Origin of the sequence: Chryseobacterium gleum, assembly GCF_900636535.1 — a bacterium.
Lineage (GTDB): Bacteria > Bacteroidota > Bacteroidia > Flavobacteriales > Weeksellaceae > Chryseobacterium > Chryseobacterium gleum.
In genome coordinates this window covers 115,344-230,686 of sequence record NZ_LR134289.1, presented here as the reverse complement: position 1 = coordinate 230,686, position 115,343 = coordinate 115,344, and the positions used below count along the sequence as shown (strand labels likewise).

General features: G+C 37.4%; 114 protein-coding genes and 3 tRNA genes (1 of these 117 only partly in view). 45 read left to right on the top strand and 72 right to left on the bottom strand.

Annotated features, from left to right (window positions below):
* Window positions 1–187: 187 nt before the first annotated feature.
* The 7 genes from EL165_RS01045 to EL165_RS01015 all read right to left on the bottom strand — a co-directional run bounded on the left by EL165_RS01045 (window position 188) and on the right by EL165_RS01015 (window position 9,819).
* Window positions 188–457, bottom strand: coding sequence for a hypothetical protein (locus EL165_RS01045; RefSeq protein ID WP_002980109.1), 270 nt, complete (start codon window positions 455–457; stop codon window positions 188–190).
* Between the two features lie 208 nt (window positions 458–665).
* Window positions 666–2,006: a S41 family peptidase gene (locus EL165_RS01040; protein WP_002980111.1), complete on the bottom strand. Its 1,341-nt coding sequence runs from the start codon at window positions 2,004–2,006 to the stop codon at window positions 666–668.
* A 5-nt stretch (window positions 2,007–2,011) separates the two neighbouring features.
* Window positions 2,012–2,755 carry a hypothetical protein gene (locus tag EL165_RS01035; RefSeq protein ID WP_041461508.1) on the bottom strand — a complete coding sequence of 248 codons (744 nt, stop codon included), beginning with the start codon at window positions 2,753–2,755 and terminating at the stop codon, window positions 2,012–2,014.
* Window positions 2,756–2,937: 182 nt separating this feature from the next.
* Window positions 2,938–3,861 (bottom strand): T9SS-dependent choice-of-anchor J family protein, encoded by a 924-nt coding sequence (locus EL165_RS01030; RefSeq protein ID WP_002980114.1) that lies wholly within the window; start codon window positions 3,859–3,861, stop codon window positions 2,938–2,940.
* Between the two features lie 74 nt (window positions 3,862–3,935).
* Window positions 3,936–5,228 carry a hypothetical protein gene (locus EL165_RS01025; RefSeq protein ID WP_002980116.1) on the bottom strand — a complete coding sequence of 431 codons (1,293 nt, stop codon included), beginning with the start codon at window positions 5,226–5,228 and terminating at the stop codon, window positions 3,936–3,938.
* A 297-nt stretch (window positions 5,229–5,525) separates the two neighbouring features.
* A complete protein-coding gene (locus tag EL165_RS01020) occupies window positions 5,526–8,813 on the bottom strand; it encodes a TonB-dependent receptor (protein ID WP_002980118.1) in 3,288 nt (1,095 codons plus the stop codon).
* 46 nt (window positions 8,814–8,859) lie between these two features.
* Complete coding sequence (locus EL165_RS01015) at window positions 8,860–9,819, bottom strand: FecR family protein (protein WP_228370533.1); 960 nt, start codon at window positions 9,817–9,819, stop codon at window positions 8,860–8,862.
* A gap of 241 nt (window positions 9,820–10,060) precedes the next feature.
* Between EL165_RS01015 and EL165_RS01010 the strand changes: the two genes are divergently transcribed.
* A complete protein-coding gene (locus EL165_RS01010; RefSeq protein ID WP_002980122.1) occupies window positions 10,061–10,687 on the top strand; it encodes an RNA polymerase sigma factor in 627 nt (208 codons plus the stop codon).
* A 467-nt stretch (window positions 10,688–11,154) separates the two neighbouring features.
* Here EL165_RS01010 and hxpB read toward each other — a convergent pair whose 3' ends face one another.
* Window positions 11,155–11,802, bottom strand: coding sequence for a hexitol phosphatase HxpB (gene hxpB / locus EL165_RS01005; RefSeq protein WP_002980124.1), 648 nt, complete (start codon window positions 11,800–11,802; stop codon window positions 11,155–11,157).
* A 14-nt stretch (window positions 11,803–11,816) separates the two neighbouring features.
* The gene (locus EL165_RS01000; RefSeq protein WP_041461509.1) at window positions 11,817–12,455 is read right to left on the bottom strand and encodes a helix-turn-helix transcriptional regulator; all 639 of its coding nucleotides are present in this window, start codon (window positions 12,453–12,455) and stop codon (window positions 11,817–11,819) included.
* A gap of 194 nt (window positions 12,456–12,649) precedes the next feature.
* Between EL165_RS01000 and EL165_RS00995 the strand changes: the two genes are divergently transcribed.
* The 5 genes from EL165_RS00995 (at window position 12,650) to EL165_RS00975 (ending at window position 15,894) form a co-directional block, all read left to right on the top strand.
* On the top strand, window positions 12,650–13,276 hold the full coding sequence (locus EL165_RS00995; protein ID WP_002980129.1) for a superoxide dismutase: 627 nt from the start codon (window positions 12,650–12,652) through the stop codon (window positions 13,274–13,276).
* Window positions 13,277–13,299: 23 nt separating this feature from the next.
* The gene (locus EL165_RS00990) at window positions 13,300–13,800 is read left to right on the top strand and encodes a DUF2480 family protein (RefSeq protein ID WP_002980131.1); all 501 of its coding nucleotides are present in this window, start codon (window positions 13,300–13,302) and stop codon (window positions 13,798–13,800) included.
* Window positions 13,801–13,803: 3 nt separating this feature from the next.
* Window positions 13,804–14,379: an NADPH-dependent FMN reductase gene (locus tag EL165_RS00985; protein ID WP_002980133.1), complete on the top strand. Its 576-nt coding sequence runs from the start codon at window positions 13,804–13,806 to the stop codon at window positions 14,377–14,379.
* A gap of 190 nt (window positions 14,380–14,569) precedes the next feature.
* Window positions 14,570–14,920 carry a 4Fe-4S dicluster domain-containing protein gene (locus EL165_RS00980; protein WP_002980135.1) on the top strand — a complete coding sequence of 117 codons (351 nt, stop codon included), beginning with the start codon at window positions 14,570–14,572 and terminating at the stop codon, window positions 14,918–14,920.
* An 89-nt stretch (window positions 14,921–15,009) separates the two neighbouring features.
* Complete coding sequence (locus EL165_RS00975; RefSeq protein ID WP_002980137.1) at window positions 15,010–15,894, top strand: alpha/beta fold hydrolase; 885 nt, start codon at window positions 15,010–15,012, stop codon at window positions 15,892–15,894.
* 112 nt (window positions 15,895–16,006) lie between these two features.
* Here EL165_RS00975 and EL165_RS00970 read toward each other — a convergent pair whose 3' ends face one another.
* Window positions 16,007–16,942 carry a ketopantoate reductase family protein gene (locus EL165_RS00970; protein ID WP_002980139.1) on the bottom strand — a complete coding sequence of 312 codons (936 nt, stop codon included), beginning with the start codon at window positions 16,940–16,942 and terminating at the stop codon, window positions 16,007–16,009.
* Between the two features lie 63 nt (window positions 16,943–17,005).
* Window positions 17,006–17,587 (bottom strand): Crp/Fnr family transcriptional regulator, encoded by a 582-nt coding sequence (locus tag EL165_RS00965; RefSeq protein WP_002980140.1) that lies wholly within the window; start codon window positions 17,585–17,587, stop codon window positions 17,006–17,008.
* A gap of 144 nt (window positions 17,588–17,731) precedes the next feature.
* Between EL165_RS00965 and EL165_RS00960 the strand changes: the two genes are divergently transcribed.
* Both EL165_RS00960 and EL165_RS00955 read left to right on the top strand, forming a co-directional pair.
* Window positions 17,732–18,487 carry a helix-turn-helix domain-containing protein gene (locus EL165_RS00960; RefSeq protein WP_002980142.1) on the top strand — a complete coding sequence of 252 codons (756 nt, stop codon included), beginning with the start codon at window positions 17,732–17,734 and terminating at the stop codon, window positions 18,485–18,487.
* A 27-nt stretch (window positions 18,488–18,514) separates the two neighbouring features.
* The gene (locus tag EL165_RS00955) at window positions 18,515–19,669 is read left to right on the top strand and encodes an FAD-dependent oxidoreductase (RefSeq protein WP_002980145.1); all 1,155 of its coding nucleotides are present in this window, start codon (window positions 18,515–18,517) and stop codon (window positions 19,667–19,669) included.
* A gap of 105 nt (window positions 19,670–19,774) precedes the next feature.
* On the opposite strand, the gene EL165_RS00950 is transcribed toward EL165_RS00955, so the two are convergent.
* The 3 genes from EL165_RS00950 to EL165_RS00940 all read right to left on the bottom strand — a co-directional run bounded on the left by EL165_RS00950 (window position 19,775) and on the right by EL165_RS00940 (window position 26,416).
* The gene (locus tag EL165_RS00950) at window positions 19,775–22,780 is read right to left on the bottom strand and encodes a reprolysin-like metallopeptidase (protein WP_041461510.1); all 3,006 of its coding nucleotides are present in this window, start codon (window positions 22,778–22,780) and stop codon (window positions 19,775–19,777) included.
* A gap of 628 nt (window positions 22,781–23,408) precedes the next feature.
* Window positions 23,409–24,833: a tetratricopeptide repeat protein gene (locus tag EL165_RS00945; RefSeq protein WP_002980148.1), complete on the bottom strand. Its 1,425-nt coding sequence runs from the start codon at window positions 24,831–24,833 to the stop codon at window positions 23,409–23,411.
* A gap of 155 nt (window positions 24,834–24,988) precedes the next feature.
* A complete protein-coding gene (locus tag EL165_RS00940; protein ID WP_126358561.1) occupies window positions 24,989–26,416 on the bottom strand; it encodes a tetratricopeptide repeat protein in 1,428 nt (475 codons plus the stop codon).
* Between the two features lie 555 nt (window positions 26,417–26,971).
* Here EL165_RS00940 and EL165_RS00935 point away from each other — a divergent pair.
* The 5 genes from EL165_RS00935 (at window position 26,972) to EL165_RS00915 (ending at window position 31,234) form a co-directional block, all read left to right on the top strand.
* Window positions 26,972–27,925: a heme-binding domain-containing protein gene (locus tag EL165_RS00935; RefSeq protein ID WP_002980152.1), complete on the top strand. Its 954-nt coding sequence runs from the start codon at window positions 26,972–26,974 to the stop codon at window positions 27,923–27,925.
* Between the two features lie 3 nt (window positions 27,926–27,928).
* Window positions 27,929–28,402 (top strand): hypothetical protein, encoded by a 474-nt coding sequence (locus EL165_RS00930; protein ID WP_002980154.1) that lies wholly within the window; start codon window positions 27,929–27,931, stop codon window positions 28,400–28,402.
* A gap of 48 nt (window positions 28,403–28,450) precedes the next feature.
* Window positions 28,451–29,335 (top strand): hypothetical protein, encoded by an 885-nt coding sequence (locus EL165_RS00925; RefSeq protein WP_126358560.1) that lies wholly within the window; start codon window positions 28,451–28,453, stop codon window positions 29,333–29,335.
* A 104-nt stretch (window positions 29,336–29,439) separates the two neighbouring features.
* Window positions 29,440–30,492, top strand: coding sequence for a sensor histidine kinase (locus EL165_RS00920; RefSeq protein ID WP_002980158.1), 1,053 nt, complete (start codon window positions 29,440–29,442; stop codon window positions 30,490–30,492).
* Complete coding sequence (locus tag EL165_RS00915) at window positions 30,467–31,234, top strand: LytR/AlgR family response regulator transcription factor (protein ID WP_002980159.1); 768 nt, start codon at window positions 30,467–30,469, stop codon at window positions 31,232–31,234. The genes EL165_RS00920 and EL165_RS00915 overlap by 26 nt, the downstream gene beginning before the upstream one ends.
* 99 nt (window positions 31,235–31,333) lie before the next feature.
* On the opposite strand, the gene EL165_RS00910 is transcribed toward EL165_RS00915, so the two are convergent.
* Together EL165_RS00910 and EL165_RS00905 are read right to left on the bottom strand one after the other, a co-directional pair.
* Window positions 31,334–31,406, bottom strand: a tRNA-Lys gene (locus EL165_RS00910).
* 158 nt (window positions 31,407–31,564) lie between these two features.
* The gene (locus EL165_RS00905; RefSeq protein WP_002980161.1) at window positions 31,565–32,239 is read right to left on the bottom strand and encodes a MarR family winged helix-turn-helix transcriptional regulator; all 675 of its coding nucleotides are present in this window, start codon (window positions 32,237–32,239) and stop codon (window positions 31,565–31,567) included.
* Window positions 32,240–32,344: 105 nt separating this feature from the next.
* Here EL165_RS00905 and EL165_RS00900 point away from each other — a divergent pair, with 105 nt between their 5' ends.
* Window positions 32,345–32,629: a hypothetical protein gene (locus EL165_RS00900; protein WP_002980162.1), complete on the top strand. Its 285-nt coding sequence runs from the start codon at window positions 32,345–32,347 to the stop codon at window positions 32,627–32,629.
* A 53-nt stretch (window positions 32,630–32,682) separates the two neighbouring features.
* Here the strand turns inward: EL165_RS00900 and EL165_RS00895 are convergent, their stop codons facing one another.
* From EL165_RS00895 to EL165_RS00870, 6 genes are read right to left on the bottom strand one after another with little or no spacing between them, the layout of a single operon-like run.
* Window positions 32,683–33,054, bottom strand: a complete 372-nt coding sequence (locus EL165_RS00895; RefSeq protein WP_002980164.1) for a response regulator — start codon at window positions 33,052–33,054, stop codon at window positions 32,683–32,685.
* A gap of 18 nt (window positions 33,055–33,072) precedes the next feature.
* Window positions 33,073–33,642: a chemotaxis protein CheB gene (locus EL165_RS00890; RefSeq protein WP_041461821.1), complete on the bottom strand. Its 570-nt coding sequence runs from the start codon at window positions 33,640–33,642 to the stop codon at window positions 33,073–33,075.
* A 10-nt stretch (window positions 33,643–33,652) separates the two neighbouring features.
* The gene (locus EL165_RS00885; RefSeq protein WP_002980168.1) at window positions 33,653–34,483 is read right to left on the bottom strand and encodes a CheR family methyltransferase; all 831 of its coding nucleotides are present in this window, start codon (window positions 34,481–34,483) and stop codon (window positions 33,653–33,655) included.
* A 3-nt stretch (window positions 34,484–34,486) separates the two neighbouring features.
* A complete protein-coding gene (locus EL165_RS00880) occupies window positions 34,487–34,849 on the bottom strand; it encodes a response regulator (protein WP_002980170.1) in 363 nt (120 codons plus the stop codon).
* Between the two features lie 15 nt (window positions 34,850–34,864).
* Window positions 34,865–38,473 (bottom strand): response regulator, encoded by a 3,609-nt coding sequence (locus tag EL165_RS00875; protein ID WP_002980172.1) that lies wholly within the window; start codon window positions 38,471–38,473, stop codon window positions 34,865–34,867.
* A gap of 5 nt (window positions 38,474–38,478) precedes the next feature.
* Window positions 38,479–39,954, bottom strand: coding sequence for a hybrid sensor histidine kinase/response regulator (locus tag EL165_RS00870; protein WP_002980174.1), 1,476 nt, complete (start codon window positions 39,952–39,954; stop codon window positions 38,479–38,481).
* A 200-nt stretch (window positions 39,955–40,154) separates the two neighbouring features.
* Between EL165_RS00870 and EL165_RS00865 the strand changes: the two genes are divergently transcribed.
* Window positions 40,155–40,772 carry a Crp/Fnr family transcriptional regulator gene (locus EL165_RS00865; protein ID WP_126358559.1) on the top strand — a complete coding sequence of 206 codons (618 nt, stop codon included), beginning with the start codon at window positions 40,155–40,157 and terminating at the stop codon, window positions 40,770–40,772.
* 99 nt (window positions 40,773–40,871) lie between these two features.
* Here EL165_RS00865 and EL165_RS00860 read toward each other — a convergent pair whose 3' ends face one another.
* The 10 genes from EL165_RS00860 to EL165_RS00815 form a co-directional block, all read right to left on the bottom strand.
* On the bottom strand, window positions 40,872–41,171 hold the full coding sequence (locus tag EL165_RS00860; RefSeq protein ID WP_002980177.1) for a hypothetical protein: 300 nt from the start codon (window positions 41,169–41,171) through the stop codon (window positions 40,872–40,874).
* A gap of 99 nt (window positions 41,172–41,270) precedes the next feature.
* A complete protein-coding gene (locus EL165_RS00855) occupies window positions 41,271–42,707 on the bottom strand; it encodes an SDR family oxidoreductase (RefSeq protein ID WP_002980179.1) in 1,437 nt (478 codons plus the stop codon).
* Window positions 42,708–42,756: 49 nt separating this feature from the next.
* Window positions 42,757–43,347 (bottom strand): GTP cyclohydrolase II, encoded by a 591-nt coding sequence (gene ribA, locus EL165_RS00850; RefSeq protein ID WP_002980181.1) that lies wholly within the window; start codon window positions 43,345–43,347, stop codon window positions 42,757–42,759.
* A gap of 30 nt (window positions 43,348–43,377) precedes the next feature.
* Window positions 43,378–43,929 carry a lipocalin family protein gene (locus EL165_RS00845; protein ID WP_002980183.1) on the bottom strand — a complete coding sequence of 184 codons (552 nt, stop codon included), beginning with the start codon at window positions 43,927–43,929 and terminating at the stop codon, window positions 43,378–43,380.
* Entirely contained in the window at window positions 43,919–44,608 is a 690-nt protein-coding gene (locus EL165_RS00840; protein WP_002980184.1) for a lycopene cyclase domain-containing protein, read from the bottom strand. Before EL165_RS00840 ends, EL165_RS00845 begins: the two co-directional genes overlap by 11 nt.
* Entirely contained in the window at window positions 44,605–45,057 is a 453-nt protein-coding gene (locus EL165_RS00835; RefSeq protein ID WP_002980185.1) for a sterol desaturase family protein, read from the bottom strand. The genes EL165_RS00840 and EL165_RS00835 overlap by 4 nt, the downstream gene beginning before the upstream one ends.
* Window positions 45,058–45,059: 2 nt before the next feature.
* Entirely contained in the window at window positions 45,060–45,527 is a 468-nt protein-coding gene (locus EL165_RS00830) for an SRPBCC family protein (protein WP_002980186.1), read from the bottom strand.
* Window positions 45,528–45,580: 53 nt separating this feature from the next.
* Window positions 45,581–46,417 (bottom strand): phytoene/squalene synthase family protein, encoded by an 837-nt coding sequence (locus EL165_RS00825; protein WP_002980187.1) that lies wholly within the window; start codon window positions 46,415–46,417, stop codon window positions 45,581–45,583.
* Between the two features lies 1 nt (window position 46,418).
* Window positions 46,419–47,909, bottom strand: coding sequence for a phytoene desaturase family protein (locus EL165_RS00820; protein ID WP_002980188.1), 1,491 nt, complete (start codon window positions 47,907–47,909; stop codon window positions 46,419–46,421).
* A 32-nt stretch (window positions 47,910–47,941) separates the two neighbouring features.
* Window positions 47,942–48,601, bottom strand: a complete 660-nt coding sequence (locus EL165_RS00815) for a MarR family winged helix-turn-helix transcriptional regulator (RefSeq protein ID WP_002980189.1) — start codon at window positions 48,599–48,601, stop codon at window positions 47,942–47,944.
* A 390-nt stretch (window positions 48,602–48,991) separates the two neighbouring features.
* Between EL165_RS00815 and EL165_RS00810 the strand changes: the two genes are divergently transcribed.
* Entirely contained in the window at window positions 48,992–49,798 is an 807-nt protein-coding gene (locus EL165_RS00810; RefSeq protein WP_002980190.1) for a helix-turn-helix transcriptional regulator, read from the top strand.
* Window positions 49,799–49,848: 50 nt separating this feature from the next.
* Window positions 49,849–51,288 (top strand): serine hydrolase, encoded by a 1,440-nt coding sequence (locus EL165_RS00805; RefSeq protein ID WP_002980191.1) that lies wholly within the window; start codon window positions 49,849–49,851, stop codon window positions 51,286–51,288.
* A gap of 105 nt (window positions 51,289–51,393) precedes the next feature.
* Here the strand turns inward: EL165_RS00805 and EL165_RS00800 are convergent.
* Window positions 51,394–51,466 (bottom strand) — tRNA-Lys (locus tag EL165_RS00800).
* Window positions 51,467–51,748: 282 nt separating this feature from the next.
* Between EL165_RS00800 and EL165_RS00795 the strand changes: the two genes are divergently transcribed.
* Together EL165_RS00795 and EL165_RS00790 are read left to right on the top strand one after the other, a co-directional pair.
* The gene (locus tag EL165_RS00795; protein ID WP_002980192.1) at window positions 51,749–52,204 is read left to right on the top strand and encodes a MarR family winged helix-turn-helix transcriptional regulator; all 456 of its coding nucleotides are present in this window, start codon (window positions 51,749–51,751) and stop codon (window positions 52,202–52,204) included.
* A gap of 13 nt (window positions 52,205–52,217) precedes the next feature.
* Window positions 52,218–52,721, top strand: coding sequence for a hypothetical protein (locus EL165_RS00790; protein WP_002980193.1), 504 nt, complete (start codon window positions 52,218–52,220; stop codon window positions 52,719–52,721).
* Window positions 52,722–52,832: 111 nt separating this feature from the next.
* Here EL165_RS00790 and EL165_RS00785 read toward each other — a convergent pair whose 3' ends face one another.
* The 3 genes from EL165_RS00785 to EL165_RS00775 are packed head-to-tail and all read right to left on the bottom strand — an operon-like array spanning window position 52,833 to window position 56,809.
* The gene (locus tag EL165_RS00785; RefSeq protein ID WP_041461824.1) at window positions 52,833–54,425 is read right to left on the bottom strand and encodes an efflux MFS transporter permease; all 1,593 of its coding nucleotides are present in this window, start codon (window positions 54,423–54,425) and stop codon (window positions 52,833–52,835) included.
* Window positions 54,418–55,482, bottom strand: a complete 1,065-nt coding sequence (locus EL165_RS00780; RefSeq protein ID WP_002980195.1) for an HlyD family secretion protein — start codon at window positions 55,480–55,482, stop codon at window positions 54,418–54,420. The genes EL165_RS00785 and EL165_RS00780 overlap by 8 nt, the downstream gene beginning before the upstream one ends.
* A gap of 4 nt (window positions 55,483–55,486) precedes the next feature.
* Window positions 55,487–56,809, bottom strand: coding sequence for a TolC family protein (locus EL165_RS00775; RefSeq protein ID WP_002980196.1), 1,323 nt, complete (start codon window positions 56,807–56,809; stop codon window positions 55,487–55,489).
* A gap of 130 nt (window positions 56,810–56,939) precedes the next feature.
* On the opposite strand from EL165_RS00775, the gene EL165_RS00770 reads away from it, so the two are divergent.
* A complete protein-coding gene (locus EL165_RS00770; protein ID WP_002980197.1) occupies window positions 56,940–57,752 on the top strand; it encodes a helix-turn-helix domain-containing protein in 813 nt (270 codons plus the stop codon).
* Between the two features lie 60 nt (window positions 57,753–57,812).
* Here the strand turns inward: EL165_RS00770 and EL165_RS00765 are convergent, their stop codons facing one another.
* The 6 genes from EL165_RS00765 to EL165_RS00740 all read right to left on the bottom strand — a co-directional run bounded on the left by EL165_RS00765 (window position 57,813) and on the right by EL165_RS00740 (window position 65,510).
* A complete protein-coding gene (locus tag EL165_RS00765) occupies window positions 57,813–61,298 on the bottom strand; it encodes a glycosyltransferase family 117 protein (RefSeq protein WP_002980198.1) in 3,486 nt (1,161 codons plus the stop codon).
* 273 nt (window positions 61,299–61,571) lie between these two features.
* Window positions 61,572–62,360, bottom strand: a complete 789-nt coding sequence (locus EL165_RS00760; RefSeq protein WP_002980199.1) for an SDR family oxidoreductase — start codon at window positions 62,358–62,360, stop codon at window positions 61,572–61,574.
* A 182-nt stretch (window positions 62,361–62,542) separates the two neighbouring features.
* Window positions 62,543–63,355 carry a hypothetical protein gene (locus tag EL165_RS00755; protein WP_002980200.1) on the bottom strand — a complete coding sequence of 271 codons (813 nt, stop codon included), beginning with the start codon at window positions 63,353–63,355 and terminating at the stop codon, window positions 62,543–62,545.
* Between the two features lie 382 nt (window positions 63,356–63,737).
* Window positions 63,738–64,127, bottom strand: a complete 390-nt coding sequence (locus EL165_RS00750) for a RidA family protein (protein WP_002980201.1) — start codon at window positions 64,125–64,127, stop codon at window positions 63,738–63,740.
* Window positions 64,128–64,227: 100 nt separating this feature from the next.
* Window positions 64,228–64,791 (bottom strand): Crp/Fnr family transcriptional regulator, encoded by a 564-nt coding sequence (locus tag EL165_RS00745; RefSeq protein ID WP_002980202.1) that lies wholly within the window; start codon window positions 64,789–64,791, stop codon window positions 64,228–64,230.
* A gap of 116 nt (window positions 64,792–64,907) precedes the next feature.
* Window positions 64,908–65,510, bottom strand: coding sequence for a TlpA family protein disulfide reductase (locus EL165_RS00740; protein ID WP_002980203.1), 603 nt, complete (start codon window positions 65,508–65,510; stop codon window positions 64,908–64,910).
* Window positions 65,511–65,914: 404 nt separating this feature from the next.
* Here EL165_RS00740 and EL165_RS00735 point away from each other — a divergent pair, with 404 nt between their 5' ends.
* The gene (locus EL165_RS00735) at window positions 65,915–68,245 is read left to right on the top strand and encodes a TonB-dependent receptor (protein WP_002980204.1); all 2,331 of its coding nucleotides are present in this window, start codon (window positions 65,915–65,917) and stop codon (window positions 68,243–68,245) included.
* A 3-nt stretch (window positions 68,246–68,248) separates the two neighbouring features.
* Window positions 68,249–69,067, top strand: coding sequence for a DUF4249 domain-containing protein (locus tag EL165_RS00730; RefSeq protein ID WP_002980205.1), 819 nt, complete (start codon window positions 68,249–68,251; stop codon window positions 69,065–69,067).
* A gap of 46 nt (window positions 69,068–69,113) precedes the next feature.
* Here EL165_RS00730 and EL165_RS00725 read toward each other — a convergent pair whose 3' ends face one another.
* Window positions 69,114–69,839: a YoaK family protein gene (locus tag EL165_RS00725; RefSeq protein ID WP_002980206.1), complete on the bottom strand. Its 726-nt coding sequence runs from the start codon at window positions 69,837–69,839 to the stop codon at window positions 69,114–69,116.
* A gap of 179 nt (window positions 69,840–70,018) precedes the next feature.
* Between EL165_RS00725 and EL165_RS26430 the strand changes: the two genes are divergently transcribed.
* A complete protein-coding gene (locus EL165_RS26430; RefSeq protein ID WP_278353605.1) occupies window positions 70,019–70,150 on the top strand; it encodes a hypothetical protein in 132 nt (43 codons plus the stop codon).
* 52 nt (window positions 70,151–70,202) lie between these two features.
* Complete coding sequence (locus EL165_RS00720; RefSeq protein WP_002980208.1) at window positions 70,203–70,889, top strand: Crp/Fnr family transcriptional regulator; 687 nt, start codon at window positions 70,203–70,205, stop codon at window positions 70,887–70,889.
* Here the strand turns inward: EL165_RS00720 and EL165_RS00715 are convergent.
* Window positions 70,886–72,082 (bottom strand): hypothetical protein, encoded by a 1,197-nt coding sequence (locus EL165_RS00715; protein ID WP_041461511.1) that lies wholly within the window; start codon window positions 72,080–72,082, stop codon window positions 70,886–70,888. The two genes, EL165_RS00720 and EL165_RS00715, sit on opposite strands and share 4 nt — an antisense overlap.
* 122 nt (window positions 72,083–72,204) lie before the next feature.
* Between EL165_RS00715 and EL165_RS00710 the strand changes: the two genes are divergently transcribed.
* Window positions 72,205–72,600 carry a VOC family protein gene (locus EL165_RS00710; RefSeq protein WP_002980210.1) on the top strand — a complete coding sequence of 132 codons (396 nt, stop codon included), beginning with the start codon at window positions 72,205–72,207 and terminating at the stop codon, window positions 72,598–72,600.
* An 80-nt stretch (window positions 72,601–72,680) separates the two neighbouring features.
* Here the strand turns inward: EL165_RS00710 and EL165_RS00705 are convergent, their stop codons facing one another.
* From EL165_RS00705 to EL165_RS00690, 4 genes are all read right to left on the bottom strand, one after another.
* Complete coding sequence (locus EL165_RS00705; protein ID WP_002980211.1) at window positions 72,681–73,628, bottom strand: alpha/beta fold hydrolase; 948 nt, start codon at window positions 73,626–73,628, stop codon at window positions 72,681–72,683.
* A gap of 155 nt (window positions 73,629–73,783) precedes the next feature.
* Window positions 73,784–74,182 carry an ACT domain-containing protein gene (locus EL165_RS00700; protein WP_041461512.1) on the bottom strand — a complete coding sequence of 133 codons (399 nt, stop codon included), beginning with the start codon at window positions 74,180–74,182 and terminating at the stop codon, window positions 73,784–73,786.
* A gap of 530 nt (window positions 74,183–74,712) precedes the next feature.
* Window positions 74,713–75,366 (bottom strand): response regulator transcription factor, encoded by a 654-nt coding sequence (locus EL165_RS00695; protein ID WP_002980214.1) that lies wholly within the window; start codon window positions 75,364–75,366, stop codon window positions 74,713–74,715.
* Window positions 75,344–77,050: a sensor histidine kinase gene (locus tag EL165_RS00690; RefSeq protein ID WP_228370534.1), complete on the bottom strand. Its 1,707-nt coding sequence runs from the start codon at window positions 77,048–77,050 to the stop codon at window positions 75,344–75,346. The genes EL165_RS00695 and EL165_RS00690 overlap by 23 nt, the downstream gene beginning before the upstream one ends.
* 646 nt (window positions 77,051–77,696) lie before the next feature.
* Here EL165_RS00690 and EL165_RS00685 point away from each other — a divergent pair.
* The 5 genes from EL165_RS00685 to EL165_RS00665 all read left to right on the top strand — a co-directional run bounded on the left by EL165_RS00685 (window position 77,697) and on the right by EL165_RS00665 (window position 83,579).
* Window positions 77,697–78,836, top strand: coding sequence for a vWA domain-containing protein (locus tag EL165_RS00685; protein WP_002980217.1), 1,140 nt, complete (start codon window positions 77,697–77,699; stop codon window positions 78,834–78,836).
* Between the two features lie 62 nt (window positions 78,837–78,898).
* Window positions 78,899–80,353 carry a sigma 54-interacting transcriptional regulator gene (locus tag EL165_RS00680; RefSeq protein WP_002980218.1) on the top strand — a complete coding sequence of 485 codons (1,455 nt, stop codon included), beginning with the start codon at window positions 78,899–78,901 and terminating at the stop codon, window positions 80,351–80,353.
* A 138-nt stretch (window positions 80,354–80,491) separates the two neighbouring features.
* Window positions 80,492–81,316: an AraC family transcriptional regulator gene (locus EL165_RS00675; RefSeq protein ID WP_002980220.1), complete on the top strand. Its 825-nt coding sequence runs from the start codon at window positions 80,492–80,494 to the stop codon at window positions 81,314–81,316.
* 69 nt (window positions 81,317–81,385) lie between these two features.
* A complete protein-coding gene (locus EL165_RS00670; protein WP_002980221.1) occupies window positions 81,386–82,507 on the top strand; it encodes an agmatine deiminase family protein in 1,122 nt (373 codons plus the stop codon).
* Between the two features lie 127 nt (window positions 82,508–82,634).
* Window positions 82,635–83,579 (top strand): 3',5'-cyclic-nucleotide phosphodiesterase, encoded by a 945-nt coding sequence (locus tag EL165_RS00665; protein ID WP_002980222.1) that lies wholly within the window; start codon window positions 82,635–82,637, stop codon window positions 83,577–83,579.
* Between the two features lie 60 nt (window positions 83,580–83,639).
* Here the strand turns inward: EL165_RS00665 and EL165_RS00660 are convergent, their stop codons facing one another.
* Both EL165_RS00660 and EL165_RS00655 read right to left on the bottom strand, forming a co-directional pair.
* On the bottom strand, window positions 83,640–84,296 hold the full coding sequence (locus EL165_RS00660; RefSeq protein WP_002980223.1) for a hypothetical protein: 657 nt from the start codon (window positions 84,294–84,296) through the stop codon (window positions 83,640–83,642).
* Window positions 84,297–84,330: 34 nt separating this feature from the next.
* Window positions 84,331–85,098, bottom strand: coding sequence for a helix-turn-helix transcriptional regulator (locus EL165_RS00655; protein ID WP_002980224.1), 768 nt, complete (start codon window positions 85,096–85,098; stop codon window positions 84,331–84,333).
* 214 nt (window positions 85,099–85,312) lie between these two features.
* On the opposite strand from EL165_RS00655, the gene EL165_RS00650 reads away from it, so the two are divergent.
* The 4 genes from EL165_RS00650 to arsB all read left to right on the top strand — a co-directional run bounded on the left by EL165_RS00650 (window position 85,313) and on the right by arsB (window position 87,858).
* On the top strand, window positions 85,313–85,642 hold the full coding sequence (locus EL165_RS00650) for an ArsR/SmtB family transcription factor (protein ID WP_002980225.1): 330 nt from the start codon (window positions 85,313–85,315) through the stop codon (window positions 85,640–85,642).
* Window positions 85,643–85,719: 77 nt separating this feature from the next.
* Complete coding sequence (locus EL165_RS00645) at window positions 85,720–86,193, top strand: DUF6428 family protein (RefSeq protein WP_002980226.1); 474 nt, start codon at window positions 85,720–85,722, stop codon at window positions 86,191–86,193.
* A gap of 19 nt (window positions 86,194–86,212) precedes the next feature.
* Window positions 86,213–86,824, top strand: a complete 612-nt coding sequence (locus EL165_RS00640) for an arsenate-mycothiol transferase ArsC (RefSeq protein ID WP_002980227.1) — start codon at window positions 86,213–86,215, stop codon at window positions 86,822–86,824.
* Window positions 86,825–86,826: 2 nt separating this feature from the next.
* On the top strand, window positions 86,827–87,858 hold the full coding sequence (gene arsB / locus EL165_RS00635) for an ACR3 family arsenite efflux transporter (protein WP_002980228.1): 1,032 nt from the start codon (window positions 86,827–86,829) through the stop codon (window positions 87,856–87,858).
* Between the two features lie 55 nt (window positions 87,859–87,913).
* Here the strand turns inward: arsB and EL165_RS00630 are convergent, their stop codons facing one another.
* Both EL165_RS00630 and EL165_RS00625 read right to left on the bottom strand, forming a co-directional pair.
* Window positions 87,914–89,206, bottom strand: a complete 1,293-nt coding sequence (locus EL165_RS00630; protein WP_002980229.1) for a hypothetical protein — start codon at window positions 89,204–89,206, stop codon at window positions 87,914–87,916.
* Between the two features lie 371 nt (window positions 89,207–89,577).
* The gene (locus EL165_RS00625; RefSeq protein ID WP_002980231.1) at window positions 89,578–91,188 is read right to left on the bottom strand and encodes a tail fiber domain-containing protein; all 1,611 of its coding nucleotides are present in this window, start codon (window positions 91,186–91,188) and stop codon (window positions 89,578–89,580) included.
* A gap of 442 nt (window positions 91,189–91,630) precedes the next feature.
* Between EL165_RS00625 and EL165_RS00620 the strand changes: the two genes are divergently transcribed.
* The 6 genes from EL165_RS00620 to EL165_RS00595 all read left to right on the top strand — a co-directional run bounded on the left by EL165_RS00620 (window position 91,631) and on the right by EL165_RS00595 (window position 95,495).
* Window positions 91,631–92,422, top strand: coding sequence for a PhzF family phenazine biosynthesis protein (locus EL165_RS00620; RefSeq protein WP_002980232.1), 792 nt, complete (start codon window positions 91,631–91,633; stop codon window positions 92,420–92,422).
* Window positions 92,423–92,630: 208 nt separating this feature from the next.
* Window positions 92,631–93,485, top strand: a complete 855-nt coding sequence (locus EL165_RS00615) for a GLPGLI family protein (protein WP_002980233.1) — start codon at window positions 92,631–92,633, stop codon at window positions 93,483–93,485.
* A 155-nt stretch (window positions 93,486–93,640) separates the two neighbouring features.
* Window positions 93,641–93,961 (top strand): hypothetical protein, encoded by a 321-nt coding sequence (locus EL165_RS00610; protein WP_002980234.1) that lies wholly within the window; start codon window positions 93,641–93,643, stop codon window positions 93,959–93,961.
* A gap of 53 nt (window positions 93,962–94,014) precedes the next feature.
* Window positions 94,015–94,185, top strand: a complete 171-nt coding sequence (locus tag EL165_RS00605; RefSeq protein WP_002980235.1) for a lmo0937 family membrane protein — start codon at window positions 94,015–94,017, stop codon at window positions 94,183–94,185.
* A 226-nt stretch (window positions 94,186–94,411) separates the two neighbouring features.
* Complete coding sequence (locus EL165_RS00600) at window positions 94,412–94,864, top strand: PA2169 family four-helix-bundle protein (protein WP_002980237.1); 453 nt, start codon at window positions 94,412–94,414, stop codon at window positions 94,862–94,864.
* 97 nt (window positions 94,865–94,961) lie between these two features.
* Window positions 94,962–95,495: a type 1 glutamine amidotransferase domain-containing protein gene (locus EL165_RS00595; protein WP_002980238.1), complete on the top strand. Its 534-nt coding sequence runs from the start codon at window positions 94,962–94,964 to the stop codon at window positions 95,493–95,495.
* A 112-nt stretch (window positions 95,496–95,607) separates the two neighbouring features.
* Here EL165_RS00595 and EL165_RS00590 read toward each other — a convergent pair whose 3' ends face one another.
* The 4 genes from EL165_RS00590 to EL165_RS00575 all read right to left on the bottom strand — a co-directional run bounded on the left by EL165_RS00590 (window position 95,608) and on the right by EL165_RS00575 (window position 98,526).
* Window positions 95,608–96,528 (bottom strand): helix-turn-helix domain-containing protein, encoded by a 921-nt coding sequence (locus tag EL165_RS00590; protein WP_002980239.1) that lies wholly within the window; start codon window positions 96,526–96,528, stop codon window positions 95,608–95,610.
* Window positions 96,529–96,564: 36 nt separating this feature from the next.
* Window positions 96,565–97,284: an SDR family NAD(P)-dependent oxidoreductase gene (locus tag EL165_RS00585; RefSeq protein WP_002980240.1), complete on the bottom strand. Its 720-nt coding sequence runs from the start codon at window positions 97,282–97,284 to the stop codon at window positions 96,565–96,567.
* Window positions 97,285–97,330: 46 nt separating this feature from the next.
* Window positions 97,331–98,221 carry an SDR family oxidoreductase gene (locus tag EL165_RS00580; RefSeq protein WP_002980241.1) on the bottom strand — a complete coding sequence of 297 codons (891 nt, stop codon included), beginning with the start codon at window positions 98,219–98,221 and terminating at the stop codon, window positions 97,331–97,333.
* 220 nt (window positions 98,222–98,441) lie between these two features.
* Window positions 98,442–98,526, bottom strand: a tRNA-Ser gene (locus EL165_RS00575).
* A 278-nt stretch (window positions 98,527–98,804) separates the two neighbouring features.
* On the opposite strand from EL165_RS00575, the gene EL165_RS00570 reads away from it, so the two are divergent.
* Window positions 98,805–99,182 carry a helix-turn-helix domain-containing protein gene (locus EL165_RS00570; protein ID WP_002980243.1) on the top strand — a complete coding sequence of 126 codons (378 nt, stop codon included), beginning with the start codon at window positions 98,805–98,807 and terminating at the stop codon, window positions 99,180–99,182.
* 65 nt (window positions 99,183–99,247) lie between these two features.
* Here EL165_RS00570 and EL165_RS00565 read toward each other — a convergent pair whose 3' ends face one another.
* The 4 genes from EL165_RS00565 to holA form a co-directional block, all read right to left on the bottom strand.
* Window positions 99,248–99,460 carry a hypothetical protein gene (locus EL165_RS00565; RefSeq protein WP_002980244.1) on the bottom strand — a complete coding sequence of 71 codons (213 nt, stop codon included), beginning with the start codon at window positions 99,458–99,460 and terminating at the stop codon, window positions 99,248–99,250.
* Between the two features lie 315 nt (window positions 99,461–99,775).
* Complete coding sequence (locus EL165_RS00560; protein ID WP_002980246.1) at window positions 99,776–100,153, bottom strand: VOC family protein; 378 nt, start codon at window positions 100,151–100,153, stop codon at window positions 99,776–99,778.
* Window positions 100,154–100,501: 348 nt separating this feature from the next.
* Window positions 100,502–101,443 carry a thioredoxin-disulfide reductase gene (gene trxB, locus EL165_RS00555; RefSeq protein WP_002980248.1) on the bottom strand — a complete coding sequence of 314 codons (942 nt, stop codon included), beginning with the start codon at window positions 101,441–101,443 and terminating at the stop codon, window positions 100,502–100,504.
* A 224-nt stretch (window positions 101,444–101,667) separates the two neighbouring features.
* On the bottom strand, window positions 101,668–102,705 hold the full coding sequence (holA, locus tag EL165_RS00550; protein WP_002980250.1) for a DNA polymerase III subunit delta: 1,038 nt from the start codon (window positions 102,703–102,705) through the stop codon (window positions 101,668–101,670).
* Window positions 102,706–102,712: 7 nt separating this feature from the next.
* Here holA and EL165_RS00545 point away from each other — a divergent pair, with 7 nt between their 5' ends.
* Window positions 102,713–103,144, top strand: coding sequence for a type I restriction enzyme HsdR N-terminal domain-containing protein (locus tag EL165_RS00545; RefSeq protein WP_002980252.1), 432 nt, complete (start codon window positions 102,713–102,715; stop codon window positions 103,142–103,144).
* A gap of 195 nt (window positions 103,145–103,339) precedes the next feature.
* Window positions 103,340–104,083, top strand: coding sequence for a dienelactone hydrolase family protein (locus EL165_RS00540; RefSeq protein WP_002980254.1), 744 nt, complete (start codon window positions 103,340–103,342; stop codon window positions 104,081–104,083).
* Between the two features lie 54 nt (window positions 104,084–104,137).
* Here EL165_RS00540 and EL165_RS00535 read toward each other — a convergent pair whose 3' ends face one another.
* The 9 genes from EL165_RS00535 to EL165_RS00495 form a co-directional block, all read right to left on the bottom strand.
* On the bottom strand, window positions 104,138–104,518 hold the full coding sequence (locus EL165_RS00535; protein ID WP_002980256.1) for a PEGA domain-containing protein: 381 nt from the start codon (window positions 104,516–104,518) through the stop codon (window positions 104,138–104,140).
* Between the two features lie 241 nt (window positions 104,519–104,759).
* Window positions 104,760–105,131, bottom strand: coding sequence for a cupin domain-containing protein (locus tag EL165_RS00530; protein WP_002980258.1), 372 nt, complete (start codon window positions 105,129–105,131; stop codon window positions 104,760–104,762).
* Window positions 105,128–105,655: a GNAT family N-acetyltransferase gene (locus EL165_RS00525; protein WP_002980260.1), complete on the bottom strand. Its 528-nt coding sequence runs from the start codon at window positions 105,653–105,655 to the stop codon at window positions 105,128–105,130. The genes EL165_RS00530 and EL165_RS00525 overlap by 4 nt, the downstream gene beginning before the upstream one ends.
* Before the next feature lie 2 nt (window positions 105,656–105,657).
* Window positions 105,658–106,260, bottom strand: coding sequence for a DUF2911 domain-containing protein (locus tag EL165_RS00520; protein ID WP_002980262.1), 603 nt, complete (start codon window positions 106,258–106,260; stop codon window positions 105,658–105,660).
* Between the two features lie 157 nt (window positions 106,261–106,417).
* Window positions 106,418–107,464 carry a bifunctional transcriptional activator/DNA repair enzyme AdaA gene (locus EL165_RS26540; protein ID WP_002980264.1) on the bottom strand — a complete coding sequence of 349 codons (1,047 nt, stop codon included), beginning with the start codon at window positions 107,462–107,464 and terminating at the stop codon, window positions 106,418–106,420.
* Window positions 107,464–108,228: an isocitrate lyase/PEP mutase family protein gene (locus EL165_RS00510; protein WP_002980266.1), complete on the bottom strand. Its 765-nt coding sequence runs from the start codon at window positions 108,226–108,228 to the stop codon at window positions 107,464–107,466. The genes EL165_RS26540 and EL165_RS00510 overlap by 1 nt, the downstream gene beginning before the upstream one ends.
* A 93-nt stretch (window positions 108,229–108,321) precedes the next feature.
* Window positions 108,322–108,834: a methylated-DNA--[protein]-cysteine S-methyltransferase gene (locus EL165_RS00505; protein ID WP_002980268.1), complete on the bottom strand. Its 513-nt coding sequence runs from the start codon at window positions 108,832–108,834 to the stop codon at window positions 108,322–108,324.
* 10 nt (window positions 108,835–108,844) lie between these two features.
* On the bottom strand, window positions 108,845–109,420 hold the full coding sequence (locus EL165_RS00500) for a DinB family protein (protein ID WP_002980269.1): 576 nt from the start codon (window positions 109,418–109,420) through the stop codon (window positions 108,845–108,847).
* Between the two features lie 53 nt (window positions 109,421–109,473).
* Window positions 109,474–109,992 (bottom strand): Crp/Fnr family transcriptional regulator, encoded by a 519-nt coding sequence (locus EL165_RS00495; protein ID WP_002980271.1) that lies wholly within the window; start codon window positions 109,990–109,992, stop codon window positions 109,474–109,476.
* A 70-nt stretch (window positions 109,993–110,062) separates the two neighbouring features.
* Between EL165_RS00495 and EL165_RS00490 the strand changes: the two genes are divergently transcribed.
* Entirely contained in the window at window positions 110,063–110,917 is an 855-nt protein-coding gene (locus EL165_RS00490; RefSeq protein ID WP_002980272.1) for a hypothetical protein, read from the top strand.
* 33 nt (window positions 110,918–110,950) lie between these two features.
* Window positions 110,951–111,964, top strand: coding sequence for a hypothetical protein (locus tag EL165_RS00485; protein WP_126358558.1), 1,014 nt, complete (start codon window positions 110,951–110,953; stop codon window positions 111,962–111,964).
* Window positions 111,965–112,077: 113 nt separating this feature from the next.
* Here the strand turns inward: EL165_RS00485 and EL165_RS00480 are convergent, their stop codons facing one another.
* From EL165_RS00480 to carB, 3 genes are all read right to left on the bottom strand, one after another.
* On the bottom strand, window positions 112,078–112,575 hold the full coding sequence (locus tag EL165_RS00480; protein ID WP_002980276.1) for a hypothetical protein: 498 nt from the start codon (window positions 112,573–112,575) through the stop codon (window positions 112,078–112,080).
* A gap of 299 nt (window positions 112,576–112,874) precedes the next feature.
* Window positions 112,875–113,312, bottom strand: a complete 438-nt coding sequence (locus EL165_RS00475) for a hypothetical protein (RefSeq protein WP_002980279.1) — start codon at window positions 113,310–113,312, stop codon at window positions 112,875–112,877.
* 119 nt (window positions 113,313–113,431) lie between these two features.
* A protein-coding gene (gene carB / locus EL165_RS00470) for a carbamoyl-phosphate synthase large subunit (protein WP_002980281.1) crosses the window boundary here: on the bottom strand, window positions 113,432–115,343 show its 3' portion. It continues 1,271 nt past the right edge of the window; 1,912 of the gene's 3,183 nt are visible here — the last part of the coding sequence; its start codon lies off the right edge, out of view; its stop codon occupies window positions 113,432–113,434.

Below are 115,343 nucleotides of genomic sequence, written 5' to 3'. Positions count from 1 at the left end.
AACAGGTAGAGAAAAACATTGACAATCAGGCTGAATATGATCCATTCCGGCCAGGAAAACTGCCAGAATATATTTAAATAACCAGAAAGTTCAGCTTGATTAAAATTCATAAATCCTTCATCCTTCAACTTGATGTCATAAAGGTATGAATTTCACCGCAAAGTCAGCTATAAAGTCTGTATCTGTGCTATTTCTGTCTTGCCTTTCTTCTGAGTTCCCGAAGTCTTGAGGTTAGCTTTTTTCTTAAATCATTATGATATGCGCGGTAATTTTTGATGCTGTTTTCCAGGTTCTTCTTATTAAGCAGATACTCTTCATACAGATGGCTCAGTTCTGAAATCTGGGTAATCACCTCTGAAGGCTGGCTTTCAGGATCTTCCGCAGCTTCTATCAGCAGACGGTAATATTCAATACGGCTGGTCAGGTTCATGTGAAGTTTTGGTTCTATTCCCTGCATGGTTTTATGATTTTATGGTGTTTCTGAATAGATTGAAGCAACAGACTAAAAGACTAAATAGCAAAATGGCAAAGAGACTTTTATAGATTGTACTTTAATTATTCTATATTTTATTTTTATTTGTCATTATTAAAAATCCGCAATCAGCTATTTTGCCTTTCACTATTTTACTTTTTTACTCCTTCGCTTTTTCGCTTTTCGATATAAGTTACTTCCCCGCTACGATAGGCGGCACATCACTCTGAAATAAAATTCTGATATTTCCATTCTTTTCTTTATCTGCTGATTTGAAATATCCTCCATTCAGAACTGTAGCGATAAGGGTTTCATCAGGATCTCCCAGAGGTAATAACGGAAGTCCTGCATATTCATTAACGATTACCTGTGGTGAAATTCCATTGCTATATTCTCCGGAGCCACCAGCATTAAATACTTTGTAGATTACCGGGTGGATCTGCCAGGAAATTTTTCTGGGTTTACGTTTATCTTCCACTACAAATCCTGCCATATCTTTCCCCAAAGTGGTATTTCCAATCTGAATGACCTGCATATACGGCTTCAGATTATTGATGACAATTTCAGCGGCAGATGCTGTACTGTTGGAAGTAAGGATGAAAACTTTCTGTAAACCTAACGCATTGGCCCGTAGAGTTGTGAAATCTAAAGCTTTGGAATCATAGGCAATTTGCTCTGCAAATGTTCTTTTTACTTCACCTCCGTTTTTATTTCCTTTAAAAATAATGAATGGTGAAGCGGATGAAAGACCGACAGGAATCAGGGAACAAAGTGCAGCCGCAGAAGATACCGAGCCTCCATAATTGTAACGGAGATCAAGGATCAGCTCCTGCACGCCGGCAGTTTTAAATTCTGCAAATTTTTGATTCAGAGCCTGGGTCATCCCGTCCGGAAAATCATAGATATACAGGTAACCAACTTTTTTATTGTTTTTATCAAAAATCTTAGATAAGATGGGTTGTTCAAAAGAGAAGCCGTAATAAACGGTAATATTTTTTTCATTGATGACAGCTCCATTCTGCCATTTTCCAACGGTAAGTTCTACAACGGTCTGATCTTTAATGGATGCAGCCATAGCTTCAGCATTGGCGGCCGTCATTACTTTCCCGTTGACTTTGGTAATGATCATACCCCGTTCCAGCCCTGCATTGAAAGCCGGAGAGTTTTGAAGGACCAGCTTAACCACAGTAACCACTTCATTATTGTCCAGCTGAACAATGGTATAATCAAAACCGTACATATTCCTTATAGAACGTGGATAGGTAGAGGAATCTTCAGTATTCACCATGAAAGAAAACCGGTCCTGGGGAGATAGCAGGCTTTTAAAAAAATCTTTGGCAGGAAGTCTGTAATCCGGTTTTGCAGGCATCTGATCTGCCCAGTAATAGTACCGTTTCATACTGTCCTGAACCCAGAGATTCACAGCTTCTGTGCTTCCTTCCGGGAAAACAGGTGCGCTTTCGTCATTATTATTTGTACATGAAATGAGAAAGGCTGCGATCGCAAAGCATAGAAGTTTTAAAAAGTTTTTCATATGTATTACAGATATTCTGCCACATCAATATCCCCTTTTACTACCCATTCCCCATTTTCCATTTTTTCCTGAAGGACGATCATATTGGCTCCTGTGTGCTGTTTTAATTTCACCTGAATCATTTTAGATCCTGCATAGGGTTCTGTAGTTCCCGGCTTGTATAATTCAAGATAAACCGGAGCGGTTGAGCTGAAAAAACTATAGACTTTCACTGCAGTAAAATTATCTTTACTGATATTATCAAATTCAGCCAGCACTACTCCGTTTTCTCTTTTCAGAATACCTTTTACATTTTTCAGAGAAGTTCCGGAAAGTTCGCCCAGGTTTGGAAAAATAAATTCAAATCCTACTTTTCCGAGATTCACCTGGGGTTTTACAGCATAAGTCTGCAGGTAAATCCCCGGAAGATTAAAAAAGTAAAGATCTTTATAGTCATCTATATTGTCATAAGTAATATTGTATTTTGCAATTTCAGCGCCTGTTTCATTGTTATAAACAGACAGTTTATTGGTTTCTCCCTGATCCAGTACAAACTGAAGCTGGGTTTCTATTTTATTGGTATAAGACGTTTTTCCGTCAATGGTTACAGGCTGACCGTTAAACCTCAGCTGTAGCACATCAGGTTTTGAAAATCCTTTGATATTAACTTCTCCGGGTTTCTGTACTTTATCATATAACTCCATCGTATTGTTGTCTGTGCATGAAAACAGTACAGTGAATAACAGTAGTAATGCGAAGATTTTATTCATCTTTCTTCAATTATTTCTTGTAAACTTTAAAAATATTGCCCGGCCCTTGAGCCGGGCAATACACAATTATAAAAAAACTAGTTGGATATGTTCCGGATAGCTTTTTTCAAAGACTCTCCGTTATTTATATTTAAAATTTCATGGTGATTCTGACATCAGATTCTAAAGGATTAGAATAATGATTATTTCTTAATAAATTTCAGTCTTTCCGTAGTCTTTCCATCAGTAATTTCCGCGATATACGCTCCTGGTGTAAGACCAGCCAGATGAATTGCTTTGGAATACTGAGCGGTTAATACTTTTTGTCCTGCTGCATTGTAAATACTGACTACGGTTATATTTTCTTTCAATGCCTGATTAAGCTGCAGCTGCAAAGATTCTTTTACCGGATTTTCTGCAATTTGTGTTACAATTTTGTTTCTTTTTACATCCTTAGTTCCCAAAAATGAATCGGCATAAATTCCTATTTCATCAATATTAATATTCTGGATATTATTTCCGCTTGCCTTTCTGTTGGCCCACATCCCGATATAGATTTTCTTCCCTGCAAAAGCAGAAAGATCTACAAGGGATTCTACAAACTCCGTAAGATCCGCCGGAAATGGATTGGCAGAATCTCCTACCTGTATTTTATAGGCACTTGAAATATCATTGCCATTGGCGTCTACCGTCATTGCCTGAAAATCAGATAATGCAGGAACTTCTTTCTGTGGTGTGCTTACATAGATAAAAAGATCTCTGGCAACAATGGTATGAGTAGATCTCTGTCTTCCGATATAAGCTGCTAAAGTGACAGTTCCTGAAACATTTGTAAGATCAATTTGTGGAGAAATAATCCAGTCATTTTCCGTTGCAAATCCTGTAGCATTTCCGGTTGGAACCAAACTGATCGAATGGCGGAGAACGCCTGCTGTACCATAGGTTAAAGATGTTCCGTTGTGATAGATATTTTGTCCCTGTACCCATCCGTTGCCATTGCTGTTCAGATCATGGAAGGTCCATCCCTGAAGATCAGCAGGAGTGTCGAAAGAATTCCCCCATACCAGAGACTGTGCTGCAGCCACGTGGGATAAAAACAGAACAGATGATAAAATTATTTTTTTCATAATGCTGATGATTAAGATTTTGAAGAAAGCAAGGAATCAGCATGTGCTGTTCCCTGCTTTTTTAAAGATTTTTATTATTCTACAATCGTGAAATTGTATTTTGTCCAGATTCCCTGGAAGTTTCCACAGTTTCTTGGAGATACATTCCAGCTTCCTTCGTTGTAGAACGGCTGGCTCATACCCCATAGAGATGCAGGAGTACCAGTGGCAAGGTTAGCTGCAGGAATTCCTGCTGTACCTGTACCCGTAACTGAAGTAGTAAATCCGTGGATCTGGATGGTATTGTATGCTGAAGCTGAAGAAAGTTCAGAACCTGTACCTTCTACTTTGATTCCAACAGGATATCCTGTAACTACGGCATTGTTTAATGTTAATCTTCCGTGTCTTCTGATGTGAATACCGTTTTCATACAAAGCACCTTTAGCAGAGTTCTTAGGACCTACAATAGTAAGGTTGTTGATTACCGGGTGAGTCAATAATGAAGTAGAAGAACCATCTGCGTTGTTATCAAGCTCAATACCGTTAGAATCCGGGCTAGCTCCGCTAAGACTATGTGTAGAGTTATAATCTGCCAAAGCTAATGCACAAGTAATCGTTCCTGTATATCCGTTATCGAAATCGAAATTATCATCATCCGCAGCAAAAGAAACAAGGTTTGAAGCGTTTACAGTACCACCAAAGAATTCAAAAGAATCGTCTTTCCCGAAAGATACCTGGATATGATCCAGAGTCGTTCCGCTTCCTACTCCTCCTAAAGTAAGACCGTTGATTTCATTTCCTGAATTCGGAGCTAAAAGATCGTATCCTGCAAACTCAATACGTACATATTTCAATGTTCCGCCGTTATGAGAAGAATTAGTACCTCCATAATAGAAATCAGGACCGGATAATCCTTCGATTGTTTTTGTAAAAGGCGTGTTTGTAGGAGCATCTCCTAATATAATAACCCCTCCGAAATCACCAGGAGCAGCAGTAGTATCTTCGTTTCCATCCAGCAATTTGTAGCTGGTGAAGATGATTGGCTGAGCTTCTGTACCTGTTGCATTGATTTTTCCTGTTTTAGCAATTACCAACACTCCTGTAGCTGTATTGTTAGTGTTTGGCTTAGCTTTAATGAATGTACCCGGCTGGATTGTTAATGTAGCACCATTTTTTACGGTTACAACTCCATCTAATTCAACTACACCGCTCCATGTAGTATTTGTAGTAATAGCACCACTTACACTGGTTACCGGAAGAGCCGAAGCTGTAAGGTACTCAGCAGAAGTAGATTTCATTTCGAATGGAGATGATGAATCCGCCAGTTGATCGTTTTGACAAGCTGTAAGAGATAATGCTGCCACTGCAATTAGAGTTAGTCTTTTCATTGTTATAATTTTTAATAAATCCGGTCGTGTTATTTTTTATACCAGATCAGTTTTTTATTCAGGAATACCTTCCTCTTATTCCTTCGATTTGTTTTTTGGTGTTCCTCCCATCGCTGCAGGAGGAGCTGCATTGCGGGAGTTCCCTTGAGAATCGTTAAAGCTCGGGAAAACTTATAACGCCGGCTTTGTCAGAACTGTACTGTTGTGCGCATCATCAGTTTAATCAGTTTTGATCAGGTTACCGGAACCTGTACGCTGCTATAATTAAGATATCTTTCTGTATCTGTTGATATACTTTTAAAAAGTATAATTCACACTCAGGCTGAACATTCTTCCGCTGTAAGCCCGAAACATAATTTTATCAATATTTTTATCGTACCTGTCTGTAGCTCCCGGAAGAAGATCCCATGCTTCCCTGTCTGTACCTACATTACTTCCGCCTCCGTTTTTTTCAGCGAGATAAGAATTGAAGTTGTTGTAATATTCCTTAACCCTGTTAAAAATGTTTCTCACATTAAATTTTACTTCAAAGTTTCTGTCGCGGAGAAATTTATAGGAGATCTGGGCATCTGCCACTGCATAAGGACGCTGGATTTCCTCTCCTTTGTAAGCATACCCTACGGTGATGTACTGGTCTCCTTTTGCGTTATACAAAAAACTCATACCCAGCCGGTTTCCATCATAAATAAGTCCAAGGTTGTAAGCATAAGGAGTCTGTCCGTAAAGCGGTCTTTTCACTTCGTAAGTTTCATCATTGTCTCCCGTTTTATATAGATCTTTAAAAGCCACTACTTTCGTATCATTATAGGTGAAGTTTCCGCTTATGAAAAGCTTTTCCAGAAAGGTTCCATCTGCAATAAATCCTAAATTCTTTCTTACCTCAGCTTCCACTCCCAATAATTTTGCATTTTTCGAATTACCATTATAAAGATATAAGTTGCCTTCGCTGGAAATATGTCCTTCACGTTCTATGGGTCTGTCTATATTTTTATAATACAACCCTGCAGAAAATATTTCTCCCAACCCTGGAAACCATTCAAATTTGAAATCATAATTATTAATGACAGAGGATGTCATTTCGGTATTATAAATTAAACCATTAGCTATCGGATCGAAATAAGGAAGTCCTGTTCTTTCATTAAACTGAGGGCGAATAACAGATCTGTTGTAAGCAAGCCTTAGATTAATTTTATTGGTGGGACTGTAGGTAAAGTTCGCAGAGGGCATCCATTGCCATGGTTTATCCTCAATGGCCGCTCTTTCTACATTCTTTGTATCACTTGGATCTAATTGCTGTGAAATAAGATCATATTTAAAGTATTCTGCACGAAGTCCCCAAACTAACCTTAATTTCTTCCAACGGTTATCAAACATGACAAAAACCGCATGCTGACTAACCTCTCCTTCATACTTGTCATTTTTATACAATGGCTTGGTTTCCCAGCCAATACCACCCGGAACATAATGAGAGCCATTAAACCATTCAGCAAGCGAACCATACATCGTCAAATAGTTCTTTTCGCTGTTCGGAACGTCCCGGTTTTCGTCAACACGAAGAAAAAACTTCTGCTGTTGGTTGGTATTGTTTTTTATAGCACCAGCATATCCTGTTTTAATTGTATTTTTAAAGCTTCCTGCATCCATATCCCACTTAACGGACGCACCGTAATTGTAATCTGTTTCTTTGTTTTCTATATATCCTCTGTAAAAATCGGCTCCGGAATTATAGATCTTATGAAATGTGAGAATTTCATTTCCGATAAAGTCGTACCTGGTAATATACTGTGTGTAATCTTTAGTATCGGATGCCACTCCTGTACGGGCTGCAAACCAACTGATCTCTGTATTACCCATTTTATGGCTTCCTTCCAGTTTATTTTGTAAAAGGGTTTGAAAAATCGGGTAATTGGTATTATCCGTATAAGGCCTGTCAAGGCTTTTGATCTGTTCCGGATCATTATTGGGTATAATACCGTTATAAAAGTAATTATAAGCTAATTCTGCATTGACAGCCATTCCACTTCCGGTTGAATATTCATTCCATCCGGTTACTCTTGTCAGTGTATTATCAAAAATATGGGTATAGGAATTACGGAACGAGATTCTGTTTTTCCCAAGTTGCAATCCAAAATTAAGCATCCCTGCCAGTGTAGAATTGTAATTATAGGAAGCTCCGCTGTTTTTGAAATTATAGAATGGAATCTGTCCGTTTGCATCTGGCATTCCCGTGGTATCCAACCAGTTTCCTCTTCCTGTATGGTCTATGTCCAGTTTATTTTGCTCATTTCTGATGACAAATGCTCCGGCAAACCCCCATTTATTATTGTTTTTAAGAGCATAGGTTCTTCCCAGTGCCAGCTGTATATTAGATCCCATATCACCTTTGGTTGTATAGGTGCTGAAATTGTCATTGGTAAACTGTCTGGACTGCTCAAAAAATCTTGGATCGGTCCAGTTCATCGGCTCAAGTCCTTTGGGAAAGTCCCTTGTCCCGTCATCATACCCGAAATAATCGTACTTTCCTCGTTTACGGGTCAGAAATTCTTTGAAGGCAGACTGATCATTATACGAAGTTCCCATTGTTACTGTTGTAAAATTTTCGTTGGGAATATCTTTGGTCCTTACTTCCACATACCCTCCTGCGAAGCTGGCATTCATATCAGGTGTTGCAGATTTGCTTACCACTACACTTTCTACCATGGCAGTAGGAATGATATCGAATGAAAAATTCTGGTTATAGGCTTCCGTACTTGGAAGATTAATTCCGTCCATGGCTGCGGTATTCCAACGCTCTCCCATAGACCTTACCACTACATATTTATTATCAATAGTGGTAATTCCTGTTACCCTTTTCAAGGTTCCTCCCACATCGCTGTCCGGAGTTTTGGAAATCTGTTCTGCCGAAATACCATCACTCATCTGAGCGGCTTTCTTCTGCTGTGCAAGAAGCCCGGCCTGGGTATCTGCCTTGCGGGCTGCAGTAATCACAACTTCCTTGATGTCTGTTATTTTATCAGACGCTTTGTTTAAAGCAAATGACACAGAATTGGTTTCATTATTGATAACAGATAATTTCTGAACTCTCAGCGTATTATATTTAGGTGCTTTTATTGTCAGGTTATAAGTTCCTGAGGGAAGATCTACCGTAAAATCTCCATTATTATCTGTTACTGCAGTTTTCTGAGCAATACTCACCTCAGCTCCGATCACAGGATTCCCTACCTCATCTACGATTTTACCGGAAATACGTCCGTTTCCCGGTACAGAAATGTTAGAATTTTCATATTTTATCGAAATAAGATCACCATGCAGACGGTACACAACCGGAAGGCCATTGGTAATATCCTTCAGGCAGTTGTTGACAGAAGTATTTTCACATTTCACTCCTTTTACCTTCAGCTCTTTTATATCTACTTTGGAATAAGCCAGTCTCATCCCCGTTTTTCCTGCAAATTCTTCCAAAACTTCAATCAACGGTCTGTTGGCAGGTACAGAAAATGTTACTTTCTGAACCAGCTCCTGAGCTTCTGCGGCTACAGTAAAAAATAAGGCTGCTATGGTAATCCCACATTTCAAACTTTTCATACTTAAAGTGTTCTCTTGATTATGATTATTTAATTTTTAATAGTGATTATTTTTTCAGGATATAGGTGTTTTCTTTTTTCTGCACTTCCAGTCCAAGGATAAAAGCCAGCGATTCAATATTTTCACCGACTGTTCCTCCAGTAAAGTCTGCCGTGATTTTTCTGTCTTCAGCTTCTTTAGGATACAATACTTTGGTGTTATAGCTGTTTTCCAGAACAGTTACCACCTCTTTTAGCGGGACATCATTAAAGCTTAAAGACAATATTGAAGAAACTTTGCCGGCTGATTTCCTGACCGGTTTCAATGATATGACCGCAGTTGTATGGGCAATCCCGAAATTGGTCCATTTCTGATTCGGTGTAAGGAAAGAAACCGGAACTCCCGGAGAAGATACAGCCACCTTCCCTTCATAAAGATCGACCGCTTTTTTCTTCCCGGATTGTGAAATTTTAAATACGGTTCCCAATACTTTGGTGCTGAAGCCGTCTGCACGAACAATGAAAGGATGCAGTTTTGATTTGGCCACGGAGAATATGGCATCCCCTTTTAAATCCACCACTCTGGTATCAGCAGGAAATGATTTTGCTACGGTCATTTCAGCTCCCGGTAAAAGGGTAACTACCGATCCATCTTCAAGATGAACAGTACGGTTTCCTGATTTGGCCATATAAACATCAGGCCTGATAAACATGGTGTAGGTGAAAATTCCTCCCAAGGACAAAAGCAGAATAATAACCGCAGCAATTTTATATAATAGATGTGTTTTTAAGTTTTTTGCAGATGAAACCGAAATAATATCTGTTGGAGAAAAATAATGTTCCAATCCGGATAAAACCCTTTCTTTGGATGCTTTCCTATGAACAGCATCCAGCTCTTTTTCAGCATGAATTTTCCATTGTTTTAAAAGTTGATTTTCTTTTTCAGAAACCGGATCTTCCGAAACTTCCCGTTCCCAAAGTCTGAAAACAAAGGATTCAATATTTTTATAAGTCAAACGTTTTTTCATAGAGTCTTTCATCGTATTCACAGATACTTCTATCTATAAGACAGTGAAAATGAAAAACTTCCCCGGAGCATTCTTAACGTTATATTCACATTACAACCTAATTGTTAATAATTTTCGTTCTTTTTCACATTTACTCAACATTAACATCCCATTTAGGCCTCTTTTTTCAGAAATATTTAATCTTACCATCCCCAAAGTTCACAAAAAGTTAATTTTCCTTTAGGTAATTTTGTAACAGAATATGAGCCCAACAGACTATACATTATTAAAGAAAATAAAATCAGGTGACCGCCCTGCATTTATGCTGCTGTATGACCGATACTGGGATAGTCTATATAGCTTTGTTTTTGTACGGACCCGGGATAAAGAAATTACTGAAGAAATCCTTCAGAACCTTTGGGTGAAGCTCCTTGAGCATACAGATACCATACAGACTGACGATTCTGAAAGTGCAAAAGGTTATCTTCTCCGCCATCTCCATTACCGGATTATTGATTTTTATAACAGCCATAAAAAGACTCCTCCTACGCTGAGCATAGATGAGTTTGATATTCCACATGAAATTGATACGGCAGATACGGATTATTTTGAAATCCTTGAGGAAAATGAAATTTCTGCTTTGTTACTGATGATTGATGAAGTGGTTTCCCGGCTTCCTTCAACAGAACAGCAGGTCTACGATATGAGAATCAGGAAAAATATGTCTGTCAGTGAAACGGCAGAAGCATTGGGGCTCAGCAATAAAACTGTAAGTAATAAATTAAGCAGAGCCTTGGGTGAAATCAGGGAACAGCTGAATCCTGAGTATCAGTCATCTAAAAAACTGGTTTCTATCTTGTTTTTGATGGAGATTTTGACGAGGTATTGAGATGTAGTTCGGGATGCGAGGTGCGTGGTTTTGTGAATAGTCAATTTGATATGCAGTCAATGGTCAATTTCTTATAGTATCTACTAAATTCACAGTGAAGCGGATTCACCTTTTAACGTCAATGGTCAATTTGCTATGCAGTTAATGGTCAATTTCTTATAGTGTCTACTAAATTCACAGAAAAGCGGATTCACCTTTTAATGTCGATGACCAATTTGCGGCACAGTCAATAGTCAATTTTTATAACGTCTATCAAAATTCACAGCAAAGCGGATTCACCTTTTAACGTCAATGGTAAATTTGCTTTGCAGTCGATAGTCAATTTTTATAATGCCTATCAAAATTCACAGCGAAGCCGATTCACCTTTTAACGTCAATGGTCAATTTGCTATGCAGTCGATCGTCAATTTTATAGTTTCTACTAAATTCACAGCGAAGCGGATTCACTATTCACTATTCACTATTCACTATTCACTAAAAACCGGCAGTGATGCACTGCTAAAGCTCGGTATTTTAAAGTCGGCAAGGCTGGAGTTTATATTTTCGTCATTATTTGTGAAAATAATGGTTTTCATTCCTGCTTCTTTTGCTGCTTTTAATCCTGAATGGCTGTCCTCAATCGCAATACAGTGCTCAGGAGAAATCCCAAGATTTTTTGCAGAAGTAAGATAAACAGCGGGATGAGGTTTTCCCTGGATTTCGAATTCTGATGAATGAATGGTATCAAAAAGATCTCTAACCTCAAGCTTTTCAAGAACAGCATGGGCCACCCGTAAGGGAGCGTTTGTAGCCAATCCTATTTTATAATCATTGTTCTTAAGATTTCTGATGAATTCCTGAACACCGGACATTGTACAATCATTGGTGTGTATCATTTCAATCACCCTGGTAACCACTTTATTTTCCAGATCAGATGCATCAAAATTTTCCCATGGAAATCTTTCATACCAGAATTCTGTTACTTCCTGTGTTGTCATATACTTTGTTTGTGCGGCAAGTTCTTCTGTTACCTCTACGCCATAGGATGAAAAAACATCCAGCTCGGCCTGGGCCCAGAATTTTTCTGAATCTACCAGTACACCGTCCATATCAAATATTACTGCTTTTAAAGCCATATTCTGAGTTATGATTATGAATTAAATGATAATGATTGGCTGATTTTATAGACACAGCGCTGTCCCCCGGAAATGATATGATCTATTCTTTCCACTTTATAGTCTTTTCCTATCAGGGATTGGAAATTGGATAGTTCGGCACGGCAGAAACCCTGACATTCAGCGGCAGCAGCACATATCGGGCAATGATTTTCAATCAGAAAATAATTTTGGCCTTCTTTTTTCCATTCTGCCATATAACCTTCTTCACTTCGGACTTTTGCCAAAGATTCCAGACGCTGCTCCAAAGACTGTGTTTTGGAAAGTATTTTTTCATAACGGTCGTGAGTGTTCTTTTCGCGGTCGCTGATCAGCAAGTTTAAAGCATTTTCACCCAAAAGATTTTTCACAGATTTCAGAAGCTGAACAGTTACATCCGCATGGGTATCCGGAAACTGAGCCAGACCTTTTTCAGTAAGAGTATAATAAGCAGATGGGCGTCCTACGCCTTCGCTTTTCACCGAAGACCGGATCCATCCTTCCTCTGCAAGATTCAGTAAATGTTTTCTTGCACCTTCTTTGGTAATCGATAATTCTTCTGCAATAAGAAGTGAAGTAGCTTCCCCTCTCATCTTTAAAAACATCAGAATACGATCTGCAGCTGGCTTCTTCATTTGACAATATTTAGGTTGTTTTATTTTCCAACAACAAATATAGTCATTTTCTATAACCTCAAAAAACAAAGCATAAATTAAACATTTACAACACTTTATTATTTTCATTCATCACTCTAATAAAACAACAAAAAAGTTGTTTTATTCAAATATATTTTTACCTTTGTCATACATTAATTAAAAAAATAAATACGATGAACCCATTTACATTACCGCAGTTACCATACGCTTATGATGCTTTGGCTCCGTTTATAGATAAAGAAACAATGACGATTCATCATCAGAAACACCACCAGGCTTATGTAGATAATTTGAATGCAGCGCTGGAACAAACCAATGAAACTAATGCTGATCTTGATTCGCTACTGCAAAGGATCAGTGAGTACAGTCCAGCTGTAAGAAATAACGGAGGCGGACATTATAATCACTCTTTATTCTGGGAAATTCTTTCTCCTGAACCTAAGCTGAATCCTGAAGGTATGCTTCATGATGACATTACAGCCACTTTTGGAAGTCTGGAAGAACTTAAAGCAGGAATGAAAAAAGCCGGTCTGGCTCAGTTTGGTTCAGGATGGGTGTGGCTGTACGTAAAATTCAACGGATCTCTGGCCATCAGTTCTACTCCTAACCAGGATAACCCGATGATGGACATTCTTTCGATGAACAGAGGTTTTCCGATTCTTGGAATAGATGTATGGGAACATGCTTATTATCTGAACTATCAGAATAAACGTGCAGATTATCTGGATGCCTTCTGGTCTGTACTGGATTGGTCTGCCGTTGAGAAAAAATATGAAGAAGCGTTGTCAAAAATAAGATAGTTAACATGAATTTTTAATAAGCTATGACTGAGGAAATTTTTATCAATAAGGCAAAAGCTTCGGGCATTATTGCTTTTGACCTTTCAGACTACAAACCGACGACGGAAATTGTAGAGCTTGATATTAAAGATCATCTTTTCATGGGAATGATTGTCAAGGAAAAAGAATTTAAAGAATCCATTGCTGAAGTAGATTATTCTGTGTATGATGAAAAAGCAGTAGGAATTATCTGCTCTACAGAGGCCATCGTCCCGCCCTGGGCTTACATGATGATCATGGAAAAGCTTTTTCCTTACGCTTCTTATGTGGATTTAAATAATGCAGAAACAATTCTGCTTGATCTCTGGAAGCGCCGTCTCATTTATGCTGATCTGAAACAGTACAGAAACCAGAAAGTGGTTGTCCGGGCCAATGCCAGCCATGATCCTTCTTTGTATTTGTTAGCGGCCGGACTGCTGAAACCTTTGGTTAAAACATTAATGTATGGCGAAATAGGACTGCCCAAAGTAATTTTTAAACAATAAAAAATGAAAGCAATTATATTCAACGGATCACTGGAAAGAAGAACCATATCTACTTCCGGACTGATTTCGGATTATTTTTCAGAGCGGCTGAAAATGTCAGGCATTCAGACTGATATTTTTACACTTGCAGATTCCGGAATTCCATTATTTGATGTTACACTCACCAAAACTCCCTTGGCAGTGGAACGCATGGTTCAGATGTTTACTGATGCTGATTTGCATATATGGCTGGCTCCTCTTTATCATGGCAGCATTCCGGGAGTGATGAAAAACTGCCTGGACTGGCTCGAAGTAACCGCTAACAGATACGAACCTTATCTCACCGATAAAACAGTAGGAATGGTATGCTGGGCAGACGGCCTACAGGCCATGCAGGGAATCAATACGATGGATTCTATTGCCAAATCGTTACGTGCCTGGCCGCTGCCATTCAGTGTGCCTGTTGTAAGATCATCATTATTTGCATCTGACAATTCAACACAAATTTCGGATCTCTATTCCGGTAAGTTTGATAAGCTTATCAGCATTGCAACTTCTAAAAAAATAGAAAGTTCAGGATTAACAAAATCAGCAGACTAGCTGTCAGACTGATCTTGCCGTGTAAGTGGATGATTTGTTGGCAGATTGATGATTAAAAAATAAAAATTAGCACGCTTTATGCTGCTTATTTTCAAAGAACAGTGTTGAACTGCTATAATTAAGTTTAAGGGGATTTCCGAATCGTTCTCCGTGGAAGAAATCCCTTTTTTAAACCCTAAAATTTCGTGATATGGCTATAAAAATAACAGATGCCTGCATCAACTGTGGAGCCTGCGAACCTGAATGCCCCAATTCAGCCATTTATGAAGGAGCCATTGACTGGCGCTGGAAAGATAAGACAAAGCTTTCAGGACATATCAAATTCCCGGATGGTACGGAAGCTGATGCTGATGCATATAATGAAGCAGTTTCTGATGAAGTCTATTATATCGTTTCCGGAAAATGTACTGAATGTAAAGGCTTTCATGAAGAGCCACAATGCAAGGCGGTATGCCCTGTAGACTGCTGTGTGGATGATCCTGATCATCGTGAAAGTGAAGAGGTACTGCTGGAGCGGCAGAAATTCATGCACAGTGCCTGAAATTGTACCCAACATTTTGTAACAAGAAGCCAGCATTTTCTACTTATTGAGAAACACAATATCAGTCATTTAAATAACACCTGTATTATATGAAACCGATATTATTTTTTCTTGCCTTACTGCCGGCTTTATTATCTGCTCAGACGGATATTCCAACGATCAAAAAAGAATACACCCGGCTTTTAGAAACTTCCTCATATGGAAACAATTCAAAAGCCGGTAAATATTATGATGTCAATGGAATCAAAATGTATTGTGAAACGTATGGCCAGGGACAGCCTTTGCTCCTCATCCACGGAAACGGAGGATCTATTGTAGATTTTTCTAAACAGATTCCTTATTTTTCAAAAAAATATAAAGTGATTGTCGCTGACAGCAGAGCGCATGGAAAGTCTCAGGATAAAGGAGAGGCGCTTACCTATGAAATGATGTCGGATGATTATGCTGAGCTGCTTCAGAAAATGAAAATTGATTCAGCATTTGTTATAGGCTGGAGCGATGGAGCGATTAACGGGCTGTTACTAAGCATGAGGCATCCGGAAAAGGTAAAAAAACTCATCATTACAGGAGCAAATTTAAGACCGGATTCTACTGCAGTACAAGCAGATGTATTCAAAAGAGTAAGCAATAATTATTCAAAATTTAAAGAGCTGTTTGCCCAGAAGAAAGATAAAACGGATCTGGATTATACGGTTCTAAAATATAAAAGATTACTAAGTGAGCAGCCTAATATAGATCCTAAGGCACTCCACAGCATTAAGGTTCCTGTCCTTGTTGTCGGGGGAGATTATGATGTCATCAAACCTGAGCATACCCTGGAAATTTTCCGGAATATCCCTAAAGCCAATTTATGGATATTACCCAACTCCGGGCACAGTACTTTGGTGGTATACACTGATGAATTTAATGCCAAAGCAGATACTTTCTTTAAAACAAAATTCAGAACCATTACAGACCGCGACCGGGAGTTCTGACATAATTAAACTCTGAAATTTCAAAAATTTCAATATTTTATATTTAATTTCAATAGAGGCGGGTTTTAACCCGCCTTCTTATGTTTCATTTTCTTTCGGCTTTAACCAAAACTTATTTGGCTTTAATCTCAGTATAAATTCTTTGAGTAAAAGGAGTTTCTGATCCGACCTCAACACCATATTTCAATACAGCTCCAGCAAACAGTTCCAGTTCGTTTTCTTTCTTTCCTGAATTGATATCAAGCTGTAAGGAAGTTGGAGTTTCAAAAGGAAATGTTGAAGCTTTTTCGAATGTCTTATCAATGATATCTTCCTGAAGATAAATTCCTTTTTTATCGGCAATCTGTTTAATTTCTTTCATAATTTCTGTAGCTTCCTTTTTCTGCGGTTCATCAGTACAGACACTTCCTATGGAAGAATTATGTTTAGCAGTTACCAGTCCGAAGCTGGCAATGAATATGAATTTTGTCCAGATATCCGTTTGTGAATTGTCTTTAAAATCAAAATCAATTTTACTTTCTTTCAGGAGTTCTGTAATCCATTCTGCAGGAGCAGAAAAATGCTCAGGATCTCTTCCGATAATCATTTTCCCTGCTTTTCCCTTATGTTCTACAATTCCTCTTTCTTTAATATGGGAAGCCACATAGATACAGGTTGGAAGAATAGTATGTTCAGGGATTATTTTTCGTATCCTGTCATAAATATCCGCCCCGTTCATCATAGGAAGCAATATGGTATTTTCATTAATGACCGGAAGCAACTGCCGGCATACATTTTCAAGGTCATATTCCTTTACACAGATCAATACCAGGTCAGGGTTTTTAATATCACTGATGTGCTGTAATATAGTATCAGGATGAGTCTGTGGATGAGAATGCTCCGGAGATAACAGAGTCAATCCGTTTTCTTTTACCTTCTCATACGTTTCTCCGCGGGCAACAAAGGAAATATTATACTTTCGGGAAGTTTCATTGGCCTGATTGATTTTAAAACCAAAATATCCACCTACACCACCTAATCCTACAACGACAATATGTTTTTTATTCATGAATTATTTTTAAACAAATATCAGCGATAACACCTGAAATACCACTTGACAAATGAAAAGAAATTATATTTTGTAAATATCCCTTCTGATCCTGCTCAGCGAACTGTCTTTAATTCCCAGATAAGAAGCTATTACTTTTAGAGGAACATACCGGAAGATTTCAGGATCTTTCTTCATCAGGCTGGCATATCTTGTGGAAGCCTTCTGACTGGCCATTTCAATCAGCCTGTCATGAATATTATAATAATTAAGAACAAAAAGAAGCCTGCTGAACTCCCTGAATTCTGGAATATTATGAAAATTATGCTGTACATTCTCCAATCCCGTTTCCCAGAAAACACAATCCGTTACGGTCTGATATATCTCTTTGGTTGGCTGTTGCCTGAAAAAAGACAGAAAATCATTAACAAAACAGGGTGCCGTATAAATATTTGTTGTGATTTCCTCATTATCTTCGTTCAGAATATAGGAGCGGACATATCCTTTTTCGAGAAAATAGGTTTTGGTGCTGATCACATTTTTATCCAGCAAAACAGTGTTTGCCTTTAACTCAAAACGGCTGAATTTTTCTGTGATTTTTTTAACCACTTCTTTTCTGATTGTAAATAAGGAATGAAAATAGATGTTAAGTGATGTTTTGTCCATAGAATAAAGGCTGTAGCATATTTATTTTTAAAAATCTTTTCAGAGCAAAAATAGCATTTATAAACTATAGAGATAACCATGGACTTTTTAATAAATCAAGTGATAATTTTGTAATTTTCTCCTTTAAAAACAGATCAAATCAATATGGAAAATGACTTCACTTACAATTTCATCGAACCTGACCAAGAAATCGCAGATTTTGTGGAAAATCTGGGAACATTTCAGAATCTTTCGGATGAAGCTAAAGAAGTGGTTATTATTCCTGACGGAAGAGTTGATCTTTTTTTTTCCCAATCAGCTTCAGAGCCTTTTCATGTTACCCTTCTCGGTTTAGAAACTTATCCTGAACAAAGGTATATTACCCCTCATACAATTGCTTTTGTTGTAAGTTTTAAGCCTCTTGCTGTTGAATATATTCTGAATACCTCCATTGCCAATTTACTGAACCTCGGAAAAGAACTTGCCCCTGATTTCTGGAATTTCAGTGCAGACGATTTAAAAGATTTCAACAACTGCTGTATGAAAGCTACCCAAAAGATAAGGCAACTGCTTCCTGCAAAAGCAGATGAAAGGAAATTAAAGCTTTTCGAACTGGTTTATGCCTCAAAAGGTGAAATGAGTGTGCAGGAACTTTCCGAAAAAACAGGCTGGAGCAGCAGGCAGATCAACCGTTATTTTACCAAACAGCTTGGTTTGTCGTTAAAGGCCTACTCTACTATTTTACGTTTCAGAGCTTCACTGGAACACATCGCACAGGGAAGATTATTTCCGGAACTCAACTATGCCGATCAGAATCACTTCATCAAAGAAGTAAAGAAATTTTCCGGAGTTGCTCCCAAAGAATTATCCCAAAATAAAAACGACCGATTTGTACTATTATCAGTATTGAAAGGAAAATAAATTTGCATTGTAAAATTTAAATTAACAATGCTGATAGACAATAAATCAATAGCAATCGTTGGTGGCGGTCCTGCCGGACTTACACTGGCAAGACTTTTACAGCTGAAAGGAGCCGATGTAAAAGTATATGAAAGAGACTTCAATAAAAATGCCCGTGTCCAGGGTTCTCCACTTGACATGCACGAAGATTCGGGTTTGGCAGCCATCCGTAAAGCAGGATTACTGGATGAGTTTAAGAAAACCTTCCGTCCCGGAGCTGACAGAGCACTGATTGTGAATGAAAAAGCAGAAATATTTTTTAGTGATCACGAAACAAAGCCTGAAGAAGATTTTGGGTATGAACATTTTCGTCCGGAAATAGACCGCGGCCCATTAAGAAATATGCTGCTGGATTCTCTCCAGCCAGAAACGGTAGTCTGGGATAGTCATTTTATCTCTATGGAGCGTCAAAATGAAGGCTGGCTGCTGCATTTCAAAAACGGAACTTCTGCGTATGCCGATCTTGTTATTGCCGGAGACGGAGCCAATTCCAAAATACGGCCTTATCTTACTGATATTAAACCCGTTTATTCCGGAGTGATCATGCTGGAAGGAAATGTTTCAAAGGAAAATGCTCCTAATATTGATGCAATGGTGAAAGGAGGAAAAATAATGGCTTTCGGAAACAGTCAAAATATTTTACTTGGTCAGAAAGGTAACGGAGATATTGGGTTTTATGCCAGTTTTAAAGCTGATGAAAACTGGCCTGCCGCAAGTGGGCTCAACTTTTCTGATCATACCCAGATGCTGAAATGGTTTAAAACAGAATATTCTGAATGGAGCCCTGTGTGGGAAGAATTGTTTGAAAACGCTGTAACCCCTTTTATTCCGTGCCTGATCTATTATATGCCCTTTGATCAGACCTGGGAAGCCCAATCTAACCTGACCTTAATTGGTGATGCTGCTCATGTAATGCCTCCATTCGCAGGAGAAGGAGCTAATATGGCTATGCTGGATGCTTTGGAGTTGAGTGAGCATTTAACAGATAACCATTATAATACGTTACGTGAAGCTATTTCCAGCTATGAAGAGAAGATGCGTGAAAGAGCTGCCATTGCCACCCGGGAATCCCTGGAAAATGGGGAAAGGATGCATTCTGATACTTCATTAACAACCATGCTTGACTTTTTTAATGGTCATTGAGTTCTATAACAAAGGCTGCCTTCGATTGAAGACAGCCTTTTTCCCTCTTAAAAAATAATTTTTTTTCTCTCCGTTTTAGATCCAGATACGGAGATTTCATATGTGTTATTTCTTGATCAACTTTGTATTATAAGTGTTCTTGTCATCTTTTATAGTGATCACATATATACCTTTTACCAAAGAAGCAACATTGATTCTTTGTCCGTCTGTTTTTCCTTCCTGAACAAGTCTTCCGTCTGCACTGTAAATTTTGTAATCACCCTTACCTTTAAAGTTTTTCACTTCAATAAAGGTATCTGCAGGGTTAGGATAAATTGATACTTCGGATGATTTTGTATCTGCTGTTTCTCTCACGGCTAGTGTACTGGCAGTAATCTTCACAGGAAGATCCATAATGCCTCCTGCCTGGCTTTCCAGTTCGCCGCACACATCATTCGGAGCCGTATTGAAGAACTTGCCTACGATTCTCATTCTTAACAATTTATCTCCGGAATAAGTAGTTGTTGGAACTGTAAAGTTAAGGTTACCCATTCCAACATTTCCTGTAGGAGATGCGCCGGATGTCTGGGCAACTTTTTCTGATGCTTCGAAAATTCCATTTCTGTTATAATCAATCCATACCGATAAATTTACCTGCATACCGCTCTGTAATAAATTTCCTATTCTTGGCGAGATTGTATAGGTATTACCTTGTGTCAAATTAACAATCTTGGTTGCATCCTCACTTAAATCTTTATATGATCTTGCTGTAGCATCTGTATAATCTATATTGGCAACTGCTACTTTCAAAATTGAACCCAAGTAAGGTGATCCTGAGTTTAATATACAGTAATCCACACCTGTTTTTAATCCTTTTGTTTTAAAGGTATAATTATTAGAGAAAGCCCCGGGAACGGAATTGACTACAGCCGCCACCTGAACTTCATAACTGGTTTCATCTTCTAAATTATTCAGAACAGCAGAATTAGCCTGGCTAAGAACATTAGACCAGTTTACTGTTCCTGCTTTTCTGTAATTAACAGAGTAAGTAGCTCCCGGAACACTGTTCCAGGATATTCTTGCGGACGTTTTGAAAATCTCAGTATCTATAGCGGCAATTCCTGTAGGAGACGCTGTAGAAGATGTAGGCGCACTCCCTACCGTAACGGCAGGAGACACGGCATAAAAAATATTCCCTACAGCTGATATTCTTAACTTTACTGTTCCGCTTACATTTCCTGGCATTTGTGCACTATAGCTTCCGGTATTTGGAGTTGCAGCTGCAAGATTCGTCCAGGTTGTACCGTTATCTGTAGTATAATCTATTTTCACACTCGCTGTATTATAAGGGGCAGCATTTGTATTGGCAACATCCCAGTAGATTGTATTTACCGCGTTATTATACAGTACTGAAGATGGAGTAAGTCCATTGAATTTGAATGGTCCGTCATTTCCTACAGTTACGGTAGTTGTTGAGCTGGAAACCATCGGGCGCTGAGCGTTAAGATCTCTTACTGTTACAGCATAGTTCAATGTTCGTGGGATATAGGATACCGTTTCCCATCTTTGCTTATCTGTCAGGCTTCCATTCATCACACTTGCGAAGTTTGGAAAATACCTCCTTCCGTTGGGTGTTCCGGGAACGGATCTTGTTAAAGCACCTTTCGGATTGTATCCCCATCCGCTATCGCCGGAAATTGTAGAAAATTCATCTGTACTGTCATTCTGTTCCCAGGTGTAATTTACAGAATCATTTTCGGCATCCGTTGCTGAAGCTTCAAGATAATAAGCCGTTCCTTTAGGAATGCTATAAGCAACCAGAGGATTAATAGCCGGAGCAGTGTTATTGATAATATTTTGAGAAACTCCGCAATTAAGTTTATTTTCTAAATTGGTTAACACCTGATCAATTGATTTATAATGGAAATATCCATCTGCATTAGCCTGAACATTATCATAGGTAATTCCGGCATATCCCATAATTGTTGTTCCGCCGCCAGGCTCAACGTTGGCTCCCTGATTGGCATCTGTGACTGAAGTATTTGAAAACGTATGGTTTGCTCCCAGCTGATGTCCCATTTCATGTGCTGCAGTAAAATCAAAAACCTCACCTACGGGCACAGGTCCTTGTGTATAGGCAGAACCTTTTTTTATTTCAGTATTAGTTGCCGGATCTACGCAGACAATGCCGATTCCTCCTGCGTTTCCGCTTCTCTCCGCATTCTGATTAAGAACATGGCCGATATCATAATTGGCATTTCCTACTGCTGAAGTAAGTGTTTGCTGTAATTGAAGATTTAAATTACCTGTATAAGGATCTGTTGCCGGATCCAGATAAATAATCTGCGGAAAATTCTGTACTGTTAAATGAGCTCCAAAATCACGCTCAAAAACACCATTTATACGGGTCATTGTATTATTCATAGCAGCCAGAACCACTCCTTTTTTTACATCATCTGTTGCATTGGCCGGAGTTCCTGCAGCTGTTAATTGATACTGGCTGTATTCTCCTGTAACGGACAATGCCATTCTGAAATCTCTGTATTTTGTGTTAGTAGGTCTGCTGGTAATTCCAACTCCGGAAAGCATTTTTTTTCCATTCTCCACCAACTTATTAATATTCTTAAAATCATGCTCTTCTGTGTCACATTTGAAGCCATGTTCTCCATCGTTCTTTGTTTTATAGAATACTCCGTAAGTCTGCTTATCTGCAGTAATGGGTTCTATAAACTGAAACACACCATCCTTTATAATCATAGACTGCATATCAATTGGAGAAGTACTGAACCTTAAATACTTGGAAGGATCATCTAGTCCAACTCCCACATAAGATCCCAACTGATATTTTTCTACCAGAGATCTGTCCATCACAGGATTGCTATACACTGCAAATTTTTCAATCTTCCCTTCTACAGTTGGTAAAGAAATAATAACAGGCTTTGCATTTTTTCCTGTTTCTTCTGCATTTTTAAGCATTTCTCTAAGAGATTTCAGATCTACCCTGTAAGAATACTGTACTTCTACTCCTTCTCTTATCTGCGAACTTTTTTGAGAAACAGATTCCCATCTCTGGGCATTGAAAACCGTAAAACAAGACGCTAATGCGCAAACGAATAAAATTCTTTTTTTCATAAATATATTTAAGTTATTTTGATAGAATGCTGAAAATTTTAGTAAAACGACGGATAGGTCCGTCATTATCATAAATTCAATAAAATGAAATTAATCATATAAAATTCACAACAAAACTCTCTACAAAACTTATATATTTTAAATAAAAAACAAAAAAAACCGATACTACACAGATACAACAAATACATTAATTATTTGACTATCAATAAATTACATTATCAACAACTTGTATTTAACAATATTACAATCTTAGAATCATTAAAGTTTTAATCAGAAAAGTTCCTTAAAGCCATATTGAAAATCAGAAAGAAAATAGTACTTAAATGATACTTATGCAGTTATTAAAAAGCATAAATGATGAAAAGTGAGAGGGCAAAAAATAAATAAGTTAAGAATGAACAGCAGATTTTTCTCATTCATAGATAAAAAAACCGGATAAAACACAACTAACTACATATCAATATTTTAGAACAACACATACGCGATGTAGTACCCGTGTAGTATCGATTTTTTTCATCTTTTAGTTAAAAATTTTCATATTTGACACCGAGACCACGAAAAAATCCGAGTGGTGAAAAGAGAATATTTCGAGTACTGTCTGACCTGATGAATCAGACAGTTTTTTTTATTATGCCAGGGTGTCAAAGAAATGATAAATATCTGTTTCTTTGGGAATGTTCAGTTTTTTTCTGATTCTGTATTTTTTCTGCTGAACACTTCTATGCTGAACCAAAGTATAACTTGCAATTTCCTTAGATGTAAAATGAAGTTTCAGCATGGCACAAAAAACAAGTTCAGAATTTTCAAGCCCCGGATTAATGATTAAAAGCTGATTTATAAATTCAGGATAGGCTTTTTTAAAACGATCCAGAAATTCAGGATCATTTTTTTTACCAAGCTCTATAATTTCCTCCTGCTTATTGTCATTCATTCTTACTTTGAGGTTTTCAGCTTCCATAGCGAGAATTTTTTTCCGTTTTCCTAACGCAATAATAATCCTCCAGGCATATAGTCCCAACAAACAAAGACCAGCAAACGAGAGGAAAAAAATCCAATATACCTTATTCTGATGGCGGTCAGCATCTTGTTGGGCTTCTGTAATAAAGGATGCCATATCCTGGTTGATAGCAGCCAGCAAAGATGTATTGGTTTTGTAAAAAGCATCCGTGTACTTCTTCAGATAAAAGTAGGCCTTCTCCTTATCTCCGGTTTTTTCATACAATACCCTCAGATCATTATAGATATATTTTCCATAATAGGCGTAGATACGTTTTGTCTTTTCATTGATTTCCAAAGCTTTACCAAAAGCTTCCTCTGCCTTATCATATTGTTTGTTTTTGAGAAAATATTCTCCCATTATGGTATTTGCATAGAGTGCAATGCCATCTGCCTTGCCTCTCATATTGGCTTTGTTGTAGGCAAGCGTTATATATTTATAGGCAGAGTCATTATTTTTATGCATATAGACATAATCACTTATAGCACAGTCTGCCAAACCTGTATCATCAAGCTTTTTTGCCCTATGGAAATATTCGAGTGCTTTATTATAATCCTTTTTTTGAACGAGATAGATTGCCTGTCTTAAGTAAATACTGAAAAGAAGATCATTTTTGAGCGGTGACGGATCGCTTTTCCGGATAAAACTCATCGCTTCATCATTATACTGAAAAGCCTTATCAAGCCTCCTGAGCTCTACATTGAAACGACCGTAAACATTATAAAACCTGGCTTTATGAATGTTGTCATCAGAAGCATCCAGAATTTTCTTTGCATTATCAAAAAGAATCTGGGACTTCGGAAAGTTCTCCAGTGAGATATTAAGTTCTGCCAGATTGATATAGCATAGAGCCTTGCCGTCTCCATAATTCATCTTATCGGCCTGTCTGTAATATCTTTTATTAAGATCAATCAAAGAATCATAGTCTCCGGCAAGCCGGAATTTTTCATTCTGTTTCAGTAAAGACACGTCAAAAGCTTTTTCAGTCTCTTTTTTTGAATGAGATTGGCACGAAACGATAATAACAAGTAAAACGGCAAGAAAAATATGTCTCATATGTTTCTTTATTTAAGCTACATTCCTATTTAAAAAGATGTTTAATAAATCATTTTCTCAGAATAGAGAGTGTTTTCAATGGTTATTTCCGGCAGATCAACAGTGGAATCTATTGATAAACAAAATCCTGCAGGTTTTATTGTGATCAGTTACTATTATGTCAGATTTTCAAAAAAATCGTAAATATCCGTTTCTCCGGGAATGTTCAGCCTTTTTCTGATCCTGTATTTTTTCTGCTGAACAGATTTGTGCTGTACAAAAGTATAATCTGCAATTTCCTTGGATGAAAAACGTAATTTCAGCATTGCGCAGAAAGCGAGCTCAGAATTTTCAAGATCCGGATTGATTTCCAAAAGGGTTTTTATAAATTCAGGATATAATTCTTTGAACTTCATCAAGAAAGAAGAGTCATTCTTTTTGGCCAGGTCCATTATTTCCTCCAATTGTTTTGCCTGAACATGATTCTTCAATGCTTCAGTTTGCTCTTTCAGGGTATTTTTCTTTTTTTGCAATTTATTAATCAGCTTCTGTACATATACTCCTGAAACGGTAAGAACTGTTACAGAAAGTGCAATAAATAGCGGAAGGTCATTTCTATGCCAATCAGATTCCTGCTTTACTTCTGAAATAAAATCTTCGGTAGCTTTATTCATGGCCGCAAATCTGGCAGCATCAAAACGCTTCTCCTCTTCCATATATTTCTTCAGATAAAAGTAGGCTTTTCCTCCGTCATTTTTTTTCTTGTACACTTCTGCAAGTGATTTGTATACGTCTTTTATATGTGAAGAATAGGTGCGTCTTGTCCTGATATTAATTTCAAGTGCTTTTTTAAGAGCTTTTTCGGCCTGTTCACTGTTATCAATTTCATTATAATAATACCCCATGGTATAATATACCCAAAGCGATTCCACATCTGTTGTTTTCTGACTCAGCATTTTTTCATCTGCCCTGGCAATGTATATCCCCGCAGAATCAGGTTTATGGGTATATAAATAGTATTGCGCCACCATACAATTGGTATAGGCCGAATTTTCCAGTGTATTTGCCTTGATGAAACATTTTAGAGATGTTCCCAGCCATCCTTTCCACGCATAGTAAATACCTTTGTTTACATAGAGCCTGGGAAGAAGTTTCTTAGTGAGTTTTGTATTTTTTGCCTGTTTTAAATAATAAAATGCTTTGTTATTGCATTCTATAGCTTTATCATATACTTTAAGATGTGAGTAATACAGACTATAATCATCATAGAACGTTGCTTTGTGATAAGCATTTTCAGAATGTATCAGGTCTTTTTCTGCTTTACTGAAAAAAAAACGGGCTTTTTCATAATTACCTGCGGATACATTGACTCCTGCCATATTAAGGTAACAGAGTCCTTTTCCTGCTGTATATTTCATTTTGGCAGCCTTTTTCAGATAATTTTTATTTAAACTGACAAAGGCTTCATATTCACCGGACAATTGCAGCTCAGCGCTTTGGGTTAATAAGGAAGCATCAAAATTCTCTTTTTCTTTGTCCTGAGTATTACGATGACAGGAAAGCAGGCACATAAATAATCCTATACAGATTGTATAGGTTATCATTCTCTTTATGTCGGTTGGATATATTTTTTTATACTTAAAATCAATTTTTCCCATGCCACTTTTCCCTGTATCTAAATATCTACCTATGCATATTTATTGAAATATGCAGATAAATTTATGCTATAATTTTTCCCCAATAAGTGTTATAAATATACATAATTTCCTAAACTTATTATGAAATAAACAATCTGTTTTGCGAAAATGTAACATTAAAATAAAGTAACATCAGTTCCCTTAAACATACATTTTTCTTAAAATTTTCAGACAAACAGCGTAAATATTCTACCTTAAAAAAACTATGCTTTAATTATGATAAGACTACCTGAAATGGAAATTGTTACAAATAGATGAAGTGAATTATTTAAAATTTAGTCTGCAAGCCAGAACAGTGGGTACATTTTGTATGTTGATATAAATGAAATGCAAATTTGCTTTTTATGAATATTGACTTTTCATCGTCACAATTGTCAGATTCAAAGTACAATTTGTCCGATTTATCATATTTTCTGAAGAATATATTTCAAAAGTTTTGAAATTTGAATAAAAATAACAGATATGAATCGTTTTTTCAAAAAATTAAAAACAAAAAATATCCTGGTTATAGTACTTGTAATTTTTATTGGAATACAGTTTTATAGACCTGACATTAAACCAGAGCCTATAACCGGGGAGATTCAGGTTCCCAGTGATGTAAAAGCCATACTACGGCGGTCATGTTTCGACTGCCATTCCAATCAGACCGAGCTTAAATGGTTTGACCAGATTGCCCCTGCTTCCTGGCTGGTAGCAGATCATATTAAAAAAGGAAAAGAAGGACTGAATTTCTCTGAATGGGATAAACTGGCACCTCCCGTACAAAATGCAAAACTTTGGGAGTCTTTTAATCATATTAAACTGAATTCAATGCCTCTTAAAAGCTATGAATTGGTTCATCCTGAAGCCAGACTTTCTGAAAAAGATATTCAGATCCTGAAAAAATATGTATCTTCTCTGGCTCCAAAAGTGCCTGATACAGCAAAGGCTACTGCCTATAAAAGACAACTTCAGCAGGTCAGCACAATACATACCACAGAATCAAAACTGTTATTTCCTACTGCATTAAACGGAATCAGCTATATTCCTGATTATAAAAGCTGGAAACCGATAAGTTCTACCGAGAGACTGGATAATGGGACAATGCGTATTATATTCGGAAATGATATTGCGGTAACAGCAGCAAAGGAACACCGGACAAATCCATGGCCTGACGGAAGCATATTGGCAAAGGTAGCTTGGGACCAAATCGTTGACAGTGATGGCAATATCACTACCGGAGCTTTTAAACAGGTGGAATATATGATCAAGGATTCTAAAAAATTTGCCTCTACCAAAGGATGGGGATGGGCAAGGTTTTTATCTCCAAAACTTGAGCCCTACGGAAAGACAGCAGACTTTGCTAATGAATGCATCAGCTGCCATCGCCCGATGAAAGACAATGATTTCGTTTTTACTTCTCCTCTTAATCATTAAGCTATGAAGAATCCGATTATTTATTTAATACTGTATGTATTTGTATTGAGCTGTGGCTCAAAGCAGGAATATGAATCCGTAAATGAGAAGGCTTCCCTTCCTGAAAAGTTTGATTTTAATGCCATGAACTTAAAGGTAGTCACTTCTTCAATCAATCATAAGAACCAGACAATGATGACTCTTTATGGTAATAACCCAGCAATGGAAGAGCTAAAAGGCAAACCCGAAAAGGAGGAAAGTAAAGAAAGAATACTGGCCCTGATTACCTGGTCACAAAAAGAAGACCCTTATTGGTATGGAGCAAAAATTCCTGATCGTCTGTTGTCTGTAGAAGTTATCAAAAGCAGATATCCGCTGTCAGACAATTTTGACATTCAGTATGAAAAATACGAAGGACCGGCACTTAAAAAAGTATCCGCAAGCGGATCTGAAAGAATCCCTGCCATTCTTACTATGAAACCTTCAATAATGCCCTAGCCAATTTTCAAAAACACATATAAAATGATATTCACTAAAACTATTAAAATGGAAAAGTTCACATTCAGTTCAAATCTTATAACAGGATGCATTTCAGCGCTACTTCTTTTAACCTCTGTTGCATGCTCAAAGGACAATCAGGATGAATCTTCTGATGCCGTTAAAGAAGTGCAGTTACGGAATGATGCCAATCTCGGAAATATCCTGACCGATAAAGAGGGGCGTACTCTTTACTATTTTGCCAACGATGCTACTGCAGCAAACAATTGTACAGGAGGCTGCGAACCAATATGGCCTGTCTTCAATGTGGATAATCTTTCATCTGAAAAGTTGGGAACAGGATTAGAACTCTCTGATTTTACAACAATAACTACGGGTTCAGGTAAGAAACAGGTAACTTACAAAGGAAGACCGCTTTATTATTATGCTCCTTTGGTAAATTGTGCCAACGTAAAAGAAGAAGCCGGGAAAACCGGTGGAGAAAATATCGGAGGCGTATGGTTTGTTGCAAAACCTGATTATACGATCATGCTTACCAATGCCCAACTTATAGGACATGATGGAAAAAATTATACATCCGCGTATACAGAAGGTACAGGAAAGACTTTATATTTTACAGATGCTAAAGGAGTAACACTGTACACCTTTACGAATGACAAACAAAATAAAAATAATTTTACTGCCTCCGATTTCTCAAATAATGGAGCATGGCCTATTTATGAAACGGATAAAATAGTGGTGCCTTCCGGACTGGACAAAACACTTTTCGGGTCTATCACAGTATCTGGAAGAAAACAGCTTACCTATAAAGGGTGGCCTCTTTACCGTTTCGGGCAGGATAATATGATTATGGGATCTAACAAAGGTATCTCATTCCCATCTCCGGGTATCTGGCCGGTACCTGTGAGTAATATGGCTGCAGCTATGCCTTAACTTTGTGTTTTCATAGGAATCTAAGTGCTAAATAGCGGACAACTACCCTAACCGCTATTTAGCTTTTGTATCTTTATAACTGCTTAACTTTCTGATTTTTATTTATGATTTATGCAAAGTATATAAATGCCAACGGAAAAAAGGTATTCAGGATTGATCCGAGAATCATTCTCTTTAGTTCTCTTTTTATGGGAATTCTGGCTTCTGTGCCCAAAATACTCCGTATACAGATAACCCTGGGAGAGCTAATGATTGATTTTTCCATTTCGTTTTTATACTCCTTATTTGTTTGGTATTTTAATATTTACAGCCTGCCTAAATTTTCTATTCAGACTATATCGACAAGTTTCTTTAATAAAAAGCTTTTGATCAGTCTTTCACTTGGCATTGTTGTGATGGCTGCCCTCGTATTTTTACATCACATTATCTTTCCAAAGTATGGGTTTAACACCATGATATTGATGTACGAATTCAGAGCTGTACTGATTAATCTGACGATTTATATGTTTCTGTATCTTTTGTATCAGAGCTATAATTCCCAGCAGATCAGCCTGGAGCTGGAACAGATCAGGACAGATAATCTTCACGCCCAGTATGAACTGCTAAAACAGCAGATTAATCCACATTTTTTATTCAACAGTCTCAATACATTGAAATCTATGATTGATATAAAAGATGAAAGTTCAGGAGATTTTGTTGTCAGACTCGCTGATTTTTACCGTTTTACTTTAGACAACAGAAAGCTGGACCTTATTCCCTTAAAAAAAGAGCTCGCCATACTGGATGCCTATGTTTTTCTCCTGATTTCAAGATTTGAAGATGGCATAGAATTTAAAATAGACATTCAGGAAGAACTATTGAATTCCTATATTCCTCCATTTACCCTGCAACTGTTGTGTGAAAACTGTATCAAACACAATATTGTGTCACTGGCACATCCACTGATCATAAAACTATACAGTGAAGATGAATATATTATTATCGAAAACAATTTTCAGCCGAAGAATACTCCTCAGGAATCTGCAGGGATAGGAATTGAAAATATTAGAGAACGTTACCGGCACTTTGCTGAAAAAGAGCTGATCATCCTGCAAAATGGCATCAATTTTACCGTTAAATTACCCATAGTAAATGAAAGTTTTAGTAATAGAAGATGAGATAAAAACCGCAAAGGCTTTGGGGCGGATGATTGTTGCAGTGCAGCCGGAAGCTACCGTAGTGCAATATATTGAAAGTATTGCTATGGCAGTCGGCTATCTTTCAGAAAATCCAACTCCGGATATTATATTTATGGATATTCAGCTCGCAGATGGAAACTGTTTTGAAATATTCGGCCAGGTCAGTATAAAAGTTCCGGTTGTTTTCTGTACAGCCTTTGACGAATATGCCATAGAGGCATTTAAAAGCAACGGAGTAGATTATATCTTAAAGCCTTTTGAGAAAAAAGATATCGAATCGGCATTTGAAAAGATAAAGAGACTTAAAAATTTCTTTCAGCACTCCCCTTCTCCTGACCGGCAGCTGGAAGATATATTGGCCAATCTGACAACAGGCAGAGGTAAGACCAATTTTCTGGTTTTTTCAAATAATAAATACAGTAATATCCCTATTGACAAGATTGCCTTTTTTTACAGCCAGTTTGGAAGCACAGTACTGGTAACTTCCGATCAGAAGGAGTATCCAATACCGCAGTCTCTGGACGAAGTGGGGCAGCTGGTTTCGGCAGCTCAATTTTTCAGGATCAACAGACAATACCTGATCAACTTTTCTGCAATTGTGGAAGTGGAGCATTATTTTTCGCGCAAGCTTCTTGTCAGTTTAAAGATTACAACTCCTGAAAAACTTCTGGTGACGAAAGATAAATCCTCCCGTTTTCTTCAGTGGCTTGAAGAACGGTAAAATCATTCTTTGAAAGCCTATTTCTCTAACTACAAACAACAAGTTAAACAAAAATAAAAACGGACAAACCATTACTAAAAATGATTTGTCCGTTTGATGTGACCCGGCTGGGATTCGAACCCAGGACCCATACATTAAAAGTGTATTGCTCTACCAGCTGAGCTACCGAGTCGGCCACTTACTTTTTCAAGTAAATCCCTTTGTTTAAGGGACTGCAAAGATAGAAACTTTTTCTTTATTTACAATACTTTCCAGCGATTTTACGTACTCAATTCCGCTAACCTTTACATAATCAGAGACAAAAATTTTGAATCTATAACAGGTACTTTGCTATAGATTTTTGAAAGCATACTCATCATAAACCGTGTTAATGAGATTATCTGAATTGATGTTTCTTGAAAAAATTGGATAATGAAAACGATCCAGCTTATTAAGGATACGGATCAGATCCATCTTCTCTCTATGATTGAGGTTACCAGCAACGATATTGGTTGCCTGGCGGATCTTTTCCATTTGTTTTTCCAGAACAATCAGTCCTCTTTCAGAAATACGGATTAATTTACTTCGCTTATCCAGATCAGAGTCTGTCTGTTCAATAAGTCCCTGCCGCAAGAGTCTTGCAATAATAAGCATACCGACCGGCTTATCATGAATATTTTTTTTGATAAGTGCCATCTTGGTCATCTCACCAAAAGCCTTTAAATTAATTAAATAAATAAAATCTTCCTGGGTTGAAAATTCAGAGTCTGATATTGCGGATTTGGAATAGGTTTTCGCGTAGCGGTTAAGGTGAACCAATAATGTACTTATTGCGCTTTCCGGTGTTCTTCCATTCTCTTTGCCCTCCCAATAGGGTTCTTCAAAAGAATCCGCATGTTGCGTATTCTCCTGATCAGAAATCCAGGATTTAAAACCTTCAATAGTACAGGGATAGGAATTAGGATCAGCATCTGATTCAAATTGCTCAAGGAGCGTCATAAAGTCTTTGATAAGGGCAAAATTCATTTTAATAAAAATAGTATACAAATATACTTTATTTTAGATGAATTTCCTCTATTTTTTATTCCGTACGGTACAACATTTGCAGTTTAAAGTTTAATTATCAACGATATGGACGAAATAAAAACAGACAGGTTAGACCCGGTTACGGATAAACATCTGATTGATGAATATTTTAACCTGGCAGTAAAAAAGGAACTAAATATCGACATTGACGTTAGCTCCGAATACATTGCTGCACATAATATCGTTTCAAAAAAATCAATTCTCGTTAAAACGTTTTCGGATGCCGTTATGGGAAACCCTGATCTTTATCTTTTACTTCGGTCGTTAATTCAAAATGTAAACACTTATTCTTTAACAAAAAGCCAGATTATCAGTACACTGAAGAAATAAAAAGAATCTCTCATAAATTTATGAAAGATTCTTTTTTGGTAAATTGAAGTTCATTATACCTGTTCTGTGATATGCTTTGCCACCATTGCCTCAAGATCATCCAGATTAAATGGTTTTGAAACATAATCATCCGCCTGCGCTTCAGAAGCTAAAGCAGCAATATCATTATTTGCCGTAACATAGATGACCGGAATGTGATTAAACTCTTCACTGTTTTTAAGAAGCTTTGTAGCCTCTACCCCACCGATGCGGGGAATCCAGTTATCCATCAGAATAATATCCGGCTGATATTCTGCTACTTTCTCAAGGATGTCATGAGATGTTTCTGAAATTTTAACATCATAGCCATTTTCTTCAAATATGATGGTGATGACTTCTAAAATAGCTGTATCATCATCAAAAATTAAAATTCTCTTTTTATTCATATTATTGAGGTTATTCTATTACAACTGATTGATATAATCCGCTAAATTATCTGGCCTGATAATTAAATCATAATCAATTTCTTCTACCGCATGTCTGGGCATATATTCCACTTCTGCAGTTTCAGGATCCTGAATCCATACCTGCCCGTTATACTTTTTAATATAAGACAGACCTTCTACTCCATCAGCATTGGCTCCCGATAAAAGTATTCCAACCATATGTTCTCCGTAAATTTCCGCTGCAGACCTGAAAGTAACATCTATGGAAGGCCTGGAATAATTCATCTTTTCAGAGCTGTCCAGTGACATATTTTTCTTATTTTCAAACAGTAAATGGTAATCAGCAGGAACAATATACAGGGTACGGTTATTAATTTTGGTTTTATCTTCAATTTCCACCACCGGTATTCTGGTAAACTGCTGCAGCAAAGTCCGCAGGATATCTCCGGATTGGGCTTTACGGTGAACGACCACGACAATCGGAATATTCAGGTTGTCATCAAGATTTTTGATCATTTCGATGATGACCTGTAAGCTTCCTGCCGATCCGCCAATAACAATTAATTCAATATTCGTCTCTGATTTCATGATTGCATTATTAATGGTGATCAAGCTTTTTCCAGATTTTCTGGTCTTCAGCCTGATGATAATTCTTTTCAATGGTAGAAAACCGAAGTGTTTCTTTTGCCCCGAGAGCAAGAAAACCAAGATTTTCAAGGCTGTTGTCAAAAAGTCTGAATACCCTTTCCTGAAGTTCTCTGTCAAAATAGATCAGAACATTTCTGCAGATAATCAGCTGAAAACTGTTAAAAGAACTGTCTGAAACCAGATTGTGAGTAGATAAAATAAGCTTTTCCTGTAAACTTTTATCAAACTTCACACTATCATAATTAGCGGTATAATAATCAGAAAAATCCCTTATCCCGCCTGAAAGCATATAGTTTTCAGAATATAATTTCATCTGATGCAGCGGGAAGACTCCGGCTCTTGCGGTCTCAAGAACAGCAGGATTTAAATCGGTACCATAAATCAGTGATTTATCGTACAAGCCGGCTTCTTTCAGCAGAATTGCTATCGAATAGGCTTCTTCTCCTGTTGAAGAACCTGCTATCCAGATTCTGATCAACGGATAAGTGCCTAATTGCGGCAGCACTTTTTCTCTCAATGCTTTGAAAAAAGGAGGATCTCTGAACATTTCGGTAACGTTTACCGTAACTTCTTCTATAAAACGTTTCAGATACTCCGGATCGTTCATGATAATATATCTGAGTTCTGCAAAACTGGTGAGCCTGTCCAAAAGACATATTCTGTTTACCCTTCTTTTGAACGACGCTCTGCTGTAGCCGGAAAAATCATATCCGTACATCTCATATACATCGTTGATCAGATACTCAACTTCCTGATCTTTTATGATACTTGGTTCCAGCATGTATTACAACTTTTCTATTGCTTTTATTAGAAGATCCACATCTATCGGTTTTGAAACATAATCATCCGCTCCGGCTTCCATACATTTCTGACGGTCTTCAGGCATTGCCTGTGCAGTAACAGCAATAACAGGAATGTTTTTAATTTCAGGGGTATCTCTTATGATTCTAACGGCTTCGTAGCCATCTATCCCCGGCATCATCATATCCATAAGAACAACAGAAAACTGAGGGTCTGATTTCAGGATATCAAAAGCTTCCTGAGCCATTGTACAGGTTTCAACAGCATATCCACGAGCCTTCAGGGTCAGTTTCAATGCAAATATATTACGTGGATCATCATCCACAATTAAAATTTTCTTACTCATCAGAATTATATCTGTTTAACTTTCATATAACCAAACGCGAAGGAGCGATAATAACTGATCAATATCTACAGGTTTTGAGATATAATCTGAAGCTCCGGCTGTAATGCATTTTTCACGTTCTCCAATCATTGATTTCGCCGTTATAGCTATAATAGGCAGCCTTTTAAATGCCGGCATTTTTCTGATCTGCTTTATGGTTTCATAACCATCCATTTCAGGCATCATCATATCCATTAAGATAACATCTACATCAGGATGGTGATTGATCTGCTCAAGGGCATGTTTTCCATCCATCGCTACGATCACATCCACCTTGTATTTTTCCAGTGCCTTGGTTAAAGAAAAAATATTGCGGACATCATCATCAGTAATCAGTACTTTTTTACCACTTAACACTTCCGTCAGAGAACCCAGCATTCTTCCCGTATTGTTTTCTGCTGAATTGTTTTTTTCTTCCACCAGATGCAGGAACAGTCCAACTTCATCCAGAATTCTCTGGTACGAATGTGCTGTTTTTACTACAATTGAATCTGCATACTGTTTTATTTTAAGTTCTTCTTCTTTAGAAAGGTGATGCTCTGTGAAGATAATGATCGGAAGATTTTCAAGTCCTTCATGGCTTTTGATGGATTCTATTACGTGGTAGTCATTTCCTTTTGAACTTCCAATATCCAGAATAACGCAGTCAACAAGATCTGAAGTCAGTGTTTTCACACTATCTTCCACAGTATGTTCTACTGATAATGAGATATTAAAATTGCTCAGGAAGTAAGATAATGCGCTGGCATGCTTGGCATTTTCTTCTACAATAAGGACTTTCTGAGATCCTTTTTTCAATGCTTCTTCGATTTTTCTGAATACATCAGTCATTTTATCCAGGGCAACCGGCTTATTGATAAAGTCCACTGCACCTTTCATCAGACTTTCCTTTTTGAGATGAAGAACAGACATCATATGCACGGGAATATGTTTTATATCGGCGTCAGATTTCAGTTCATCCATTACCTCCCAGCCATCTTTTACAGGAAGCTGTACATCCAGCAAAATAGCATGAGGACGGTATTTCTGAGCTGCAGAAAGTGCATGGTCTCCCCTTACTACAACAACACCTTTATAATGCTGTAAATGTGCATATTTCAATAAAGCTTTTGCAAAGTTGATGTCATCTTCAATGATGAGAATAACTTTATCCCCTTCTTGAATATTTTCCCTGTCATCTGCCACATCTTCAGGAATTTCAAGTGTATTAAGAGGAGTTACTTTTATTTCGCCTTCATCCAGGATATTCTGAATTTCTTCAACATCTTCACGAATGACCTCCACAATATCCTGATCTGTTTCGGAATGCGTAATTTCTGTAACAGCATGTACAGGAATGATAAAGCTGAATTCACTGCCTTTGTCTACTTCGCTTTTCAGAACAAGTTCACCTCCAAGAAGTCTGGCAATTTCACGGCTAATTGACAAACCTAAGCCTGTACCCCCGAATTTGCGTTTGGTAGAGCCGTCGGCCTGTTGGAAGGCTTCAAAGATAATTTTTTGCTTATCCTCTGCAATCCCGACACCTGTATCTTTCACTGAAAATATAATAAAATCCGGTTTTTCAGTATGTTTTCTGATATGCAGGTCAATGCTTCCTTTCGTAGTAAATTTTAATGCGTTGGATAATAGATTTCTCAACACCTGATCAATTCTAAGACGGTCGCTTTCAATCACCTTCTGTACGTCTTCATCAATCACAATGTTAAATGGCAATGCTTTTTCCTGAAATACAGGATTGAATAAACTCTTTAAATCTTTTACTACTTCTTCAATGATGACCTTCTGATATTCCAGGGTCATTTTTCCGGATTCTATTTTTGCAAGATCCAGAATCTCGTCAATAAGTGTTAATAAGCTCGATCCTGAACTATGGATAACTCTTGCAGATTCTACCTGGTCTTCATTGAGATTCTCATCCGGGTTTTCCGTCATTAAACGTGATAAAAGAAGAATGGAGTTCAGAGGAGTGCGCAATTCATGAGACATGTTGGCCAAGAACTCTGACTTGTATTTGGTACTTAATGCCAGTTCCTCTACTTTTTTCTGAATCTCATTGTTACGTTCTGCAATCAGATGATTTTTTTCTTCCAGCAATCTGGAACGCTCTTCAAGTTCCGCATTAGCCTGCATCAGTTCTTCCTGCTGCACCTTAAGCTCTTCTTCCGAAGCCTGAAGTTTCTGTGTCTGTGCCTCCAATTCGGTATTCAGGTTTTCCAGCTCAGAATGCTGAACCTGCAGTTCTTCAGACTGTGCCTGGGTTTCTTCCAGCAACTGCTGTTCTTTTTCCCTGCTTTTTGCGGCGCTGAGGGCAATTCCTATATTAACGCAACAATCTTCGAAATAACTTGCTCTGTCTTCATCAAAATTAGAAGTTGAGCCAAGCTCCAGAACTCCGATAATATGACCATCTGCAAAAAGCGGGATCAGCATGATTCCGTAAATTTTAATTGTACTGCTGGCAAAGGTTACTACGAAGTCATCTTCATGAAGGTTATTGTAAACCTGTGTTTTAGCACTAACAAAAGTTTGTCCTACCATCCCTTCGCCAGGCTCAAAAGCTCTTTTCATATTGGATTCCAGTCCGAATGCTTTATTAAGCTTTAAAATACCTTCATCATACAGATACAATGAACCGTTGATACAGTTCCCATATTCAATCAGCTGCATCAACGCCTTATTGGAAACTTCCTGCACCGATTTGGTTCCTACCAGAGATTCATTCAGTAACGCAAGACCTTTCTGGCGCCAGTCGCTCTTATTAATCTTCTCAAAAGAGATTTTGAGGGATTCAGTCATATGGTTGAGAGATTCTACAAGATCTCCGAGATCATCCTGAGCATTATCTACTGCCCGCTCACTGTAATCACCGTTAGCTACCCTGTTCGCAATTTTCTGAATAGCACTTACACGGCGTGTCATTTCTTCATCTTTTTCTTTAAGCATTCTTTCCAGCTTATCCCTGCGGATAAGATCTGCACGCATCTTCAGATAAAAAAACGTGGTTACCACAATGGCAGCAATTGCGGAAAAAATTATAAAGAGAACGGTTGTGCCTGAGGAGCGGTTGAGATCTTTATTTTTAATTTCAAGCTGACTTTCTTCATATTGTACAAAATCATTGACAATCTTACGGCACTGATCCATATATGCCTTCCCGTCGGTAATTTGCTGCTGGGTCATAATGATGCCCTTTCGTCTGTTTTCAACCAGTTGTTTCAGATTCCCCATCACCTTGTCAACTGCAATCTTTAATCCTGCAAGTCTTTCCGCTTGATTCTGGTCATCTATACCCAAAGACTCAGCACGTATCAGGGCGTTTGGATATTCTCTCAATCCCCGTTTATAAGGTTCAAGAAAATCTTCTTTACCGGTAAGCTGATACCCTCTGTTTCCTGTTTCTGCATCCAGTAAAGCAACCAGCACATCTTTAACTGCTGTTACAGAACGCCTGCTTTTAGAAAGGCTTTCACGGTGATTCATTTGATTCTGGATGCTCCAATAGGAAGCCAGTGAGCTGGCTATCAAGATCAAAAGCGAAAGACCTACTCCAAACTGGAGATTTCGTATAATTTTTTTCGGCATTAAAATTAATTTAGTGGTAATGTGAAATAAAAGGTAGAACCTTCTCCTACGATACTGGAAACCCCAACGCTTCCATGATGCTGTTTGATGATCTCGGAGCAGATAAATAATCCGATCCCCATTCCCTGAAACTGCAGTGAAGATTCTTCCACGCGATAGAATTTTTTAAATACGGCATCCTGTTTAAAATCCGGGATACCAATACCAAAGTCGGTTACATTAACTCTTACTTCTTCCGCTTCTTCATCTACAAAAGTGGTAACAATAACCTGATTATTATGAGGAGAATATTTAATGGCATTGGTCAGAAAATTGATCAGTACCTGTTCTATACGGATTTCATCCAGAGGAATTAAAATATCCGGTTTGGTTCCGTGGCGTTCAATTTTTACCTGACGCTGGTCATGAGTCTGCAATATGGTTTCAATAGCATTACTGATGACACTTTCAAGATTAACTGGTTTTTTATTGATTTTCAGTTTTCCGTTTTCTATTTTAGAAACATCCAGCAGATCGGTAATAAGCGTATTCAGTTTTTCAATCTGCCCCTGCACTTTCGTTACAAATCCTGCTTCAGAGCTTTCTTTATCAAGTTTTAGTTTTCTTTCCAGTAACTGTACATAGGCTTTAATACTTGTCAGAGGAGTCTTCAGCTCATGGCTTGCAATGCTTAAGAATTCATCTTTTTCTTTTTCAACTTTCTTCTGATCATCAATATCCGTAAAGGTTCCCACCCAGTTTTTAATGCGGTTTTCATCATAAACCGGAGTTATTCTGAGCAGATGATAACGGTAATGACCGGAAATGACATTCTTAATTCTGACTTCCATTTCGAGGGCCTTTCCCTTTTTCCGGCATCTCGCCAGTTCTTCCTTTATATTCAGATCATCAGGATGTGTTTCGGGAAAATCCAGTTCGGAATCGGAATACTGGTACCATTTACCATTAACGAAATCCACCGCTCCGGATTCATTGAGAGTGAACGCAATCTGGGGAAGTGACTCAAGCATTAAGTGAAAATGATCAATCTGTGACTTCATGGTGACCTGAGACTCTCTTCTTCCTTTTACCTCCAGCTCAAGATTCTGCTGTGTCTTTTTCATTGCAATGTTCTGCTCCTGAAGGTTATAGAAAGTCTTTACCTTAAGCAGAAGAATTTCAGGATCAACAGGTTTGGTCACATAATCTTTGGCTCCGGAGGCATATCCGCGTGTTATAAAGCGTTTATCTGTATTGACAGCAGATAAGAATATGATGGGGACATCTTTTGTTTTGCTGTAATCAGCAAGCGTTTCTGCAACTTCAAAACCGTCCATATCCGGCATTTGAACATCCAAAATAATTAAGGCATAGTCGTTTTTCAGGGCTTTACCAAGAGCCTCTTCACCGGAATTGGCAGTTTCCACCTGAAAATCCTTAGATTCAAGTAGTTTTTGCAGTGAGTAAAGGTTATTTTGGTTGTCATCAACAATTAAAATCATAAAAATTAAAATCAATAATTAGTTACAGCTAGTTTAGTTTCAAAAATACTCACAATATTTGAGAAAACAGTAATTTTTAAAGGTATTTGGAGGTACAATCCATACCACATTTTTCAAATAAAATTTCAATGGCATAAGGATTGAAATGTTATTACTATTTTTAAAACTTTCTTCATAATTTTCAGAAAAAAAACAAGCCTATGAAAAAAACGATAAGTTGTATGAATATAGATGAGAAAATTTTGTATTCATTCGGCGGCGAACGGGTTACTTATAAACCTAAAGATTTCATTTTCCGGGAGGGAGAGCATTCACAATATTATTTCCAGATCATAAGCGGAAAAGTAAAGCTGAACACCTTCAACGAAAACGGAAAAGAATTCATTCTGAATATTCTTGGTAAAAACCAGAGTTTTGGTGATCCGTTATTGTTTATTGAAAAGCTTTATCCTACGAATGCCGTCAGTTTACAAGCTACTGAAATTATAAGAATGCCTAAAAGTAACTTCATGGAAATGCTTCAGCAGCATCCTGATCTTTCCCTTGAAATGAATATATGCCTCTCTCAAAGATTATACTACAACAGCCTGATGATCCATAATATGGCTTCCTCAGATCCTTCTCAACGTTTAAAAGGCTTACTGGATTACCTTAAAAGTTATCATGACGGAGATTGCCAACACTGTTTCCCTATAGAGCTTACCCGCCAGCAAATGGCAGACCTTACAGGTTTAAGAGTAGAAACGATCATCCGAACTGTGAAAAAGATGGTTAAGAATGAAGTAATAAAACTGGACGGACGTACAATTTTATATTAGCTCAACAAACAAAAAACACTCAAATATAGAACATAAATAAACCACATTCATAATAAATGACCAGAGCATTAAGAACTCTGGTCATTCATCAAACTAACTTTAATTTGTTTTCTTTCTCCATTCTGCCTTCACATCTTCTGCAGCATCTTTTGTCTTTTCCCAGGCTTCATCCGCTTTATCTTTAATGTCGTCCCAGGCATCAGAAATATTGGATTTCACTCTTTCCATCCAGTCTTCCTGTGTTGCTTCTTCATCATTATTTCTTTTCTCATTGATATAATCTCTGGCTTTATCTGCCAGGTCACTGATTTTCCATTTTGCATCGGTAGCTGCATTCTTCAGCGTATTTTCCGTTTCGTTTACTGCATTTTCTGCTTTGTTGTAATCTGAATTATTCATAATATAATATTTAAGTATTTGGTATATAAATAAACAATGTTCATGCCTAAAAAACAGACATTATGTTAAAATATTCTTAAAATTAAAAATGATAAGAATTTACTTTTTCTTTCCACTTAGGCTTCTGATCATTCCTTGGAAGATAACTCCATGGAATGGCAGCACCATAAACCAATACAGCCTACCCCAAAGGCCTTTTGGACGAAATACCGCTTTTTGCCAGATTTTATTTCTGTAAATTTTAAACATCAGCCAGGCTTCTCCCGGCAGCTTCATCTCTGCGAATAATATAAGTTTCCCTTCCTGACGGTCAGCATATAAAACCCGCCAGAAGTCTAATGCATCACCATCTCTAAGGTCTGAAGGATGTCTTCGTCCCCTTCTCAATCCCGGGCCGCCAACGAGTTTATCCAAGAACCCTCTTATTTTCCAAAGATCCTGTCCGTACCAGCCATGATCACCTCCTAACTGAAAGACCCGGTTCATGCAGGCTTCCCTGTCATCAAACTCTTCGCTCCGGAGGTCAGTAAAACAACCGTATTTCGGTACATCATGGTATTCTTTCAATGTTGAATCATTACGGCTGCTGATGAAACTGTCTTTCCAGCTGGAAATAATTTCATTGGCCTGAATTTTTGCAAGTGTTCTCTTCAATGCTGTATCATAGGAAAACGGCTGCACACCGGTAATTAATTTGATTTCAGCAAGACTTTCGGGACGGCAGACCACTTCTACTTTCATGCTTCCAACCAATGCTTTAGCCAGATTATAAGAGGTTGAAGTAATAAAATAGAGCCAGTACGAAGAGAGTCTGGGCGTCATTACAGGGAGTGTAAAAATTGTTCTTTTCAGGCCTCTTACTTTTGCAAACTGCAGGAGCATGTCTTTATAAGTCAATACATCGTCACAGCCAATGTCAAAATTTTTCTGATAAGCAGCTTCTTTAAACAAAACGAAAATCAGGAAATCCAGAACATTCGCAATCCCTATCGGCTGACATTCGGTATAGAGCCATTTGGGAGCCACCATGACAGGCAGCTTTTCAACGAGATCCCTTATGATTTCAAATGATGCGCTTCCTGACCCAATGATAATTCCTGCACGAAGAACTGTTGCGGGAACTCTGCAATTCATCAGAATTTTTTCAACTTCGTATCTTGAATTCAGATGCTTTGACAGTTCTTTTTCATTCACCAAGCCTGAGAGATAGACAATATGTTTACATTGTGTCTTCTCAATATAAGCGGAAAAGTTGGCGGCACATTTCTTCTCTGAGTCTTCATAATCAGCAGTATTGCTCATGGAATGCATCAGATAATAAGCCCCTGCAATATCTTCGGGAATATTTTTAAGCGTTTCCGGCTTCAGAAAATCAACTTCAATAACTTCAATGAGCTGTTCGTCGATATCCATGTCTCTTGTAAAACGGCCTATATCCCTGCAGCAGCAAACGACTTTATATCCCTGCGCAGCAATCACGCTGATCATTCTTTTACCGATATAGCCGGTAGCTCCTGTAAGCAGTATTTTTTCCATAATTATTGGATTTAACAGATCAATACATATGCTGCCTGTCTGAAGTTCGTTATATTTTTTCTAAAAAATGACCAAAATAGTCTTTCTTTTTAACAAGATAGCCTGCATTAATCTCATTGGAATCAATTTCCAAAGGAATCCTGCTTTTGAGAATGATACTGCTGTTCTCAACAGATTTAATCTTGTCAGGATTGTTGGTTAACAGATTTATTTCCTTCACATGAAGCAGGTTCAGCATTTCCACTGCCACATCAAAGTTTCTTCCGTCTGCCGGCAGACCCAGCCTGAGATTAGCTTCAACAGTGTCTAACCCCTGCTCCTGAAGCGCATATGCTCTCAGCTTATTGATGATCCCAATATTTCTTCCCTCCTGGCGGAGATAAATGATCATTCCCCCATTTTCAGACATATATTTCATGGCTGCATCAAGTTGCTGACCGCATTCGCATTTTTTAGAATGAAAAACTTCCCCGGTAATACACTCCGAATGAAAACGGACATTAACAGTCTTATTATAATCTGTATTTTCTGCTACCAGAACCAAATGCGGGCTCCAGTCTTCTTCATTTTCCGAAAACGCATATACGGTAAATGTTCCGTAATCTGTAGGTATTTTTGATTGTGCCTGTATGGTAAGCATAGGTTTCGATTTTAATTTAAGGTTGAGAATCTATTTGTCAAAAGGATTTTTCTTATCCTGTTTTACCCAGATGAGTTTAGAGGTATCATATCCGATTTCCTTTGCTTTGGAAATAAAGTCCTGTTTTATATTTTCAGGGATTGTTTTTTCACGGGAAAGAATCCACAGATACTCCAGATTTTTTCCGGCTACCAAAGCATATTTGTAATTTTCCAGCGCCACTACATTATATCCGGCATAGAACGGTCCGAAAAAGCTTACCTTTAAGGCAGCTGTATTTTTGTCACCTCTGAATTTTGCTGTTCCGTTAGCCGACACCCATTTTTCCTTTTTGGTATTATACCCGCTGTTGACGACATTAACACTTCCATCTTTATTAAGACTATACTGAGCCATAGCATTGTCGAGATCTTTTTCAAAACGATAATCAAATCTGGCGATTTCATACCATGTACCCAAATATTTATTGACATCAAACTGATTCACAGGTTGTGCTTTTTCTGGCATAGAAGAACATGAAGAGACTATGAATATCCATAATCCGCAGGCAGCAATAAGTTTAAGAATTAAGTTATTTTTCATTTTTAGTAATTTTTTTAAAGAAATAAATATTCAACAGAAACTGGCTGTAACCATATACAGCATCTTCTACGGGAATAGTGCCCATTCTGATTCCTAAAAATTCTTCGGGATTATAATTAACAACAGGTGATGGAATTAAAGATCCTGTCAGGATTCCATTCACTGCAAAAAATCCAGGCATTAAAATCAGATAGACCAGACTGGCTTTTCCTATCCACTCTTTTTTAGCAATAAAATGAAGGTAGCATAATGTGAAGATTGTAACAATTACAGTGAGCAAAGTATATATTCTGTCACAATACAGAAAACCCGTTACCGCGAGCACAATAACTGATGTAAATACGATGAGATTATTAAACATGTCAGCCCAGTCCAGATTAAAAAACTTTTCAAAGCAGTAATAGGTAAAAACACAGGCGAAGGGAATACAATAAAAAAACAGCCACTCTTCAACAGGAAGCCCTGCTATTTTAAATCCTAAGGTGTACCTGAGATCAAACCACCACACTCCTTTACCGGTAAACCATATATCCCAGATAATAAAAGGAACCGCCACAATGGTAGATGACATCAGAAATTTCCCGAAAAGCCTGTTAAACTGTATCCTTCTGTCAAAAGAAGCCAGAAAGCAGATAATAACTGTAAAAAAATTAATCAGTATGTAAGTGTATGGCATCATTTTTTATCGAAATACATTTTAAAATATTGAACAGGCACCCATAAAAAGCCGAAGCATTCTCCTTTTTCTTTTCCCAGATGCTTATGATGCTGTTTGTGGGCACGTCTTATCGCAAGCAAATAAGGATTTTTGGTTTTGGTAAAAACCTTTGCTCTCTGATGGATAAAAATATCATGTACAAAGAAATAGGCCATTCCGTAAAGACTTATTCCGAGGCCAATATAAAACCAATAGCTGAATTCCTGCTTTACTCCCAGATATAATAAAGCTATGGCCGGACTTGCAAAAATGAAAAAGAAAAGGTCATTTCTCTCAAGTTTTCCTTCATTGCTGTGATCATGATGGTCACGGTGGAGTACCCACAGGAAGCCATGCATAATATATCGATGGATAAGCCATGTAGCACCTTCCATGACAATAAAAACACCCAAAACGATCAGAAAATTCATTACTAATTATTTTTGCTGTTAAAACGATCATTCAGAATTCTGTATCTGAAATCAAATATGCTGTTCAGTTTTCCTTTTATGAACAAGCTATGAGCGATCCGACCTAGAAAACCTAATGGAAGCTCATAATCTACTGTATCTTTCATCAATACTCCTTTTTCATTGGGAATAAATTCGTGAAAATGATTCCAGTATTTATAAGGTCCTGATTCCTGGAAATCGGTAAAACTTTTAAGTTCATCTACCTGTGTGATGATGGTTTTCCATCTCATGGGAATCCCCAGCAAAGGAGAAACACGATAATTGATCTCCATTCCTTTGAAAACAGGCTTATCCTTAACATCTGACAGCACAACAAAATTCATACTTGCCGGGGTTATTTCAGATAAATTATGAGGGGATGAAAAAAACTTCCAGGCGGTTTCAATGGTACAGTTCAACTGCTGTTCTCTGTATAATCTGTATTTCATTACTTATTTTTATTCTAGATTTTCCAACGAATTAATTACCATTTTTTTTACCATCACAGATAGGCAGATTTATATCTTATATAGCTTTTGAATGCTACCAGCAGCTTCTGTGAATTCGCAATCCTGATCCTGTTCTGTAAAATGTGATGAGAACTGGCTTTCTTTATTTTTTCAAACAATGACAGATAGTATTTATAAGCCAGATAAACACCAAACATTGAAGAGCCGGGCAGTTTTTTAATCCCTTGTAATGCTTCTCTGAACTCTTCGTCAATTTCTTTTTCAATCCGGACTTTCACATCATTATCGAAAACAGACATGTTTAAAGCAGGAAAATATGTTCGTCCCAATATCTGGTAATCATCTTTGAGATCCCGTAAAAAATTAACTTTCTGAAAAGCGGAACCAAGCTTCATTGCATATGGTTTAAGCTCTTCAAACTGTTGTTTATTTCCTCCGGTAAATATTTGCAGGCACATAAGTCCGACAACTTCTGCTGAGCCGTAGATATACTCGTTATACAAATCAGAATTGTAGTCTATTTTTTGCAGGTCCATTTCCATACTGTGCAAAAACTGATTGATAAGCTGAATATCAATTTTGTACTGACGAACTGTTTCCTGAAATGAATGCAGAATGGGATTGATCGATATACCGTCTTCCAGCGCGCTGTAGGTTTCAGCTTTTAACCTTGTTAAGAGTTTTTCTTTATCATAACCATGAAAACTGTCTACAATTTCATCCGCAAGCCGTACGTAACCATAAATGGCATAAATGGCGGGTCTTATGGAAGGTTTTAATGCCAATATCCCTAATGAAAAACTGGTACTGTATTTCCGGGTAGTATATTTGCTCACCTCGCAAGACAACTCATCAAACAATTTTTTCATATTAATTAAGTTTTAGTTTACTGACTTCAGATGCTACAATTTTACCGGAAATAACTGATGGCGGTACTCCCGGCCCGGGAACAGTGAGCTGCCCCGTATAAAAAAGGTTCATGATCTTTTTATTCCTGATTTTTGGCTTCAGCACTGCTGTTTGAGATAAAGTGTTAGATAATCCGTACGCATTGCCCTGATAGGCATTATAATCTGAAATAAAATCACTTACACAATAACTTTTTTTGTATTCAATCCTTGAAATAAGGTGAGTTTCGCCTGTATGTTTTTCTATTCTTTCGAGCATTTCCATCAGGTATTTTTCCCTCACCGATTCTTCATCATGAATTCCCGGAGCCAGAGGCAACAACAGAAAAAGATTCTCGCAGTCTTCAGGTGCTACACCCGGATCTGTTTTTGAAGGACAACAAGAATAAAAAAGAGGTTTTGCAGGCCATTTTTTATTTTTATAAATGCAGTCTATATGATTATCTAGTTCATTTTCAAAGAAAAGTGTATGGTGTTTTAAGTGAGGAATTTTACCTTTAATTCCGAGATAATATATAAGACATGAAGGCGCAAAGGTTTTGGATTCCCAGTAAGCATTCTTGTAATTCCGAAGGGATTTGGGAATCAGAGTTTCCGTATGATGGTAATCTGATGAGGCAATGACGGCGTCAAATTCATAATCTTTATCATTTACCCTGATTGAGGTTACCTTCCCGTCTTCTGTGTTAATTTTCTGAACATCATGATTAAAATGAAACACAACTCCTTGTTTTTCTGCCACCTTCTGCATCGCCAGAACAAGCTGATAGAAGCCTCCCATGGGATATTTCGTTCCCAAGACATATCCACCATAATTCATAAGGCTGTATAGCGCCGGTATATTTTGGGGAGAAGCTCCGAGGAAGATGACAGGAAACTCCATTAATGACCTTAGTTTTTCATCAGAAAAATATCCGGATACGTATTTTCGGAAATTACTGAGAAGATCCAGTTTTACAGCGCTGCCAGCTATTTTTAAAGAAGCGAATTCCAGCCAGCTGTAGCAGGGTTTGGTAACAAATTCTTTCATTCCCACTTCATATTTATATTTTGCAGATTCCATGAATTTATCATACTGCTTACCTGCTCCGTTCTCGATCTTTTCAAACAGGGCTCTTATTTCATCATTCTTTCTGGGAACGCAGATCTTTTCACCTGAAAAAACCATTTCAAATTGAGGATCCAAAGCCACAAGTTTAAAAAAATCATCTGCCTTCATATTAAAATCCCTGAAAAAATCTTCAATAATATCAGGCATCCAATACCAGCTGGGGCCCATATCAAAAACATATCCTTCTTCAGTTGTAAACTGCCTTGCACGGCCACCGGGCTGATCGTGTTTTTCAAATACATGCACTTCATTTCCGGATTTAGCGGCATAGGCAGCTGCTGAAAGCCCGGAAAAACCAGAACCTATAACAGCTATCCTTTTTCTCAAATTTTCCTTATTCATTGTTATTGATTTATTAGTTGGGATTATCCGGCTTAATTCAGTTTTTTATAGGCTACATCCAGCAAATCCATGGCTTCAAGATTCATTTTGTATACAGCATGGTGAAATTCATCTAATTTGGAAAGTATGGCGATGAGCAGCATTTTCTCGGAATGATTGAGATTTCCGGTGACCATTTTTGAGGCTTTACGGATTTCATCCATATGCTGATCCAGCATCTTAAGGCCTTCTTCTGTTATCTGAATATGTTTGGCTCTTTTATCTTTTTCTGAAACAGTCTGTTCTATCCAGCCATTCTTAAGTAAGCGGTTAATGATGAGTATTCCTACAGGTTTTTCATGAACATTATGTCTTATGAGTTCCATTTTTGACATGGCTCCCATAGATTTCAGGCTGATCAGATAAATGAAATCATCCTGGCTGGAAAATCCTGAATTATTAATGGCTGATTTAGAATAAGACTTTGCATACCTGCTCATTCTTATCAACAAAGTATTGATTACGCTTTCTTCACTTCGTCCCATTTCTTTACCTATCCATTCGGGCTCCTCTGAGAGATAATGTTCTTTATGGGAAGATTCGATCCATTCTATAAAACCCTGAAGATTGTTGCTGTAAATAGCTTTTTCTTCATTTTCATCAGCGAATTGCTTAATAAGTTCCACAACTGCTTTTATAAGATCATAATTCATATTCAATAAATTAGTATACAAATATACTTATAAAAACATAATAAGTACATAAATAAACTATATGAATTAAAAACAAACACTCAACTCTTTGATTTACAGTTTATTTATTTTTAAATTAAAAGTTATTAAGTAAGAAATATGATATATTTATAAACTTTACAGGGGTGGTTAAATAAAACCTGGATGTTGTAAGCTATCGGCCTGCTTAGATTTTCAGACCGTAAAAAAACTGAAGAATAGTATGGCGATTATGATCTTAAATAACAGTCACTATGATCATTAGTAACCTTAAAATATTTTTTTAATTTAAATTCGTATTACTTTGTGTAATGGAAAGCCAAACGAAATGGATATTAAAATTCTATAAGAGAAAATTAGGTAACATTAAATATGAGTATCACTTTTTATAAACCGAAATCAGATCTGTTAAGCCGATATATTGAAGGCTTTTATTTTATTTCTGAGCATGATACGCTAAAATCAAATCAATATTGGACATTTCCCAGTAATTTCTGCCTTGCAACGATTTGTCAGGACACAGAGTTAATTCCTGAAGAAAACAAAATCACAATAAGAAGATCAATCCATAAAAGAGTGGATTCATTTCTCTTTTACAACATTTCCAGGCCTATTAACGTTACTTACGAAGAGCCTAGAAATGAACTGACGATATATTTCAAACCTCTTGCTATTTTTCATTTCTTTCCTAAAGTGTCTTTTTCATCAGCTGCAGACCATTTTGAGAATTTCAATCCCTACCCTGATTACCAATCTAACATTCAGGATCTGTTGAAAATGAATAACAAAGATGAACAGGCACATCTGTTAGAAAAATATCTTCTCTCCAAACTTTGTAATCCGAAGCTTGAAACGATGCAAAACATTCTGCAAAAAGTTGAAGAAGGATGGAAATTAAATGACATTGCTGAATCAATGGGCATGTCCAGGCAATATCTTCACAGAACATTTTTAAAATACATGGGAAAGTCTCCCTCTCTGTATAAAAGAATACACCGCTTCAGACAGGTTACTTCTTCTCTGCAAACGAATGAAAAATTCATTTCATTATCCCACGAGAATTTATTTTTTGACCAACCTCATTTTAACAGAGAATTCAAAGCGTTAACAGGTGTGGTTCCTACCTTATTTTTCAAAAACATTAATGATTCAAAAGATATGCTCTGGCTTTTTGTTTAGTGGTTTACATTCATACAATGTTCAGGGTATTGGTATTTATAATTTTGTACATGAACAATAGACAAGAGATGATCAGATTACTTTTTATTCTTTGGGGAACATTAGCTTTTGGACAATCGGTTAACCTGTCTGTCATAAGAAAACAACTGCGTATCCTTGAGAAGGAGAATTACTTTAGCGGTGTTGTTTTGATTGCCAAAGGAGATAAAACGATCTACAAGCACGCTTTCGGATATGCTAATATGGCCGACAAAATTCCCAACAAAGCAAATACCAAATTTAATTTGGCTTCTATGAATAAAATGTTTACAGGGTTAGCCATTATGCAATTAGCCGAAAAGGGAAAGCTTTCGCTACATGACAAAGTCGGTAAATATTTACCGGATTTTCCTAACAAACTCGTAGCCGATTCTGTTACCATTCATCAATTATTGACACATACTTCAGGAATGGGAAACTTTTGGGCCGAACATGACAAACTAGCGAAAGAAAAATTTAAAACGGTTAGTGATTATTTGCCGCTTTACGTGCATCAGGAATTACTATTCTCTCCCGGGAAGGGTTTTCAATACAGTAATTCGGGATATATGGTTTTAGGACTGATCATTGAAAAAGTTTCCGGATTGAATTATTTCGATTATGTAAGAACTTACATTTTTGAACCCTCAAAAATGAAGGATACAGATTCTTATGATCTGGAAGAAGTAATCCCGAATATGGCAACAGGATATACAATGCTATCAGAAAAACCAGGACAATGGAAAAACAATATGTATAGTAACATAGTCAAAGGCACGCCAGCAGGTGGAGGGTACTCAACAGCTGAGGACCTTCTGAGATTTTCTCTGGCTCTTCAGCAAAACACGATACTGGGCAAAGAATTTACAAAGCTGTATTCCACTGGTAAAGTGCAATATAAAGAAGGTTCTTACGCTTATGGTATCGTTGAGAACTTTTTAAATGGTCAAAGAATGCTTGGACATACAGGCGGACATTTCGGAATAGCAAACGAACTGATGATTTTCCCGGAGTCTGGCTATACCATTGTAATTTTAACAAACGGAGAAGTTGAAAATTATTGGGAAGTTTCCAATCTCATTAAAAAGCAATTAACCGGAAGTACAAATGCAACAGATAACTTTTTCTATACAAAAGATGTTATCCGGACAGTGGAAAAAAGTGGTTTTTCTTCCGGAATAAAAAAGATAGAAGCCGATTCCAGCAAAAAATATATCCTTAAGGAGAATTTAATAGAAAGATACGGACAAAAGTTTCTCTTCGAAAAAAAGTATATTCAGGCAATTGATCTGCTTCAAATGTCTGCGACTCAGTTTCCTGATTCTGCCACACCTTATTACAACCTGAGTGAAGCTTACAGATTATCTCATCAAAAGGAAAAAGCCATTGAAGCTTTGAAAATCTATTTAAAGAGAGAACCGCTGGATAAGGAAGCTGAAATTAAGTATGAAAATTTAAAAAGCGATAAATAGTAATTAAGGATAGTCTTACTATTTTTCCAAATGCTGCCACTAAGGACAAAAACAATCATGTTCATCCATAAAAAAAGAGACAACTTTAATAGTTGTCTCTTTCAGTGACCCGGCTGGGATTCGAACCCAGGACCCATACATTAAAAGTGTATTGCTCTACCAGCTGAGCTACCGAGTCGGCCACTTATTTTTTTAAGTAAATCCCTTTGGTTAAGGGACTGCAAAGATAGGAAAACCCTCGGTAAATCCAAACTTTCCGGCGCTTTTTTATAATAAATTTTAAGTCAAAAAAGTCAAACACCTGTTTATAAATCAATTACACTACTTATTTTTTATTTAATTTTTTCAGCAATAATCATACTTGACAGATAAACTACCATTTTTGGTTAAAAAATTGTTTGGAAGAATAAAAAACAAATAATATCTTAGCAACTAAGATAATTATAAAATAAGTAAATTAATGACTAAATATAATATTGAAAATTTCAGAGACGCCAGCAGAGCCTATTCTGACGCCAGTATTTTTATGCACGAGGCCATTGCCAGAAAAGCGGGGCTTTCCAGTACCGATCATAAATACCTGGGCCTTATTCTACAGTATGAATCGGTTACCGCCGGCGAAATTTCTAAGCTGACGGGCCTTACAACCGGTGCTGTAACAGGCTTGATAGATCGTCTGGAGAAAAAGAATCTTCTGAAAAGACAGTTTATTCAGGAAGACCGAAGAAAAGTGATCATTATCCCAAATGTTCAGAACAGCATGAAATTACTGGGGCCCATTTTCGATGAATTGCAGCAAAAAACACTTCGCTTAATTTCCACCTTTTCAAAAAAAGAAGTAGAAACCATTGAGCGCTATTTCAGGGAAGCAACAATTCTTATGAAAGAAACAGCAGACCATTTAAATAATCAATAAACAATATAAAACCATGGAAAACTTAGCCACAACTTATCTAACGCGCGCAGAAATATGGCTTTGCATTACGACCTTACTCTATTTTCTTATGAATGGCGCACAGATTTTTGAGACGCTTATTTTTGTTCCCAAATGGGCCTCTTCCCCACCCGAGACATTCAGGTTTCTTCAGGATGGAAAAGGGGCAAGCCTGAAGTTTTTCTGGATTATAATCCACTCATTGCATGAAATAGCTTTTATTCTTGCTATTATTTTCTGCTGGAAAATAGGTCCGGTAAGGAACTGGCTTTTAGTATTATTTATCATTCATGCCGCTGTAAGAGTATGGACACTTACTTTTTTTGCGCCCAATATCATCCAGTTTCAGAATCTGGCTTCAGCTTCTTCGGTTCCGGAACAAATCTTAACAAAAATATCGCTTTGGAAAACGCTTAACTATATTCGGGTAGCAGTTTATATTGCGGTTTCAATAGGCTTTATTCCTCTCTGCATTAAACTTTTCGGGCTTCGCCAGTAATGAACTGGCCACAGTGTTTAAAATATAAAAAAAGAGACTGCCTTATCAGACAGTCTCAGCACTCTACTATAAAATCAGCTGATAAGCTATACTTTTCATTAAAACGTTTCCCTACGCAGGTGAAAGTCGACGTGACTTCAGATAAAGGGCAGTACGGTTCAGGTAAGGAAAAAGAAAAATCAATAACAGTGACGCAGCAAGAAGCCACACCATCATTTCATAATAATCCATTGCAAAACGGACATGATCCTGAACATTCATCCTTCCAATCAACAGCTTATTGGCCGCTTTTACGGCTTTACCTTCAGGCATTCCTCTCGCAACAAGTTTAGCGGTCTGCTGATGAAGAAAATTTTTAACAGCCGGATCCACAGCACTTAAATGATCCTGAAATGCATTATAATGGCGGCTTTTTTCAAACAGTTCAAAAAAATTGATCTGTGCAATGCTGATACAAAATCCAAGATACCGTACTGCCAGGGCTGTTGCAGCAGCTGAGGGGCCAATGGCAGCAGGAACTGAGGAGATAATAAAAATAATCGTCGGGACCATAATCAATCCAACACCCAATCCCTGAATGAATAATGGAATATAATAATTAAACTCATCAGCCTGAACATCAAAAGAGTAATACATTAATCCATGGAAAATAAGAAGCATTAAAAATCCGGGACCCCAGATATATCTTATATTTTTCTTCTGTAAAACCATACAGCAGGCGATAATCACACCTGTAACCAATCCTGCAAGATTGAAGATATTGATATAGGAAATATGAAGCGGATCCAGATGCAGCTCAGATGAAAAATAGCTATTGACAATTCCTGATGCAAACCGACAGATATACATCACAAAAAGGATCAGCAGACCTACCTTAAAATTTCTGTACCTGAAAACACGCAGATCAATATAAGGTCTTTTGATAGCCTGCTGACGGAATACGGATATCAATGCCAGAACAGCAATTCCAATGGCACTTCCCATAATCCGCCAGTCTTCCAGCCAATAATATTCCTGTCCGAAAATGGTGATATACCCAATCAGCACCAGCATCGTACTGAACAGCCCAAAACTTTGCCAGTCAAGCTTGTACAGATGAAACCTTGCATGCGTTCTGTAATTGCTCATGGCCAGTGCAAGAAAGATAAGTCCCGGAAGGTATGAGAATATGGCTGTCTTATAAACGATATTAAAATTATAGGAATCAATAAGGTCTGCTGTGATGAGGTTATTAAAAGGCAAAGCGCAGATCAGAATTCCGAAGAATACTGAAAAGCTGATCTCCCGCCCTCTTTCACTGCTCAGCCTTGTAAAAATTAACGTCAATGAAAGGTTTACGTTTCCTGCAAACAACATTCCCTGCATGAAACGTATCGGAAACAGTATATAGATTTCATGTGTACAATAGCATACCAGGCAAGCCAATATTTGCAGTGTGGTAAAAAGCAGAAAATATTCTTTGGCAGCCAGGAAACTGAAAAATCTTCTTTCAAGGCTGTAAAAGCCTACATATCCGGCATAGAACAGTGCTACTGAAAACTGGATATCTGCCGGCTCACTTCCATAATATCCGGCCGCTGCATTCACATTCGCAAGCGGGAGAAAAAAGATAATGATCCCCGGCAGTGTCATTGAAAAAAGGATGATTTTAACAAGCCATTCAGGAGCCCATTTTTTAAAATAAGGCATCTGTCTTTTAGCCATTGGAATGTTTTTTATTGGCATATACATTTACATTCATTCCTACTTTCAGAATATCAATGTCTTTTCTTTGCCCATCCACTCTGATTCTCACAGGAATACGCTGCACAATTTTCACGTAATTCCCGGTGGAGTTATCCGGCGGAAGCAATGAGAAGCTTGAGCCTGTTGCCGGGGAAAGTGAAATAATCGTCCCTTTAAACTCTCTGTCAGGATAAGAATCTGCTACAATTTTTACATGATCTCCGATGTGCATGTCCTTGATCTGCGTTTCTTTATAATTGGCCACTACCCATTTGTCGGTTTCATTATTAACTATAAATGCAAGTGTTTCTCCTGCATCAATCATCTGACCTACTTCAACGGTTCTTCTTCCCATCCTTCCGTCATATGCTGCAGTAACGGCTGTATAGCTCACATCCAACTTGTGGCGGTCCAGCAATGCTTCCAGTCTGGCAATTTCTGCAAGGACAACCGTTTTTTCCGCCCGGATATCATTTATTTTAGACATTGAAGCTGCATAATTATCCTGTGAAGATCTGTAATCACTTTCATTGATGTCAAGAGTTGCTTTAACATCTTCAAGACGCTGTCTGGTGGCAGATTCTTCATCATACAGTTTTTTGTACCTGTTATAATCAAGTTTTTGTTTCCAAACCTTTGCTTTATTGGCATCTACCTGATCCATTGCTGCGGCAGCTTCTTTTTCTGTAGTTTCTGTAGTACTTTCAAGGACTTTCAATTGCGCGTAGGCTTTACGGAGGGCTGCCTGCGTTTGTTTTTCCTGAAGGACATATTCACGGTTATCAATAATTAAAAGGGTATCGCCTTTTTTCACTTCCTGATTTTCCTCAAATTTTACAGCGACAATAAATCCTCCGGCTCTTGAAATAATCGGGTTTACATATTCCTGAACTTGGGCATCATTGGTCTGTTCATATGCATAATAGTTCTTTAAGGTAAAACCGCCCCAGACAGCAAGTGCGGCAACGATAGCAAGTGAAATCCATCCTGTGATCTTCGTGATCAGTCTGTCCGTTGGAGTATATTTTTTTTTCATTGTATTATAAAACGCCTGTAATATTTTGTAGTAAATAATAATTGTTCTGTGCCATAATCTTTGCCGCTTCCAGTTCAAACTTTGTCTGAAGAAGCTGTATATCTGCATCCAGCAGTTCTGTAATAAGGGAAGTCTGGCTGAAGTAAGTATTTTTGATGATTCTTGCATTTTCCTTTGCCTGGGCTACATTGGCTTCTGCCACTTTGATCTGTTCCAGAGCTTCCTGATATCTCAGATAAGCTTCCTTCACCTGCTGTCTTACTTTATCCTCTGTATCTTTATGTGCCTCTTCTTCTTTTTCGAACTCCAGCTGTGCTGCCTTTACCTTTTGCGTATTATGATATAGCGAAGAGATGGAAAACGAAGCTTTTATGCCCACTATTCCCAACGAATACCAATACGGATTGTAAGGATACAGGAAAATCTGTGGATTAGCGTAATAGAATTCTCCATACATCCCGACTTTAGGTCTTACATTGGCTTTTACCTGCTTCAGTTTAATTACACTTAATGCAGTCTGCTGTTCAGAAACGTGGTAGTCAAAAGAATGATCCAGTGCCATTTTCAAATAGTCATTATAAGAAGTATTCGCATTCCACTGGTCAGATGGTGCTTCCGGAATAACAATCTGGTCATCTGGAATTCCCAGAATAATATTCAGCTTTTGTGTAGCGATAAGGATATCATTTTCTATAGTGACCAAAGCCATTTTCCTTTTTGAAAGCTCAAGTTCAATCCTTAAAACATCACTTTTTAAAACCACTCCGTTTTTATAAAGCGCCTGTATTTCTTTCAGCTGGGTTTTCTGATCTTCAATATCCTGCTTAATAAGATCTCTGAAGATTAATGTTTTCTGCAACTCCAGATAAAGCGCAGCTGTTTTATAATGAATATCAGAAACCGACTGCTCTTTCAGGATATCCTTAATTTTCTGAAGGGTCTGGTTTTCCTTAATTTTCAGATTCAGCTTGTTCCCGTTGTAAATATTAAGGTAAAAATCCGCTCCGGCCCTGTACAGCGTGTGGATGACTTCATGCTGTGTAGGTTTCGAAAAAATTCCGTTTTCATAGATGGGAATGTTGGAAGCTTTTTCTGCTGAACCTTTGATTTCTATTTCCGGAAGACGCTCTTTTTTGGCATCTTTTACTTCGGCTTCGGCAATGTCTGCATTGATGGTATTGATTCTGATATGACGGCTGTTTTCTTCAGCTCTCTGCCATGCGTCTTTTAAGGAGAGTCGAATGGTATCCCTTGTTGAACTGCCTGTCTGAGCCGATATGGTATAGGAAATTCCCAGCATCAGCAGTCCGGCGACATAAATTTTCATTTGAATTTTTGAATTATTGCACTGCAAATTTATTGGCAATCCGGATATTATTTTTATCTAAAATAGTCAACTTTTACATGATTCCAGCCAAATGATTATATTTGCGTTTTCATTGATAATTTAATTTTTTATGGGATTAATTGCTGCGCTTCCGGATATTGATAAAGACGATAAAAGTGTATTTGTCATGCATGAAAAATCGGAAAAGCTGATTCCTTTTCATAAGCACACCAAAGGACAGCTGAGTTATGTGGAAGGTGGTATCGCTTACATTACCATTGATAACAAAACCTATGTGGTACCGGCCAGGCATTTCTTCTGGATTCCGCAAGGAATGGAACATATTTTGGAAATCGGGCACACTGCAACGGTTTTGCGTTCTCTTTATTTTTATGCTCATGATGACATTTCAGATCCTTTTTACAGCAGACTGGGAATTTATCCGGCTTCTGAACTGCTGATCCAGATGATAAAATATACTGAAATATGGGATGAAAAACATGTTACTGCAAAAGATGAAAACTTTGAATTTCTGGTGGCATTAAAAAAAATTCTTCCCAAAACCCATCAGCAGCCATTACCTATTATTCTCCCGGCTACTCACCATAAACAGATGATGAAAATTGTATCTTATCTGGAATGGAATATCGGGGAAAGGCTTACTCTGGCCCATGTAAGCAGCAAGTTCGGCTTAAGTGAACGTTCTTTGTCCCGGCTGTTCAAAGCGGATATGGATATTTCTTTCCTGCAGTACCTGAAAACCTTAAGAATTGTCAAGGCTATTGAACTCCTTTTAAATACGGACAAGCCCATCAATGAAATAGCAGATGATGTCGGTTACAGCTCTATCAGCGCTTTCAGCGATACTTTTCATGAATTCACCCAATCCAGACCTTCGGATTTAAGGAAGAGCAATAAAGCCATTCAGAACCTTACAGATTAAACTGATTCTGAATGAAATAAAAAGCCTTTAAACTGTTTGTTTAAAGGCTTTTCTCTATCATTACTGAGTCACTTTCATTATCGCATCGGTAATCTCAATTTCTTTTTTTCCGGAATAAGCGGAATCAAAAGGTTCCATAACATTGAATAAATACTGATAAAAAGGAGCGATCTGACGGACATTTTCGGATTCCTTCACTGCTTTTTCTTTCCCCATCTGCTGAAGTCCCTTTATAAAAACATTGAATTTTTTGTCGATGGGCTCCATCGATTTTAAAAGGTATGCATGTGCTTTTTCATTTTGTCCCAAGCTTTTATAAGCGTCAGTAACTGCTGAGACAACAAGTGCATATTCCATCGGTTTTGACCTCATCTGTCTTTTTGCCATCGCTTTAAATGATGGTGAGAGACTTTGATAGTATTCATATTCTTCAAATATCCCTTTCTTAAGCATTTCGGCCAGCTGAAGTCCTTTCTGTTCCTGTCCTGCAATAATATATCCGGTAACAATGGCGCTCAATGAACGTGGGTCATTGTATTTCTCCACAGGAATTTCTTTTGCCGCAAGATCCAGTAATTCCAACGCCTTAGCTTTCTGTCCGCTTACCATAAGTGCTGATACTGCTCTGCTCACCGACACTCTGTAGCCCAGAATATTTGACATTGCTGTTTCATCATAATAATTACTCAGATCTTTAAAATTTCCCCATCTGAAATTTTTGACCACCTGATAAAGAGAATTGGCATCTACCCTTCCTCTATCTCCACCGGATCCCTGAGGAGTACGGATAGGCACCAGTCTGTAGCTGAAACCGTCAAACTGCAGATATTCATCGAGATAAAAAATATTTTCACTTTCATACATTCCGCCTGATGAAAAGTTTATCGGGCGCTTCCATTCAAAATTCGCGAGCATATCCAGCATCATCAGGTTACTTTTGTAAAGGGTATTTGCTTCATAATTAATCGTAATCTGATCTGCTACATCCGGAATATCAGCTTGATTAATAATGCCTGCCTTTACAGCATTTTCCTTGTTCACAGGCAGAATAAATTTACTCACCGGAAGAATATTATATTTTTCATATTGCTTTTCACCAAAATACATTTTCAGAAGTTCGTCTTTTCCAGATGATTTTAGTTTCAGGAATTTAATGGCATCTTTCAACGTCAGAGAATCCTGTGTCAGGTATTTCCTGAAGTCCTGGAAAGCGGTTTCCGGTGCTCCCTGCTCTTTCAGCATCTGGAAAAGTCCTTCCCAGTCTTCTTTTTTCATCAGATACACCTGATCATTCACTCCGTCTCTATATTCCTCATGTGTCAGTTCACCCGGAATTCCCATAGCATTGTAGGTTCTTCTTTTCACCTGATCAATATTCCATGGAGTGGCTAAAAGGGTGAAATTGACTGTCTTCACATCGTCCCTGAATCTTTCTGTTTCCTGAATAGCCCACACCGGAAAGGTATCATTATCTCCATAAATAAAAATGATATCATCTTTAGGCAGTGAACGTAACAATGAATAGGCATAATCCCGGGCTGCTGTTTTTTTGCTTCTGTCATGCGAAGTATAATTCTGGAATCCCATCATAAAAGGAATTCCAAGCAACACGACTCCCAAAACAATATTGGCAGCATTCGATTTTATCTTAGACTGAATCAGCCAAAGGATTGCTCCGGCACCCAGACCAATCCAGATAGCAAAAGCATAGAAAGAACCTACCATGGCGTAATCTCTTTCCCTTACTTCAAACGGTTTTACTCCGGTATAGAAGACAATTCCCACGCTGGTCAGGATAAACAGCGAAAGAATGGCATAAAATCTTCCGAAATCTCTGTTCAGCTGGAAAAAGAAACCAATCAATCCCAGAATCAATGGTAAAAAGAAAAATTTTACAGTACTTTCGTTCTTAAACCGGGCAGGCATATGATCCTGATCGCCGAGTAAAGCATTATCAATAAAAGAAAATCCTGAAATCCAGTTTCCATTGGTGCTTTCCATATGGCCCTGGAGATCGTTCTGTCTTCCAACAAAATTCCACATCAGATATCTGACAAAATAATATCCGTTCTGGAACGAGATGAAATAATCCATATTCTGTGCAAATGAAGGGCGCTTTACCTTAATCAGATCATATGGTTTTACTTTCAGGTAGTCTTCTGCCGTGATAGAATCTCCTTCATATTTTGCTCTCAGTTCATCAAAAATACGATGAGCTTCCGGATTGTCTGCCACTTCTTCGTTATCATAATTGAAAGTAAAATCAGGAGCTCCGTACAAAGAGATATAATTGGCCATCACTTCTTTATCTTCATTGAACATCCTTGGCATAAAGCTTATGTGAGATTTATTAAAAACATAGTTGAATCTTTCCCCCGTTTTTCTGTAGGTTCCGGTTTTTTCATCTTTTTCATAAATGTCTCCGGTGATCTCTCTTTTGTAGCTTCCGTCTTCGTCTTTTTCCAGTCCGTTTTTGTCAAGAAATGCAGTGTAATTCTGTCCGTAGATGGTAGGCCAGTCTCCATATTGCACCCTGTTATAATAATCTCTCATTCCGATGGCTGTGTCCGGATCATTAAGGTTCATTGGAGGGTTGGCATTGGCCCTGATGGGAATCACCAACCAGCATGAAAATCCGATAATCATATAAACCAGAGACAAAATGGCGGTCTGGTAGAGCTTTCTTTTTGTTTTTCTCGCATATTTAATCAGCAGATAACTTATAACTGTCATAAGAACAAACGCTGCAATTGTCCCTGAATGGAAAGGAAGTCCTAAACCATTCACAAAGAAAATTTCAAGCTGTCCAAACAAGGTCATAATCAAAGGGAAAATAATCTTGAACACGAAGGCAAGAATTCCCAGGGTAACCAGATTGGCTATGATAAAACTTTTCCAGGAAAAGGTATAATTTCTTGCATAATATACCAGGCATATAGCCGGAATAGCCAGCATACACATCATATGTACTCCCACAGAAAGTCCTATGATGAAAAAAATAAGAATAATCCATCTTTCGCTGTCAGCAGCTTCAGATTCATTCTCCCATTTCGTGATCAGCCAAACTAACAATGCAATAAACAGAGAAGCCATTGCATACACCTCACCTTCTACTGCTGAAAACCAGAAGGTATCTGAAAAAGTAAAACATAAGGCCCCGACAACCCCGGCAAAAAGGATAGAGATTTCCTGATGTTTTGTAATATCTTCAAAATCTTTATGTAAAAGGCGTCTTAAAAAATGAGTGATCGTCCAGAACAGAAACAGAATGGTAAAAGCACTGAATAAAGCCGACATCGCATTGATCACAATAGAATAATTCTCGGTATTCCCCATTACAAAAATACTCGCCACGGCTCCCACAATCTGAAATAAAGCAGCTCCCGGAGCATGGGTTACCTCCAGTTTCACCGCTGAAGAGATGTATTCTCCACAATCCCAGAAGCTGAGAGAATGTTCAATGGTTGAAAGGTAAGTAATAAGCGCAACAGCGAAAAGGAACCATCCCAGTACGGTGTTCCATTTTTTAAAAGACCAGTTTTTCATATCATATTTTCCAATATTGATATGACAGCTGAAGAGGATGGTTTATTACACTGACCTTATTTATTTTTTTAAACCACAAAAAGTCACAAAGTCCTGGAGTAGTTAATTAAGTTTAAAAACAATGCTGTAAAAAGTTCATATAAGAAGAAGTAAATCAACGATTTCAAACAACTTAGGTGTACTTTAATGTTCAAAATAGAAAGCTTAGAAACAGACTCAAAAAACTTTGTGTCTTTTGTGGTTAAGAAATTTATTGGTTTCTTAATAGCGGTTTTAATAGGTATTATTCAATCCTCCATCCAAAGGAATGCTTGTTCCGGTAAGATAATTTGAATATTCTGAAGCAAGGAAAGCCACAAGATGTCCGTATTCTTCAGGCTGCCCGAATCTTTTCATCGGAATTTTATTTTCCCTTGCCTTTTTTATTTCTTCTTCAGAATTGCCGGTTTGCTGGGATTCATGGGCAACAAGTTTCTGAATTCTTTCAGTATCAAAATATCCCGTCAACACATTATTTACTGTAATATTATGTTGTGCAATTTCATTGGAAAGGGTTTTAGCCCAGGCGATTACAGCGGAACGAATTGAATTGGATAATGCGAGATTTCCAATCGGTTCTTTTACTGAAAGGGATGAAACATTAATGATACGCCCGTTTTTCTGTTGGATCATGTGAGGCAAAGCCAGTAATGTTGTTTCACAAACCGTTTTAAAAAGAAGATCAAATGCTTTCTGATAATCATCTGTGTTTTTATCAACTGCAAGGCCGGGTTCCGGACCATTTGTATTATTAACAAGGATATCTACCGGATGTTCATTAAAATATCCTCCAATTATTTTCTTATAGCTTTCAAAATCTGAAAAGTCAGCAACAAGATATGCATGTTTCTGACCGGCATTAATAACCGGAAGGGATGAAACAAAATCTTTAAGTTTAGCTTCATTGCGAGCCATAACGGTAACATTGGCCCCGCATTTTGCCAGTTCTATGGCGATTCCTGCTCCTATTCCCTGAGTGGCTCCTCCCACTAAAGCGTTTTTTGAAAAAAGTTGAATATTCATCTTTGTAATGAGTATTGATTATCTGTATAAATATAAGCAATCTTTATTTTTAATGATCATTTAATGCACAGCAGGCTCTATTTTATACAACAGTAAACACCAGCGTAAGCCGGTGTTTCAGTATTTGTGTTATTAGAATTTTTGCTAAAAGAATAATGCCTGATATGGGAACTTTAAAGGAATTAATCTCCGATACGGAAAACAAGTAATTGGGTTGAGGTTGCAGCCAGGCTCATTCCTGCTCCTCCACAGTTACCGGATTGGCCTCTTCCAAGAGTTATCGTCCATGTTCTGTTGGCTGGAACAGTGGTAGCATAGGTTATGGTACCTCCGTGATTAGAAAGGGCTCCTTCTGAGTGTGAAGCTGTACTGTGAATTCGAGTAGAACCTGTGTTAAGAGGGAAATCTATAAAATATGAGCTGATAGTACATCCTGTTGCATTATGAGTTGCTTCATACACAAAAGTCATCTGATAAGTTCCTGCAGGAAATGTAATAGTACTTGTTCCTGCATTATAGCTCATACCGGGAATGGTATTTTTAACAACAGACATAGGGACCACCTGTGATCCGCCTGCACCTTGTGCCTGCAAGAAATTGGTCTGTGCAGTTTCCAGTCTGAAAACTGCAGGATTTGGAATAGATAAAGCGCCTAATGTACCGATACTTTTAACAACACCAGTCGCATCCACTACCAACAGAGGATCTGTAGTGGTATTTCCTGCAGAAAGCCCCTGTACTCGCAACGGATCGGTTCCATTGATATGAAGCTTATTCGTTGGAACCGTAGTCCCGATTCCCATGTTTCCAGCGGCTGTAACAGCTACATCATTGGCCTGTTGTGCCGCTGAAGGTGTTCCTGTAGCAGGATTATCTTTGGCCGCATCAATATTGAAAACGCCCTGTGGATTGGAAGTCTGAATACCTACCTGCGCACTTATAAAAATACAATTTCCTGTTAGAAGAAATAAAGAATAGATAAGTTTACGTTTCATAATAAGTGATTTTTGATCAATATTAAAGTGATTTTTAAAACAAAAAGCTAAAATTATTGTGATAAAATTAAAAATTAAACCTAAATAATCACTTTATATTAAAACAAATATAATAAATTTCACACAAAAGAGAACTAGGCTTATAAAAAATAATTGTTAATTTTTCAATAAACTCAATTTCAATTTCAGCATTCCATTCACAGATTATATAATAAGCATAGTTATTTAGAAACTTTTATTTATATTCATAAGATTGTTATTCTTATATAAACCCTGTACTTTTTGAAAAATCAGATTTATCAATCTTTCAGATAATAATTTTGAACAATACAAAAAACCTTCTTAATATATAAGAAGGTTTCTTTTAATTTTAAATGATAATCTATTTGACCACGGTTGCTTCCAATTCCACTTTTAAAGTTTCAAACAAACCTTTCACTTCAAGCATTGTTACGGCTTGCTGAATTTTATGTCTGCCAATCCATTCCTGAAGAATAGGAAAATGAGGCCAGAGTTCTTCCGTAGAAGTAGTATAAATATTTAATCTTACAATACCGCTGCATTCATACCCTGCTGTAGTAATCACTTCTTCCAGGTTGGCAATAGCCTGTTCCAGCTGTGATTTCATGTCCTTATCACTGGACGTTCCATCAGGATCAATAGCTGCCTGTCCTGAGCAGTATAAGGTACTTTCAACATTTTTCACCTCCACCGCCTGGGAGTAACTTCTTTCATCCTGCCATTTCCATGGATTAACTGTTCTTTTTTCCATTGTCTTTAATTTGTTATTTGTTACGATACAAAATTGCAGAACAAATACAGCAGATCTCCGTGATCCGGATCACGATTATAGTGTGAGTTCAATCACAATGTTATAAAGGCAGACGGCTCAGAGTTTCTCTGGAAACCCCTAAGTAGGCAGCCAAAAGAGACTTCGGAACACGTTGTACAAGGGAAGGATATTTCTTTAAAAGTTGCTCATAGCGTTCTTTAATTCCTGTTGTCATCATGGAAATGGTACGCTGCTGAGCAGTGATAAAACCCATATAGGCCTTTTCAAGGAAAAAATGTTCCAGCTTTGGGAGTTGCCCGCAAAGTTTTCTGTAATCTTCCAGTTTAATACAAAGTACTTCTGTATCTTCCAGACATTCCAGAGACATTGTTGCCAAGGTTTGCTGATAGTAAGCCGGAAAATCTGTTTCCCACCAGTCTTCCATGGCAAACCCTACAATATGTTCTTTTCCGGTTTCATCGGTGTAAACCAGTTTTAACAGACCTTTCAATACAAAATAGTTGTAAGGAACCGCTTCTCCTTCCTGCACTAAAAACTGATGTTTTTTATATTTTTTATAGGTAAAGCAGGATGATATGAATTCAAATTCATCATCATTAAGAGGAATTATTTTTTCAATATGGGTCCTAAGCTGGTGCAGCATATTCTCTTTATTATTGTAAAAGTACTCTTTTTTCAGTAAGACATTTAAATTCGTTCATATCAACTCCTATTTCTGCAAGAGCAGGCAGGATAAGGGGAATCATTATTAAATTTAAATTAAGGCTTTTCGTTCAGTAGTTCATCAATCTGCTTGTAAAATGAATCTTTACTATAATCTGCTAATCCTTTATGATGCAGACGGATTTCTCCTTTTTTATCAAGTACAACAGTTGTTGGTAAAGATCCGCTATACAATACATCTGGGATATTGCCGGCTGATACCAGAAAAGGAACCGTAAAGCCTTTCTCTTTTAAATAAGATTTTCCCAGACTTACATTATCATCCAGATTTACTGTAAGAAATACAAAGTCCGGATGGTTTCTGTATTGGTCATATAATTTCTGAACAGACGGAAACTCCGCCCTGCAGGGAGGGCACCATGACGCCCAGAAGTTAATGAAGATTACTTTATTTTGTAAAGCGGAAACATCGATCATTGTTCCATCTTCATTTTTCAGTATAAAGCCATTATAAGAAGCGTGGCTTGAAGTATTTTTTGTTTCTTTTGCATCTGATATGCCGGAATTGAGGATTCCGGTGGAAGCAACCTGCCTCATAAGCCATGCCTTTGCATCCTTATTCACCAACAGGATAATGAATAACACAGTAAGTACAGCAGTAGAGCCATTTTTCTTCAGCCAGATTTTCAGATTTTCCATATTCTTCCACTTAATTCCCTGCCAATATAAGACTAATATTCTGATCGAAAAGTCACACGAATATTTTTTTAAGCAAAATTCCTTAATTCGCGAGACGCTTTAAACAAAATAATCTAAAACCTGATCATGTCAGTAATAAAGTTTACCCGGCAGCCGTTAATAAGTTACTTTCAATATAGCCAATGAAAACAAGAGATATATCCCCATCCAATGCTTAATATCGTCTTTTTATGTAACAAACTTATTTTAAATTGCTCTCACATTTTCAAAAATCTGGTTTTTTCCAAGGGATTTATTTCATAATTAATACATTACGTGTAACAAATCCCCTATTCATCCAACTAATCAAACATTATCAAAAAATTAATTCATAGATAAGAGATCTACCACTTTAAAATAAACTAATGCAAACATCCTTTCTAAAAATTACCGCAGCCACCGCTGCGCTCTGTTTCAGTACTCTCGCAATAGCCCAAAAAACCTATTCCGTAAGTGGGACGGTAAAAGACAAAAAAAACGGTGAGCTGCTCATCGGAGTATCTGTAAAGGTAAGTGAAGATCCCGCCATTAATGTTGTTGCTAATGAATATGGCTTTTATTCCCTTTCACTGCCGGAGGGAAATTATACTCTTATTATTTCGAATCCGGGATATAAGGATTTTGAACAGCAGATCAAAGTGGACCAGAATATAAAACTTGATCTTCCTCTTATTCCTCAGGAAACAGAGACAAAAGCCATTGACGAAGTAGTGGTAACCGCTATAAAAAAGGATAAAAACTTAACGTCTGCCCAAATGGGAGCGGAAACATTAAACATTAAAAACATCGAAAAACTTCCTGTCCTTTTCGGGGAAAAGGATGTGATGAAAACCATACAGCTTTTACCGGGCATCAAAAGTAATGGTGAAGGAAGCAGCGGATTCAGTGTAAGAGGCGGCGCTACAGACCAAAACCTGATATTGCTGGATGAAGCACCGGTTTATAATGCATCTCACCTTCTTGGTTTTTTCAGTACGTTCAACAGTGATGCCCTGAAAGATGCCAGCATCATTAAAGGAAACAGCCCCGCACAATATGGAGGCCGGCTTTCTTCCGTATTGGATGTTAAAATGAAGGACGGAAACAATAAAGACTATAACGTGAACGGAGGAGTCGGTCTTATCAGCAGCAGGCTGAGTGTGGAAGGCCCTATTCAGAAAGAAAAGTCGTCATTCATTGTTTCAGGAAGAAGAACGTATGCCGATTTGTTCCTTAAGACCAGTAAGGATTATAAAGACAATAAGCTATATTTTTATGATCTTAACCTGAAGGCCAATTATCAGATCAATGAAAACAACCGTATTTACCTGTCGGGCTATTTCGGAAGAGATGTTCTGGGACTGGGAGATACTTTCAATACAGACTGGGGAAATACTACGGCCACGTTGAGATGGAACAGTATTATCAGCAGTAAGCTATTTTCCAATACATCATTTATTTACAGTAATTATGATTATAAAATCAGTCTGAAAAATGATGATACAGTATTTGATTTAAATTCAAAAATCCGTGACTGGAATCTGAAGCAGGATTTTACCTGGTTTGCAGGAAACAAGCATTCTGTAAAATTCGGACTGCAGTCTATTTATCACACGCTTACCCCAAGCAGTGCTTCCGGTACTACGGTAAGCAGCTTTGCAAGAAATCCGAGATACTCCTGGGAAAATGCAGTTTATATCAATGATGATTATAAAGCAACGGAGAAGCTGACCATCAATTACGGGGCAAGGCTTTCCATATTCAGTGTATTGGGAGGTGATACCTTCAATACTTATGAGAATGGAATACTTACCGATAGTAAATTCTTAGAGAAGGGAAAATTCGGGAAAACCTATGTGAATATTGAACCGCGTATCAGTGCCAACTACCGCATCAACGAAGTGAGCAGTGTGAAAGGAGGCTATTCCAGAAACACTCAGAATCTTCACCTGTTAAGCAACAGCAACAGCGGAAATCCTACCGACCAGTGGATCGGAAGCAGCTATACGGTAAAACCGGAAATTGCAGACCAGATCAGTCTTGGGTACAGCAGAAATTTTAATAACAACAATTATGAATTGAATGCTGAGGTATACTATAAAGACATGAAAAACCAGATCGACTTCAAAAACGGGGCTCAGATTGGCTTTGATACAGGAGCGGATGTAGAAAGTGAACTGTTATTCGGAAAAGGAAGAGCATACGGGCTGGAACTTATCGCCAAAAAGAAAAGCGGAAAACTGACAGGATGGATTTCGTATACGCTTTCCAAAACGGAAAGAAAGATCAACGGAATCAATAACAACGAATGGTACAATGCAAGAATGGATAAAACACACGATCTTTCTATTGTTGCAACATATCAGCTTAATCCGAAATGGAGTTTTTCAGGACTGTTCGTTTACAGCACAGGAAATGCTGTTACCTTCCCTACCGGAAAATATGAGCTGAACGGGCAAACCATATTCCAGTACAGCAACAGAAATGCAGACAGAATGCCTGCTTATCACAGAATGGACTTAAGTGCTACTTATGAGCCTAGTTCTAATAAGCGTTTCCGCGGTTCATGGACATTTGGTATTTATAATTTGTATGGCCGTGAAAATGCCTACACCATTAATTTTGAAGACAATCCTGACCGTCCCGGAACAACCCGTGCCATGCAGACCTCTTTATTCCGCTGGGTACCTAACATCACTTATAATTTCAAATTCTAAATCATGAAAAATACTTTTTATATCATATTATCTCTTCTGGCATTAACTTCTTGTGAAAAGGAAGTTGATCTTGATCTGAATGATCAGAGCGGAAACATTGTCATTGAAGGAAATGTTACGAACCAGCCAGGTCCTTACACCGTAAAAATCACAAAATCAGTTGGCTTTTCAGAGCCTAATCAATACCCCGCTGTTACCGGTGCCCAGGTTATTTTAAGTGATGATATGGGACAGTCCGAAACACTTCAATATACAGGAAACGGAGTGTATCAAACCTCAACTTTTACGGGGTCACCCGGCAGAACCTATACATTGAAAGTACAGGCTGAAGGAAAAGAATATACTGCCCAGAGCAAAATGCCTGAAGTGGTTTATTTCGACGGATTGAAACAAAGTTCTTTTAAGTTTGGTGATAAGACTACTTATACCCTCTTACCACTTTTTACCGACCCAATAATGCTTGGGAACCGTTATCTTTTCATTTTTACGATCAATGATCTCCCTAAAAAATACATGAATACCATTTCAGATAATGTCAATAACGGATTGCCTAACCAGCAACCTCTGATCCTTCCCAATGATGATAACAAAGGCAGAGATCACGAAGTAGTTGCAGGTGATAAAATTCATGTGGAAATGCAGTCTATAGACACGAATGTATTCACCTATTACAGTGCATTACTTCAGATTTCAGGTGGTAATGGGGGAACCGCTACTCCAACCAATCCTCCGAGCAATATCAGCAACGGAGCATTGGGATATTTTTCAGCGCACACAACAGACACGGAGACTTTTGTAATCCAGCCTCCTGTAACTCCATAAATTTAAAAAGGATATTCATCTCAGAATATCCTTTTTTATTTTTCGTTTATCTGAATCTTCTTTTCAGGGAATAATACCTATACAAAAGTTTATCATACCGGATGACAAAGAATAATAATCCTGCAGTCACGATCAGCGTTTTCAGCTGAATGAAGCTATAAACAAAACCACCAACAATACATCCTGAGAAAAAGCAGGCAATAATCACCAGCTTCAGGGTAATATTCTTTTTAAGCTGGCGCTGTTCATTTTCCCGCTCCTTAAATAACAGCTTTGAAAGCTCTATTCCCAGATCGGTAAACAGCCCGGTAAGATGGGTAGTTCTCACTACAGACTGGGATACTCTTGTTACCAATGAATTCTGAACCCCCATTGCAAAAAGCAAAAGCCCGGCAATTGTATAAGGAGATATTGAAATGCCTAATGGCTTCCCTCCTGATATTCCTACAAAGCCCAATATCAGAATTTCAGTAACCAAAGGAATGAGGTGTGGACGGAACATTTTATGCCCCGATGAAAATTCTACCATAAAGCTTGAGCAGAACGCACCGCCAAGGAAACACAGAATAAAGATGAAGTATATAAATGCTTTGCTGTAATGATCCAGAAGAATCTCCTCAGAAAAAAAGGCAAAATGCCCGGTTATATTCGTAGTAAGCACTTTAACAGACAAAACACCTGCAATATTCACGATTCCGGCAACAAATGAAAGTGCGGATGCCAGCTTAAGGTTATGAAAATAGGTTCTGTTTTTCCCTCTGTGTCTGAACATTCTGAATCTTTAAGAAATGTATTGCTGTAAAAAAACAGCTGGATAAAATAAATAAGTAAAAAAAAAATAATTTAGAAATGTCAGTATCAACTGTGAAAAACATGTCCGCTTAAATATCTATCCAGTGTTCTTTATAAATTTACTATTGCGCTTTATTATAAAAACCTGTTGTTTTAATAATGATGACAGTTCTGAAACTGCGTCCAAAAGACCTCTCTGAAAAGCCTGTTTCTTATTTCAGGATCAATTTCATTACTTTTGTAAAAGTAATCCGTTCAGGAAAAAAATGTTGTGATGCTGATCATCTTTAAATGTGATTTAAGTTAAAAACTGAGCGTATTTAACAGCCTGTAAAGAAAAATTATGATCTCAAAATTTATTTTCAACAATCAATACCTTTTTGATGAACTTCCTGAGTATGATAAAAACCTGCTTACAGGAGCTATGAAAACCAAAAATTACCGTAAAAATGAACCTGTATTTACTGACGGAACAAAGCCTAACGGCGTCTATTATCTGAATGAAGGGAAAATAAAGAAATACAAGGTGGATAATGACGGAAGGGAACAGATTATTTACATTTACACCTCCGGTGAGTTTTTAGGTTATTCAGCTATTCTGAGCAATGAATCTTACGGTGACACAGCATCAACACTGGAAAATTCTGTGATTTCCTTTATTTCAAAAGACAGTTTTCTTGATATTCTCAATCAGTCATCAGTACTTTCAAGGCTGCTGCTGAAGTCTTTAAGTCATGAATTCAGTGTGATGGCCAATCTTATTGCAGTATTGTCCCATCGGACCGTTCGGGAAAGAGCTGCTCTCAGCTTACTGATTCTTCATGATAAGTATAAATCAAATGGCACACCAGACAATGAAGTATTCATTACCCTTTCGCGCATAGATCTTGCCAATATGGTTGGAACCGCCAGAGAGACTTTGGCCCGCATCATCAATGATTTTAAACAGGAAAAATTAATCAGATCTGAAGGACGGAAAATACAAATTACCGACTTTAAGCGGCTAATTCATATTGCTAATTTTTATTAATTTATCTTTTTACTTTCAGCTTTTTCCTGTTCTTGTTTGATTTTCATGAGCATATCAATAGCATCCGGATTTTTGGGGTTAAGAGATAATGATTTACCATAGTTCATAATGGCAGCCTTATAATCTTTTGCCATCCAGTAAGCCTCTCCCAGACTATCAAATAAATTAGCATTTTCAGGATACATTTCTGTAGCGAAGGTAAAAATCTTAATAGCAGCGCCTATTTGTTTTTTGTCCCGCATCCATTCATATCCGATATAATTGCTGAGCCAGGCTAAACCTGATGTAGCTTTATAATTTTCGATTTCTTCTTTAGTTTTACCGGCTGTTCCTTTTGCCCAGATATCCTGGAGGTATCCCGCAGGATTATCTGCATCATTATATTTTTTATAAAATAATACGCCTTCTGAAGTGGCAGGAAAAAGGTCTGCCATCATGTAGGAATGGGTCCCTTTTTTCAATTCTTTCTCAAGATTAATTTCGACTGAATGAGAGAAATCATGATGAAGAAAAAGCTGTATTGTTCCTTTATTCAGATCATAGATATTGGTATACTGTGTATCTTTAACATGCATCTGATCCATCACTGAAGAACAGAAAGCCGGCGTTCCGTCGGGTTTCCGGGCTTTAAGAAAACTGATACCTTTCATATAATAATCCAGCTTTTTCTTATCTTCTTCAACGGTACTTTTTGTAGGATTAAAATTCGACTGAATATAGTATTCCTGATTTCCCAGAACCAAAGCTCCGCCTTCTACAAGTAAATATTCTCCTGTTTTATCAACAAACATCATCACACTGGAAGTCAGAAAACTCATATCTATAGTAGACAAATAGTCTTTTACCTGATGAACTGTATTAAAATTTGCCATTACATAATGTACAATATCCCGAACCGGCTTTTGAACCTTCCCTTCCTGTTTGGGAACTGAAATTTCCGGAGTGGCAAATCCATCAAAGACTAACCCGGCTTCGTTCATGGCTCCCTGAGGAAAACGATTGATAAAACCAACATAGGCTACTCCGTATTTATCCTGCTGTTTAGGCTCAAACCAGATTTCAGCATTGGGACTTACCCAATCTTCATTATTTCCAACGATTGTCTTTCCCTTATGGGTCATTTTAAACATGCTGCAGCCATAAAAGGAATGGCTAAGGAAAAGGAGAAAAAAAATTAATACTTTGATTTTCATAGGTTATCATTTTGGCGCTATCAAATTTAATCAAAAAAATAAAAACTGTTAATGACTACTGACAATCTGCTGTCATAACCAGCTCTTACCTTTGTTTAAAATAATTTTAATAAAGTACCCTTATGAAACTTACCTCATTAAGACTCATCAGTAAAGACATCAAAGCAGCAGTAGCATTTTATGAACAGGTTATAGGTATAACTGCCACATGGTATACAGAAGATTTTGCAGAACTCTCTGCTAATTCTATCACAATCGCTATAGGAAGTACCCGGACAATGCAAATGTTCTCAGAAGGTCTGACAGATTTTTCAGGAACAAAATCAACCATAATAGAATTTCTTGTTAAAAACGTAGACGAAGAATATGAAAGAATTAAAGAGATAGCATCTGAAATCATCCAGGAGCCAACAACAATGCCTTGGGGAAACCGATCTCTGCTGTTCTGTGATCCGGATGGAAATATGATCAACTTTTTCACCCCGGTAAGCGAAGAGGCAGTGGAAAAATTCAGTTAAGTTTTAAACAACTTTATCAGCAAAAAAATAAAACCTCACTGACCAACAGCGAGGTTTTATTCTGATTTTTAAAAGTCGTCTTATTTTCCCAGGAATTCAATAGCTTTGGCAACAAATGTATCATGGTACTGGTAAAAAGAAGCGTGTCCCGAATCAGGAAAAATAACCAGTTCTGCATGGTCTAAATGCTGAGCCATATTTTTAGCATTCTGAACAGACACCGGAAGGTCATTTTCACCATGAACAATCAGTACCGGATTTTTAATCTTCTCTATTTCTGTAAGGGCATCAGCATTAGGCTGGGCCCAGCTCAATACAGCTGTAAACTGTGCGTTGGAAGCAGCATCACTCAATGGAATATCTCTGTCTGTAGTACGGAGCTGAATTCTTGCAAAAGAAGCTTTTCCTTCCGCAATACTCTGTGCAGATTCTGTAAATCCGAATTTAAGAAATGAAGCTTCAGGACTCAATCCGGCAGTTCCTGCAACAATAGCAGGCAGATTAGACAATCCGATTGCGCCCTGTGGTCCTGTCCCGGTTAAAATTACTTTATTGATCAGTGACGGATTGGTCAGCGTTATTCGCTGTGCAACAAATCCACCCATAGAAAATCCCATGATATTCACTTTGGTCAGATTTAACGCTTTGATAAAGTCTACCGCATCATCGGCCATTGCCTGAACAGTATTGGGAGTTGTTCCTTTTGAGGAAGATACACCTTTATTATCAAAGATAATTACTTTATACTGTTTTGCAAGACCATCTGTCACTGCAGGATCCCAGTCATCCATGGAACCGCCTAATCCCGGCAGCAATACCAATGGAATTCCATCTTCTTTTCCTAAAACACGGTATGCAATGGCATTGCCCTTAACGGTTACGAATTGGGTCTTGGCAGTTTGGTGGTTTCTGTTTTGTACCTCCTGTATCGTGGGAGGCTCATTTTCTTCAGTGCAGGATACTGTCGCTACAGTAAAAAGAGTTAGGCATAATAAGCTTAAGGCGGAGATTTTTCTGATTGTTTTCATTGTAGTTTATTTTTGTTTGATTATGATGCAAACATATAACACAAAAACAGGCAGAACACCTGAAAGCTTTATCAACAGGACATTTTGGTGACTCAATTAGACATTTGGAATAGTGAAAATTAAAACAGGATGTTTAAAATGTTCTTAAAAACGTTCTATTTTGTTTTTAACGTACTAAGAGTTTTCATCGCTTTATCAGCATCTTCTTTTGCTACAAATATATGGTCATGGAAATAAGCGGCGACTACATTACAGCTGATATTTTCGTTTTTTAGGGCATTGGCAAAGGCAGCGGTAAGTCCTATGGCTTCCAGTGAAGAATGGACAGTAAGAGTTATCCATGAAGAGATATAGCTGTAAGCCATACTCCATTCATCTGCTATGGTTTTCTCCAGCACAATGGTAACAGCTTCATGTTCACGGAAGAAAAACAGAATCTTCTCTATCTCCGGAACTTCTCCGAGGGTTTTAACAGTACAAAATACATATTCTCCGGCATTCAATACCGGTTCCATCTTTTGAAGCAATATCGTTAAGTCTTTTTCTCCTGACATTTTTTTGGCTACAAAACTAAGGTACAGATGGCAGCATTCATTTATCATTTGATAAAAAAAGATTCAATACTATTTTATCAGCGGGTTTAAAGAGATTTTCTGTTCAAAAATAAAAAAGGAGGCTTGCTGCCTCCTCTTTGTTTTTGTACTGTAACCTATTAACTGAACTTCACTATATGTGTTTGTGTTTTTTTTGATCATTTGGTTTTTTTTAAGAAGTCCGTTTAAGGTTATTCATACACTTCTTTAATTTCATCACTGTGTTATTAATTTTCATCATTTGTGTTTTTATAACTATCGTTTATTATTTGTATAGTTATAAATCATCATTTGTTTTTTTGTGTATGAAATTCTAATAATCGGAGCAATTCTCATTTGCTTTTTCATTATTTAAATTTCACATTACAAAGGAACAACATTATAAAATAAAATCCTCTATAAACCCCATCGATACATGTCGATTCGTTTATAGATATTTATCGATAAATATGATATTCTGATAAAATAAAGTGATGAACCCCCTTTAAAAATTATAGTTTATGATGGGTTTTGATAAGGTCAACAAGCTCAACCATATTTTCGATCTTCAGTTTTTCAAAGATATTTTTTTTGATTGTGCTTACTGTATTTTGTTTGATATTCAGGCTGTTTGAAATTTCCAGGTTTCCATACCCTTCAGCATAGAGTTCTGCAATCTGCAGTTCTCTTTTGGTCAAAATGCTGAGAGGACTTATCAGGTCAGGATTATAAACGAACTGTACTAAAAGATTACGTAAAAGATCAGAAAAATATTCTCCTTTTTCGATAAAAGCTGTAACCGCCTCCTTTACCTCTTCTTCTTCACTCAGTTTGCTGAGGTAACCGTTAGCACCGGCTTTGATAAATTTAAGTCCGTGCAGTTCCTCTTCAAGTCCTGTAAAAATCAAAATTTTAATATCAGGATTTATACTCTTCATCTGAGGAATAATATGAAGACTGTTTCCGTCCGGGAAATGAGCATCAATGATAGCCATCTCTATCCCTTTTGATTCTACCAGCTCCAATACCTGATGTAAAGATGAAGTCTGGTAAACCCTGGCGTTAGGAGCAATATCACTGATAACAATTTCCATTCCCTGACGTACAATACTGTGATCGTCTGCAAGCAGGAATATAATTTCTTTATTTAGAATTGATGTTTCCATTAGTATTACGATTTAAATTGATCCTGAATGTCACTTTCGTTCCTTTGTGCAGTTTGCTTTCAACTGATATATCACCATCGAAAAGCTCTACAATTTCTTTTACAAGATTAAGGCCAAGCCCTGCTCCAAGATTATCTACTTCATCAGACACCATTCCCTGATAATAGGGGTCAAAAATTTTACCAAGATCAGATTCTGATATTCCCACTCCGGTATCTCCTACAGTTGTAATGAGGGTAATTTTATTTTCTCCGGCGGGTTCTGTAGACATTACAAGATCGATCTGACCGTTTTCTGTGAATTTGTTGGCATTTCCGAGAATATTCATGAAAATCTGATTGATTCTGATATTATCCGAATATACCATTATATCTTCAGGGATTCTGTCCGTTACCACAAACCTGTTGTTTCTGGTTTCCAGATAAGGGGTAATTACCTTTACGATAGAACTGATCTCGTTCTTAAGATTAAAAACTGATTTTATAAGTTCTTTTTCAGCATTTTCATTTTTGGTGTATTCCAGAATCTGATTGGACTGCAGAAGCAAAGTACTGTTCGTAAACTTTATTGATTTCAGATAATCCCTGATTGTTTCATCCTCTGTGGTTCTGTGGATCTTATCAATGAAAATATTGATGATTTTTAACGGCGATCGCAGATCATGACTCAGCATTCCAAGAATCCTGTTTTTAAAATTAAGATTCTTTTTAATCTCTTTATTCGCAGCATTAAGTTTTTGTTCATAGATAAATGCAACTCTTGTAAAATACATGATCAGAATAGATACGATAAACATCAGAATCATTAATCCCAATACCAGATAAGTTCTTATTCTGTTATTGTTTGAACTCTGCTCGTTATATTCTTTTTCCAGTTGGGATTTAAAATCATTGATGGCATTTTCGTACACCTCTATCAACCCGTTGCTATACACCAGCAGCTTACTGAAGTTACTATAAAACTGGAGGCTGCTTTTCTGATTCCTGGCAGCAAGGAGCTGTATTTTTTTTACTTCAGCAGCATAATGCTTATCCATAGACTTTAATGTATTGTCCATTTTGGATTTTACCTGAGAAAGATCCAGCGTTTTGTTATTTGTCATAGTGATGACCGTACTTTCCTTCTGTACATCTACCTTTCCTGTTACAGCATCTTTTAGACGTCCGAAAAAGCCTTTCTTTTTAATGGTATCGGCATAAGTACGGGTTTGAATCTTGAAATCTTCAAAATCATTTTTATACTTGGCAGGTACATACTGCTTATCTTCAATATTGGCAGGTGGATTCAGGGAATTCTGGTATACTGAATCTATTAATGTTTTCAGCTTTGCAGTCTTTATCGTATCCTGGCGATGAAGAGCCAATGTTTTTTTCAGTCTGGGGCTGGTATTTTCATACGCTCCAATTTTATCAAAATTAATTTTAAGCTTTCTCAAAGACTGGAAATATAACTGTAGCTCTTTATTATCCTGAGTAGCCATATATTTCTGAAGATGCTCCTGGGCATCCAGGAAATCTTTTCTTGAATTATCTGTCAAACCACCTAAGGCACGGCTTTCTTCCAGCTGATCTTTAATAAATTTCAGCTTTTTTCCATTGACAAATTCGTTATAAAAAAATATGGCGATAATGACCTGTATCAGTAAAATACAAAGGATCAATGAGTAATGAACAAGTTTTCTCAATTTAAAATTTAAGAATTTATATTTCATATTTGTTTATCAGTTAAATTAATTTCCTGACCACATAAGTTCATGAGATATTAGCCTATAACAATATACCATTATTTTCAATAATTTCATAATACTGATATATCATCCAATTGGCAAAGTTAAAGTAATTTTTGTCTTCTTATAATAATGAATATTTGATAAAACCCTGGGAATTTATTTTTTTTTACTATTAAAACGTCTTACAGACATTCAGTTTTATTTACGTAAATCCGTTTTTTTAGATCAATTGCAAAAGTTGGGGCCATATAAAATATTCTAAATCTGTTGATTTATTATATCTGATGAATAATATCTAATCAGCAACATATGAAAAATAACAGATCATTACAATCAAATGGAATATTCTTTCCGGTGGTCAAAATCCATGTCAGAATTTTAATTGGTGTCTGGACTTCAGAATTTCTTAAGATTTCTAATCATTCATTCTAATTATATTCTTATCCATATCACCATCATTAGTATTTTCTATTTTTCTGATGAAATCCTGAGATGATATTTTCCTAACTTTTCAGTTTGAAACGAAGCAGAATATCCCGGATAATTCATTTGATGATCCAAGATATTCAAACCAATAACAGCAAAACAGCTTTATCATCTTATGACAGACAAAAATTTTAATCCTCAGAGAGGCTTTATATTCAGCAAACATGTGCCGGAGGAATTATCGCATTTTGACCGGGTCTTTGATGTATTCAAAGATTTGCTTACCCATACTTCCGGTGACATTGAAGAAGCCTTCGAGTGGCTGGATATGCTTGATCAGGAATATGATATTTTCAGCGATGAATATACGCTTCAGGATTTTGAAGAAGATCTGAAAAAAAGAGGTTATATCAAAGAAGAAGATCCCGAAGAGGGAAATACAGGAAGCGGAAAAGGTAAAAATATATTAACACCAAAACTGGAGGCAGCCCTTCGGGAATATGCCCTGGATCAGATTTTCGGAAAACTGAAGAAAAACGGAGCCGGGAATCACCGCACCAGCAAAACAGGAATCGGAGATGAACGCGATGGTGAAAACCGTTCGTATCAGTATGGAGATGACCTGGCGGCAGTGAACATGACTGAAAGCTTAAAAAATGCCCAGATCAATAACGGTATCGCAGATCTGCGCCTTACTGAAGATGACCTCATCGTAGAGGAAACCAAACACAAGGCGCAGATGAGTACTGTACTGATGATCGACATCAGCCACTCCATGATTTTATACGGTGAAGACCGCATAACACCGGCCAAAAAAGTAGCCATGGCACTTGTGGAGCTTATTAAGCGTAAATATCCTAAAGATTCCATCGATATTATAGTATTTGGAAACGAAGCATGGCCTATTAAGATCAAAGACCTTCCCTATCTGAAAGTAGGTCCTTATCATACCAATACAGTAGCCGGTCTGGAGCTGGCCATGGATATTTTGCGCAGAAAAAGAAATACCAACAAACAGATTTTTATGATCACCGACGGTAAGCCGAGCTGTATTCAGCTGCCCAGCGGAGAATTTTATATGAACAGTTTTGGATTGGATGAAAGGATCGTGAACCAATGCCTTAACAGAGCGGCACAGGCGAGAAAACTCAAAATTCCTATTACCACCTTTATGATTGCGCAGGATCCTTACCTCCGACAGTTTGTAGAAGAATTTACCGCTCAGAACAAAGGAAAAGCTTTCCTGACAGGACTTTCAGGCTTAGGACAAATGATTTTTGAAGATTATGAGAAAAACAGAATAAGAAGAATATAAAAATCAGAATTCTCTTAAAACATTACCATAAAATCTTACCAGATAATTAGTATTACAAGACAATGAAAAACGATATTACATTCAAAGAATTAAAAGACTCCGGTTACACCCATAAAACAATTAATGAGGAGATCCAGTCCAACCTGATTGCCAGAATTAAGGCTAAAGAACCTGTATTTGAAGGTCTCTGGGGATATGAAGATACTGTTGTTCCCCAATTGAAAAAAGCTATTCTTGCAGGCCACCACATCAATTTGCTTGGACTGCGCGGACAGGCAAAAACAAGAATTGCAAGAAGTATGGTCAACCTCCTTGATGAATATATGCCTGTTGTAAAAGGATCAGAAATCAACGACAGCCCGTTTCATCCGATTTCAAAATATGCAAGAGATCTTATTGAGGAGCTTGGCGATAACACTCCGATTTCCTGGGTACACCGCTCTCACCGTTTCTATGAAAAACTGGCCACTCCGGATGTGAATGTTGCTGATTTAATCGGAGATATAGACCCTATAAAAGCAGCTACTTTAAAGCTTCCTTATTCCGACGAACGTGTTTTACATTACGGGATGATTCCGCGAGCCAACCGCTCTATCTTTGTTTTAAATGAGCTGCCGGATCTACAGGCAAGAATCCAGGTTTCCCTGTTTAATATTTTGCAGGAAGGAGATATTCAGATCCGTGGTTTCCAGCTGAGAATGCCTCTTGACATTCAGTTTGTATTTACAGCCAACCCGGAAGATTATACCAACAGAGGAAGTATTGTTACTCCGTTGAAAGACAGAATCGGGTCTCAGATTTTCACCCATTATCCAAAAACCATTGCTCTTGCCCGTCAGATTACGGAACAGGAGGCTTTGATTTCTGCTGAAGATAAATCGCAGATACAAATTCCTGACCTTGCGAAAGATCTTTTGGAGGAAGTTGCTTTTGCAGCCCGTATCAGTGAATATGTAGATGCAAAAAGCGGTGTAAGTGCCCGTCTGACAATCAGTGCGATGGAAAATTTAGTTGCAGCAGCAAAATTACGACTGATTGAATCCGGTGAAGAGAGAACTACTGTTCGTCTGCTTGATTTCATGTCGATTATCCCATCTATTACAGGAAAAATTGAACTCGTGTATGAAGGTGAACAGGAAGGTGCCGATTATGTAGCCAAAATGCTGATCGACAAAGCTGTGATGACACAGTTTGAAAGCATATTCCCACGTATTTCCAAACTGGAAAAAGAAGGAATCAAAACACCGTACACCGATCTGATCAGATGGTTTAATAAAAATCACCTGGAACTTAATTACAATGATACAGATGAAGAATTCTATGCTAAACTTAATAAAATAGAACCTTTGGTAACCGTTGTTGAAGAAAATGCTTCCGAACTGAGTGCTGAGGACCAAAACTTCTGCAAAGAACTTGTGTTGTGGGCATTAACCATCAGCAATAAAATTGATAAATCCGAAAACCAGAATGCCTTCACATTTGATTCTCCCGGAATCGGTCAGTTTTTACGCAATTAAAAATAAAAATATCCTTATACATTAGAATAAACCTTCAGCCGGAGTCTGAAGGTTTTATTTTTTGAAAGCCATGTCTTATTTTTATTTCTTTTATTTGTAATATATTTCAGCTCCATATTGCTGAACATATTGAATCCTATGGAAGACAGTCTGAATTGCATTTACAGGGTTATAAATTTCCTGGAAAAGAATTACGATCAGCCCATCTCTGTAAAGGAACTGGAAGAAGTCTCCCATTATTCTTACCGGAATATCCAGCGTATTTTTAAATACAGTTGCGGAGAAACCATTGGCGGTTTTCAGCAAAGATTAAAAGTTGAAAACGCCTATAAACGAATTCTATATACTAAGGAAAATCTTAGTTGCATTGCGGTTGAAGTTGGTTTTGCCAATATCGCTTCCTTTTCCAAAGCTTTTAAACAACATTTCGGAATTTCACCCAAAGCTGCAAGACAGAATAAGGAAGAGCTCCTTTGTGGACACGAGATCCTTCCCATTACATCAGATGTATTGCTGGAACCCGAAATTGTGTATCTTAAACCTATGCAGGTATATTATCAGAGTACTAATACTTACTACAATAATGAAGAAATTGAAGTGCTTTGGGAAAAGTTCATGGAAAATAAATTTCATGATTCCGGGACAGAATATTTTGGAGTCATTGCAGATGAACCTTTAATCAAGACTGAAATCAGCTGCCGTTATGATGCATGCTCCTCCATGCAATCTGAGAATAAAAAACTTCCTTCAAAAATTATATTTGGGGGTAAATATGCCCGTTTTATCCATCCGGGCAGCTACGAGACAATCGATGAGACCTACACCAAAATCTATTCCCGCTGGATCTTTCATTCGGAGCTTGAATTTTCGCACACTCCCATTATAGAAAAATACGAAAGATATTCCGAACATGCAGAAAATGAAGAAGAACAGCTAACCTATATTTTATTACCTTTGAAGTAAGTTGTCAATTTAGGACAACTTTAAAAAAAATGATCGATCTAATTTTGCCCTGTTAAAAATAGATCAGTTATGCAAAAAAAGAAAATTATGTTCCCGTTATTACCTCTTCTTGTACTTTCTTGCTCAGCTACAGAGCTAACAGAAATTCCAGGTACTGCAAATCCGGAAACAGTGGTTTACAAAATGCCTGAAGAATCAGCTCCTCATGAAGGAACCTGGCTTCAATGGCCCCATCAGTATCAGTATGGAATGACTTATCGTAACCGATTAGATGCTACCTGGGTAGCGATGGCCAAAGAACTTGTACAAAGTGAAAAGGTTCACATCATTGCCTATGACGGGACAGAAAAAAATCGAATTATCGGACTATTAAACAGTGCCGGTGTCCCGCTTACCAATATTAATTTTAAGCTTTATCAAACCGATGACTTCTGGGTAAGAGACAATGGTCCTATCTATGTAAAAGACCAGAACGGCCAGTTATTCATTCAGGATTGGGGATTTAACGGCTGGGGAAACAAAGCCGATTACAGCAAATGCAACCTAATACCTTCTAAAATAGCAGCCGATACCAATATACCGAAAATCAATCTTAACTCTGTGATGATCAATGAAGGCGGAAGTGTGGAAATTGACGGAAACGGAGTATTAATGGCTTGTAAGAGTTCTATCCTGAATAACAACCGGAATCCGGGAATGACCCAACAGCAGGCAGAAGCTATATTTACTAAAAATTTAGGGGTAACTAAATTTATCTGGCTGAATGGAAAAGCTGGTCTTGATATTACAGATATGCACATTGATGGTTTTGCCCGGTTTGCCAATTCTTCCACCATTATCACAATGAGTCCTGATGATCTGGCCTACTGGCAGGTACCGGATGGAGATATTGATAAACTGTATGATGCTACTGCGAAAAACGGTTCTCCATATCAGTTTGTAAAGGTTCCTTTAACCAGAAATGATGTAGTTACCACGTACGGAAAGAATGTAGGGCGTGCTTCTTATATCAATTATTATATTGCGAATAACCGTGTATTGGTTCCTAATTATAACGACCCTAACGATGTGGTTGCCAACAATATTATCCAACAGCTTTATCCTGGCAAACAGGTGGTTGGTATAGACTGTCGGAATTTATTTGCCAATGGCGGAATGGTACATTGTGTAACACAGCAACAGCCTCAGTAAAAATGATATTAAAAAAATAAAGTCTGCTGAAAATCAGCAGACTTTCTTGATATAGAACGCCAGTCGCTTAAAATACTGTAAATTTGCCTGTCCATCTCATAAAAGATGGTTTTCTATTTTAAATATTATGAAAAAAACAGCAGTTTCTTTATTAGCCCTTCTTCTGAATATTGTTTGTCAGGCACAGAATTTCGATGTGATTCCTTTAGGAATATATGGTGGGGAGCAGGAAGATAATTTATCAGCTTATCTGGTAGGTGCCCCGAAAGACAATGCATTTTTATGCCTTGATGCAGGTACCGTCAATGCAGGAATCCGAAAAGCCATTCAGTTGAAAAGCCTTGACGGAACTACTGAAACAGTTCTGAAGGATCAGATAAAAGGATATTTCGTTTCACACGGCCACCTGGACCACCTTTCAGGCCTTATTATCAACTCCCCTGCTGATTCTAAAAAGGATATTTTTGCTATAGCTCCTGTAATTCAGATTTTGCAGAATCATTATTTCATCACAGATACCTGGATCAATTTTGCCGATCAGGGTCAGAAACCAATCCTTGGAAAATACCATTACAATGAACTTCAGGAAGGAACTGAGATCCCAGCCCCTAAGACACCGTTCTTTATAACAGGCTATGAACTGAGCCATGTGAATCCTTACAAAAGCAGTGCTGCACTGGTAAGAAGAGACGATCACTATCTGCTTTATCTGGGAGACACCGGCGCTGACCGTATCGAAAAATCCGACCGTCTTGAAAATCTTTGGAAAACAATAGCCCCGCTTGTTAAAAAAAGACAGTTAAACACCATATTAATTGAAGTTTCTTTCCCTAACAGCCAACCGGAGCATCTGTTGTTCGGGCATCTCACTCCTAACCTGTTAATTGAGGAACTGAGCAAACTTAAAGAAAAGACCGGACAAAAGAGTCTTGAGAACCTCAACATTGTGGTGACGCATAGAAAACCAACAGGAGATAATCCAGAACTGATTAAAAAAGAATTATTGCAAAGCAATCCTTTAAAAGTAAATTATATTTTTCCTGAACAGGGTAAAAAGATCAATTTACCATAATAACAGATCAAAAGATGGAGTCTATTTTAGCTCCATCTTTTTTATGATTTTTCAGTTCATTTAACCTTCTCTTATAGCAGGTTCATATTTTCCTTTGGGGGCTGCATAACGATAAACAAAATACCAGGTGATCAGGATCTGAAAGAGTATAACTGTAGGCAGAATAAACGGATAATCTACAAAAGGTTTCAATGTATCACCTTTTGCCAGCATCATCGGCAGATCAATGATATTAAATATAATGATGACCCAAAGTAATACTTTGCTTCCCTTAAAATACCACCAGCAAAATATTCCATAAGCCAGTTCAATGATAAAATTAAGGATCGGATAATCAAGAATTCCAAGCCCTAAGACCGGTTTGGCAGAGAATGGAGATAACTGAATATCCTTTTCATGAAATATTATATCAATAATAACATGGGACAAAACACCAATAGCAAATGCTATAGCAAGCTTTCTGTTTTTATACCCCCAGTTAATAACACAGAACGAAAGTATCGCTGCCACAATTCCCGAAAAAACAGAATGTGAATAAGGCAGAAAGTCTAGATGTACCTTACCCCCGGAAATTGAGAAGTGTTCCCAGCTAAAGTAATTAAAAAATACCCAACATACTTCCAAAAGCTGTACGGAGATCAATAGTGGAAGTAATGGCAGTCTGGGTGCATTTTTCTTTATCAGCAAAGCTGTTGCGGCATGATTTATTGCATACATAATAGAATGATTTATGGATACAAAGATGCCACAGCTATTTTACATAGGCTTGTATGATCTGGCTATTCTTCAATAAAAGAGAAGGAGCCTGCCCGAACATTCTTTTAAATGTACGGTTGAAGTGTGGAGCATCGGAGAAACCAGCTTCAAGAGCAGAATCTGTCATATTATTACCTTCTAAAAGATGCTGTACTGCCACTAAAAGTTTTGCCCACAGCATATACTTCCTGATAGGAATACCCACCTGTTCTGTAAACAGATGAATGAGTCTTCCCGGAGAAAGAAAAATCAAAGCTGATAAGTCTTCAATCTTTAACGGCTCATTCCATTTTTGTTTAAGGATTTCCAGAAGTTTTATAATCCTTTCATCCATACTATCATTTCCTTCTGTACTGGAAAGTTCACGGAGAAACCGTAGTGCCCGGTTAAAAACAGACTCTGCAGATTCATTATCAGAAAGCAGCGGAATTATATCTTTTAATAATTCTTTTACAATACCTTCTGGCAGAACTGCTATTTTTTGACTAGTCAGAAACATGTTTTTAAGGCCATTGCCTATTTTGCTTTCAGGATCAATATTGATCAATAGAAATGCATTGTTTCCTGTTCTGCATTCATGTGGCACATCTGAACTGATAATAACTGATCTGTTCTTAATAACCGATCCGGATGAAATCACTTCTATTTCATCATCCATGCTTATAGCAATCTGTATGGCATGATGATCATGAACAGCAGTATCAACAGCACTGCCTATATAGATAAAGCAACCGGTAGAAAAAAACAGCAGCGGATGTGTCATATCATATTCTATATCTCAAAGATATTTAAATTATTCAGACAAATAAGGAGATACAAATTATTATTTTGAAGAATAAGAAGGTCATTACATCCACTTTATTTCATTATTTTAATAATTTGATTTACAAACAATTAAATACAAATTTCAGGAATTAATATATTTTTTATTGTTATACAAATTTAATATCGTAATATTGCAATATAAAAATAAAACAATGGGCGTTACTAAAACAGAAATTTACACAGAAGAACAAAATAAGCTGGCTTCTTTGCTTAAAGTTTTGGGGCATCCGGCAAGAATCGCTATTTTACAGTATATCATCAACCAAAAAGCCTGCATCTGTAATGATCTTGTTGAAGAACTAGGATTGGCACAGGCTACTATTTCCCAGCATTTAAAAGAATTAAAGAATATTGGAATCATCAAAGGTTCTATTGAAGGGAAGTCTGTATGTTACTGTATTAATGAAAGCAACTGGAAGCAGTTTCAGAATGAGTTCAACCTGTTTTTTAATCAGGATGTTACTATAAAACAATGCTGTTAAGGCATTTTTTTTGAATTAACGCATCGTAATATTGCAATATATCATTATAAAATTACTACACTAAATTTTAATCTGCTATGAGACTATCAGAAATCAAAGAAATTCTGCCGGCATTGGAAAATGTTGAATTTCAATTAGAAAACGGAAATTTTGTCCCTGAACATTTCCACGTAACAGAAGTGGGTCAGATCATAAAAAATTTCATTGATTGCGGAGGGGTAATCAGAAATGAAAAAGTTGTCAACTTTCAGCTATGGAATGCTGATGATTATGAACACCGTCTGAAACCGGGAAAACTCCTTCATATCATTCAGCTTTCTGAAGAAAAACTAGGAATAGAAGACTCAGAAATTGAAGTTGAATACCAGGGAGAAACCATCGGCAAATATGATTTGGAATTTAATGGAAAAAACTTTGTACTGAAAAGTAAAACAACAGCCTGTCTTGCTCAGGAAGCCTGCGGAATTCCATCCGAAAAACAAAAGAAAAACCTGTCTGAACTATCTGTAAATCCAACATCGGCCTGCACTCCGGGATCGGGATGCTGCTAATTAATTTTATTAAAATATTATGTATCAGGAATTATTAAATACGATTCAATCTCTGAAATGGGAAAAAACAGATATTGACAGAAAAGAGGTTCTGGAGCCACTGATCAGCTTTATTCAGCAAAAAGTAGATGACAGAAAGGAAGTCAACCTGAATTTTATCTGCACCCACAATTCCCGCCGCAGCCATCTGGCACAGATCTGGGCACAGACAGCTGCTTCTTTCTTTACGATTCCGGAAGTTCATTGCTATTCCGGAGGAACGGAAACTACGGCATTATTCCCTAAGATTGCAAAAGTTTTAGCAGAACAGGGCTTTTCACTTTTCAGAATTACTAATACAACCAACCCTGTATATGCTGTAAAATATGATAATAACAGCCTTCCGATAATTGGTTTTTCAAAGAAATACGACAACCTGTTCAATCCTGTATCTGCCTTTGCTGCCATCATGACCTGCTCACAGGCAGATGACGGATGTCCTTTTATTCCCGGTGCGGAAAAAAGAATCCCCATTACATTTGAAGATCCGAAAATTTCAGACAACACTCCAGATCAAACAGCGGTCTATATTGAAAGAAGCTTACAGATTGCAGAGGAGATGTTCTATGTTTTTTCTAAAATCAAAAAATAATCATGCAGCCCCAATTAAAATTTCTTGATCGCTATCTTACCCTATGGATCTTTCTGGCAATGGGTGCAGGAATTGCTTTAGGGCATTTCTTTCCTGATATTCCTGACATGATTCAATCGCAGTCAATAGGAACAACCAATATTCCATTGGCAATTGGCCTTATCCTCATGATGTATCCGCCATTGGCCAAGGTTGATTACTCTCTCCTTCCGCTGGCATTGAAAGATAAAAAAGTAATCGGTATTTCTTTATTGCTCAACTGGGTCATCGGACCAGTCCTCATGTTCTCTCTTGCCATTCTTTTTTTAAGAGATGAACCGGATTATATGGCAGGGCTTATATTAATTGGGCTGGCGAGATGTATTGCAATGGTGCTTGTGTGGAACGACCTGGCCAAAGGAAATAGAGAATATGCGGCTTTGCTGGTTGCATTAAACAGTATTTTCCAGGTGTTCACCTATAGCTTTATGGTATGGCTGTTCATGAATGTTCTTCCCCGTCAGTTAGGCTTAACCGCTTTTACCATAAATATTTCTATAAAAGATATTAGCGAAAGTGTATTGATCTACCTGGGAATACCGTTTCTGGCAGGCTTCATGAGCCGTTATATTCTGGTAAAAACAAAAGGAATCATATGGTTCAATAGAAAATTTGTTCCTGCAATCTCTCCTGTTACCCTTTATGCCCTGCTATTTACGATCATACTGATGTTTAGTCTTAAAGGAAATAAAATACTTGAATTACCGCTGGATGTAGCAAAAGTAGCAATACCTATGATCATCTATTTTGTACTGATGTTTTTTGTAAGCTTTTTTATCAACAGGTCTTTACATATTCCGTATGATAAAAATGCATCCATTGCCTTTACTGCAACAGGGAACAATTTTGAACTGGCTATTGCGGTTGCTATTTCCGTCTTCGGTATCCATTCGCCACAGGCTTTTGTGGGAGTAATTGGGCCGTTGGTAGAGGTTCCGGTTTTGATATTGCTTGTAAAAGCCTGCTTATTCATGAAAAAGAAATGGTACTCTTAATTTATTACAATAAAAAAGCTTCACTATTATGGTGAAGCTTTCATATATATTGATATTAATTTTTGACCATTCTGTAATTTCCGCTGACTTCATCTTTTTGTATTGAATAGCCATCTGCCAGTTCAAGGATCCAGCCGTCTCCGGATATTTTTTTATTTTCTGTTTTCATTGGATTTGATATGGAAATTTTATCCCAGTTCGGGCTCATTAAAGCTCCGTTTTCAACGGTCAGAATTCCCCATAAATCAGTCACCCGGATGTTGGGATATACCGTTCCTTTATCTTCTATTGGTACGATATTTCTTGGATCAAAGGAGACATTCATTTTTTCAAATTTGATTTCAAAATGCGGTTGTTGAATGAATTTCACCTTATATTCCGCAATAAGTTTTTTTGTTCGTTCTTCTCTTCCTGTTTCCTCTTCTACAATTGCTTTACCATTATAGCGGTCAGACAGGTTTCCAATCGTCTTTTCAAAATCAGACGGAATTATTACATTAAATGCTTTAATGAAATAAACCGTAAGGTCTGTTTTTCCATCAATCTTTTTATTCCAGTCTTTATCTTTATTGTATAGCAAGTAGCCATAAACAGGCGTTGTATGATAAGCAAATGAACGAACAAACGTTGGATTTTTCATAAAATCATTTATTCCATTCAAAAGAGATGATCTTGTCTCTTCATTATTTCTTCCGCTCATGATAAGACCGGTGAACTCAGCAATACCTTCATTCAGTTCCAACAGGTTTTCTGCAGTTTCTGAATCTTTATAAAGTGTATTCCTGTATTTTCTAAAAGTCAGTGCACTGGTCAGATGCTGCTTCATTTCTTTTTGTGAGGTTGAGCGGATTGCCTGCTTCAATGCTTCCAGTTCAAGACGCAGATATATCCTGCCTTCTTTCTGGTCAAGGTGATTATTCTCCACATTACTGAGCGTAAATCCCGATGAAGGCTGGATTCTGTGAAATGATTCATGGGCCAGAAGGTTAATCCTGCTTTCTTTATTCTGAGAAAGAGGCAGCATGACCATCGCCCATCTTTTTCCGCCCCAGTTGACCGCTGTATTCGCAATATTGACAGAAGCAGGCAAAGCACCGGAATAAACCTTACCCTTCTGCTTCAGAATTCCCTCCGAATCAGGCTCGTTGGCAAAAAATTCTCTGGTTTCAGGGTCAATTAAAATAACAGGACCATATAAATCTTTGTTCCAAAGTCCGATATTCTTTTTTGAAACTGTTTTTAGCTCATCAAAAAAAACAGAAATTGTATCTGGGGAAATGGATTGCTTTTGTGCTTTTACACCCCATACAAACAAGAAAAAGAAAGCTGTAAGAAAAGTCTGCTTCATGGTCAGATTCTTTGTGGTTTTATCATTAAATATTAAAAAAGTACCTATTAAATACTTTTGGAATTGCCAATATAATGAATTTCAATCAAGGGTAAAAACCATTGCATTCTACATTATTTCATATGCCCTTTCTGAGTAAGGAATTTTCTGATACTACAAATATTCAAATAACCATACAATAAAAAAACCTGCAGATAGCAGGTTTTTTGCAACAGATCGGAAAAAATCTAAAATTCAAAAAGGTCCGGAATTGTTTTTAATAAAAACAGAGGGTTGTTTTCACTAAAATTCCTTCTCTTTAAATAGGAATATGACGTGTGTTCTTAGAATCGAATCAGTAAAATAATACTTTCAGGATCATTATAATTTATTTACAACCCCAGTTTCTTTTTGATGGCTTCCATTTCAGTTTCCAGCTTTTTAATCTTAGCTTTTTGCAGTTCTATTTCAGCCTGCTGCTCCTGAATAGCTTTTGTAAGTGCAGGAACAAGTGAGGCATAATCAACAGCCCAGGCTTCTTTTGTGTCATCTTTTGGTTTATAAACTGCTTCAGGAACTACTTTATAAAGATCCTGAGCCAGGAATCCGATTTTATGCTGTGTTTTCTGGCCTGGATCTACAGCCGGTTTTCCATTTTTGATCTGATTATTGGCAGACAGCTCATATTGCTTCGGCTGTAATGCCATAATAGTACTGAGGCCATACCCTATTTCTTTAACCTGGGTTTTCAGACGCATATCTGAAGTATTGACAAAACCTCCTGCGGCACTTACCAGTCCGTTACCGTCAATAGTCACCTTAGTACTGCCGTTGTAGCTGTATTTGAATCCTTCTGCACCAAGATAGATCTGGGTAACGGAACCATTCAGGGTATTATATCCGCTCAGATCAAGATGCCCTTTTGTAGCGGCAACTTTATTTCCACCAACACCTCCTGTTTCCGGCCTGTTCATATTGATATCTCCATTGCCATCGATGTCAAGCATACTATTAGTACCATTAGCATAATAATATTTAAAACCGGTAGTGCCAAGTGTTACCTGAGAAAACGCAGCACTGTTACTATTCCCTTTTAAAGTAAGAAGACCGTTGTAAGCATTCACTGCATTCCCGGCAGCGCCAAAGGCTGTAATATCTCCATTTCCATTAAAGTTAAGCTTCCTGTCACCATTATAAAGATAATCACCACCGTTCAGCTGGCTTAGTCTGAACTGCGCCACATTATTATTCCCGGCCATTGTTAAAGGACCTCCAACGCTATTGATTGTTGATGCATTGGCACCACCGTCTGTAGTTTTTGTAGAAGAGTTCAGGAACATGTTCAGAGAACTGCCTGTATTATTGGTAAACTGCAAAAGTGCCGCAGCATTGGTTCCTGGATTGCTGTTACTGATTGCTGTAAGTCCGAAGCCATCAACATTACTTCTGAAATATAAAGCCTTATCTGCATAATCAATTGCTGTATTCTGCAAAAGTGTACCACCAAGCCTCACATCATTACCTACAGTGCTAAGTCCGTTACTTGCTGTTAGATTAGTTGTCACTGCAGAATTGTTTCCGGAAGTTTCCCATGTGGAAGCCGCTCCTGTAAGACCGGTACTGATCAGCTGCAAACTCTGGTTAGGACTTACCACAACACTGGCATTACCATTAATGGTTTCTGTACCTGCAGGGTTTACTGTAACGGTAAAAGCTGTGTTATTCTTGATGGTGTACATACGGCCTTTGAAATTACCAGTACCTGCTACCGCAGCCGGCAATGTAAAGACAGCATTGGCTGTTCCATTATATGAGATATGAAAATCTCCGGCGGTCATGGCATAAGTGGCGGCAGTTACTGCACTGTACTTTGCGGCCAGAGAGCCATTAACATCAAGAGTGGAGCCAGGCTGGGCTGTGTTGATTCCCACACTTTGTGCTGACATAATGCTATATGAAAGCAAAGCTGCCGCTACTGATAATGTAGTAAAGTTTTTAAACATTCTTATATAATTATGAGTTTTTAATGAGGTTAAGAAATCGTATGAAAACTGTTATAGATTTGGTTTGTGATCCGGATCGGTCAGAATATGTTTCACACATTGCCGGGCTTTGTCAACAAAATGAAATCGGTATAACCACTTTCTGAAAGATTGAAATGAATAAAATCATGATCATATTTTTTCATTGTCCCGTTTTTATTTACTACAAAGCTAAATTTTCCGTCGTCTTTTCCGGAAAAACACCTGTAAGAAAATTGCCACCCTGATGTGGAAAAATTATTACAAATTAAATAGAGAATAAATCATTATAATTTTGTATGCAAGATCTGAATCTCAGATTATATCCATTCCTGATTTATTGATAATATTGTAGAAACACTGCTGACCGAAGGCTTTTTCCCGAAAATAGATTACCTTTATACGGAATGAAATTTTTATTATAATGAAGTTAGAATTATATCAGATAGATTCTTTCACAGAAGATATCTTTCATGGAAATCCTGCCTGTGTCGTCCCACTGAAAAACTGGTTACCCGATGAATTACTTTTAAAAATAGCCCGCGAAAATGCTGTAGCGGAAACTGCTTTCTTTATTGATAACGGGAATAGTACCATTCAGCTGAGATGGTTTACTCCGGAAGTAGAGATGGATTTGTGCGGGCATGCTACGCTTGCCACTGCGCATTGTCTGATTTCTGTTTTAAATTATCCGAACGATACTATAATTTTTGATACCAAAAGCGGTAACTTAACAGTACATGTAAAAGAGGGAATTTACTATATGGACTTCCCTTCCAGAATGCCTGAGCCGGCTTCACTTCCGGATATTATAATGAGGTCTCTGAATATTCAGCCTAAGGAAGTCTTCCAATCAAGAGATTATGTGCTGGTATACGATTCTGAGGAAGATATAAAAAATATTAAAATTGAAAGGTCTGTTTTCGATCTTATCAACCTGGATCCGGGTGGTGTTGTGGTAACATCCAAAGGAACCGATTGTGATTTTGTGTCCAGATACTTTACCCCACAGTCAACCATTCTGGAAGACCCTGTAACCGGCTCTGCACACTGTTCGCTCATCCCGTTCTGGGCAGCAAAACTGGGAAAAGATAAACTTTTTGCCCGACAGCTGTCTGAAAGAGGCGGCCAGCTCTTTTGTGAAAACAACAATGAAAGAGTGATTGTGGCAGGAAAGGCCAAAACTTATTCAGCGGGGCACTTTTGGATTGAATAATAAAAAGCAGAATCATTTTGTCTGTAAAACAACAGCGCCCAGATACACATAAAGCCTTGGACATCCGATCCAGGGCTTTTTAGCTGATTTTACCGGCAATCTTTTTAAGCTGCAATTTATTGAGTTAGTTTTACAGATATCCAAACAGACTGTTTCCGGAAACATTGTTATATTTGAACACTATTAATAACCATCCGCTAATTAAAAAATGAAAATTTTCATCACTCTGTTTCTGTTGATCTCCGGAATTTTGCTTTCTCAAAATCAAAGGTTTGTTTACGAATATTCATTTAAGATGGATACATTAAACAAGGATAAAGTAGAAAAGGAAATCATGAATCTTGATATCACCAAAGAAGGTTCCTATTTCTACAGTGAATTGCTGATTACACGTGACTCTCTTGTGAATGCTGAAGTTGAAAAAGGAAAGGCTTCAAATTCCGTTACCATTGATTTTAGGAAGATCAGACATCCGAAAGTCAATTTCAGGATTTCCAAAACATATCCTGATCTGACAGCAGTATATCACACTTCACTTAATGCCAGCAATGTTGCAGTAAAAGAACTGAATAAAATGAATTGGACAGTTCTTCCTGAAACAAAGAATATCGAAAGTTTTAAAGCTCAGAAAGCCACCATGTATTTCGGCGGAAGAAACTGGACTGCTTGGTTCACGAATGATATCCAGATACAGGACGGGCCTTATAAATTTTGTGGTTTGCCAGGTCTGATCCTGCAGATTGAAGATGAAGAGGCTACCCATATTTTTAAATTGCTTGGAAGTATGAAGCTTAACAACGGGTTTTCAATTATAGACTCTAAAACCGCAGAAATACATCTGACAAAGGAAAAATTCAATAAGCTTTGGAATGAGTACATACAGGATCCTGCCAAAAATATCAAACTCATGCACAGCTCTTCCGGAATGTCTGAAACAATATTATTTGATTCAAATACCGGAAGTCCTCTGAGTAAACAGGAGTTAATAAGGAACAAAGAAACACGTGCAAAAGAGTTTCTGAAACGATTTAATAATTTTATAGAAAAGGATTTGTATAAATAATTCCGGTATTCAATTTTTCTCCACCAAATATCAGGAATTCCTTTGGTAATTTTATGTAGAATTTCATCCTCAATCAAATACACGAAGGAAGAAATAAATACCACATTTCGCGTAATGGCAAAAAAATTGTAATCATTTGATCAAATAGATATCATATGAACAATACAGTAAAATTAGCACTAGCCTTAGCTGCAGGAAGTTCTTTGCTTTATCTGGGCCTGCGAAAAAAGAACAAAAAGGAAAAGTTATATCTTGCTCCCGACGGAAACACTTATAAAGAGGATCAGATTTACCGTACATATGACAACAAACTTTATAAGAACGGTAAAGCGTTTCATTATAATGTTCCGGAATTACATGATGACCTTAAAGCCACTCATATGAATTATGAAAAAGTAGTTAACAGTACTCATCTTAACTACAAAGCTGATCAGAAAAATCCGGTCTACCATCACAAAGGTTTAAGGCATCAATAGAGTTTAGCCATCAATACCATCACACACTACACTAACCACAAAAAAATAATATTATGAGAAATTTATTATGGCTTGTTGCAGTAATCTGCATCGCCGTATGGCTTTTAGGAATGCTCGGTATAATTCCGGGTATGGATACAGGAAATTTAATTCATACGCTTTTGGTGATTGCCATCATCGTCGTTGTGATTAATCTTTTTACAGGGAGAAAACCTCTTAATTAAGATAGATTAGTTATTGTTCTGAATAATGATAAAGATCTTATTTCAATACTTAACTCAAAGTCCGGAAATTTCCGGACTTTTTCTTTTTATCTCTGTTAAGAATTTAAATACAATGATTCGTTTTTCTGATATTTTAAGATTTTTTTAAGTACCACATCTTGCCAGATATCGTATTTAAGGCACAGCGCTTGTAAAGTTAATACTACCATTTTAAAAAATATACAATATGAACAACGAAAAAACAGTGTCAGTATTAAACGATTTACTGAACATTACAAATGACAGAATTCAAGGATTTTCTAAAGTTGAGGATAAGGTATGGGAACAATATCCTCTGTTGCGTGCAGATTATGACAAAATGGTGTCACAATCCTATACCATGAAAAATCAGCTTACAGATCTTATTACAGAAAGAGGTGGTACACCGGATCAGTCTGGTTCTGCAGCAGGAGCCATCCACAGAGCCTGGATTGATGTGAAAAATTCCTTTGCAGGAGATACTGCAGATGCAACACTAGGAAATGTTGTGTATGGTGAAAATGCTGCTATTGATGCTTATCAGGATGCCTTAGACAGTGGTGATCTATGCCCGGAAAGTTCCCGTGTAGTGCTAGATCAGCTTCACCAGCTGAAAGCTTCCCATGATAAATTTGAAAATCTTGAGGATTTAAAGAAATAAAATTATACCCGCATCTGAAAGCGGAGTTTCTTACAGTGGCTATCAGCGGTTTTTATAGGAGGTTGAGCCACTTCTTTATCAACAAAAAAATAAAATTATGTCAAAAAAGATTGCAATACTGGCCACTCATGGCTTTGAAGAGAGCGAGCTGAGCTCTCCTAAAGAATATCTGGAGCAACAAGGATGGACTGCACACATTGTAAGTCCTGAAAACGGAAGCATTAAAGCCTGGGCAGAAAAAGACTGGGGTAAAGAATATCCTGTAGATAAGAATTTAGATCAGGTACAAGCTTCAGATTATGATGCATTAATGCTGCCGGGAGGCGTTATTAATCCAGATCAGTTACGAACCAATGAAAAGGCAATTTCTTTCGTAAAAGAGTTTTTTGCCCAGCATAAACCTGTAGGCGCCATCTGCCATGGACCTCAGGTTCTCATCAATGCCGGCGTTGTTGAAGGCAGAAACTTAACGTCTGTTCACTCTATCAGCCAGGATTTGAAAAATGCAGGAGCCCATTGGGAAGATCGTGAAGTGGTTGTAGATTCCGGACTTGTTACAAGCCGTACTCCCAAAGATCTCCCTGCTTTCAACTCGAAGCTTGTAGAAGAAATTAATGAGGGAAAGCACTAAATTTATGTGACAATATATCATAAAAATGTAAAATAAGAAGGATGCTGTAACAGCATCCTTCTTATTTTTTTCATATCGGGATTTACCGGATTTTTTTTAACAGACCCCAGTCTCAATGAAAGGAAGCCCGGAATTCCAAGGGTGACATCTCTGTTTTTGTCTTAAACAGTTTGCTGAAAGACTGTGAATGTTCAAATCCTAACTCATAAGCAATTTCGCTGACGGATAAACTGGTGGTAGAAAGCTTTTCTTTGGCTTTGCTGATGAGTTTATCATGGATATGGTGCTGTGTACTCTGCCCGGTTAATGTTTTGAGTAATCCGCTCAGATATTTTGGTGAAACATGTAAGGTTTCGGCAATATATTGAACCGTCGGCAATCCCTTTATCATTAAATCATCACTGTCAAAATAGTCCTTAAGCAGATTTTCCAGACGGCCCAGAATCTGATGGTTAGCCTTCTCTCTTGTTATGAACTGGCGGTTATAAAACCTTTCGGAATAATTAAGCAGGCTTTCAATCTGTGAAATGATAATCTGCTTGCTGAACCGGTCTATATTCGTATGATATTCCTGTTCAATATTCTCAATGATGCCGTTTAGTGTTTTTTGTTCCTTTTCAGAAAGAAACAGCGCTTCATTGACGGAGTAATCAAAATAATCATACCGTTTAATTGTTTTGGCAAGCGGTGTGTTCCATAAAAAATCTGGGTGAATAAGTAACATCCAGCCCGAACGTTCTTCAACAGAAGCAGGGTCAGACTGTATCCTGAAAACCTGATTGGGTTCTATAAACGCCATCACTCCTTCATCAAAATCAAACTCCTGCTGTCCGTAGTACATTTTCCCGCCAATTCCCCTTTTCTGGGAAATCATGTAGAAATCCAGCACGATACTAACTTCACTGATATCCGAAGGTCTTTTGATCGCCGAATAATCAACCACACTGATCAGAGGATGCTCGGGCTTTGGCAGGCCTCGCAGCAGGTGAAATTCACTAATGGTTTTTATCCTTTGGATCTGCCGTTTTTCCATCGTTCAAAATTAAAACTGATTGTTAGAGCATTTGTATTACCAGGCTAACTCGTTTCCGTTCCTGTCAAAAAACTTACCTGATGGTACTTCTTGTAAAGTTACAAATTTTACAATGATACCTGCGGCCTGCTCAGGAGTTTGAGTGCCCTGATATTGGTTAAGATTTGATGCCGTATAACCGGGTTCCACACTTATTATTTTAAAATCTGTTTCCCGGAATTCTTTTGAAAGAAGGACGGTAAAGGCATTGAGCGCTGTTTTGGAGGCACTGTACGCATCATACATCCGGAGATTGGGATTCGGAGATTCGCTTTGAATGGAAAGGGAACCCAAAGGACTCGACACATTGATTATTCTTGGATCGTCCGATTTTTTTAACAGATCAATGAAAGATCGGGTTGTCTGTACAGCTCCGAAAAAATTGGTTTCAAAGACATTCCGGAGATTGCTCATACTTCCACCGGACATATTCTGCGGCTGTTCACCTGCAATTCCGGCATTGTTAATCAACACATCCAGCTGCTGTTCTTTGGATTCCAGGATCTGTCTCGCAGATTGTATGGAATGAATATCCGTAACATCTATTTCAATGCATTCTACATTCTGAAAACCTGCCCTGTTCAGTTTTTCCTGTGCTTCCGTTCCATTTGAACGGTTACGGCTTCCGAGATAAACATAATGGCCGAGCGCAGCCAGCTGTCTGGCAGTTTCAAAACCAATCCCCTGATTGGCACCTGTTATCAGTATCTTTTTCATTTTAATCTTAAAATTTACGTTTATTTTAATGTTTTGCGTCGGTCTTTTAAAAATAATGCTGCTGCATATCTTCCAGCAGTCCGATATGTACAGGTTTCCAGCCCAGCATTTCCTGTGTTTTGAAGTTACTCACCGGGCAATCCATTGTAATAAAGTGGCTCATCCACTCAAAATGCTTCTGAAGTTCTTCGCCGGAAACAGAGATTACCGGCAGATTTAGCATTTCGCCGATAACTTCAGCTATTGCTTTTATCCCAATGCTATGCTCTTCTACCACATTGTACCGCGCTCCTTTATGTCCTTTTTCCAAAGCTAAACGGAAAGCCTTTGCAGCATCCAAACGATGTACTCCTATCCAGCGGTTTTTTCCGGCATCCGGATAAGCTGAAACTCCGTTCTTGCGTGCCTGATGAATTATGAAAGGAATGAAACCTTCATCACCTTTATCATGAACCGAAGGGGCGAGCCTGATTACTGAGGCATTCACTCCTTTTTCAGCCAAAGCCAATGCTGAAGCTTCAGATGACCTGAGTGAATTTTCCACAATGCTGTCTTCGGTTATAAAGCCATTAATGGGAGGCAAACCCAGCATTCCTGAAGTTACCACAATGGCTTTATCTGTGCCCATAAGCGTTTCTCCCATTGCATGGATGGCATTTTTGTCTGTTGCTGCTGCCTCAGAGAATGTAGTTGCCCCACCCTTCATAAAATCATGGTTGAAACCACAGTGAATGATACCATCCGTATCAGCAGCGGCTTGTTTCAGGATCTCAAGATCTTCAAGACTGCCTTTTACTACTTCAGCGCCCAGATTATGAATGATTTCTGCCGATTTTTCTGACCGCGCCAGACCTACCACATGATGTCCGGCACCAATTAATTCTTTTACAACTGCAGAGCCGTTAAAGCCCGATGCTCCTGTTACAAATAATTTCATTGTATTACTATTTTGTTGAAGCAAAGTTGCAATGATTTGATAAGCGGGATGTAGCCAAAAGTTAGTTTGTTGTAGCCAAAAGAGAAGACGTATGAAAAATGTTTTAATTAAAAAGCATCAGACCGAGCTTTAACTTTGGAAAGTCTTTAGCTGTATAAAAGAAAAAAGCTGTAAACATTGATGTTTACAGCTTTTTTGTATGTTTTGGTTTCTAACCTTGCGGAGAGTGAGGGATTCGAACCCCCGGACCTGTTACAGTCAACAGTTTTCAAGACTGCCGCAATCGACCACTCTGCCAACTCTCCCTAAACTCCGGCTATACCGTTGTTTTCAGTGGTGCAAATATAGAACGATTTTTAGTTTCTGCAAAACTTTTCCCACACAAATTTTAACAAAACTTAATAATAGACTAGAAATCAAGGGAATTATTTTTCACTCTTTCGCTAAAGTTTCAATATAAAAATCTAAAACACCCATGTTTTGGGGAATCCCATCATAGAAAGGCTTTTGTATGACAAAACTTACAGCCATATTTACAAACACACCACATTTTTCACTACATTTGTAAAAACACAGGTATTCTATGACAATGGAAAAACTAAGAACTTTAAGAAAGCAGAAAGGTTATACTCAGCAGCAGATTGCTGATCTTCTTGCCACCGATGTCTCCAACTACAGCAGAAAAGAAAATGGAGACGTTAAAATATTTGATGACGAATGGGAGAAACTGGCTAAAGTTTTAGATGTTTCTGTAGAAGATATCAAAGAGGATAAAGAACCTAATGTTGTACAGAAAAATGAAAACATAACATTTAATGATACTAGTTCATTTCATCAGTCTGGCATCTATAATTGTAACGTTCCAAATTATCTTTTAGAAAACCAACAGGAATACATTAATCTTCTGAAAGAGCAGATTAAAGCTTTAAAAGAAGAAAATGAAAAACTGAAAAAAGGATAATCACTTTTATATAAGAACAAAACGGCTTCTACTGGAAGCCGTTTTTATTTTGTACCTGTAAAATTCTATTCCCGATCAACAATGGAAATAAAACTGTTTTTTAAAAGGTCAGACGGGTATACAAACTGATCTCCATCTTCACCTTTTACCACAATAGCAGCCTGTTCATCGTTAAGGCATTTGTCCAGCTGGGTTTTCAGGTCGTTCAGTGATCCGTTGGGAACCTGAATAATGTAAGTTCCGGTGACATGTGTGATTTTGATGATTTTTCTTTCCATATTCTTTTTTGATTAGGGAGGCTAAATGTAAGAATTTAACTTGACACCACAGGAATGATTGCTTACCCGCAACGTTTGTTATTCTGAAGAATTTAAACTGCTATTTTATCATCACTTATGATAAGAATACTTTTTGGCCTGGATTCCTACGAAATGATAAGCAGAACGCTTTATCTATGCACACACTTTGTCATTCTGCAGGAATCTAAGCTTTATTAAAATATTTTAGATTCCACGCTTTATCTGCTTTCGCTCTGAATGATAAGCTTTATGGATAGTTAATTGCAGGTTCCCAATCAAAGCCCTTTCCGTCCTCTACTCTCCTGCCGGTTCAAACAATTCGATTTTGTTTCCTTCCGGATCCAGGATGTGTACAAATTTTCCATATTCGTACGTAGCAATCTCATCCAGAACCGTAACCCCTTCTTTTTTTAATTCTTCTACCAGCGTTTCAATATTCTCTACATGATAATTGATCATAAATTCTTTGGCAGAAGGCTCAAAGTACTGGGTAGATTCTTTAAAAGGACTCCACAGTGTATATCCTTTCTTGCCGGATGCTTCGTCTTTCCAGTCAAATTTGGCTCCGTACGGGCTGGTGGGCAATCCCAGGTGGGTTTTATACCATTCATTTATTTGTTCAGGATCTTTACACTTAAAGAAGATTCCTCCGATAGCGGTTACTCTTTTCATTTTTTATAAGTTTTTCATTTTAGATATAATGCAAAGCAGAGACGTTTGCAGTTTCACAAATATATTAATGTTTTCATTAGATATTTGATTATGTATTTTTTTATTGGAAACGCAAAGGCGCAAGTGATGCTAAAAGACTTTTTATAAGGCGCAAAGATTTTATCTCCGATAAAATTATGTACTGTATAATTTTTATGCTGGAAATCTTCAATTTTCCTGCGTCTTACAACAAAGCATAAGACTTAAAAATTTGCGCCTTTGCGATTATCCAACAAGAAAAGTCATATATATGGAAAATGAAAAAGCGCACCCTGCGGGTACGCTTTGTATTGTATAAACTGAATAGTATTAGTGTAATTCAGCTAAATATTTCTCTGCATCCATAGCAGCCATACATCCGCTTCCTGCAGCAGTAATAGCCTGTCTGTAGATATGATCCTGAACATCTCCTGCAGCAAATACACCCGGAAGATTTGTTCTTGAAGAACCTTTTTCTGTTAAGATATATCCGTTTTCATCAAGATCTACCTGTCCAACGAAAATATCAGTATTCGGTTTGTGACCGATCGCAATGAAGATTCCTTCAACATCTACAGTAGATTTCTCCTGAGTCTGGTTATTGATGATTACCGCCCTTTCTACAAGGCTGTTTTCTCCCTCAATCCCGATTAGCTCATGGTGGAATTTCACTTCAATATTCGGAGTATTTTCTACTCTGTGAATCATTGCTTTTGAAGCTCTGAAAACGTCTTTTCTTACCAGCATAGTTACCTTTTTACAAAGTTTGGCAAGGTAAGTAGCCTCTTCAGCTGCTGTATCTCCCGCTCCTACTACCACAACGTCTTTACCTCTGTAGAAGAATCCGTCACATGTAGCACAGGCAGAAACTCCGCCTCCTGCATATTTTTTTTCATCTTCAAGACCTAAATATTTTGCTGTAGCTCCTGTAGAGATAATAACTGTTTTTGCAAGAATTTCTTTGTTTCCTGCGTATAGCTTGTGAACACCGCCTTTTTCCTTAGAGAATTCAGCTTTGGTGATCATTTCGTAATGAACTTTGGTATCAAATCTTTCTGCCTGTTTCTGCAGATCCATCATCATTTCAGGACCTGTAATCCCGGCTGGATACCCTGGAAAGTTATCCACTTCAGTAGTGGTTGTTAATTGTCCGCCCGGCTCCAAACCTGTATACAATTCAGGTTTTAAGTCTGCTCTTGCTGCATAGATAGCAGCTGTGAAACCAGAAGGTCCAGATCCAACGATCACACAATCTAAAATGTTTTGCTCCATAATTTGCTTTGTTCGAAAAGATTTAATTTGAATTAAGACCGCTAATTTCGGAATTTTTAATTTCTTTTTAAAGTTATTTTAATGATACTTGTCAATATCTGATATGTTGAATTTCGATGGTTGCTGTTGGGGGATTCGGGTTCCGGGGTTCGGGATGCGAGTTATTTTAAAACCTTTTTACCCTCGAATCTCGAAACTCGTACTGCGCTACCTCGTATCTCGCTTCACACTTTCATCTTAATCTTATCTACATTGATGATCTTATACACCAGTTCTCTGATCAGCTCAGCATCTCCCATATTCACTGCTCCAAGTCCTTTTCCTTTCATATCAAATTCTCTTAAAATAGAGATGACCCGGGTAGCATGTTTCAAAGGATAAAGCCTTGCACTTTCCGCGTAGTCTTTAATAAAATAAGGATTTACGCCCATCTGTGAAGCAATAGCCTGCGGAGACTGTCCGGCCATAGTCTGATAAATAATAACGTTCGAAAAATAATTGTAAAGGCTTGCCAGCATCATGACAAAGGGATTATTCTTCGGGTTCTTTCCCATAAAATGGGCAATTTTAAAAGCTGCATTGGCATTTTTGGTTCCTAAAGCCTTCTGAAGTTCAAAGATATTGTACTCTTTACTGATCCCGATATGATTTTCAACAATGGTTCCGTCAAGAATTTCTCCTTCTTTAAGGATCATCTTCAGCTTGTTCAGTTCATTGGCAATTCTGGACAGGTCGTTTCCAAGATATTCTGCCAGAAGATGGGAAATATTGGGAGCGGTATTGATCTTAAGCTTTGCACATTCATCCGAAATCCATTTGGGAAGATTGCTTTCCTTTACAGATTCGCTCAGGAAAAGTGCTTTAGCTTTATCTAATGCTTTTGCTGCTTTTTTCCTGCTGTCCAATTTTTTGTGCTTATGTGCGAAAACCAATACTGTTGAAGGTACCGGGTTCTCTACATACGATTCCAGAATTCTGTTTTCCTCTTCGTTAAACCGTAAATCCTGAGCTTCTTTTACAATAATCACCTGCTTGTCTCCCATCATCGGAAACTGTCTTGCCAGGGAAAGAACTTCCTGGTAAGTCGTATCTTTTCCGTAGGTAACGGTTTGGTTGAAGGCTTTTTCATCCTCTTCCAAAAAGTTGTGTTCAAGGGCTTTTACAGCAACATCAATAAAGTAGGCTTCTTCTCCGTGGAAAAAATAAATAGGTAAAACTTCTTTATTTTTAATATTTTTGAGGATTAAATCTAATTCTTTCATCTTATTAATGGAACTTCCAAAACTGAATTTTCAGGAAACTTTTGATTTTAAATTCAAGAAAGACAAAGATAAGTTTTTTATTTATGATTTGGTCCGCAAAACTTATCTTCTGCTCACTCCTGAGGAATGGGTCAGACAGCATTGGATTCATTATTACCTGACTGTAAAATCTTATTCTACTTCTGCCCTGATCACGGAAAAAAAGATTATCCTGAATGGTCTTACCAAACGCATTGACCTTCTTATCACTGAGAAAACTGAACCTGTAATCCTGATCGAATGCAAAGCTCCGCAAATCAAATTAACGGAAAAAACATTTGAGCAAACCGCCAGATACAATTCAATTATAGGAGCAAAGGAAATTATTTTAACAAACGGTTTACAGCACATCAATGCCTATTATGAAAATGAGCAATACCAGTTTTACAGACCTGAGTAAAGCTTACAACATCAGATAATTTCTGAAATGATTTAAATAATATTCTATTAATATTCTTTCTGAGTTATTTTTATTAATTTCGATAAGGTTTTCTTTAAACACTAATATCACAAATTACTACACAAATTACAATTGTTATTTGTTGTATTTGTGAAAAAGGATTAGTGTAGTTTGTATTAAAATAAATTACAAAATATGATACGTTCCATCTTATTAACCGCAATGATTATGGCTTCAGGAACCCTTTTCAGTCAGAAACTTAAATCTGTTTCCTATCAGGACGGTTCACAGAAATTAAATGGTCTCATTACCTCCAATGCCGGAAAAAAGCTTCCGGGAGTTTTGATCCTTCCAGCCTGGAAAGGTATTGATGAAGAGGCTAAAACAGCCGCTATTGAACTCGAAAAGCAAGGTTATATTGCTTTCATCGCTGATATTTATGGTGAGGGAAAGATTCCTGCAGACAATGAATCTGCTGCAAAAACTTCAGGATATTACAAACAGAATTATCAGGAATATCAGAAAAGAATATCTCTGGCATTAGAACAGCTTAAGAAAAACGGGGCTGTTTCTGACAAGATTGCTGTAATCGGATATTGCTTCGGAGGTACAGGAGCATTGGAATCTGCAAGAGGCCATCTTCCTGTAGCGGGTGTGGTGTCTATCCACGGAAGCCTGGCAAAGGATCAGACCAGAAAAAATGAAGCTTTAACGGCTAAAATTCTTGTTGAAAACCCGGCAGATGATAAAAGCGTTACGCCTGATGATTACAATAACCTCATCAAAGAAATGAATGATGGAAACGCCGACTGGCAAATCATCACCTATGCGCACTCCAAACATACCTTTACAGATCCGAAATCACCGGATTACAATGCAACAATGGCTAAAAGAGCATGGAATCATACTCTGATGTTTTTGAAAGAGATTTTGAAATAAACATAAAAAGGCAAATTCATAAACTGATTTGCCTTTATTTTTTACCTAAATCAATTATGGTTTAGCTTCCAGCTCAACATCATATTTTTTTGGAGAATACTTGGTCAGTGATCCTGTTGCAGCATCAATTCCAACACCTATTGCTCCTCCAAGAATAATATTCAATAAAGTTACAGCATTAAAATTTTTCGTAAGTTTTACTTCTTTCTTCGCAAATCCTTCTTTTTCGAATGTAACGGTCTGCTTACTCAGAGATCTTGGGATCTTAACTGTACAAGGTGTGGTACATTTTTCAATTCCTTTGTGAAATACTTTTGCCCCTTCAGGATTGGAAGAAAAAGTTATCGGATCCCGGGTTCCTGTAAAAATGGTTGCACAAGAAGTGGTAGAAAGTGCAATACTGAGTGAAAGCACAATTGATAATTTGTTTTTCATGATTACTTAGTTCATTTTTCTAAGTCCGCGAACTTACGAAATAATTCAAAAATCAGAACTATCAATGGAGGCAAATATTTCAAAAAAGATAGTATTGACGGACGTTTTCATTGCCTGCAAAATGAAATCTGATTTCAAAACACTCAATAACATGGAGTTACTTGTATTTTAAAAATCAGCATAAAAAAAGCAAATCTGTTATTGTACAAATTTGCTCTTTTTACATTTATTATCATGTTTGCTAATCCACTCCTTCCTCTTCCCTGTGCACCAGTTCCATAGAAAATGCAGGAAGACAGATCGCAAGATACTCACAAGGTTCTGAAAACGGGTTACTGTAACGGATTCTTGCTCCTTTTTCAATAAGGATACTCTGACCTTTTTCCAGTGTAACAATCTCACCATCGATTTCAAACTGCTTTTTCCCGGAAATGATATAGGTAAATTCATCAAACTCGGGAGTCTGATGCGGCTCACTCCAGTCAGGAGGTGCTACCATATGAGCAATGGAAACATTGGAATTTCCCGTAGAATTTCCCCAGTGTTCTTCGATAAGCTTTCCATCTGTTGTGGGAACGATAAATGGAGATTGCTGAATTTTATATTTTTTCATATCCAGTCTTCTTTTTTGATTTCATAAACAAAATTAGTCCTTGTGGGTTCTGCAAAATAAGCCACTTCTTCCTCAGCAATTTTCTTCCCTCCAAGTTTTTCCATAGCCTTTTGAGAACGGAAATTCTCTTTTCCGACATGGAAATGAACTTTATCTACAAACTGAAAGATATAATCCAGCATCAGTTTCTTAACCTGCGGATTAATGCCTTTTCCCCATGACTTTGTCCCATAGAAAGTATAGCCTATGAAAATATGATTGTCTTTTTCATCAAAATCATAATAACGGCTGCTTCCCAATACATCTCCGGTCGCTTTTTCAATAATTTTGAAAGCTCCTTTACTCTCCATAGCTCCTCTGAAAAAGTTTTCAAAAACCTCTTTTTTGTAACGGTCCTTATTCGGATGCTGTTCCCAAACTTCAGGTTCGGAAGCTACTTTATATAAAGATTCAAAATCCCCTTGCTGTAAGGGGATTAATTGAAATTCTTCATTCTCTAAAACGGGCTGAACAGAAAAATTCATTGTTAACTTTTTTTAGCAGAATCTGATTCTATCTTTTTGATTTCTTTCAGCTTGTCGGAAATCTTAATTACTGTGTCTAATTTTGAAGGCTTCAAAGGAACTTCTGCCTGAGCCATATCCCACTTGATCACCAGATTTCCTGAGTTTTCATCTGTTGGATTCAGGGTAATTTCAAACCATTCCTGCTTATCTGCCAGTTTATTAACCGGTACCGTAACATCTACTACATCCTGTTTAGGATCGTAAGTATAGGCACCCCACTGCTGGAAGTCTTTATTCAGGATCACTTTCCATTCTTTTTCTGTAGGAACAATGAATAAGCCGTAAGTTCCTGCAGGTACTGTTTTCCCTCCGAAGTTAACGGCCTGTCCGAAAGTAATTTTCGTAGACGAGTTCGCTCCTGCTCTCCAAACCTGGCCATAAGGAACCAGTTCTCCAAAAATCTTACGTCCCTTCACTCCTGGTCTTCCATAATCAATGGTAATTTTAGACATTGAAAACTGCTGCTCAACCTTCTGGCGCGGACTTGCTGCCGGTACAGAATAATCCTGAGCAAAACTGAATGCTGAAACTGAAATGCAAACTGCTATTATTAACTTTTTCACGTGTAAATTTTTGCTTAAAATTACAAAAATCAAAACGAAATAACTTTCCCAAACTTCGTTAATTTTTGTTTTACCGATATTTTTCTATAAAGATATTTGAGCTCAAATTCTTTTTACAGATGAATCTGATCTTGATTTTTACTATGAATAATAAGCTTCAAAACAGAATCGCTTTTTCCAGCTCCAGTAATTTTTGTTTTCTCCAGATTCCTCCGCCATATCCTGTTAACTGTCCGTTACTTCCGATGACCCGGTGGCAAGGTATCAGAATGGATATTTTATTCAATCCATTAGCATTTGCCACAGCCCTTACAGATTTAGGACTGCCGAGAATATCAGCCTGTTCCTGGTAGCTTCTGGTAGCGCCATAGGGAATCTCCTGCAAAATGTTCCAGACTTCTTTCTGAAACGCGGTTCCTACCGGAGAAAGAGGAACTGTGAATTCTGTTCTTCTTCCTTCAAAATATTCGGAAAGCTGTTGCTCGAGGGTTTCAAAATGAGGATTTTCACCTTGAATAATATTGGCTTTACAATGAGCTGCAATGCTTTTCAATTCGGTCGGGAGTGCTTTTCTGTCGGAAAATTCCAAAAGACAGATTCCATTTTCATCAGCACAGGCGATCATGGTTCCCAGCATGGTTTCTATTCTCTTCAGATCAATAATTTTCTCCATGGTATTATTTTTAGGGGATACGCCAAAAATATTTTTAAAACTTTCGTTAAAACCACTGAGACTTTCATATCCTGTGTCAAATGCAACGCCCGTAACCGATTCTCCCTGCTGAAGTTTTTTAAATGCTGTATTAAGTTTTGACATTCTCTGAAAGGCATGAAATGTTATCCCGTGGTGTTTCAGAAACCACCTCCGGACCGTTGCCGGTTCAAATCCTCTTTTTACAAGATCATAATCTTTAAGTTTCAAAGCAGGATCGTCCGCAATTTCTTTAAGCAGTTCTTTAATATATTGTGGTGTAGCGTTGAGATTTTCCAAAGGCCTGCACACTTTACACGGACGGTACCCTTTCAGCATCGCATCTTTGGTACTGGAGAAAAACTCTACATTTTCAAATTTGGGTTTTCTGGCCGTACAAGTCGGTCTGCAGAATATTCCTGTGGTTTTTACGCCCATCCAGAATATGCCTTCAAATGAAGCATCTTTGGTATAAGATGCCTCGTACATTATTTTTCCTGTGAGTTCCATCATTAAACAAAAAGGGTTGAAAAACTTTTCTCATTTGTAATCTTCTTACCCGTTTTTTCCAGCTCTTTATAAATGTGTCTGTACATAAAAGCACCTGAAGTAATTCTTTTAACACCTAGTTTTTTAAGCGTGTCAAAATCCGGTAAATCAGGAAGGCTCATCACATTTACAGGAAGATCGGTAGACGCCGTAATTGTTCTGATATCATTTTCAGAAGTCAATCCGGGAACAAAAACGCCGTCAGCTTTAAGTTCTTCAAAGAGTTTAATCCTCTCCAAGGTTTCGTCCAGCGCATTCTCCATATTCAGTAAAAAAGGATCTGTCCGTACATTGATAAATACCTTGTCTCTGTTCTCTCCTAATTTGATGAAAATGTCTTTCAATCTTTCGTAGAAGGTATTTTTTTCTGTCAATTTTCTTTCACCTTCAATCACATATGTATCTTCAATATTAATTCCCGATACTCCTATTTCTAAAAGTTTCAGAATATTGGATGCCACGGTATCATTTTCACTGCCATATCCTGATTCCAGATCTACAGAAAGAGGAATTGAAACTGAAGCTTTAATTCTTTTGATGATATAAAAATATTCTTCAAAGGTCATCTGCTCTCCGTCCTCATATCCTAAGCTGAGTGCAACTGCCGAGCTTGAGGTTGCCAATGCCTTATACCCTAGTTTTTCGTATACCCTGGCACTTTCTACATTCCATACATTACCCAGAAGTAATGGCTCTTCACCATGATGTAACTGTTTAAAACTGATCATAATTTTTTTATTCAAAAGTAGAGAGATTACAGACTGTTATACAACCGAAAAATGAACATCTATTTTTAATAACTTTGAGATGAAGCTCAGGTATTAAAATAAAATAGCTTTTTCAAGCTCCAGCAACTTTTGTTTTCTCCAGATTCCTCCGGCATATCCTACCAGCTCTCCGTTGGAACCTATCACACGATGGCATGGAATTAAAATGGCAATTTTATTGATTCCGTTCGCTGTTCCTACGGCACGTATCGCCCTGGGATTTCCCAATAGTTCTGATTGTTGTTTGTAGGTTCGTATTTCTCCCATTGGAATCTCACGCAAAAGCTGCCATACTTTTTCCTGAAACGCTGTTCCCGTGGTAAACAACGGAACTTCAAAATGGCTTCTTCTTCCTTCAAAATATTCTTTCAGTTCTTTCTCAAGCTGTACAAAATGAGAATGTTCTTTTTCTATGACTTCTGCTTTCAAAGCCTTTGACAGGGCTTTTAACTGCTTATCCATATTCTTACGGTCTGTAAATTCAAGCAGGCAGATTCCCTGATCTACAGCACAGGCAATCATTTCTCCCAGCGGGGTGGATATGTTTTTTTGAGATATAATTTCCATCAGCTTAAAATTAAGCTTTTTGGAAGATTTTTTCTTCTTTTTGTTTCGTTAAAATTCTTTTTATCTGTTCAATATGCCTTGAATTATGGTAAATAACAAAACGGAAGGTATCTCCCAGCTTCAGTTTAATCAGTTTTGAAATACTTATACCTGTTTTTATTTTTTCCAGATCAACATGCTGGGCTTCTTCCAACAACTCAAGCATCATTTCCTGTTGTTTTATGAATGTATTCACTACACTTTTATCCAGACTACTGTGGATAGGATTCATGGCTTTAAGTGTTTTCATTGTATTCAGTTTCTCTTTAGGAAGCATGCTTTTGGCAAAATAATTTCCAAGAATTCCAGGTTTAAAATAGGGTTGAGAAGACCTTCCGGCCGAAGAAATCCTTCGATTAATTTCGGGAATATAAAAATCTCCGTAGCGGTTGAGATGTTCCAGACATTCCAATGTACTCCAGCTGTCTTCTGAAATTCTGAAATTGAGATCATCTTCAGGTTTTAAAGACAGCATTGCAGCAAACTCTAAATGCTCTTTTGTCCTGTTCTTTAATTCATCCAATAATTCTGAGGTTGAGATTTTCATTACGTTTTTTATGCAAATATCCTCATCTTACAATTCTTAAATCTTGACTGAACTCAAGATTTTTTGAGTCTGGATAAAGTTTCCGGTGACATCCTCAGATAATTGGCAATATATTTATTGGGAACTTCCTGAAACAGCTTAGGACTTCTTTTCAGAACTCTTTCAAAGCGCTCTCCGGGAGCATTGATGAGCAGATCCTTCTCCCTTTCCAGCTGTTGTAATACGAGATCTTCCAGAATATTCATCCAGAAATTCATATGTTCTTCGTCTGATTGTATAAACTCGTAAAAATCTTTTTTTGAGGCTGTTTTTACCATTGTCTTTTTAATCGCCTGAATATAAAGATCCGAAGGCTTATCCGATAAAAAGGAATCCAGACTGACAATGATATTTCCGGTATATCCGAAACGAATAATCCTTTCCTCATTTTCATCCATCATAAAGATCCGCACGCTTCCGCTTTCAATAAAATAAATAGTGGTGTCTGTACTTCCTGAGATTTTCAGGAACTCATTTCTCCTGAATTCTTTCTTTTCCCAATGGATTCCGCTTTGAAGCAATTTTTCAACCATTTCATTTTATTTATTTGCTTTTCCAAAGATAATGGGTAATTTTAAAGTTTTAAAACACTAATCACTGATAATGCTCAAAAGAACAGTCCTTTTCACACTGCTTTTTGCAGGATTCTGTACCATGAAAGCCCAGCAGACCATTCCTTTCAGAATTACAAAGCACAATAATATCATTGTGAAAACGCTGGTTAACAAAAAAGATTCGCTAGATCTGATGTTCCAGATTGCTATGAAAGATGATGCAATTTCTCCTGATGGTAAGAAAAAGGCGGGTCATATTATTTTCAATAAAGAAGAACTCAGCGATGATAATACCGTTGAGATCGGGAAAATCACACAAAAAAATGTACGCTTTTTTAATAACCAGTTGACAGGACATGAAGCTGATGGAAAAATAGGAACCGGAATTTTTGAGGGTAAAGCTTTTAAAATTGATTATGATAACAATCAGTTTATGATGTATGATACAATGCCTGATGTGAACGGTTATCAGCCCATCAATATTATCTTAGATCATGATGGATTTTATCTGGCCGCTGATAATGTCCTTGAGGGTGATCAACAGGAGGAAACCTATTTTGTTTTACAATCAGGATTCTCAGGAGCAATATTGTACAGCAACGAATTTGCTGAAGAAAAGCATCTGGAGAAAAAACTGAAAGTAACGGGAGAAAAAACGCTGAAAAATTCTGAAGGAAAAACGTTAATTACCAAACAGGCTGTTCTCCCTTATTTTAAATTGGGAAACAGTGTATTCAAAGACATATCTGTAGGATTCTTTTCAGGAGAGCTGAAAACACAAAATGTAAGTTATCTGGGTGCTGATATGCTTCGCAGATTTATCTGGATATTCGATGCTGACAGGAAAACGGCTTATATCAAACCCAGCAAATATTTCTCAGAACCTTATTACAAAATGAATTAGAAAATGATAAACACTTTAATGCTAAAAAAAATTATGAAACCCAAAACGGTTGCTGCTCTTTTACTTTTATCATTGGCTGTTATAAGCTGCAAGAAAGATGAGAAAAAAACAGTTGCCACAGAAACAAAAATCACCAATGACACTATAAAAACGACAAAAGCAGAAGAGAAAATAGATTACTCGGATTTCAATATTTTTAATCTGTCTGTCATGTCATCAGCTGAAAAAGATTCTGATATAGATATTTTTATTTCGGTTTCGGATATTTATAAAGGGGCTCAGCCTGTTCCTGAAAGCATTCTCAAAAACCATAAGCAGATGACTTATGAAGAACTCCAGCATTTTGATCTGGATGCTCCCAGCAGAAAAAAACTGCTCAACGGAATTCATCTTACCGAAAATGATTCCCTTTATATTTATGAGTATTGGTCTAATAAACTTCAGAGAATGCCGGTGAGCCAATTAAAGGCTGTGGCCTATTTAAGCCCTTATTCAGACAGTGAAGATTTGGATCCGGATGCTTATATGATGGGATTTCAGGTAACAACGCATCAAAAAACAACGGAGTACGACCGGTACATTAATGCTATCGCTTATTTTGGAAATAAAAATCCTTTCGTTGAGAATAAAATGAAGGCTGTAAAATGGCAAAAAGCCGGTGCTGATATCTCAAAAAAATACTTTAAACATTCAAAACTTACTCAGGGAAATACCTACCAGACGAAGTATGAAAACATGACCTATTATCTGCAGGATTATCTTGAAGAAGGAAATACGGTGGAACGCAGGCTTGCAGTCATTAATGATCACCAGGAAAAGATTGCGGAAAAAACATTCAGCCTTGCAGAAAGTGATGGTGGGGAATTCCTTCCTCTGTATGGAATAGACACTGATGAAGCTAACATATTCCAATACACAGGCTATCTTTTTAAAGGAAAACCTCCTGTTATTTTCGGATTCATTGCCAAGTCTTTTGGCTGTCCTTCCATTAGTTTTTTAGATAAAAACGAGAAAGATTTTTGGATCAACTGTGATAACAGGCATTAAGGAAAAAACAAAATGGTAAAATGCAGCTTTACACTTACCATACATTATGAAAATACATTATCAGGAGCAGGTTAACAGCAAACCTACACATGTATTTTCATAGTGTTCATCAATTATACAACCGCTGAAGCAATCATCGACATGTAATAATTGGCACAGTGCAATGCATTGATCAGTAATATTTCTTTAGCCGGGTACGTTTCGAATTTTTCTGTGGTAGTAATCTGATATTCATAGTTCATGGAACTCCACTTCAGATGCGGTTTCATTACAAATAGTTCATTTCCCTGCTGATCGGCAAGGACAAATGATTCTTTGAAAATTCCCCGGTGCTTGAAAAGAAAGCCTTCTTTTACGCTGTCAAAATATGTCTGTATTACAATTTCACCATTCCAGTTCATCCGAAACTTAAGAAGTACTTTTTCATTGTCTTTAAGTTCAATAGTAGTTCCCCAGAACCCTTTGGGCTCAATAAGATAAAAACGGTTGGCAATTTCAATCTCAGCATTAAACTTAAACCAGCTTTCATAAATAAGCCTACCTATCATCTGGCTTTCTTTGGTGATTTCAAAGGATAAAGAGTTGTGTGATTTTGCGTAATATTCTGCCATGGCTGTATTTTGGTTTGGTGAATTTTATTAGTTTTTCAAATAGTAATAACGGCCTGAATTTTAACGCTCTAATTTATAAATAATTCGGTAAACATAATGTATTTTTAAAAGTGATCTGATAAAAAACGATTAATTATTAACCATGGCCGTTTTTTTCCAGATTTCAATTGAAAAATGTTGAAAATTATTTCATAATTAGATTCAAACCTAACAGATTTTAGAAACCTGTTAGGTTTAGCAATTAAAATTGCTTATCATGTCATACTATTCTTTCTTATGAAATAGCATCTCATTTTTACTTATTCAATTTTAAATATATAATCATCTTTAATGTTCTCGGATTTTTTGATTATCTCGTCTATACTATATTTTTGTCCGTCAATTTCAACATCCACAATATACCATTTCCACATAAAATTATGAGTTTTTTCAATCCGTACTGTTGAATGAGGATTGATTTCCAGCGTAGCACCGGAGCTGTCAATCTTTTTTTCAAGAGATTTTAAATTTTTATTTTTTCTAAAAAATTTTGGCTGTACAATATCGTTCTCATAATTGAAACTAAGTGTACCATAAAAACCTTCAGATAATTCTTTGACCATTCTTTTTTTATAATTAATCTTTACTGTTTTTTTTGTTTCTGTTAAATTCTGAATATAGAAGTCTGTTGGGATTGAACATCCCAAAAATACGAGCACAAAAACAACACTCAAAATACTTTTAAAAATTGCATTCATATAATTTTAGCTTTACATGGTTTTTACAAAAATAAACAGAATCTTCTGTCTTTAGATTAACAGATAAAAAAATTCCGCAAGAAAACTTGCGGAATTTAAGTATTATTTCTGTTCGAAAATTACATCGTCTCCATTTTGAAGCTCATGCTTTCGATTACTTTTAAGATGGCTTCTACCGTATCCATTGAAGTTAAACAAGGAACACCGTTTTCCACACTCATTCTTCTGATCTGGAATCCGTCTCTTTCTGCCTGCTTACCTTTTGTAGTGGTATTTACAACATACTGAACTTTCCCTTTCTGGATCAGGTCGATAAGGTTTACATCTTCTTCTCCTATTTTGTATCCGATCTTGCAAGGGATACCTTTTTCTTCGAAGAACTTCGCAGTCCCTTCCGTAGCCCAGATTCTGAATCCTACTTCATGGAATCTTGCTGCAAGCGCTGCTGCTTCTTCTTTGTGCTTATCTGCTACTGTGAACAGGATAGAGCCGTGCATAGGAACTTTTCTTCCTGCTGCTACCAATCCTTTGTATAATGCTTTTTCAAGGGTTGTATCTTTCCCCATAACTTCTCCTGTAGACTTCATTTCAGGCCCTAAAGAGATATCAACTTTCGTTAGTTTAGAGAATGAAAATACCGGCACTTTTACAAAAACTCCTTCTTTGTTTGGAGCCAATCCGTTTTCGTAACCTAAGTCTTTCAGCTTTTGTCCTAAGATTGCCTTTGTTGCAAGGTTAGCCATCGGAACGTCTGTAATTTTAGATAAGAAAGGAACTGTTCTTGAAGAACGAGGGTTTACTTCGATTACATATACATTTCCTTCGAAAAGAACATACTGGATATTCATCAATCCGATAACATTCAGTCCTTTTGCCAGTCTCTTCGTGTAGTCTACCAAAGTATCTATTTCAATCTGAGAAATGTTCTGTGGCGGATATACTGCGATAGAGTCTCCGGAGTGAACACCTGCTCTTTCGATATGTTCCATAATTCCGGGAATCACTACTGTTTCACCGTCGCAGATGGCATCTACTTCAATTTCTTTTCCTACCATATACTTGTCTACCAGTACAGGATGTTCAGGGCTTGCATCTACAGCGTGCTCCATATAGTGAGCCAGTTCTGATTCTGCATATACAATTTCCATCGCTCTACCTCCAAGAACGTAGCTTGGACGTACCAATACCGGGTAACCGATTTCGTTGGCAATTTTTATCGCTTCTTCTTTCGAAGTTGAAGTTCTTCCTTTTGGCTGAGGAATTCCAAGCTCCTGAAGTGCTTTTTCAAATTTATCTCTGTTTTCAGCTCTGTCAAGATCTTCCAGAGAAGTTCCCAGGATCTGTACTCCGTGAGAAGCCAGTTTATCTGCAAGGTTGATGGCAGTTTGTCCTCCGAACTGTACCACTACACCTTTAGGTTTTTCAAGCTCGATGATGTTCATTACATCTTCTTCTGTAAGTGGCTCAAAGTATAGTTTATCAGAGATGGAGAAGTCTGTAGAAACTGTTTCAGGGTTGTTGTTGATAATGATCGCTTCGTAGCCCATTTCTTTGATTGCCCATACCGAGTGAACAGTTGCGTAGTCAAACTCAACTCCCTGTCCGATTCTGATAGGTCCGGAACCTAGTACGATAATTTTTTCTTTATCTGAAACCACACTTTCGTTTTCTTCTTCGTAAGTTCCGTAAAAGTAAGGGGTTTCACTTTCAAATTCAGCAGCGCAGGTATCAACCATTTTGTAAACCGGCATTACCCCGTTTTCTTTTCTGAAATTGAATACTTCACGTTCTGTCACCTCCCAAAGAACTGCGATATTGACATCTGCAAAACCTAATCTCTTCGCTTCAGTTAATATTTCTTTATCAAATTTGTTGGCAGCGATTACTTTTTCGAAATCAACCAGCTTTTTCATTTTCCAGATGAAGAATTTATCGATTTTACTCCATTCTACAATCTGCTCCCAGTCATATCCTCTTCTTAAAGCATCTCCGATGATAAATAATCTCTCATCATCACATACTCTGATTCTT

What these genes read in the sequence shown, in the direction of transcription:
- EL165_RS01045 (WP_002980109.1), bottom strand. Translation starts at nt 457, where the DNA reads ATGCAGGGAATAGAACCAAAACTTCACATGAACCTGACCAGCCGTATT.
- EL165_RS01040 (WP_002980111.1), bottom strand. Translation starts at nt 2,006, where the DNA reads ATGAAAAACTTTTTAAAACTTCTATGCTTTGCGATCGCAGCCTTTCTC.
- EL165_RS01035 (WP_041461508.1), bottom strand. Translation starts at nt 2,755, where the DNA reads ATGAATAAAATCTTCGCATTACTACTGTTATTCACTGTACTGTTTTCA.
- EL165_RS01030 (WP_002980114.1), bottom strand. Translation starts at nt 3,861, where the DNA reads ATGAAAAAAATAATTTTATCATCTGTTCTGTTTTTATCCCACGTGGCT.
- EL165_RS01025 (WP_002980116.1), bottom strand. Translation starts at nt 5,228, where the DNA reads ATGAAAAGACTAACTCTAATTGCAGTGGCAGCATTATCTCTTACAGCT.
- EL165_RS01020 (WP_002980118.1), bottom strand. Translation starts at nt 8,813, where the DNA reads ATGAAAAGTTTGAAATGTGGGATTACCATAGCAGCCTTATTTTTTACT.
- EL165_RS01015 (WP_228370533.1), bottom strand. Translation starts at nt 9,819, where the DNA reads ATGAAAAAACGTTTGACTTATAAAAATATTGAATCCTTTGTTTTCAGA.
- EL165_RS01010 (WP_002980122.1), top strand. Translation starts at nt 10,061, where the DNA reads ATGAGCCCAACAGACTATACATTATTAAAGAAAATAAAATCAGGTGAC.
- hxpB (WP_002980124.1), bottom strand. Translation starts at nt 11,802, where the DNA reads ATGGCTTTAAAAGCAGTAATATTTGATATGGACGGTGTACTGGTAGAT.
- EL165_RS01000 (WP_041461509.1), bottom strand. Translation starts at nt 12,455, where the DNA reads ATGAAGAAGCCAGCTGCAGATCGTATTCTGATGTTTTTAAAGATGAGA.
- EL165_RS00995 (WP_002980129.1), top strand. Translation starts at nt 12,650, where the DNA reads ATGAACCCATTTACATTACCGCAGTTACCATACGCTTATGATGCTTTG.
- EL165_RS00990 (WP_002980131.1), top strand. Translation starts at nt 13,300, where the DNA reads ATGACTGAGGAAATTTTTATCAATAAGGCAAAAGCTTCGGGCATTATT.
- EL165_RS00985 (WP_002980133.1), top strand. Translation starts at nt 13,804, where the DNA reads ATGAAAGCAATTATATTCAACGGATCACTGGAAAGAAGAACCATATCT.
- EL165_RS00980 (WP_002980135.1), top strand. Translation starts at nt 14,570, where the DNA reads ATGGCTATAAAAATAACAGATGCCTGCATCAACTGTGGAGCCTGCGAA.
- EL165_RS00975 (WP_002980137.1), top strand. Translation starts at nt 15,010, where the DNA reads ATGAAACCGATATTATTTTTTCTTGCCTTACTGCCGGCTTTATTATCT.
- EL165_RS00970 (WP_002980139.1), bottom strand. Translation starts at nt 16,942, where the DNA reads ATGAATAAAAAACATATTGTCGTTGTAGGATTAGGTGGTGTAGGTGGA.
- EL165_RS00965 (WP_002980140.1), bottom strand. Translation starts at nt 17,587, where the DNA reads ATGGACAAAACATCACTTAACATCTATTTTCATTCCTTATTTACAATC.
- EL165_RS00960 (WP_002980142.1), top strand. Translation starts at nt 17,732, where the DNA reads ATGGAAAATGACTTCACTTACAATTTCATCGAACCTGACCAAGAAATC.
- EL165_RS00955 (WP_002980145.1), top strand. Translation starts at nt 18,515, where the DNA reads ATGCTGATAGACAATAAATCAATAGCAATCGTTGGTGGCGGTCCTGCC.
- EL165_RS00950 (WP_041461510.1), bottom strand. Translation starts at nt 22,780, where the DNA reads ATGAAAAAAAGAATTTTATTCGTTTGCGCATTAGCGTCTTGTTTTACG.
- EL165_RS00945 (WP_002980148.1), bottom strand. Translation starts at nt 24,833, where the DNA reads ATGAGACATATTTTTCTTGCCGTTTTACTTGTTATTATCGTTTCGTGC.
- EL165_RS00940 (WP_126358561.1), bottom strand. Translation starts at nt 26,416, where the DNA reads ATGATAACCTATACAATCTGTATAGGATTATTTATGTGCCTGCTTTCC.
- EL165_RS00935 (WP_002980152.1), top strand. Translation starts at nt 26,972, where the DNA reads ATGAATCGTTTTTTCAAAAAATTAAAAACAAAAAATATCCTGGTTATA.
- EL165_RS00930 (WP_002980154.1), top strand. Translation starts at nt 27,929, where the DNA reads ATGAAGAATCCGATTATTTATTTAATACTGTATGTATTTGTATTGAGC.
- EL165_RS00925 (WP_126358560.1), top strand. Translation starts at nt 28,451, where the DNA reads ATGGAAAAGTTCACATTCAGTTCAAATCTTATAACAGGATGCATTTCA.
- EL165_RS00920 (WP_002980158.1), top strand. Translation starts at nt 29,440, where the DNA reads ATGATTTATGCAAAGTATATAAATGCCAACGGAAAAAAGGTATTCAGG.
- EL165_RS00915 (WP_002980159.1), top strand. Translation starts at nt 30,467, where the DNA reads ATGAAAGTTTTAGTAATAGAAGATGAGATAAAAACCGCAAAGGCTTTG.
- EL165_RS00905 (WP_002980161.1), bottom strand. Translation starts at nt 32,239, where the DNA reads ATGAATTTTGCCCTTATCAAAGACTTTATGACGCTCCTTGAGCAATTT.
- EL165_RS00900 (WP_002980162.1), top strand. Translation starts at nt 32,345, where the DNA reads ATGGACGAAATAAAAACAGACAGGTTAGACCCGGTTACGGATAAACAT.
- EL165_RS00895 (WP_002980164.1), bottom strand. Translation starts at nt 33,054, where the DNA reads ATGAATAAAAAGAGAATTTTAATTTTTGATGATGATACAGCTATTTTA.
- EL165_RS00890 (WP_041461821.1), bottom strand. Translation starts at nt 33,642, where the DNA reads ATGAAATCAGAGACGAATATTGAATTAATTGTTATTGGCGGATCGGCA.
- EL165_RS00885 (WP_002980168.1), bottom strand. Translation starts at nt 34,483, where the DNA reads ATGCTGGAACCAAGTATCATAAAAGATCAGGAAGTTGAGTATCTGATC.
- EL165_RS00880 (WP_002980170.1), bottom strand. Translation starts at nt 34,849, where the DNA reads ATGAGTAAGAAAATTTTAATTGTGGATGATGATCCACGTAATATATTT.
- EL165_RS00875 (WP_002980172.1), bottom strand. Translation starts at nt 38,473, where the DNA reads ATGCCGAAAAAAATTATACGAAATCTCCAGTTTGGAGTAGGTCTTTCG.
- EL165_RS00870 (WP_002980174.1), bottom strand. Translation starts at nt 39,954, where the DNA reads ATGATTTTAATTGTTGATGACAACCAAAATAACCTTTACTCACTGCAA.
- EL165_RS00865 (WP_126358559.1), top strand. Translation starts at nt 40,155, where the DNA reads ATGAAAAAAACGATAAGTTGTATGAATATAGATGAGAAAATTTTGTAT.
- EL165_RS00860 (WP_002980177.1), bottom strand. Translation starts at nt 41,171, where the DNA reads ATGAATAATTCAGATTACAACAAAGCAGAAAATGCAGTAAACGAAACG.
- EL165_RS00855 (WP_002980179.1), bottom strand. Translation starts at nt 42,707, where the DNA reads ATGGAAAAAATACTGCTTACAGGAGCTACCGGCTATATCGGTAAAAGA.
- ribA (WP_002980181.1), bottom strand. Translation starts at nt 43,347, where the DNA reads ATGCTTACCATACAGGCACAATCAAAAATACCTACAGATTACGGAACA.
- EL165_RS00845 (WP_002980183.1), bottom strand. Translation starts at nt 43,929, where the DNA reads ATGAAAAATAACTTAATTCTTAAACTTATTGCTGCCTGCGGATTATGG.
- EL165_RS00840 (WP_002980184.1), bottom strand. Translation starts at nt 44,608, where the DNA reads ATGATGCCATACACTTACATACTGATTAATTTTTTTACAGTTATTATC.
- EL165_RS00835 (WP_002980185.1), bottom strand. Translation starts at nt 45,057, where the DNA reads ATGAATTTTCTGATCGTTTTGGGTGTTTTTATTGTCATGGAAGGTGCT.
- EL165_RS00830 (WP_002980186.1), bottom strand. Translation starts at nt 45,527, where the DNA reads ATGAAATACAGATTATACAGAGAACAGCAGTTGAACTGTACCATTGAA.
- EL165_RS00825 (WP_002980187.1), bottom strand. Translation starts at nt 46,417, where the DNA reads ATGAAAAAATTGTTTGATGAGTTGTCTTGCGAGGTGAGCAAATATACT.
- EL165_RS00820 (WP_002980188.1), bottom strand. Translation starts at nt 47,909, where the DNA reads ATGAATAAGGAAAATTTGAGAAAAAGGATAGCTGTTATAGGTTCTGGT.
- EL165_RS00815 (WP_002980189.1), bottom strand. Translation starts at nt 48,601, where the DNA reads ATGAATTATGATCTTATAAAAGCAGTTGTGGAACTTATTAAGCAATTC.
- EL165_RS00810 (WP_002980190.1), top strand. Translation starts at nt 48,992, where the DNA reads ATGAGTATCACTTTTTATAAACCGAAATCAGATCTGTTAAGCCGATAT.
- EL165_RS00805 (WP_002980191.1), top strand. Translation starts at nt 49,849, where the DNA reads ATGAACAATAGACAAGAGATGATCAGATTACTTTTTATTCTTTGGGGA.
- EL165_RS00795 (WP_002980192.1), top strand. Translation starts at nt 51,749, where the DNA reads ATGACTAAATATAATATTGAAAATTTCAGAGACGCCAGCAGAGCCTAT.
- EL165_RS00790 (WP_002980193.1), top strand. Translation starts at nt 52,218, where the DNA reads ATGGAAAACTTAGCCACAACTTATCTAACGCGCGCAGAAATATGGCTT.
- EL165_RS00785 (WP_041461824.1), bottom strand. Translation starts at nt 54,425, where the DNA reads ATGGCTAAAAGACAGATGCCTTATTTTAAAAAATGGGCTCCTGAATGG.
- EL165_RS00780 (WP_002980195.1), bottom strand. Translation starts at nt 55,482, where the DNA reads ATGAAAAAAAAATATACTCCAACGGACAGACTGATCACGAAGATCACA.
- EL165_RS00775 (WP_002980196.1), bottom strand. Translation starts at nt 56,809, where the DNA reads ATGAAAATTTATGTCGCCGGACTGCTGATGCTGGGAATTTCCTATACC.
- EL165_RS00770 (WP_002980197.1), top strand. Translation starts at nt 56,940, where the DNA reads ATGGGATTAATTGCTGCGCTTCCGGATATTGATAAAGACGATAAAAGT.
- EL165_RS00765 (WP_002980198.1), bottom strand. Translation starts at nt 61,298, where the DNA reads ATGAAAAACTGGTCTTTTAAAAAATGGAACACCGTACTGGGATGGTTC.
- EL165_RS00760 (WP_002980199.1), bottom strand. Translation starts at nt 62,360, where the DNA reads ATGAATATTCAACTTTTTTCAAAAAACGCTTTAGTGGGAGGAGCCACT.
- EL165_RS00755 (WP_002980200.1), bottom strand. Translation starts at nt 63,355, where the DNA reads ATGAAACGTAAACTTATCTATTCTTTATTTCTTCTAACAGGAAATTGT.
- EL165_RS00750 (WP_002980201.1), bottom strand. Translation starts at nt 64,127, where the DNA reads ATGGAAAAAAGAACAGTTAATCCATGGAAATGGCAGGATGAAAGAAGT.
- EL165_RS00745 (WP_002980202.1), bottom strand. Translation starts at nt 64,791, where the DNA reads ATGCTGCACCAGCTTAGGACCCATATTGAAAAAATAATTCCTCTTAAT.
- EL165_RS00740 (WP_002980203.1), bottom strand. Translation starts at nt 65,510, where the DNA reads ATGGAAAATCTGAAAATCTGGCTGAAGAAAAATGGCTCTACTGCTGTA.
- EL165_RS00735 (WP_002980204.1), top strand. Translation starts at nt 65,915, where the DNA reads ATGCAAACATCCTTTCTAAAAATTACCGCAGCCACCGCTGCGCTCTGT.
- EL165_RS00730 (WP_002980205.1), top strand. Translation starts at nt 68,249, where the DNA reads ATGAAAAATACTTTTTATATCATATTATCTCTTCTGGCATTAACTTCT.
- EL165_RS00725 (WP_002980206.1), bottom strand. Translation starts at nt 69,839, where the DNA reads ATGTTCAGACACAGAGGGAAAAACAGAACCTATTTTCATAACCTTAAG.
- EL165_RS26430 (WP_278353605.1), top strand. Translation starts at nt 70,019, where the DNA reads ATGATGACAGTTCTGAAACTGCGTCCAAAAGACCTCTCTGAAAAGCCT.
- EL165_RS00720 (WP_002980208.1), top strand. Translation starts at nt 70,203, where the DNA reads ATGATCTCAAAATTTATTTTCAACAATCAATACCTTTTTGATGAACTT.
- EL165_RS00715 (WP_041461511.1), bottom strand. Translation starts at nt 72,082, where the DNA reads ATGAAAATCAAAGTATTAATTTTTTTTCTCCTTTTCCTTAGCCATTCC.
- EL165_RS00710 (WP_002980210.1), top strand. Translation starts at nt 72,205, where the DNA reads ATGAAACTTACCTCATTAAGACTCATCAGTAAAGACATCAAAGCAGCA.
- EL165_RS00705 (WP_002980211.1), bottom strand. Translation starts at nt 73,628, where the DNA reads ATGAAAACAATCAGAAAAATCTCCGCCTTAAGCTTATTATGCCTAACT.
- EL165_RS00700 (WP_041461512.1), bottom strand. Translation starts at nt 74,182, where the DNA reads ATGTCAGGAGAAAAAGACTTAACGATATTGCTTCAAAAGATGGAACCG.
- EL165_RS00695 (WP_002980214.1), bottom strand. Translation starts at nt 75,366, where the DNA reads ATGGAAACATCAATTCTAAATAAAGAAATTATATTCCTGCTTGCAGAC.
- EL165_RS00685 (WP_002980217.1), top strand. Translation starts at nt 77,697, where the DNA reads ATGACAGACAAAAATTTTAATCCTCAGAGAGGCTTTATATTCAGCAAA.
- EL165_RS00680 (WP_002980218.1), top strand. Translation starts at nt 78,899, where the DNA reads ATGAAAAACGATATTACATTCAAAGAATTAAAAGACTCCGGTTACACC.
- EL165_RS00675 (WP_002980220.1), top strand. Translation starts at nt 80,492, where the DNA reads ATGGAAGACAGTCTGAATTGCATTTACAGGGTTATAAATTTCCTGGAA.
- EL165_RS00670 (WP_002980221.1), top strand. Translation starts at nt 81,386, where the DNA reads ATGCAAAAAAAGAAAATTATGTTCCCGTTATTACCTCTTCTTGTACTT.
- EL165_RS00665 (WP_002980222.1), top strand. Translation starts at nt 82,635, where the DNA reads ATGAAAAAAACAGCAGTTTCTTTATTAGCCCTTCTTCTGAATATTGTT.
- EL165_RS00660 (WP_002980223.1), bottom strand. Translation starts at nt 84,296, where the DNA reads ATGTATGCAATAAATCATGCCGCAACAGCTTTGCTGATAAAGAAAAAT.
- EL165_RS00655 (WP_002980224.1), bottom strand. Translation starts at nt 85,098, where the DNA reads ATGACACATCCGCTGCTGTTTTTTTCTACCGGTTGCTTTATCTATATA.
- EL165_RS00650 (WP_002980225.1), top strand. Translation starts at nt 85,313, where the DNA reads ATGGGCGTTACTAAAACAGAAATTTACACAGAAGAACAAAATAAGCTG.
- EL165_RS00645 (WP_002980226.1), top strand. Translation starts at nt 85,720, where the DNA reads ATGAGACTATCAGAAATCAAAGAAATTCTGCCGGCATTGGAAAATGTT.
- EL165_RS00640 (WP_002980227.1), top strand. Translation starts at nt 86,213, where the DNA reads ATGTATCAGGAATTATTAAATACGATTCAATCTCTGAAATGGGAAAAA.
- arsB (WP_002980228.1), top strand. Translation starts at nt 86,827, where the DNA reads ATGCAGCCCCAATTAAAATTTCTTGATCGCTATCTTACCCTATGGATC.
- EL165_RS00630 (WP_002980229.1), bottom strand. Translation starts at nt 89,206, where the DNA reads ATGAAGCAGACTTTTCTTACAGCTTTCTTTTTCTTGTTTGTATGGGGT.
- EL165_RS00625 (WP_002980231.1), bottom strand. Translation starts at nt 91,188, where the DNA reads ATGTTTAAAAACTTTACTACATTATCAGTAGCGGCAGCTTTGCTTTCA.
- EL165_RS00620 (WP_002980232.1), top strand. Translation starts at nt 91,631, where the DNA reads ATGAAGTTAGAATTATATCAGATAGATTCTTTCACAGAAGATATCTTT.
- EL165_RS00615 (WP_002980233.1), top strand. Translation starts at nt 92,631, where the DNA reads ATGAAAATTTTCATCACTCTGTTTCTGTTGATCTCCGGAATTTTGCTT.
- EL165_RS00610 (WP_002980234.1), top strand. Translation starts at nt 93,641, where the DNA reads ATGAACAATACAGTAAAATTAGCACTAGCCTTAGCTGCAGGAAGTTCT.
- EL165_RS00605 (WP_002980235.1), top strand. Translation starts at nt 94,015, where the DNA reads ATGAGAAATTTATTATGGCTTGTTGCAGTAATCTGCATCGCCGTATGG.
- EL165_RS00600 (WP_002980237.1), top strand. Translation starts at nt 94,412, where the DNA reads ATGAACAACGAAAAAACAGTGTCAGTATTAAACGATTTACTGAACATT.
- EL165_RS00595 (WP_002980238.1), top strand. Translation starts at nt 94,962, where the DNA reads ATGTCAAAAAAGATTGCAATACTGGCCACTCATGGCTTTGAAGAGAGC.
- EL165_RS00590 (WP_002980239.1), bottom strand. Translation starts at nt 96,528, where the DNA reads ATGGAAAAACGGCAGATCCAAAGGATAAAAACCATTAGTGAATTTCAC.
- EL165_RS00585 (WP_002980240.1), bottom strand. Translation starts at nt 97,284, where the DNA reads ATGAAAAAGATACTGATAACAGGTGCCAATCAGGGGATTGGTTTTGAA.
- EL165_RS00580 (WP_002980241.1), bottom strand. Translation starts at nt 98,221, where the DNA reads ATGAAATTATTTGTAACAGGAGCATCGGGCTTTAACGGCTCTGCAGTT.
- EL165_RS00570 (WP_002980243.1), top strand. Translation starts at nt 98,805, where the DNA reads ATGACAATGGAAAAACTAAGAACTTTAAGAAAGCAGAAAGGTTATACT.
- EL165_RS00565 (WP_002980244.1), bottom strand. Translation starts at nt 99,460, where the DNA reads ATGGAAAGAAAAATCATCAAAATCACACATGTCACCGGAACTTACATT.
- EL165_RS00560 (WP_002980246.1), bottom strand. Translation starts at nt 100,153, where the DNA reads ATGAAAAGAGTAACCGCTATCGGAGGAATCTTCTTTAAGTGTAAAGAT.
- trxB (WP_002980248.1), bottom strand. Translation starts at nt 101,443, where the DNA reads ATGGAGCAAAACATTTTAGATTGTGTGATCGTTGGATCTGGACCTTCT.
- holA (WP_002980250.1), bottom strand. Translation starts at nt 102,705, where the DNA reads ATGAAAGAATTAGATTTAATCCTCAAAAATATTAAAAATAAAGAAGTT.
- EL165_RS00545 (WP_002980252.1), top strand. Translation starts at nt 102,713, where the DNA reads ATGGAACTTCCAAAACTGAATTTTCAGGAAACTTTTGATTTTAAATTC.
- EL165_RS00540 (WP_002980254.1), top strand. Translation starts at nt 103,340, where the DNA reads ATGATACGTTCCATCTTATTAACCGCAATGATTATGGCTTCAGGAACC.
- EL165_RS00535 (WP_002980256.1), bottom strand. Translation starts at nt 104,518, where the DNA reads ATGAAAAACAAATTATCAATTGTGCTTTCACTCAGTATTGCACTTTCT.
- EL165_RS00530 (WP_002980258.1), bottom strand. Translation starts at nt 105,131, where the DNA reads ATGAAAAAATATAAAATTCAGCAATCTCCATTTATCGTTCCCACAACA.
- EL165_RS00525 (WP_002980260.1), bottom strand. Translation starts at nt 105,655, where the DNA reads ATGAATTTTTCTGTTCAGCCCGTTTTAGAGAATGAAGAATTTCAATTA.
- EL165_RS26540 (WP_002980264.1), bottom strand. Translation starts at nt 107,464, where the DNA reads ATGATGGAACTCACAGGAAAAATAATGTACGAGGCATCTTATACCAAA.
- EL165_RS00510 (WP_002980266.1), bottom strand. Translation starts at nt 108,228, where the DNA reads ATGATCAGTTTTAAACAGTTACATCATGGTGAAGAGCCATTACTTCTG.
- EL165_RS00505 (WP_002980268.1), bottom strand. Translation starts at nt 108,834, where the DNA reads ATGGAAATTATATCTCAAAAAAACATATCCACCCCGCTGGGAGAAATG.
- EL165_RS00500 (WP_002980269.1), bottom strand. Translation starts at nt 109,420, where the DNA reads ATGAAAATCTCAACCTCAGAATTATTGGATGAATTAAAGAACAGGACA.
- EL165_RS00495 (WP_002980271.1), bottom strand. Translation starts at nt 109,992, where the DNA reads ATGGTTGAAAAATTGCTTCAAAGCGGAATCCATTGGGAAAAGAAAGAA.
- EL165_RS00490 (WP_002980272.1), top strand. Translation starts at nt 110,063, where the DNA reads ATGCTCAAAAGAACAGTCCTTTTCACACTGCTTTTTGCAGGATTCTGT.
- EL165_RS00485 (WP_126358558.1), top strand. Translation starts at nt 110,951, where the DNA reads ATGAAACCCAAAACGGTTGCTGCTCTTTTACTTTTATCATTGGCTGTT.
- EL165_RS00480 (WP_002980276.1), bottom strand. Translation starts at nt 112,575, where the DNA reads ATGGCAGAATATTACGCAAAATCACACAACTCTTTATCCTTTGAAATC.
- EL165_RS00475 (WP_002980279.1), bottom strand. Translation starts at nt 113,312, where the DNA reads ATGAATGCAATTTTTAAAAGTATTTTGAGTGTTGTTTTTGTGCTCGTA.